Origin of the sequence: Psychrilyobacter piezotolerans (genome assembly GCF_003391055.1) — a bacterium.
GTDB lineage: Bacteria > Fusobacteriota > Fusobacteriia > Fusobacteriales > Fusobacteriaceae > Psychrilyobacter > Psychrilyobacter piezotolerans.
Genome location: NZ_QUAJ01000006.1, coordinates 1 through 115343, shown reverse-complemented (window position 1 = coordinate 115343; position 115343 = coordinate 1). Strand labels below are relative to the sequence as shown.

The window sequence follows — 115343 nt, the reverse complement described above, 5'->3', positions numbered from 1 at the left end:
CTACAAAAGCATTTAGAAATGATGTCTATGGTGGAAAAGTAATTTATCAAAGGAATAAACTTTTGGACTGGTGTATGAGTAATGCCAAAGCAAAAGCAAGACATATGACAGGGGATATAATGTTAGAAAAAGTAAATAAAAATAAAACAAGAATAGATTTAGCGGTTGCAACCATATTTGGTTATAGTCAGCTATACATAAATGAAGACGAATATGATGCTATCGAAGCATTAGATAGTCAAGATTGGTAGGTGATGATAATTTTTAAAAAAATAAAAAATAAAATAAAAGTAATATTAGAAAAGATTATCTTAAATGAATTATTCATAATTGAAAGTCTTTTTTTTATTGGAATTTTTATCATAATTGCCACTAATTTTTGGATTAATAAATATTTAGGATTATACACAATAGCCTTATTTTTTATAAGTTTAAGCATATTTCTATTTCTATTTAGAAAGCGAGGTGATAAAAAGTGATATTTGATCGTTTAGAAAAAAGAGAAGAAGTATCAGTCAATGATTGGAAGGAAAACTTTAGTTTTGAAAAAGGTTTTGATATTACTCCCTATGGTGAAATGAAAGAATCAACCTATTTTAGTTGCATTAAGATAATATCTGAATCAATAGCTAAATGTAGTTTACAGCTGAAAAAAACAACCGATAAAGGAGTATTTATAGAAAAAAAACATTATTTATTTGATAAATTAAGACTCAGACCAAACCCTTATATGTCTGCTATTGATTGTTACAAGGCTTTTGTAGGGATAGCAAAACATTATGGGATGGCAGGTCTTTATATCAATAGACTTATAAATGGAAAAATTGAAGGTTTGTATCCAGTAAAAATAAATCAAGTTACCATAGATGATATTGGTTTTTTAGAAAATGATAGAGTAACTAGCATTTTATATAGCTATACCCTTGCAGGTACTAATATTCAAAATGATTGTTTTGATCGTGATTTGATTATATTAAGAGATTTTACCCTAGATGGAATACAAGCTAAGGCGATTAGGTCTATAACTCGTGAGAGCTTAGACAGTAGCCTTAAATCACAAAATTATTTGAATAAATTATTTAGTAATGGACTTACAAATAAAATTGCAGTTCAAGTAACATCTCAAGTTAAAGATGAAAAAGAACTAAAAAAAATTCAAAGTAAATTTGATCGTATTTATTCAAGTAATGGAAAAATATTTACTGTTCCTGCTGGATATCAAGTCCAACCTCTTAATCTAACATTGGCAGATGCTCAGTTTGCAGAACTGAGAAAGTTATCTAAGGAAGAGATAGCAATGACTTTTAATGTTCCCTTATCAAAATTAGGATGGGTTAAAGAAAATGCCAAAAGTGAAGAGCAAGATAATTTACAGTTTTTACAGGATTGTTTACAGGTAATATTCCAAGCTATTGAGCAAGAAATGGACTGGAAATTATTAAGTGAAAAAGAGAGATCTCAAGGCTATAAAATAAGGTTTAATACTAATGTCATGCTCAGGTTATCAGCTAAAAACCAAGCAGATATAATCAATAGTTATGTTCAAAATGGTGTTTATGATTTAGATAAAGCTAGGGAGATCCTCGGAATTGAAAAATTAGGTGGAGATCCAATCATTACATTACCTTCTGGACAAGTTTTGCTTAGTGATTTAATAGCAGGTAAAACAAGTTATCAAAAGGGGGATAAAAAATGACAACATTAACAATAGTTAAACAGCATATGAGGATTGATTATGATGATGAAGATCCATATATTCAAACTTTGATAGAGACAAGTGAAATATATATTGATTCAATGGCTGGTGAATTGTATAAAGAAGATGAAAAAGCAGTTAAACTAGCGGATTTACTTCAGTTAAAACTAATCAACGATATGTTTACCAATAGGGGATCTGAAATTAGTTCAAACCTTAAAACAGATATAATCACAACTAGTATTTTGGATAAATTATCTAATTACAGCTAATATTCCTATTTCGGAAGTTCCGAAATCCAAAATTATTAGATAGTTTGAAAGGAGGTGAAATATGAAAAAAGATGCCAAAAGAGAGATTAGGACAGCTAATCAATATGAAATCCGAGAAATAAACACAGAAGATAAAAAAAAAGTAGTAATTGAGGGTTATTTTGCAAAATTTAATAATCCCACTGAGCTTTGGGATGGGTTCATTGAAATTATTGCTTCTGGAGCTTTTGATGACACCATTGCAGATGGACATAATATTTTTATGTTATATCATCATGACTGGCACAAGCCACTGGCTTCAACTAAAACTGGTCTATTAGAACTAGAAGTGGATAATGTTGGATTAAAGTTTAAAGCTACTATAAACAGTAACCTATCATATGCTAAAGATGTGATTGAACTAGTAAATGATGGGCTAATTCAAGGGTGTAGTTTTGGTTTTGAATGTTTAGATGAAGATAATATTTACGACAGGGGAACAGATGTTAATACTAGAACACTAAGAAAAGTAAATTTATTTGAAGGCTCTGTATTATGTATCCCAGCATATGATGATACAACAGTTTTTACAAGAGCTAAACAAATTTTAGCAGGTGAAAAAAATAAGCTTCAAGAAGAAAGAGAGTTAGAAGAGTTAAAAGTAGATTTAGAATTATATAAATTAATTTAGGAGAGTGAAAAAATGGGAAAAAAAGTTTTAGAACTAAGACAAGAAATAACAACAAAAACAGGTGAATTAGATAAAAAAATTGAAGCTAGAGATGTAGCAGGTGCAAAACAAATCAAAGCAGAAATTGAAGAGAGTAGAGAACTTTTAAAATTAGCTGAAGAACAGGAGGAGAGAGAACTACAAGTAATGAAAACTAAAAAAAATAAACCAAACCCTAGCGAAACAATTTCAGAAATGAGATCTATTGTTAAATCGGTCATGGGGAAGGAATTATCAACAGAAGAAAGAGCAGTAGTAAAAACAGTTGATAATTCAGCAGTCCTGCCTAAACAATTCATTAATGAATTACAAGAAATAAAAAAAGGTTATGGATCATTGAGAGGTTATTGTGATGTTATCCCTGTAACTAAAAATGAGGGAACTATTCCTGTAGTAGATTTAGATCAAAATGATATGCCTAAAGTTGCAGAAGGGGATAACATTGTAGAAGGTTCGTTAGTAACTACTGAGATGGCATTTAAGTGTGCTAAACACGGTTTACTTCAAACATTAACATCAGAATTAGTTGAAGATGCTGAAATAGAAATAGAAAATATCTGTAAGAAAAACTTTGTAGAAATAGTTACAAGGGTTGAAAATACTAAAATAATTGATATTATTAAGGCTAATGCTACAGATGCTAGTGGTAATGATGGTTATGAAGACCTAGAAACTGCGATGGACACGGCAATTCCACAAATTAAATCTGGTCTTATTACTTTAACAAATGCAAAAGGGTATGCACATTTAAAAAATAAAAAAGATGCAAATGGTAGGAAACTAGGACTTGTAACTGAAATGAATGGTAAATATTACTTTAATGGAAAAGAATTAGTAGTAGCAGATGATTCTTTAGTAGTAGCAGGAGAAGGGAAAACACAAATATTTTATAGTTTAAGCATGAAAGAAGCTGTAAAGATAACACCTAGGAAAGAAGCTACAGTTGCAAAATCTACAGAGGCAGGGTTTTCAAATGATACGGTGAAATTAAGAGTATTAGAAAGAGTAGGAGTTCAAAAAGGTATTGTTAGAAGTATCAAGAAAATTGAATTTTAGAGAAAAGGTAGGGGAAACCTGCCTTTTTTTAATGAGGTGATTTATGACAAATGAATTAAATCAAAGAGTGGAACTATGGGGAATGACCGATGTTGAAAACGAACTTGAAGAAGTAGACAGGGTAGAGAAAAAAATAAAAGACATTTGGTGTAAGATATTACCCAAGCATGGAAAAATATCTAAAATTGGTAGTACAGATCTTGAGGAAGTGAATCTATCCTTGATAATCAGATGTAGAAAGTTATCTGTTAAGAATCCTAGTATTGATATGTTTTTTAAAAAAGAAAATCAAAAGTATCAAGTAATTGACTGGATACCAGACTTTAAAAATAATAGTTTTTTAGACTTTAGTTGTGAGGTTACCTATGAGTAGAAATGATTTTGACGATTTCACTAAAGATCTTTTAGATTTAGCTTCTAATCTTGATAATGGAAAAGAAGTAAAAAAACATTTGAGAAAAGAAGGATCTAAACTTTCTAGGAGACAAAAATCACAGATAAAAAAATTAGTTAAAAAGAAAACTGGTAACCTTTTAAAAGGGGCTAAAAGGGGGAAAGTTTATAAGAATAAAGGTGAATGGACAGTAAGAGCATATAACTCTTCCCCTCATGGTCATTTAATTGACAAAGGGCATAGGATAGTTGGTAAAAATGGAGTGGAAAAAGGCTTTAAAACTGGAGTTCATTTTTTGGAAAAAGCAGAAAAAGATTTTGCAGATGATTACCTTGCAGATACTCAAAATTTTATAGATGATATGCTCGATAACCATAACTTATAAGGGGTGATGTATGAGTTATATAAAAATATTAAACGCAGTAAATAAAAAGTTAAAAACTAAGTTTGATCTCCCTATTTTAAGCTCTGGAGATGTGGAAGAAAAAATAATTCGACCATCATTTATGGTTGAATTAGATAATATGGGATCTAGTGACTTTATGTCTGTATCTCAGGACAAAGAAATGAGTGTTAGAATTCATTATTTTAGTTCTAAGAAAGATAAAAATAAGATTGAAAATCTTAATATGATTGACTCACTAGATGAGTTATTTGTAGAAGATAGCATATTAAAAGTAGAAGAAGGGTTTAATTTAGATATTGATAGTGATATAGACATTGATATAGTAGACAAAGTGTTACAGTATAGCTTTGATATAGAGTTCTCACAACTATATAACAAAGTTGATAATGTAGAAATGATGGGCGAATTAAATATAAAAGGAGTGGATTAGATGGCAGACATTGGTTTACCTAATTTAGAGATAATCTTTAAGGGGTTGGGAACTTCAGCTATCAAAAGAGGTATAAAAGGAACAGCTGTATTAATAATTAAAGATGATACAGATAAGACTTTTGATTTTAAAGAATATAGAAGTGCAGCAGATTTAACAAGTGAGCAACTGGCTTTATATACTGATGAAAATATCCAGTATATAAAAGACTGCTTTATGGGAACACCATTAAAAATCATTATAGCTAGGATGGATAGTACAGATGGAGTTTTAGCAGATTTATTGAGTAAGATAAAGGGAAAAATCCCCAGAAATTGCTGGATATCTATTGCAGATGGGACAACCGCAGAGCAAGACGAACTTGTAAGCTTTGTAAAATCAGAAGTTAAAAACAATAGAAAAAGATATAAAGTATTAGCGTATAAAGGGACTGTTACAGACAATATACATATCTTTAATTTAACTACTGATAAAGTATTTTTTAAAGATGACAGAGGGGAACAAAACGGAAATCAGGCTATATCTTATTTGTTAGGAGTCTATGCAGGATTAACTCTTGATATGAGTGCTATTGCTATTCCATTGCAGTTATTAGAAAGTGTATCAGAAGTTGATGACTTGGGTGCTGCAATAAATAAGGGAGAACTTGTATTGACCAATGATGAGGGTATAGTAAAAATAGCTAGATCTATAAACTCATTAGTTACAACAGGACAAGACGTTACAGATGATATGAAATTTGCAATTATAGTTGAATCTATGGACTTAATGTTCACAGATATTCATGATACTTGGAATAAATTTTATAAAGGCAAATATAAAAATAAGCTCCAAAATCAATTACTTTTAATAAGTGCTATTACTGCTTATTTTGAAGGGTTAGAATCAGACAGTATTTTAGATGAAAATTATGATAATAAAACAGAGATAGATGTAGAAGCTCAAAGGCTTCTTAACTACCCAAAATATGGAAAAGAAATCGTTGATAGTTGGGACGATAAAAAAGCTATGTCTATGACATATGGAACTAATGTAGTTTTTACTGCTGATACAAAAATCTTAAATGCTATGGAGGACTTTAAGTTTAAAATAGCTATGTAAGGAGGTTAGAAATTGAAGAAAAGGGAATTAAAAAAGGGTAAAGGAAAACTTTGGTTAGGTGGAATGCTCATAGGAACAGTAACTAAATCTAAATTTGATAATGAGATTGAATATGAAGAGATAGATGATCCTAACGGATATGGGAAAATTAGAGTTCCTATGGGAAACAAAATTGCTGGATCAGTAACATTTTTAAAAAGAGATTCAGAACTTTTTATGCACAGATTAAGACGTGAACAATTAGGGTTCGAATTTGATGCAATAGTTACAGAAGAAAATCTTGAAACTGGAGATTTTGAAACTGTGAGGTATATTGATTGTACAGTTGATAAAATACCTCTTTCAGATTTTGAGAATAAAAAAATTACACAAGTGGAACTTTCAGTAAGTGCAAGGGCTTATAAAGTAATCGTTTAAAAAATTGAAAGCTCTTAGAAATGATCTGAGAGCTTCATTTTTTTTATAAATGGAGGGAAATTATGAAAAAGAAATTAGAAAGATTAAGTTTAGAACATTTTATAAAAAAAGCTATGGAAATTGAATCTAAAAGAGAAAAATTATTTTTAATTGATACAGGAGATTTTGGGGAATTAGAATTTAAAAGACCAACAACTAAAGAAATGTTGAATTATATAGATGGAACTTCAAACTCAGTTCAAACTGATGGTGAAGACAATGTAATTTCTCAGGATACTGAAGGAATTTTAGACGCGAGTAAGGAATTAGTTTATCAATGCTGTTCTTATATGCAGTCAACCGAACTAAGAGAAAGTTTTGATATTGAAAATCCATTAGATACACCAGTTAAGATTTTTGGGATCAATAAAACAAATGAAATTGCTAGGAAGATAATGGGAAAAGTAAATGGTAATAATTCAATTAAAAAAGCAACTGAAGAAATAAAAAACTAATTGACCAAGATGGCTGGTTTAACACGATAGCCTTCTTGGTAGTTAGAGGACATAAATTAGATGATTTACTCAATGCCAGTTATTTAGAAAAAGTTTTCTACATAGAAGCCAAAAATAAATATATTGAGGAAGAAAATAGAAGGCAGGGAGGTGATGAAAATAATGAGTAGAACTATAGCAACTATATTAACTTTAAAAAACGAATTCACAGCACCAGCACAAAAAATAGCTAAAAGCACAAAAAATATCAACAGAGAAAATAAACGAACTATTAACTCAATTAAAAAAATGGGTAGACAAATTAAAGAAACTGCTAGAGATGCTGTAAAAGATGTAACTAAAATGACAGTAGCATTTGGAGGTATAGCGGGTGCAATGGCAACTAAAATTGGATTTGGAGAAGCTATGAATTTAGAAGGGTACAAAACTCAACTAATGACAGCTACAAAAGATGCTAAAAAGGCTGGGGAAATTATGAAATTTTCAGTTGATTTAGCAAATAGTACCCCTTTTGAAACTGGTTCAATGGTTGAAGCCAGTGCAAAATTAGAAGCTATGGGAGTGAGTGCAAGGGCTTATTTACCATCTATTGCAGATATGGCAGGTGCAACAAATAAATCATTGGATCAAGCTAATGAAGCTATTATAGATGCACAGGCTGGAGAGCTAGAAAGACTAAAAGAGTTTGGGATCACTAAACAAAGCATAATTGATTTTGGTGCTCAAAAAATGAATATGAAAGATTTAGTTAATAAAAAAGGTCAGATCAAAGATCAAAATCAATTTAATAAAGTTTTATTCCAGCTAATGGAAAGTAAATTTAAAGGGGGTGCTGCTACTCAAGCAAAAACGTTTAAAGGTATGTGGTCTACTGTTACAGGAATTACAAAAATATCTTTAGCAAACATTGTAGGGATGCAAAAAGATGGAGCTATAAAACAAGGGTCAGTATTTGAACTCTTAAAAGGTAAGATGAAAATCGTAGGCGATACACTATTAAAATGGCAAACAGACGGGACTATTGAAAAAATAGCTGATAATACAGTAGTAGCTGTATCTTTCATGATAGACAGTATAAAAGAAATAGCTAGAGTAGTAGCCCCAACTGTAAAATTTATCACTGAGAACTTTGGAACGATAGCACCTATAATTCTGACAATCTATGGAGCTATGCTCTTATACAAAGGTATAATGATAGCTCAAATAGCATATACAAAGGCTTTTGCAATAGCTGAAGGAGTAAAAACTGCTGTGTTAGCTACTGGATCTAGTACTTTAAATGCTATTACAATAGCCCAGTGGGCTTGGAATGCAGCTATGACAGCTAATCCTATTGGAATGGTTATAGCAGGTATAACAGCTATTGTTGTAGCTGGTATATTACTCTGGAAAAATTTTGATAAGATAAAAGCTAAAGCTGTAGAGCTGTGGGGTAGCATAAAAGAATTTGGATTTTCTATGTTTGATATGGCATCAAATTTCTTATTACCACTTAAACCCCTAAAACTTTTGATACAACATTTTGATAAGATTATTAATGTTGGGAAAAAAGCATGGGGAATAGTTAAAGGTTTTTTCGGTAGTAATGAAGAGAAAAAAAAGAATAAAGAAATTAAAAATAATCCAGATGGTGTATTAGCTACTAAACCATCTCGGGATGCAGTAGTAAAGACTGTAATACCAGTAACGAAAAATAAGATTGCTTCTAAAGAGTTATTCACTCAAAGTTCTAGAATTCCCTCTAAGACTTCACTTACTAATCTTAACAATGAAACTAGAAATTTGAATAATAAAAGTACACAAAATATTACCAATATCAATAACTCTAATTCTCAGGATACTAAAAATAGTAATGTTAATAATTCTAACATTCACAATAAAACAACTAAAGAAGAGAAAAAAATGGAATTTCATTTTCATGGTGATGTATACGGATTTGAAGATTTTAAAGAAAAGACAGCTAAGGCTATCTATGAAATAGCAAATATTACTGGCTCTAATGTGGCGGTGGTTTAATGAATTTAGTAGTTAGTGCAGATAACAATAGAGAAATACTTGTATTTCCTGTAATACCTCGTGATTTAAAACCTCAATCAAGTTCAAATAATGAAGAGTTTAAAACTATCAATAATGGAACTCTTAATATTATTGGAGATTTAGGACTTAAAAGCCTTAGTATAGAATCAATATTTCTGAAAAAAAAAGAACGGTGGGCAAAAGCTGGAAGTGTAGAAGGGCAAAAATATGTTGATTTTTTCAATAAATGGAGAGGTAAAGGAGTTCCAATAAGATTAATTTTATCTACCAAAGATGGTAGAGAGGTTTTAAATATGGCTTGTGGTATTGAAAATTTTGATTATTGTTATGACAGAGTAGAAAATATTAAGTATTCACTTAATTTAAAAGAATATAGATTTATAAGAGGTGTGTAATATGGATAATTACACTCTTTTTTTATTAAAAACCGATAGAAAATTTAATATAACACAATTGATTGGAAATTTGAGTTGGTCGGACAATATAGATACATTAGGAACTCAATTAACTTTTGATATGGCTAGAAATAGAGATGATCTTTATCTTAAAAATTATGATTTAGTTGAAATTGGAGATAAATTAATCTTAAAAAATAATTCTAAAGAGATCTTTAGGGGAGTCATTACAGATGTAGTATGGAATAGATACAGCAAGGGCATTACAGCCTTTGATTACGCTATCTATTTAAATAAATCTAAGACTATAAAGCAATTTAAAAATATTCAAGCTAGTGAGGCTATAAGACAATTATGCGGTGTGTTCAATATTCCTATTGGTAACGTAGATACAATAACTACACCAATAACCAAAATCTATAAAGATAAGACTATAGCAGAAATTATAAAAGATATGTTATTTCAGGCAGAAAATGAACTCGATATAAAATATAGATTAGAAATGAGAGAGGGTAAAATATACATTAAAGAATATATAGATTTAGAAGTAGATCCAATTTTTAAAACTAAATCTCAACAGTTTAAAATTCTAAATGTGATAGGAAATATCAACAAATCTCAGAGCATACAAGAAATGAAAAATAGTGTGCTTGTAAGCTCCAAAGATGAAGAAGACGTTAGAGTGGTAGAAAGTGTAAAAGATGAAACTAATATCGCTAAATATGGGCTATTACAAGAGGTATTATCTGCACAAGATAAAGATGAGTCGCAAACTAATAATATAGCTAAAAATAAGTTGAAAGAATTAAACAGAGTACATGAAGATATTAGCCTTAACCTCTTAGGCAGTGACCTTTTAAGAGCTGGAAGAATCATCCCATTAAATAATGATGATTTTGACCTTAAAGGGAAATATCTCATAAAATCAAGTAATCATAGTTGTAACAATAATATTCACAAAACCAATATTACAATTCAGGGGGTGGAGTAAATAGATAATTACCAAGTTAAAGTAGCTAAAATGTTTCGGAAGTTACGAAATGAAAAACCAATTGGAAATGTTCTAGGAAAAGTTATTAATCCACCACCAGAGTTAAAAATTTCTATTTTAGAAGGACAAATAACACTATACCCCGATCAATTATATATGACAGATAATTTATGGAATGATTATTATCGTACTTATAAAATCGAGTCTGAAATAACAGAAATGACTAGGGATATAGAAAATTATAGTTTTCAAAATACAACAGCTACTGAAATAGCCAGTTTACACACACACCCTATCAAAACATTAGCAGGAAAAGGTTCAGATGAATCAACTGGAGATTATAAAGCACAAGGGGATTTTTGGTTCACTGATACATTAAAAAAAAATGATTTAGTGATGTTAGTTCCAACTATAGATGAACAAACATGGTTTATAGTGGATAAAGTAAGGAAGGTGAAATAATGTTTCCTACAATGGATTTAGATGGTATAGCCAATCAAATCAATGAAGAAGAAAATGAACTGAATAAAACAACACTTGGAAGGATTTTTATGATAAATTTTATAGAAAATAAAGCTACTATCATAATGGAAAATGGAAGACCGAAAGAGTGTAAAATAATTGAAGAGAAAGTAAAAATGTATGTACAAGTATTATTAAGAACTGCATATGAAAAATTTAAGATCTATAAAGATACTGAGTTTGGAATGACCTACTTTAATTACAGAGGTCAGAGAAATTTACCACAAGGTTTTATGGAAAGTGAAATAAAAAGAGAAATTGAAAAGAGTTTATTAAAATTAAATGTAGTTGAAAGAATCCAAGATTTTAGTGCTAAATTAACTAGTGTTGAGTTTAAGTGTAACTTTGAAATAATACTAAAAGATGGTCAGACTGTAAGAATAGAAGGGGGATAAAATGAATGAAAGTTTAAAAAATATGCAAAAGAATATGCCAAAAGAATATGAAAATAAAACCCCTGGTTTTCTTACATATGACCTTTTAAAATCTGTTTCATTAGAGATTGATGAATTAATTAGTAAAGTAGAGGGAGTAGAAAAGAAAATAGATCCTAGGAATATGACTATTGAAGAATTAGAAGTAGAAGCTAAAACTAGAAGAGGGATAATCAGAAAAAAAGCTACAAATGCAAAAGTAATTTTAGATCTTACAGGTCAAGGAACTATAAATATAGGGGATTTATTTAGTACAAAGTCAAATATTCAATTTCAATCATTGGAAACAAAACTTATAGATGGGAATGGTCAAACTGAAGCTGAATGTACGCAAATAGGGAGTATTGGGATGGTAGATACAGGAAGCATTACTCAATTTCCTATAACCTTACAAGGAATAAATATAGTTGTAAATAATGAACCTAGTTATGATGGTTTTAATTCAGAAAGTCATGGATCGCTATTAGAAAGATACCTAGATGATGTTCAAAATCCTGTGACCTCAAATAATGTGTATCATTTTGAAAAGTGGGCAAGGGAAGTTGCAGGAGTTGGAAAAGCAAAAATCTTTCCAACTTGGAAGGGTAATAATTCAGTTAAAGTAATAATTATTGATGATAATATGCTACCTGCTTCATCAGAGTTAGTAGCCAAAACACAAGAATATATTGATCCCATAGAACCCCCAAAATGGGGTAAAGGATATGGTAAATCAGCACTTGGAAGCTATTGTACAGTTGTATCAGCTACGCAAAAATTAATTAATATCTCAGCTACAATAACAAAATCAAGTAATTATATTTTAAATAATATCAAACTAGAAATAGAAAATTCTATAACTAAATATCTTAAAACAGTTGCATTTGATGAACAACTAAATTATATATCACATTCTAAAATAGTATCACTTATTATAAGTACCGAAGGGGTACTTGATGTTGCTAATGTTACTGTAAATGGTAACCTATCATCTAATATAATGCTATCAGATGAAGAAATAGCAGTATTAGGAAGTGTTTCAGTATGATAAATGATAAATTACTTGATAATTTGAATAAACTAATAAAAGAGGATAAATATATAATTGGTTTGTGTAATAGTATAGGAATTGAATTAGACAAAGTAAGTCTTTTAATTGAAAAAATATATAAGAATCTTTTTTTTACTTCTATGGATGAAGATTTTGGAGTTCCATTAATGTTGAATTTATTGAGAGTAACATTAAATGAAAATTTAACACTAGAAGAAAAACAACAAGCTATCCAAGCTAAATGGAAAGCAAAAGGTAATTGTACAGAAAAATTATTACAAACTGTTTGTGATAGTTGGAAAAATGGAATAATAGATGTTGATTTTATCGATGATAATTTAACACTTAATTTTGTAGGAGTTGCGGGTATTCCTTCTGATTTAGAAAGTTTAAAAGCAGAAATAAACAAGACTAAACCAGCATATTTATTAGTTAATTATATTTTTCATTATTTATATTGGGATTTATGGGATAGCTGGGATCTAACTTGGGATGAGTTCGAAAGTAAAGATCTATCTTGGGATGAATTAGAAATAACTATATTTAAGCCGTAGGAGGGATTAAATGGCTAGTACAAATAAAACAAGTCGTGGTCTTTCTCAATTTATGGGAAACGACAGACTTAAAAGAGACGATTATAATAATGACATGAAAAAAATAGATAATGAATTAAATGGTCTAGATCAAAATAAAGAACCTAAAATCTCCAAAAAAACAGCATTTAACCTGGATAAAGCTACTGATTATACATCTTTTTCTGAAGAAGAACTCGCATCTATGGATGTAATAAATGCTTTAATGCTATTCCTTAAACAGTATTCTGATGCCAATACAGCTGGAATACTTGATGCTGCTCCAGCAACTTTAGATACATTAAATGAATTGGCTAGAGCTCTTGGAGATGACCCTAACTTTGCTACTACAATAACAAATCTAATAGCAACTAAACTAAATGCTAATGCTCAAGCGGTTGACTCTGCCAAGTTAGGTGGGCAATCACGAACTTCAGGTCTTGTAGGAAATACGGTGGTGGGAAGAGATGCTTTAGGAAATACTACAGTAAATGCTATATATACGAACTATGTAGTGTTGAACGGCTACACGATAACGGTGGTGTAATATGGCGAAATTACGAATTGGTTCAACTGACTACACTCTAACTTCAGGAAAGGTATCCAGTCCAGCTTTGAAGTTAATTGGTGGCGGAGTTACTAGGTATGGTTTTCTAACAACAGTAAAACCAGCAACAAAAACATTGAAGGTAGGAAACTATTACTTAAATCAACCTAGAGTGCCTTTCACGATTACCTTGGCAGTATCCCTTAGTGCAGGTACAAATGGGTCACTCGCATATTCTGCATTTCTATCACAATTGAATGTATATAGTGCAACTTGGAGTTTCTCAGGAGCAGCTTGGCAGAATGAAAGTGATTGGGTAGAGCATAGTTGGAATCATGGGGATGTTAAAGCAGAGGGTGGTGCTCAGATATATAACATTGGACATCCACACGAACATGATACAGGACATAAGTCAGTAAGTGGAGGTGGTACTCTTAAATCAGACTCAGCGACTTTAGCTAATGTAAGTCAGAGAATCAACTTGAAGGGTGTAGATATTCACCAGTACACTGTAGGTAATGATGATAATGAGCGTACTGTGACTGTATCTCCAACAACTTATGTAACAGGAACACTTACAATAACAGGATATAAATTACCATAAACAAGGAGGTAAAAATGGATTATGAAAACTATACAGGAGCAGCCAATCTGCTTGTAAACCCTGATGGGTCATTACAAACTTTCAGTGGGATTGCAGTTGACATGGCTACAGTTCATGAAAAATATAAAAGATATTTGCCACAGGCGAATAAGTATTTAAATCCAGACGGGAGTATTGCAACTTTGAGCAGCATACTTGGCATAGTTGATGGAATAGTGCCTCAGGATGTGGTAGATGCTATAAATTCGAATTCTGCAAAAGCAGTAGCACAACAAGAACAAATACAGAATTGTTTCGTGGAGTTAGGAACTCCTGAACATCCATTAGTAGGTGGATTTTCTGTAAAAGATGGAATGATGCACAAAATACAAATCGATGCTCCAATATCACAAGGAAACGGAACGATTTTCGACCCTAATGGGATGCAAGGAGTTATTGATTATGAGGATGAGAGTATTTATATCGGGGAAGGGTATGAGAATATTTATAAATTTGGAGAGAATATGAACAGTAACCAAAGTAGTATTTTTGCTATTGTTTCTAGAAATGTATATATAGAAGATGGATGGAACGTATTTGAATATACAATGAAAAATATAAATCAACCAGTTGGAGATACAAGCTCAGCACCATTTTACTCCGCCACCATGTTTGAAACAACAAAATTAAGCGGAAGTTACATTTGTGAACCATACCCTGGTTATGAAAATCTTTTTGATTTAACAGGAGTTGGGGATATGTATGATGTAATTAACTACGAAGGTAATAAAATAGAACTATATAGAGACTCTACTGCTAGACATTTCCCTATACAATTGCCAATAGTATATCAAGCTCAAGGTCAAGATGTTCTATACAAATGGAGAGCAAAAGAGATAGTACAAACCAAAACTTCAAACATTCTCCCTTTCGTCCCAAACACCGCCCCTAACGGTAGGTTGGTTATGGACGAACCTTGGACGACCGAAACACACAGTTTTATAGGAATTGGATTTAGTGGTGCACAAACAACGGGAATTTTCGCAAGAGCAGGAAATGACTTAAATACTGGATCAGTTGAAAACTACCGAGCAATTAGTTCAGTAGGATATACTGGAGATTTAATAATTTCAAATACATTTGATAAATATATAAGAGAAGACGGCAATGAATATAGTATCGAAGTTAGAAACAGAGGTTTATCCGATGGGAAATTCACGATCGGCTTTGATAATAACTCTGTTAGAGAAGCCTTTCACGTCAACTTCACGATTTGGTTGACATATAAAGGAGACTTAGGAGAGGAAGGGCTTAGAAATGAATACGCAAAAATAAAATTAGGGAAATACATAATACCTCAAAAATTAATAGGAACACCGCACAATGTTCCTTATTTCCAAAAGAAAGCAGATGATAATGGTGTAACTTATACTACTACAAAAGTGGATGAAAACAGAGATACCTTCTTAGCGAACAGATATGGATTCTATGAATTTATACCAAAAAATACAGGAATCCCTGTGTATGGATACGTAGAAGAAATTAATGACGTTTGGGCTATACCTTCATTTTTCACTAACGTGAGTGGGGTATTAAGAGTAACAGAAGAAGGACAAATTAGGAAGGTGAGATAAATGGCAAAGATTAGATTTGACTCTAGAAAACCATCTAAACCTTATAAATATAAAGGGGTGCAATTGCAGTTTTATATACTTATAGAGGGTATGACGGAATACAAAACTATAACAAAAAAAGATGGAACTACAGAACAAGTGGCGGTTGCTTGGTGGTACGAACAACATAATTTGCCTTGGAGAATAGAATTTGAACAGGGTGCAGAATATGATGAATACGGTGAGGTTATTAAACAAGATTATATTACAGAGCATTTTGACGAGTTGTTAGCGGAAGCTAAACAAATCTAAATTTGTTTTGGTTGATCGAAAAAATTAGGAGGGAAAAATGATTGAATTAATAAATTTGATTTTAAAAGATCCTATAAGGGGGCTATTTATTTTAATAATTTTATTTAGTTTATACCTTTGGAGAGAACAAGCTAAAATAAAAATAGAAATAAAATCTTTAGAAAGATTTTTAGATGGTAAAAAATTAGATAGAGATGATTTTAAAACATATAATGACACTCACGAAAAGCTTCATGATAGTTTTATAGATCAACTTAAAATGGCGGTAGATTTTTTAAAAGGAGGGAAATAAATGAATAAAATATCAAGTAGAAGTATAAAAAATATCCAAGGGATAGATCCTAGATTGTCTCTTGTTGTTGGAATGGTTTTAGCTAGGGGTAATGTAGATTTTACCCTTACATCTGGTTTAAGAACTTTAGAAGATCAACAAAAAGCGTTTAAAGGTGGATACTCTAAATGTGATGGTGTAAATCGAAAAAGTAAACATCAACTGGGGAAAGCAATAGATTTTATCCCCTACCCTTTTGACAATGACTGGAATAATATAAAACAATTTAAACAAATTGGAGAAGAATTAAAAATAACAGCTAAACATCTAGGATTTAAATATAGTTATGGAGGAGATTGGACATCTTTTAAAGATTATCCACATTTCCAATTAGATTAGGAGGTATTATGAATAAAATTATAAATTTTTTAAAAGATAAAGGACTCCCTGCATTAGCTCAGGCAGTCATGGGGAATCCTGTAGGGGCATTAACAACTCTTACAGGGTTAACAGGATCATCTACTGAGACAGGAATTTTAAAAGCCTTTCAGGGAGATCCTCAACTACTTCTGAAATTAAAAGAAAAGGAAAATGAATATGTTAGGTTTATTTTAGATGATAAAAAAGATGCTAGAGAGATGAATTTTAAAATAAATGACTCTAATAATTCATCTTGGCTTCAAAAGAATATCAGTGCCCTAATTGCCCTTGTATGGGTATCATTTTGTATTTATCTGTATTGGATAAGCTTAAAGGGAGAAGTAGGCAGTGACAAACAAATGAATAGTATGGTAGTTGGATCTATAACCAATATTACCATGCTGATAATAGGATTCTATTTCGGAAGTTCTGAGATTAAGAAAAGATAAGATTTTTAGGAGAGCTGACTCTATAAAGGAGTTGTTTTGGAGATATAAAAATAGATTAAAAGGGATATTTAAAAAATATCCCTTTCATATTTTAAATTTCATGATAAAACTAAAGTATTTAGCAACAATAAATCACCAAATTTTCTACTCTTTCTATAAAGAATTTTTCAAAAGTTTTTCTAATTCACTACCGTCTAAATCTTTATATTTTCTTATGATTTGTTCAAAACCAACATAATCTAATCCTTGTACATTTAATTGGCAGAAAATTGTTTTTGTTAAAAATTTATATGTTGGATAATTAGATGGAGCAACAAAATCTTCATCATAGTCTAATCTATAATAGAAATCATTAACTTCTTTCGGATCAAAAGTTAAACGATTCTCTTTTAAAAAATAAAGTCCTGTTAATTCTTTTCTTCCGTACATATCTACTGAATAAAAATCTTTATACTTTTCAATATCGCTTTCATCTTCATCAGCTTCAAATATTAAAATTGGTGAAAAGTTTGACAATAAATCTGGAAAATATAAAATCATACTTTTAAACTTAAAAATATATTCAGAACCATTATCTTCTGTAAAAATAGAAATATGATCTTTGCTAATCCTTCTTATTTTTTTTATTCTTCCAGAGCAGAAACCATTATACAAATCTGTACCTAAAGTAAAATCTTTTTTTAAAATTTCTTCAACTATCCCCATTGCGGTATTTAAATCAGTAATTCTTTTTACTTCGTCAGCTCCCATACCAAATTTTAACTTTTTAAATGCAGTACCAAGACAATCTAAAATTTCTTTTTTTAAAATTAAATTTTTCTCTTCTAGAATTTCTTGATATTTCTCCATATTTATTACTAACTCACTATAACCATTTAAAGTTTTATAATCTTTTCCAATAGATTCAAAAAAATAATGATCTATTTCGTCTAAAAATCCTTCAAATAAATTTATTATATCAGTTTCTTTGAAAAAAATTTCTGAATGGGTAATTTGATTTCTATACTCACTTAATTTTAATATTTTTGTTTCTACTTTCTCAGAAAAATCATGACCGCAAATAAATTTTAATCTTTCAAAAGCTTCTTCATATGTCACAGTATGAATTTTATTTTTTAAATTTGTTTTAAATATACTATTTAATTTTTTTTGTCTCATCTCTTGATAACCACTTTTTACATTCCTATCAATTTGAGAATATATCAGATAAGGACTTTCATCTTTTAAAATATGCTTCATTAATATTTCAATTCCATGATGAATATTAATAATCGTATCCTTTAAGAGAAAAAATTTATTTTTATTTTCACCTTCTCTTATTTGTTCGTATTCATTTAATGATTTAAACCCCTTTTGTAAAGAATCAATTCCATTTTCTAAAAATGTAATTTCCACGAGTGTTATCCCCCTTTATAAGTTTTATTGCCTGATTTATCTTAACATAAGTAAATAGATTTTAACATTACAAATTTATTAGTAATCTTTTTTTCTTTAAAAACTCTTAAAATAAATTTATTTTTACGAAAAAAGTCTACCTTAATTGGTAGACTTTTTCTACGGAGTACAAGATAAAAAAATGTGACTATATTTTTTATAGTCACACATTTAGTCACATTTATTAGATTTAATTAGAACTGTTAAGATGTTGTTTTAAGCTTTAAACCTTTAAAAATCAAGGTTTTTCAAGTTTTTAGATTTGATTAGATTGGAATAAATTAACGAAAAATCACTCCCACTCTATAGTTGCAGGTGGTTTAGAAGAAATATCATAGGCTAATCTGTTGATTCCCTTAACTTCATTTATGATTCTGTTGGATACTCTTCCTAAGAATTCATACGGAAGGTGTGACCATGTAGCAGTCATAAAGTCTATTGTATCTGCTGATCTTAATACTGCGGTATATTCATAGGTTCTTTCGTCTCCCATTACTCCTACAGATTTTACAGGTAATAATACTACGAATGCCTGACTTACCTCTTGATATAGGTTGGCAGCTCTTAATTCCGAGATAAAGATATCATCTGCTTCCCTTAAGATATCAGCCTTTTCCTTATCCACTTCCCCTATGATTCTGATTCCTAAACCAGGTCCCGGGAATGGATGTCTGTCGATCATATGATCAGGGATACCCAATTCTCTTCCAACTTTTCTTACCTCATCTTTGAATAATTCTCTTAACGGTTCCAATAATTTGAAATCCATCTCTTCTGGTAATCCACCTACATTGTGATGAGATTTGATAGTAGCAGATGGTCCCTTTACAGATTGAGATTCGATAACATCCGGGTAGATAGTACCTTGAGCCAGGAATTCTGCATCTTTCATCTTTTGTTTTTGTTCATCGAAGATTGCAATAAATTCATGTCCGATTATCTTTCTCTTAGTTTCAGGATCTGAAACACCCTTTAATTTATTTAAGAATCTGTCTTCAGCATCTACACACTCTATATTCATATGGTAGTGTTCCCCATAAGTTTTCATTACTTTTTCAGCTTCATTTTTTCTCATAAGACCTGTATCTACGAAGAAACAGCTAAGCTGGTCTCCAATGGCTTTATGGATAAGTACTGCAGCTACCGATGAGTCTACCCCGCCAGATAGAGCTAAGATTACTTTCTTATCTCCTACAGTTTCCTTTATCTCTTTTACAGTCTGTTCTATATAATTTCCCATAGACCAGTTTTCTTCACATTTACATACATCGAATACGAAGTTTCTAAGCATTTGATGTCCATCTACCGAATGAGTTACCTCAGGATGAAACTGCACATTATAGATATTTCTTTCAGCATTATACAGTGTAGCTATAGATGAAGCAGTATGAGCTATTTTTTCAAATCCCGGAGCTATCTTGGTAACGTGATCTCCATGGGACATCCATACCTGGGTATTGTCTTCTATTCCGTAGAAAAAAGGAGAATTTTCATCATCTATTATAACTTCAGCTTTTCCAAATTCCTGCTTATCGGCCTTGGCTACTTCCCCGCCAAGTAGATGCTGGGTAAGCTGCATTCCATAACAAATTCCAAGGATCGGTATATCTAAGTCAAACATGGCTTTATCTACTGTAGGAGCTCCCTCTAAATATACAGATGCAGGTCCTCCAGACAGGATTATTCCCTTTGGATTTCTAGCTTTTATCTTCTCTAAGTCTTCAAAATAAGGAACGACCTCGGCATAAACACCCATTTCCCTTACTCTTCTTGCAATCAATTGGTTATATTGAGAACCAAAATCTAAAATAACTATACTATTCTGTTTCATTTCATCCTCCTATAATAAAAAAAACTCCATATAAATAAGCTCTCTGTATCTACAGTGAACCTATCCAAATGGAGTCTATACTTTTTAGAGCCTAGACTTTGGGTTAGAATTCACTCATAGATACTAATTTAAGGTTAGTCGTAGATACATCGGACCCTATTTCCGATTTATATGAGTTATATTAATAATAAATTTAAAGAATATTACCACGTATTTTCTTAGATGTCAATATATTAAAAGAATTAAAGTCTCGTGGTAAATTGCAACTTTTATTCTCCCACTTTAAAATTAACCAGACATACACATATTTTCCAGATCTATACCGGTTAAACTATTAAATAATTTTTTAGGATAGTCATTTATCTAATTTTCAATTTTTTTTATTTGTTTTGGAGCATTCTAAAAAGATCTCCTTTTAAAAAATTGTCAATAAAATATCAGGTTGAAATAGGGGATTGGTTTGTAAAATGATCAATTATATGCTAATATTAATGGTAGTTTAGAGTGGACAAGTCTGTTATTTTAAAGGCATCTGCTCAGGTAAAAGTTCAATTAATAATCGGTGTTTTGTGCTTATAAAGCCCGCAATAAATATTAAGATGTAATTCTTATTTTCTTTAAAATTCTATTTGAAATAAAGTATTTTGATGATTTTAAAGGAAAAATACGGCTGTTTGCCCGCCGGAGGCTGGCAAACTCTACGGTTTTTAATGCGTGCACCATGGCGAAAGTTCAGTTAATAATTAAAATAAATACAATATATGGAAGGTGGGTAAATGAAGATAATTTCAATTTTAAATCAAAAAGGTGGGGTAGCTAAGACTACGTCTACTCAAAACATAGCCGCAGGTTTGCATGGTCTGGGAAAAAAAGTTTTAGCTATCGACTTTGACCCCCAGGGAAATCTAACCTCTGGTTTTGGTCTGGACAAAAGAAATCTAGACTATACAGTATATGACCTCCTAAAGGCCAAGTCTTTTGGAACAAGTAAATTAAATTTTGGTGATATAGTTGTAGAAACTTCATTTGCCGATATCCTTCCAACTAATATAAAGATGTCCAAGGTTAATTTAGAATTAGGGGGAGTTCCAGGGAAGGAGAGTCTGCTAAAGGAGATTTTAAAAGATGTATATGGATATGACTATGTCCTCATTGACTGTCCTCCTAGTTTAGATACCCTTACATTCAACGCCCTTATGGCTTCCCACGAGGTATATATCCCGGTTCAGACAGAATTTTATGCCTTAGAAGGAATTGTAGAACTCATGGATACTATAGATATCGTTACTCATAGGATGAACGATGACCTTAGGATCGGCGGGATCTTTGCTACCATGGTAGATTCCAGATCTAAACTTCATGTAGAAGTTATCGGGCAGTTAAAGGAATTCTTCGGAGAGAATATGTTTAAAACTTTAATCAGAAGAAATATAAAAGTAGCAGAAGCATCTTCCCATGGACTCAGTATCTTTGATTATGCTCCCAGAAGTAATGGAGCCAAAGATTATAAGGGTCTTTGTGTTGAAATAATTGAAAGGGAGGAGAGTTAATGAGTAGATTAGGAAATAATCCTTTACTTAACAGGGGGCCGAAAAAAGAAACAATAGACCTTCCAAAGGAAAAAATAGTAAAACAATATGGAAGGATGGTTCATATGCGTCCTGAACTCCTGGACCAGGTTGATTTTGAAGACCTAACCTTTATAAACAGACTTTCCATGGATGATTCGGAATTAAATGAACTCAAAGAAAGTATTAGTGCTATAGGACTCTTAAATATAATATATCTTCAGGAGAAGGAAGAGGGAACATTTAGAATCATCAGTGGTCTTCGAAGATCCAGTGCCATAAAGGAACTCTACACAGAAGAAGTAGAAGTTAAAGCCAAGGACAGGGTAGTAATATTTGATAAAAATACTCCATACAGCCTTTTAGACACTATCTCTATCGATGAAAATTTAAAGAGAAAAAATTTAACTTTACTGGAGCAATCCTATAAATTTAACAAGGAAGCTGCCAGAAAAGATAAATCTATTGAAGATATAATCACCGGATATAATATCAGTAAAAAAACATATTACAGGATAAAAAATGCTATCAACTATCCCATAGAAATCAGGGAAATCATAGAAATTTTAGGAGCAGATAAGGCTGAACTATTAAATAAAGTTGTCAATAAGCTGAGATCTGAAAAGACTACATCTGATATTGTAAAAGAATATAAGGATTTTAACAGGGATGAATTGAGGGATCTATTAAAAAACCTAAATTTATCGGAAAAACCCAAAAAAATATCTATAAAATACACTGCCAAAGGATTTAATTTTTCTGTAAAGAAAAAAGTTCCTTCAGAAGTTAAGGATTATTTTGAAAAAATTAAAGAGATGATGGAAAAAGAAGACTATACATTTATAAAATAAGAAGCGTGACGCTGCATCCAATTAAATAAAAACAGGTGATTAGATGAGTAAAATAAAATTTATCCCTAGAGATCCAATTAAACCCATCTTTGCAATAAAAATCTCCCCTACACTGGGCAGGGTTTTGGATACCCTTCCCGATGAGGGAAAGAGACTGTGTCTTATAAAAACTGTATTGGGGATAGATCCCAAAAGAGTTGTGGGATTAAAAAATGTCTTAGATGAAAATAAAAATAATGGAACTATCGTTATAATCTATGATTATATCTACGAAAAGATTATGCCGAAATATGATATCCCCTGTGATGACAACGGTTTTTTTAAATTTAAGATCTATGATATGGATTTTAATACAGATATCAACATTGAAGATCTGCTGAAAAAATAAAAAAATTATTTCTGAAAGAGTATTCTTAGATGAATGCTCTTTTTTTGTCGTATTTGATTATGCAGTCTAAGTTATAAAAGGAAATTTTTTTTAAATTAGAATAATAAAAGAAATAAATCGTAGGAGGTGTTATTTTGAAAAAAAAATTAATATTATTAGGGATAATAGCCATAATTCTTTCTTTGGCAGCATATGTTTTTTTTAAGGAAAAGGATTATAGCGGAACATACAAAGGTGTATACTGGAAGGATCATTCTAAGGGAGTCTCTCTAAAGGACGCTAAACAGAAAATAGAAACAGTCTTAACATTGGAGAAGAATGGAACAATTTCAAATGCAAAGATCGACTTTTTGGTCTTAAAAAACGGAAAGTGGATAGCTAGAAATGACCCTGAAGCTGATGTATCGGTGGATTTCTCCGTAGATCCCGTGGCGGCTGCTCCAGGCTCTGACTATAAAAATGGGATATCTATGTTCAATATAAAAACCAATGATATGATGGGATTTTATGCTGTAGCAGTAGATGATGACGGAACTGTGGCTCTCGTAATATTAGACGCCGTTATTCGTTACCAGCTGGAAGCTAAGTTTGAGCCTGGCTTTGATTTCAATTCCAAGTTTAGAGACCTAACTATCAACAGAGGTTTAGTTCCTACAGTAAGAGCTTCAAAAAGCGGGCTTTTAAAACCTAAAGACTGGTCGGAACTAGAAGGGAAACATCTATACGCGATTCATCCCTATAACAATGTAATTAAAAATCGGGGTATTTTAAAGGGAACGGATGGAAATTCAACTCTCCTTGAATTTCTAACTGCTTTAGGTGTAGAGTTCAAAACCGGAGTCCCTGAGAAGATGGATGTGAAATACGGCTTCCATTCCAACGGAGGATGGAAAGGAAACTATGATGCCATTGAAAATTACCTTATCGGTAAAAATGCCAATGAAGTCAAGTCATTGATCGATTGGTCTTCCAACAGATATTCAGAAAGTATAAATAAAAACAATTATTTTGGAATAGATCTCACTGCGGGAGCAACCAAAACTGTTCAAAATTCATTTGAAGGAATAGCAGGGGCTACAGTGCGGATGTCACGGGAAAATACTTCTTATATGGCTGCTTTGGTAGAAGCTGGTATTCTTGATGAAAAAGATGTTATTAAAGGTCGTTTTTAAAAAAAATTATTTCTGAAAGAGTATCTTAGATGGATACTCTTTTTTTTAGTTCAAAAATACTAACTTTATATGATTTTCCATATAAATATTAAAATAAAGTTTGAAAATAGTTCTTTTTGTTGCGTTTTGCTTAAAATTGTACTAGAATTACATTATAATCACATTCAAAAAGGAGAATATTATGACAACAAAGAAAAAACTTCAATTTCCAACAGCTTATACCATACTTTTTATTGTGGCTGCCTTAGTAGCTATCCTAACTTGGATCATGCCGGCAGGTAAATATGATTCACTGGCTTACAACAGCCATGAAAATGTATTTGCAGTTACCACAGCCACTGGTGAGACAACTAACTATCCACCAACTCAAGAAACTCTGGATAATTTTGATATCAAAGCTAAACTTGATAAATTTATAGGAGGTGACATTTGGAAACCTATAGGAATCCCGGGAACTTATACTAAATTAAAATCTAATCCACAGGGAATAAAACAGTTATTCCAATCTCCTATAAACGGGATGTATGGAGGAGTAGATATCATCTTCTTTATCCTAATAATCGGTGGATTCATAGGTGTAGTTAATCATACTGGTGCATTTGATTCAGGAATTTCCCACCTTGCCAAGACGTTAAACGGGAAGGAAAAATGGCTTATCATAATCATCACTTCACTCATTGCTTTAGGTGGAACATCTTTTGGGTTAGCTGAAGAAACTATTGCATTTTATCCCATTCTGGTACCTGTATTTTTGGCAGTAGGTTATGATGCTATGGTAGCAGTAGCTGCAATCTATGTCGGATCATCTATCGGTACTATGGCTTCTACCGTAAACCCATTTGCTACTATTATGGCTTCTAATGCTGCCGGTATTAACTGGACATCTGGAATAATTGGAAGAGGAGTTATGCTTGTAGCCGGAACAACTATTTGCATAATGTACATCATCAGATATGCCGAAAAAGTAAAAAAAGACCCCAGTAAATCTCTTATTTTTTCACAAAAAACTGAGATAGAGGAAAGATTTTTACACTCCGATACAGATAAAGAAGCTAAAGCTTTTGATGTCAGAACTAAATTAATCCTATCTATATTTGCACTCTCATTTATAGTTATGATCTACGGTGTTTCAAAACTTGACTGGTGGTTCTTAGAGATGACTACTTTGTTCTTTGTAGCTTCTATAGTTGTAGCTGTCATAGAAAAAATAGATGAAAAAATTTATGTCGCTGAATTTTTAAATGGTGCCAGAGATCTTTTAGGAGTGGCTCTGATCGTTGGTATTGCCAGAGGAGTTACAATGATTATGGATAACGGATTAATCAGTGACACTATGCTCTATTACACTTCAAATATAGTTGCAGGTATGGATAAGGGTTTATTTATCAATGTTATGATGATCTTGTTTGCCGGACTTTCATTCTTTGTTCCATCATCTTCTGGGTTGGCTGTATTATCTATGCCTATCATGGCTCCCCTTGCAGACGTTGTTGGTATTCCTCGTGAGTCAATTGTCAGTGCTTACCAATACGGTATGGGAATGATGGCATTTATCACTCCTACAGGTCTTGTTTTAGCCTCTTTGATGATGGTAAATGTAACTTTAGATAAGTGGTTTAAATTTATTATGCCTCTATTAGGAATTTTATTAGTATTTACTTCCGGATTACTTCTTGTAGGAGTTTATTTCTAAAAATTTAAAAACAAATTTTAAAATTAAAATCCTCTGTAAAATAAAAATACAGAGGATTTTTTTATTTAACTCAATCATAAAAACACTTTTAAAACAGTACTAAAGTGTTAAAAAAATTTGTTTTTTATTATTTTTTTATCATATTTTTGTTATTGACAACAATATCATATTTATGTTATCATTATTGAAATTTATAACAATAATCAATAACTCATATAAGCTAGAAATATGGTCTGGTGTCTCTACGGTTAACCTAAAATTAACCTCTATGGGTGAAAAGTAAAGGCAGGAGTCTATACTCTTCACACATAGTTTTTGTAGAGGGTGGACTACGGTCTTTTTTTTTATACTTTTTTCTAAGATGTAATTAAAAACACAGTTCGATCATAAAAAAATTAGCTTTTTATCATTTTAATTTTAATAGAATCAGGAGGTTTATTTATGTTAAACGGAAAAATAATCAAAGAAGCAATTACATTTGACGATGTATTATTAGTGCCACAAAAATCAGAGGTCTTACCCCACGAGGTATCATTAAAAACAAATTTAACTAAAAAAATCACCCTAAATATTCCATTTTTAAGTGCTGCTATGGATACTGTTACAGAATCTAAGATGGCAATCTCCATGGCACGTGAAGGGGGCTTAGGATTTATCCATAAAAATATGTCCATCGAAGACCAGGCTGCTGAGATAGATAAGGTTAAGAGAAATGAGTCCGGGATGATTACAAACCCTATCATCTTACATAGGAACTCTATCTTAGCTGATGCAGATAAGATTATGGCTACCTACAGAGTTTCCGGGTTGCCAATTGTAGAAGACGACGGAACATTGGTAGGAATAATCACAAATAGAGATTTAAAATACAGGAAAGATCTGAGCCAGAAAGTAGAGGAGATCATGACCTCTGAAAATCTTATTACAGCATCTATTGGAACTACTCTAGAGGAAGCTAAGGAAATTTTACTTGAAAACAGAATTGAAAAATTACCTATCGTAGATGAAAACAATAAATTAATGGGACTTATCACTATAAAAGATATCGATAATTTAGAGGAATACCCCAATGCCTGCAAGGATTCTAAGGGAAGACTAAGAGTCGGAGGAGCTGTTGGAATTGGAGCCGATACCATGGAAAGGGTAAGTGCATTGGTAGAAGCTGGGGTGGATATTATCACTGTAGACTCAGCCCATGGTCATTCCCAGGGTGTTCTTAATATGATAAAAAATATCAGCGCTGAATTCCCAGAATTAGATATCATCGGGGGGAATATCGTAACTGCCCAGGCTGCCATTGATCTGGTAGAAGCTGGAGCTACTGCTGTAAAGGTAGGAGTAGGACCTGGTTCTATCTGTACTACCCGTGTTGTGGCAGGAGTAGGTGTTCCTCAATTAACTGCTGTTAATGATGTATATGAAGTTTGCAAAAACCTGGAAGTAGGAGTTATTGCCGATGGTGGAATAAAGTTATCCGGGGATATTGTTAAAGCTCTGGCTGCTGGTGCAGACTGTGTAATGGTAGGAGGACTTCTTGCCGGTACCGAAGAAGCTCCTGGAGAAGAAGTTATATACAATGGTAGAAAATTTAAGGTATATGTAGGTATGGGATCTATGGCTGCTATGAAAAGGGGATCTGGAGACAGATATTTCCAAGGGAAGGCTAAAAAATTAGTACCTGAAGGGATCGAAGGAAGGGTAGCTTATAAGGGAGCATTATCCGATGTTATCTTCCAACTTTGTGGTGGAATCAGAGCTGGTATGGGATATTGCGGTACTCCTACAATAGAAGTTTTAAAAAGAGATGGAAAGTTTGTAAAGATCACAGGGTCGGGACTTAAAGAATCTCATCCACACGATATAAATATTACAAAAGAAGCTCCTAACTATACAACATAGGATGATAGTGTAAGAATAAAATAAAGAGGATACCAATAGGTATCCTCTTTAATATTAATAACCGACTAAACAACTTCTTACCCCTTAAACCACACATAAAATGATCCGAATTCTGCCAGATATTCTATGATCCCCTGGTCTTCCATAGATTCCAAAAGGTCTATCACCTCTTCGGGATCTGCTTTTAAATTTTCCATCATACTATCCACCAGATCCGGCTGGGTCATTTTAAAGAAATACTCTAAAAATTCCAATGATCCGTCGAAGGTATCAAGGCTATTAGCTATCTCTGTTAATTTAATTTCATCCAGATCAGGTGTCTTATCAGCTATATAGATAATCATCTTTGACAGACACTCCAATTGATCCTCATCTATCTTATCAACTATCTCCTCTAAAAAATTATCAGCTCTTTCCCTGTTCCAAAGTTTTGTCAGTTCTTCCTTTAAATTTTCATAGTTATTTTTTTCCATCTTTCCCTCCATAATTTATTCTTTTTCTTATTCTATCATAAATTTTTCTAAAAATTATATATATTTAATTTTGTTCATCTTTCCCAATAAAATCAGTAGTTTTATAAAAAAAAACTAAAATAATAAAAAAAAATTTAATTATTTTTTTGACAGCGTCACGTAAAAATGTTATTGTTGTATCAATAAAAAAAACAAACAAAAAAACGGAGGTAAAACTATGAGATCAATAATTAATATTTCTATAGCTATAATAATAATAATAATTATAACCATAATCAATAATATTAGTTGTGATCTTTATAGTACAAATTCCGATAATTTTTTTTAAAACAATAGTTTTTTAACAAGATTAATTATTTGGGGAAAGTAGTATAGGAGCAGCTAATATTATTAGCTGCTTCTTTTTTTATAAAAAAATAATGAATTTAGGAGGTATAGAGATGATAAATACTAAAAAAATATGGATGAATGGTGAGATGATCGATCATGACAATGCTAAGGTTCACGTTTTATCCCATGTAATGCATTATGGATCCAGCTTTTTTGAAGGGATCAGAGCTTATAAAACAGAGGAAGGAACAGCTGTATTCAGGTTAGACGAACATATCGACAGATTATATAACTCTTGTAAAATATATAGAACTGAGATCCCATATTCTAAAGAGGAGGTAAAACAAGCCATATTCGATACTATCCTGATCAATGGTATCAAAACTGCCTATATCAGACCCCTTGTATACAGGGGATATGAATCTTTAGGAGTAAATCCATCTAATTGTCCGGTTGAAACTATGATAGCCGCCTGGGAATGGGGAGCATATCTGGGGGAAGAAGCTTTAACTAAAGGAGTTGACGTCTGTGTCTCTTCCTGGAGACGGTTAGCACCAAATACAATGCCTACAGCTGCCAAGGCCGGGGGAAACTACTTGAGTTCCCAGCTTATCAAGATGGAGGCACTTGAAAATGGCTATGATGAAGGTATTGCCCTGGACTATTCCGGAAATGTCAGTGAGGGGAGCGGAGAAAATTTATTTTTAGTTTCGGGTGGGAAGATCTATTCTCCCCAATCAGGATCCTCAGCCCTTATTGGTATTACCCGGGATTCGGTAATTACAATAGCCCGTGACCTGGGTTATGAAGTTGTTGAAGAAACAATTTCCAGGGAATCCCTATATACGGCCGACGAGATGTTTTTTTCCGGAACTGCTGCTGAGATCACACCAATAGCCACTGTTGACAAGATTAAAATTGGAAGCGGTAAAAGAGGTCCCATTACAGAGAAAATACAAAAAGCCTTCTTTGAGATGACTGAAGGGAAAAATCCCAAGTATAATTCTTGGTTAACTTATGTAAAGATGACCGAAGAGAAAAATCCCAAGTATAACTCTTGGTCAACTTATGCAAGATAGATATTTGATAAAAAAATTAGAAATTAGGAGACCATTATGAGAAGTGATGAATTAAAAAAAGGGAGCCAGAGAGCTCCCCATAGATCTCTTTTAAAAGCTTTAGGGCTTATAGATGAGGAAATTAAAAGACCAATTATAGGAATAGCCGGTTCCTATAATGAAATAGTTCCAGGACATATGCATCTGGATAAAATTATCGATGCTGTCAAAACCGGTGTTAGATTAGCCGGCGGGGTTCCTCTGGAGTTCAGCACCATTGCTGTTTGTGACGGCCTGGCTATGAACCATAATGGGATGAGTTTTTCCCTTCCCAGCAGGGAAATCATAGCCGACTCTGCCGAAATAAGTGCTACTGCAATGCCCTTTGATGCTATGGTATTCATTCCAAACTGTGACAAAGTGGTCCCTGGAATGCTCATGGCGGCGGCAAGATTAAATATTCCATCTATTTTTATCAGTGGAGGACCTATGCTGGCCGGTGTATTTAAAGGTAAAAAAATCGGCTTAAGCAACGTCTTTGAATATGTCGGTGGATATGAAAATGGGACTATGACCTGCGATGACCTGGCAGAAGCTGAAAATGCCGCCTGTCCAACATGTGGTTCTTGTTCCGGGATGTATACTGCTAACACCATGAATTGTCTTACAGAAGCTCTTGGAATGGCGTTATCTGGTAACGGAACCATCCCGGCTGTATTTTCAGAAAGAATCAGACTGGCCAAAACTGCCGGGATGCAGGTTTTAAAATTATTAGAAGCAGATTTAAAACCTAAAGATATCATGACAAAGGATGCTTTTTATAACGCTATAGCTGTTGATATGGCATTGGGGGGGTCTACAAACTCAAGTTTACACCTTCCTGCTATTGCCAATGAATGTGGAATAGAACTAACTTTAAAAGAATTTGATGATGTTTCAAAGGAAGTTTTACAGATATGTAAATTATCTCCCTCAGGGGAACATTTTATAGAGGACCTGCAGATGGCAGGAGGAGTTTCAGCAGTTATGAATGTTTTACATGAAAATAACTGTTTGAAGGAAGCTCCTACTGTAATGTTAAAACCCCAGCTGGAAGTTGCTAAGATGAGCAGGGTATTAGACAACGATGTCATTCGAAGTTTTGAAAATGCCTATTATAAAAATGGCGGATTAGCCACTCTATACGGGAATTTAGCGGCAGATGGAGCCATTGTTAAAGCCGGGGCAGTAGATAAAACAATGACTAAACATTCTGGACCTGCCAGAGTCTTTGAAAACGAAGAGGACTCGGTAAAAGCTATCTTAGGAGGTCAGATAAAAAAAGGCGATGTAATTGTCATAAGATATGAAGGTCCAAAGGGAGGACCGGGGATGAGGGAGATGTTAGCTCCTACTGCCACGTTAGCTGGAATGGGACTGGATAAATATTGTGCTCTTATCACAGACGGCAGATTTTCCGGAGCCAGTCGTGGAGCAGCAATTGGTCATATATCTCCAGAAGCAGCCACCGGCGGACTTATCGGTCTTGTAAAAGAGGGAGATCTTATAGAGATCGATATTCCCAATAGATCTATCTCTTTAAAAGTCAGTGACAGTGAGATAGAAAAAAGAAAAGCCACCTTTAAGCCCCTGGTAAAACAGGTAGAAAGCAGCTACCTCAGAAGATACCAGCAGGTTGTCAGTTCAGCCAGTAAGGGAGCTGTCCTTTTAAAAAATTATTAATTTTATTTATGATTGATATTTCAAGCTTACAAAGTCCATCATAATATTAAGGTATAATTCTTATTTTCTTTAAAATTCTATTTAAAATAAAGTATTTTGATGATTTTAAAGAAAAATTATGGCTGTTTGCCCGCCGGAGCAAACGATTATTAATTTCATTTAAAATTAATAACTACGGTTTTAAAGGCATGCACCATGGCAAAAGTTCAGTTATAAAAATAAATATTGTTAAGAAGGGAGTATTCAAATGAAAAATATTAATGGAGCTAGAATAATTTTAGAAATTTTATATAGACATGATTTAAATACAGTCTTTGGTTATCCTGGTGGAGCAGTAATACCTCTCTATGATGCTCTCTACGATTACAAAGATAAGATAAAACATATTTTTACAAGGCATGAGCAGGGTGCTACCCATGCAGCAGACGGATATGCCAGAGTCAGTAGAAAAACAGGAGTTTCAATAGCTACTTCGGGACCTGGTGCTACCAATACAGTTACCGGAATAATGACTGCTTATATGGATTCGACTCCCCTGCTGGTAATTACAGGACAGGTTCCAAGTACAAATTTAGGCAGTGATGCTTTTCAAGAATCTGATATTACAGGAATTTCTCTTCCTATAACTAAGCATAGTTATCTTGTGAGAACCATTGAAGATCTGCCTAGGATCTTAAAGGAAGCTATCTACCTTACAAATATAGGAAGACCCGGACCAGTCCTTGTGGATATTCCAAAAAATATTCAGTTGGAGGAGATCTCCTATGAAAAGTTTGAACAACTTTACAGGGCTGAAAATAACCCGACTTCTACATACCATCACTTATATGAGAGTCCGGAGACTAAATCCATAGAACTTATGACAGATATGATCAGAGAGAGCAAAAGACCTATTATCCTTTCAGGAAATGGTATTGTTAAATCAAAAGCCCAGGAAACATTAAAAAAAGTTATTAAAAAATTTGATATTCCCATGACATCTACCCTTTTGGGATTAGGAACCCTCCCCCACCATGATATTCATAACCTTCATATGCTGGGAATGCATGGTACACCATATGCCAACTATGCTGTAGATGAAGCTGATCTGGTGATAGCTCTGGGGATGAGATTCGATGACAGAGTCACTGGAGATGTCCAAAGATTTTGTAAAAATGCAAAAATTATACATATAGACATCGATGAAGCTGAAATAAACAAGATAAAGGAAGCAGATCTGCATATTGTTGGAGATTTAAATTGTATTTTAAAAAAACTTTTAGAATCTCCCTATGAAAAACAACACCCTCAATGGATCGACAGGATTTTAGAGTTGAAAAATAAATTTCCCCTTTCCAGAGAATTTTCTGCAGGTAAAATCAGTCCCCAGGATCTGATCTCCAAAATAAGCCAGGTAACTAAAGGTAACGCTATCGTCTGTACAGATGTCGGGCAGCATCAGATGTGGACAGCCCAGTATTATGAATTTAACAGACCTGATAGTATTGTAACTTCTGGAGGGGCAGGAACCATGGGATTTGGATTACCAGCTGCCATAGGAGCTAAACTTGCTAATCCAGACAGGGAGGTTGTTGCCATTGTAGGAGATGGGGGATTTCAGATGAACTCCCAGGAACTTATGACCATCTCACAATATAATTTAGATATTAAGATCATCATTGTAAATAATTCTTTCCTTGGGATGGTCAGACAGTGGCAGGAGATGTTTCATGACAAAAGATATTCCTTTGTTGATCTGGAAATGAATCCTGATTTTGTAACTTTAGGAAAAGCCTACAGCATCGATTCATATAGGGCAGAGAATACCCCCCTCCTGGACGATCTTCTAAAAAAAGCATTTGAAGTCAACAAACCGGTATTGATAGACTGTGTTGTTACAAGGGAAGAAAATATTTTTCCTATGATACCACCTGGGAAATCAGTACATGAGATGATTTTATCAAAGGAGGACAGATGAGAGAATACCAAGTTTTAGTTATTATGAAAGACATTCCAGGGGTATTGTCTAAAATTTCTGGATTATTTTCTAAAAGAGGTTTTAATATCAATGGAATTACTTCTGGAGTCAGTGAAAGAGATGGTTTTTTCAGAATGACTATCTCTGTTATAGGAAATAAAAAAATTATAGAACAAATTAAAAAACAGGTTGCAAAACTTGTGGATGTAGTGGAAGTACAGATTTTTGACAAGGAAAGAACCATCAAAAGAGAGCTGATTTTAGTCAAAATAAAAACCGACTTTAAAACCCGTACTGAACTTATTGAAGTTGCTGAGATATTTAAAGGGAAAATCATCGATATTTCCCACGAATCATTGATTATAGAGTTAATTGGAGATTTAGATAAAATCGACGGTTTTTTAAGGCTGGTCCAGAAATTTGAGGTTTTAGAGATCTCAAGAACGGGAATAACCGCTATGCACAGGGGAGAAAAACAATAAATAACTATTGAATCAGGAGGAGCTATTATGACAGAATTAAAAGTTTTAGAGGGAAAAAAATTAACCGTAATAGGATATGGAAGCCAGGGGCATGCACATACACTTAACTTAAAAGATCTGGGAATGGACCTGACTGTGGGGTTAAGGGAGGGATCTAAGTCTTGGGAAGAGGCAGAAAAAGCAGGAGTGAAGGTAAAAAAAATATCAGAGGCTGTAAAAGATGCCGATGTAGTTATGTTTTTAACTCCAGATGAAGCCCAGCCTGCTGTATATGAAAACCATGTAAAGGACAATTTAAAAGAAGGAGCATATTTAGGATTTGCCCATGGATTTAATATTCATTATAAAAAAATCGTTCCCGCTGGGAAAGTTAATGTATTTATGGTAGCTCCTAAAGGACCCGGGCATATGGTCAGAGAAATATTTGAAAAAGGACACGGAGTTCCCTGTTTAACAGCGGTATATCAGGATATCAGCGGAGATACCAAAGAGGTTGCTGATGCATGGGCTAACGGGGTAGGAAGAAAGGTCGGTATCATTGAAACTACCTTTAAAGAGGAAACCGAAACAGATCTATTTGGGGAGCAGGCTGTACTCTGCGGAGGAGTTACTGAACTTATGCAGGCCGGATTCGATACCCTGGTAGAAGCCGGATACAACCCTGAAGTGGCATATTTTGAATGTGTACATGAGATGAAATTAATCATCGACATGGTATATGAAAAAGGATTTGCCAAGATGAGAGATTCTATATCAAATACTGCTGAATATGGTGATTATGTTACCGGAAAGAAGATTATTACAGATAAAACCCGTGAAACTATGAAGCAGGTTTTAGGAGATATTCAAAATGGTCAGTTTGCAAAGGAATTTATAGATGAGACAGAAACTGGATATAAATTTATGAAAGGTGAAAGATCTAAATATTCCGATTCTAAAATCGAAGAAGTTGGATCAAAGATGAGACAGATGGTCTTTAAAGGATCTGCCAAAAATCATATGTAAACTGCAATCTCAGATAGAGGAGGAATTCATTTCTCCTTTTTTTAATATTCATTTTCTAAATGTCCTGTCACCCGATCTTCATATACTATTGCTAATAATTTTATCAGAGAGTATAATAATATTAATTACCAAAAACAAGAAGAGACACATCGGAACCTGTATTAGACAAAATAGGAGGCACTAGAGTTCTTATATATTAAATAATTTCGGAGGATAGAGGATTGGAAAAAATATTAAATTTTAAAGAATTAAATACTTTAGATAAAATAAAAGTAGTAGCTTACAGTGTGAGGGAGGACGAATTAGAAGCTTTTAATAGATTTGCTGATTTATATAACATAGAGTTAAAAATCGTAAAAAAAGGAGTGTCCAGCTCAAATCTAGATGAATCTTTAGGGTACGAATACCTTTCTTTTGTAGGAAGCTGTGATTTAGGAAAAGAAAATCTGGAAGTTCTTAAAAAAAATGGAATTAAATTTATTGCCAGCAGAAGTATAGGTTACGATAACGTAGATTTAGATATAGCTACAAAACTTAAAATTAAAGTAAGTAATTCTTCCTATTCTCCCTATTCCGTTGCTGAGTTCACAGTGATGTCTATGATGAACTTGCTCAGATATCTTCCTCTTGCGATAAAAAAGGTAGGAATCAACGATTTTTCTCTGAAGGGTCTAAAGGGAAGAGAATTGCAAAATCAAATTATAGGTGTGATCGGAACAGGTAAGATCGGTAAAACAGTGATTAAATGTCTGAGTGGTTTTGGATGTAAGGTTATTGCCTACGACCCTTTTCCTTCTCATTTAGAGAATATAGAATATGTTAGTTTAGAGGAATTAAAAAAACGGTCGGATATAATAACCCTGCATATTCCAATGACCGGGGAAAACAGGCATATGATCGATTCAAAGTTTTTATCTTCTGCAAAAGACGGAGTATTGATAATTAATACTGCCAGGGGAGAACTTATTCATACTAAAGATCTTGTGGCAGGATTAAAATCAGGAAAAGTCGGAGGAGCGGCTCTAGATGTTCTGGAGGGAGAGGATGGAATTATATTTAGAGATTGTTCCAGGAGGCAGATTGATAACGATAGTTTGGTGATTTTAAAGAATATGCCCAATGTTCAGATAACTCCCCATCAGGCCTTCTTTACACATCAGGCTGTATCGGATATGGTAGAAGTTTCCCTGAAAAATTTACTGGAATTTTCTTCTACAGGAGATGCAGGTAATTCTGTGAATTAAAATTTAAAAAAATGGACTTATGAAAATATATGAATTTATAGAAGCAGAGAAAAATTTCTCTGCTTTTCCTTTTTTTATGTTGTAAAAAATTATGCCTTATAAGTGATTATATAAAAAGTTATCATCACTTATAAAATATAAATTATTATCTACCCCTTTTTATCTGTCCTATATGTCAATCTAATGTAAACAAATAAGAAAAAGTTTGAAATAGAGTAAGAAACATTGTATTCTAAGTTATAAAATATTATTTTATAAATAATAAGGGATGAGGTGGTTATTAATTGAAAGTATTAATTGTAGAAGATGACATAGATATCAGAGAATTAATTAGTTTTTTTATGGAGAAAGAGGGATATGAAGTCCTTGAAGCCGGTGACGGGATGACAGGATTAAAGTTAGCTAAAACTTATCATCCTCATATTATTATATTGGATCTTATGCTTCCTAATTTAGACGGAAAGAGTCTGGCTCAAATGATAAAAAAATCAGAAGAAAAATATGGTAACCCCAAGATAATCATGCTTACAGCCAAAACTGATATAGAGGATGTATTATCAGGTCTCGAGGTAGGAGCAGATGATTATATGAAAAAACCATTTGACCCCAGAGAGTTGGTTTTACGGGTAAAAAAGCTTTTAAACCGTGAAACTAAAATCAGCACCAAGAAATATATGTTTAAAAATATAACTATAGACACCGATAAACACTTGATTTTAGAAGATCAAAATGAAATTCCTATGTCTAAAAAAGAATATGACCTTTTACTTCTTCTTATAAAAAATAAGGGATTAGTATTAACCCGGGATAAGATCTTAGACAAGGTATGGCAGAGTAACTATTATACAGGTGATCGTACTGTAGATATGTATATTTCAAAAATCAGAGATAAGGTGAAGAGTATCTCAAAAGATATTAAAACGATCAAGGGGGTTGGGTACAAATTAGAAGAAAAGATTTTATAATAATAATTTTTATCCTCCTAATAGAGGTCCTTTATGTAAGATGGAATACCGATAAATTATCGGAACTCAGCATTAAAAATGTGGAAAATTCCCTTAGAAATGATGCTTATTTAATCAAAAATATTATTTTACAAAATCCATCTGGAAATTATGGTGACCTCTTTAAAAAAACACAAAAAAGATTTACTATCATAGGTTTAGATGGAGAAGTTTTATTTGATAGTATGGAAGAGAAGTCTATCGACTCTATGGAAAATCACCATAATCGGCCTGAAATTTTAAGTGCACTAAAAAATAACGAAGGCATATCCACACGAAAGAGTGAAACTACTAAAAAAGAGATGATATATTTCGCTCTTAAATTAAATCCATCTCAAATTATTCGTGTTTCTGTTATATCTAATAATGCTCTTAGACACGTAAAACTCAGCACTTATATACATATTATCTTATTCTCACTTTTAAATCTCTTTGCACTTATAAGTTATAGATTTTATTTAAAGCGCTATCTCTTTGAAAGGATCGACCAAATAAAAAAGATGTTAGAAGACGGCAATGAGATCAAAGAAGTGGTCTCAAAAGATGATAGGTGGCTGTTTAAATTTTGGGAAGTTATTAAGGAATGGCAGGATAACAACCTTAAAAATATAGAAAAATTAAAGTTAGAAAAAGTTAAATTAAATAATATTATCTCATCTGTAGATATGGGAATCATCTTAGTCGATTCCGAAAAAAAAATTAAATTAAAAAATGATGCCATTAATTTTATCTATATAAAGGAAGATATTAAAAATTATAAAAAAGACATCAAATATCCCGAAATTATTAAATTTATAGACCGGTTGATCTCAAAAAAAGAAAATAATATCTCTGAAGTCTATTTAGAGGATATTCAAAAATATATACTGCTCAGGGGAAAATATATGAAATCCCGGGAAGAGTACCTTTTTACCATAAAAGATATCACTAGAGATAGGGAAACATTGGAAATACAAAAGAATTTTATTACCAATGTAGGACATGAATTAAAAACTCCTCTAACTAATATTACGGGATATTTAGTTGCACTCCGAGAGGAGGAGGATTCCCATAAAAGAGATAAGTTTATTAATACCATAGAGAGAAATGCACTAAAACTGGATAATATTTTAATGGATTTTTTAAACTTATCCAAGATAGAGAGCAGTAAAGTCGTAAATTTAGCTCCTATTCATGTGAACCTTCTCATAGATGAGATCAATAGATCCCTTGAAAATCAAATTGAATTAAAAAAAGTTGATCTATCCTACAAGCTGGATCTGCAATCCGACTACATTAGGATAGATTTTGAAAAAACTACCATGATTTTAAAAAATCTTATTGAGAATGCTATTATTTACAATGTTAATACTCCTAGAATAAAAATTACCATGGAAGAAAAATTTGATAAATATAAAATTTCTGTAAAGGATAACGGAATCGGGATGAATAAATCCGATACCTATAAGATATTCGACAGATTTTATAGGGTAGATAAGGCAAGGACCAGCAATGTAGCCGGCACAGGTTTGGGCTTATCTATAGTTTATGAATTAGTTCATCTATGCGGCGGGGATATAGATGTCAAATCAAATAAAAAGGGGACTTTATTTACCTTTACTATGATAAAATAAATAGCAACGTGACGTTGCATCCAGACAAGTTTAATTTTTAGACTATAAAAAAAATGGAAAGTGTATGGGTACACTTTCCATTTTTTAAATTGAACTAAGTTCTATAATATGGGTATCATAGAATTAGAGTTATGAAAATATTATAAAATAAAAACGGGGGAAGAAAATGAAAAAATTATTTATGTTAATTTTCTTATTATTAAGTTTAGCAGCTTATAGTAAGGATAAAATCAATGTAGGAGTAGTCCTTTCTAGTGGAGGATTAGGTACAGGGTTTAATCAAATGGCTTATGATGGATTGAAAAAAGCGGAAGGTGAGGGACTTATTACTTTTAAATATGTAGAACCTTCTAATATAACAGAAGATTTAGTTTTTTTAAGAGATTTTTCAAGGGAAGGCAACTATGATCTTGTCATTGGAATGGGAAGTGTCGTAGCTGAATCTATAAAAAAAGTGGCCACTGAATTTCCAGATCAAAAATATGCCATTGTAGGCGGTACAATTACCGTACCTAATACTGTTACCATTGATTTTGCTGAACAAGAGATGAGTTTTTTAGCAGGTGCACTGGCTACTATGATGAGTGACAGCAATAAAATCGGTGTACTATTAGGAATGGACAACAGATCTTTCAACAGATTTAAACATGGATTTACCCAAGGTGCAAAATATGTAAATTCAGATGTTATGGTTATTACATCTTATATGCCTACAACCAGCAGCAATCCTTTTAACGATCCTGTTACAGGAAAAAATATCTCTAATCTTATGATATCCAGAGGAACTGATGTTATTTTACAAGTTGCTGAAGGTACCGGACAGGGAGTTTTCGAAGCGGCTAAAGAGGAGAAAATCTACGCTATCGGGTCTGATATAGACCAGGATGGAGAAGTTCCAGGTACTATTTTAACTTCTGTTAGAGTAAGAATTGATAATGCCGTTTATAACCTGACTAAAGAAGTTAGAGAAGGTAGATTTAAAGAAGGATACAGACAATCCGGGCTGGCTGAAAATGGAGTTTCCCTGACTGATTTTAACCATACTAAGAAACTTATTGGTTCTAATAAGTTAGCTAAATTAGATAAGATGACTAAAGATATTATCTCTGGAAAAATCATAGTTTCAGAATAAGATTCCAAAACAATGATGTTGATTTAACCTTAAAAAACAACTTAATTATATTAATTAAGTTGTTTTTTTATTTTCAAAAATTATATTTATTAAGTGATGATAAGAATTAAAGATTTTTATGAAAATATCATCACTGTATTATTATAATTTATATAATAACTGAACTTTCATCATGGTGCACGCATCAAAAACCATAAGAATTACATCTTAATATTATTGCGGGTTTTATAAACGCGAAACATCAGTAGTGATTAGTTGTTAAACTTATAATCCCTTATTAATTATATTTTATCCTGGATTATCAATTTAATCTTTCGCAATAAAAAATATACTTTGCATGAACCTAATTATAATGTTAAAATATACAGTATTATAATTTATAAGTGATGAATTAGGAGGAAGATATTATGACATATACACTGATAGCTACTGCCACAATGGGAGTAGAAAGTATATTAGCTCAAGAGATAAAAGATTTAGGATTTAAAAATGTCGTTACCCACAATGGAAGGGTTGAATTTGATGGTGGGATAGAAGATATAATCAAGGCCAATATCTGGCTTAGAACTGCCGATAGAGTTTACCTAAAGATGGGAGAATTTAAGGCTTTTACCTGGGATGAGTATTTTGAGAAAGTAAAAAAAATGGACTGGATTAGTATCTTACCAATCAATGCAGAATTTCCGGTTTCATGGGTTAGTTCTGTTAAATGTAAACTTTTTTCAAAATCTGATATGCAGAGGATGGCTAAAAAAGCTATTGTTGAAAAATTAAAAATTCAGTATAAACATGATTATTTCAGTGAAGACGGAGGTCTTTATAGGATAAAAATTATTGGAAACAAAGATAATTTTGTAGTGATGATCGATACTTCTGGTGTACCTTTACACAAAAGGGGATATAGAGCTCATTTAAACGAAGCTCCTATGAAAGAAACTTTAGCTGCAGCACTTGTTAAATTATCTAAATGGAATGGCGGAGAACGTCCTCTTGTGGATCCTATGTGTGGTACAGGAACTATCTTGATAGAAGCTGCCATGATTGCTAGAAATATCGCTCCTGGCGTAAATAGGAGGTTTGCTTCTGAAGATTGGCATATTATCGACGAACAACTTTGGTTAGATGCCAGAGATGAAGCTTTTACCCATGAAGATTATGAAAAAGAAGTTAGGATCTATGGATCGGATCTAAATGGTGAAACTATTGAAACTGCTATAGAAAATGCTAAATTAGCTGGTGTGGAAAATGATATATTATTTGAACAAAAACATCTATTAGAATTTGAATCTATGGCTGAATACGGATCTCTTATTACCAATCCACCATATGGAGAACGTTTATCTGATTTAGACCAGGTAGAAAAGTTATACAGAACATTGGGAGATATTTGCAGGATGAGATGTAAAAAATGGTCTTATTATATAATTACATCCCATGATGGCTTTGAAAAATTATTTGATAGAAAAGCCGATAAAAATAGAAAATTATATAATGGTAATTTAAAGTGTAGATATTACCAATACTATGGTCAAAGACCACCTAGATTAGAAAAAAATTAATTATTTTTAAGGGTAAGACGAGTGTTGTCTTATCCTTTTTTTTTAGTTATCTAATCTGTAAATTTATTTATATTGATATACTAATGTTAAAATTAAATACATTTAAAATCTTATACATTTTATCTATGTATAGTATTGGTATTTTATTTTCTGGATATTAATTTGTATAATTAGTGAGTAAACCTTATCAGTTGCTAGTTAATAATTTTTTAATTGCTGTTTATTGGTGATTAGTTTTATATAGTGTAGATAAATCTTGTTTGATTTTGAATTTAAAAAATAATCTTAAATAACAGACAGAACTATCTTTAATAATTTATAGTTGTTTTATGTATTATTGTTTTATGTATTATGTAGAGCTTTTTATAAAAAAAGATATATTATCTCTAGAGCAGCAAATACAGGCTGGAAAAAGGAAATCATTTTTTATTTTTATAATAAATAGAGGATTGTATAACTAAGCCTATTAATTAACGGATATTTTTTTATGTGTAATAAAGGATTATAAAGAAAGCTTATTTTTATTCGGCTAAATAAAAATGAAAATAAAATAGATTTATAATAAATAAAGGATTGTATATCTAAACTATATTTTCCTGACTTTAATTATTTTAGGCTGATTAAAGCCCTTTAAAAATAAAGGATAGTTAAAAAATAAAATTATAATAAATAGATGATGTTAAAATAATTATAAATATATTTTATTAGTGATTATAAACGGAATCAATAAAATAAAGGGTATAAAGAAACTTTATAAAATAAAATGAAAAGATAATGAAATATAATAAATGAAGGATTATAAATATAAGCCTAATTCTACTAAAGAGAATAATAAAATAAAATATAATAAATAAAGGATTATATTATTAACCTTTTATTTATTGGGTTTAAATTAAGTTGATAATACAGTGATGATAAAGCACCCTTGAATTATCAAGGAAATAGCTGATAGTAAGTTTAGATATTAATTATAAATAATAAGGGATGAATAATAAACTCCTAAAGATACTATGGTTAATAAATTATAGTAAATAAAGGATTATAATAAAGGCCAGTAAAAGATCGGTTGAGCTGGTTTTTTAAGAAAAACCAGATTATAAATAATACGTGATAATAAAAATAAAACTTGAAAAAACGTTGAAAAAATGTTATAACCTGTAAAGGATGATAAAATTATAAATTGAAAATGATGATAAGGTGGGGAAGGAATGTCTGAAAAAAAACAAGGATCTCTATTAGAAATATTAGAGATAGGGAACAAAAATGACCTTAGTATAGATATCAAAAGTTATAAACCTAAAACTATCCCGACTAAAACAGTGTCTTTATATTTGGAAGACATGGATATAAGAGATACGATTAATCAACCTTTTTTATTCATAATTTTACCATTTTTTACATCTAAAAGGCAGAGAAATGTAAACTTGGTATATGAAATAGCCAATGCAGGGATTAAATTCGGATCTTCTTTGAGTACGGATAATTTTGAAGGGATAAGAAATCAGCAGCCTTCAGATTTTGAAAAGAATGTGTTTTATTTTATTTTATATAAATTTCAAGAAATTTTGGCTGATGATCCTACAAAGGAGTATATCACCTTTAATATCGAGGAAGTTATAGATTACCTGGGATTAAAGTTTTCTATGAAATATTATAGAAAGATGGAAGAAACTCTATATAATTTACAGGCAACTACATATAAAATATTGATCAGAAATAAAAAAGCTGCAGGGAATATAATCAGAGAGGTTTATAAAGAACCTCTTAATTTGGTGAAATATGAAAAATTTAAGGAAAAAAATATAAAAACAAATAAGATGAAAGTTTACTATAAGGTCAGATTAGATCATAGAATAATAGAGGAATTGAGGATAAAACATTACTCTATTTTTGATAGACATCAACTGAATGTCTTGAGAAAATCTGATAGAGCTGCAGAAAAAATATATCAGTTTTTAAGTATGAAAAGATTTGCCAATACTGAAGGTGAATTTAGGATAGAAACTTTAGCAACTATAATTCCATTAACTCTAAAGAGCAGGATAAGAAAGGTGTTAAAGACTGGGGAAATCAAGGAATATGAAGTAAGTAAGATGAAACAGGTGATGAAAAGAATAAATAAATCTTTTGATGCTTTAGTGGAAAAAGGTTATCTTTTAACCTATGAAGTCTACCCTTTGAAGGCAGAAAAAAGTTATGCCTATAGATTTAAGTACAACGTGGATAAAGATGGAGAATGTCATATTTCCGATTATATTTTGAAGGGGAAAAAGAAAAAAGCCCTGAAAAATTCAGCACTAAAACAGATCAGATTAGAGGTACCCAATGAGGTATATAAAACAATTATTAAAGATATCAACGAGATGTCGGAAGCTGCTCTAAAAGCTATAACCAAGGCAAAAAGGAATATATTTGTTTCTAAAAATTGGAATAAAAGAGCAGAGAATAAGATTATAAAGTTATATAATGAAGAGGGAGAAAAGGTAGCAATACATATTTTAGATATTCTATATTCAAACTTAAAAACTGATATATCTAAAACTCTGGTGGCTTATATCAATGGGATCTTAAAAAACGTAAAAGGTGATAAAGATCTTTTGGAGGATATAAAAACATCTAAGAGGGAAGACAAAATCAAAAGACCTAAGATAGTCAAGGAGAAACAATCGCATCTGGAGATAATAGAGGCTGAGATAGTGGAACCTCCTAAACCAAAGGTGGATGAAGAGGTTGACTTGAATAATCCAATCTATAAAGTTTTGTTGGAACTATATGAAAAGATGGAAGAAAAGGAAAAAGAAGAATTATTAGTAAAGGCAAAGAAAATGTTTGAAGTAGATTCAAATATAGAAAAATTTATGCCGATTCACCAGAAAATTTTCAAATCAATAGAAAAAATTTATATATTGAAGATATTAAAGAAAGAAAAAGGATTATAATTTATAAATGATTAAAATAACCATCATTGATATTTTATAAGAGATAGGGTATAATTATCAAAGCTATATTTAAAGGAGGGTACCATGAATAACTGTATATTTGTAGGAGTAGCAGGGGGAAGTGGATCTGGAAAAACAACAGTTGCTCATAACCTGATAAAGGCATTTAAATCAGAAGACGCAGTACTAGTTGAACAAGATGCATATTATAAAGAATTGAAGGAATTATCCATAGAGGAGAGGGCAAAAGTCAATTTTGATCACCCTGAATCTATAGAATTTGACCTTATAAAGAAACATTTGATGGATTTAAAAGATGGAAAAGCTATAGAGAGACCTATATATGACTTTAAAACTCATTCAAGAAAAGAAAAGATGGTAAAAATAAATCCATCTAGAATAATTGTTATAGAGGGGATTTTAATCCTGTCTATTCCAGAGATAAGAGATATGCTGGATGTAAAAATATTTGTTGATACCGATGCAGATGAGATGCTTTTAAGAAGAATCGAAAGAGATATCAATGAAAGAGGGAGAACCTTTGATTCGGTAAAAAAACAATATTTAGAAACTGTAAAACCAATGTATTTAGAGTTTTGTGAACCATCCAAGAGATATGCCGATGTGATAATACCTAGAGGTGGAGAGAATAAAATAGCTATAAACATGATTATAGCTAAATTAAAGAGGTATCTTCAAAAAGGGAGCCTAAGTTAATGAATATCTATTCCTGGAATGTTAACGGGATAAGAGCAATTCAAAAAAAAGGTTTTGTGGAGTGGGTCTTAAAAGAAGATCCTGATATTCTGTGTGTTCAGGAAACAAAGGCACAAATAGAGCAATTAGAGGAAAAACTAACCCAGATAGATGGGTATAAATCTTATTTTTTTTCAGCTGAAAAAAAAGGATATTCAGGAGTTGCGGTATATACAAAAATAGAACCTTTAAATATCAGGAATATGGATATTAAAGAATTTGATTTTGAAGGTAGATATATGGAATTAGAATATAAAGATTTTAATCTGATCAACTGTTATTTTCCCAACAGTCAGTCTGAAGGGAAAAGATTGGATTATAAATTAAGATTTAACACTGCTATAATGAAAAGGTGCAATGAACTGGTTGATCTGGGAAAAAATATAATTTTATGTGGTGATTTAAATGTAGCACATAGGGAGATTGACCTGACTAATCCTAAAAAAAATGAAAAAAATCCAGGATACCTGCCTGAAGAAAGGGATTGGATGACCAAATTTTTAGAATGTGGTTATATAGATACTTTTAGATATCTTCAGCCTGAAGAAACTAAATATTCGTGGTGGTCTTATAGATTTAAAAGCAGGGAAAAAAATATTGGCTGGAGAATAGATTATCATATTGTTAATGAATCATTTGTAAATAATATAGAGGATGCCGTCATATTAAATGATGTAATGGGATCTGATCATTGCCCTGTTGTATTAAGGGTATCAGTAGAATAGGAGTGATGTGAGATGGTAATAGTCGTTAAAAATTTTATAGACCAAGATGCAGAGGTACTTTACTTAAATATTATGAACAACTTGAAAAGAGATGTAAAAATAACATTAGATTTTAAAGGAATTGAAAAGACTACTTATGATTTTTTAGAAAATACAGTGGGAAAAGTAATTGAAGAAAAAGGATTTGAATCGATCCAAAATAACATCAGGTTTAGAAATGTGGATACAGGAATAAAAGAGATGTTATCTAAATTAATTAAAGATATGAATAAGAAATAAAGTCTGGGATCTCCTAGACTTGTTTTTTTTAATAAATTAAAACTGAACTTTTGCGATGGTGCATGCCTTCAATATTTACAGGGCTTAATTAGCACAAAACAATAATTATAATAAATAGGTGATGATAAAGGATGATAACAAAAGATGGGGAAAAAAATAAAAAAATAAGTAAAAATCATGAGAATGAAGTTATTATAGATTTCTTAAATTATAGTGATATGAAAATAATTCAAAGAAATGATTATCTTAATTTTTCTATAGATTCAGTATTAATATCTAACTTTTTGACTATAAATAAAGGAAGGAAAAATATAATGGATTTAGGGACAGGGAATGGTGTAATTCCAATGCTCCTGTCAAAGAGGACTAAGGCTAAGATAGTGGGGATAGAAATACAGGATACCTCAGTAGATCTGGCCTGTAGGAATATCATCCTCAATAAATTAGAATCTCAGGTAGAAGTAGTCAAAGGTGATATAAAAAATATACAATCACAATTTACAGACCAGAGTTTTGATGCTGTGGTAACCAACCCGCCGTTTTTTAAATTTACTGGAGATAAAAATCAGTTGAACAACTTAGATCAGCTGACCTATGCAAGGCATGAAATTTTAATTAATTTAGAAGATATAATAAGAGCTGGGAGTTATCTGCTGAAATTCAGAGGGAACTTTACCATGGTGCATAGAGCAGATAGATTGATAGATATCTTAGAACTTATGAAGAAATATAAGATAGAGCCCAAAAGAATAAGGTTTTGCCATACAACAAGGAATAAGGCGGCTAAAATCATATTAGTTGAAGGGTTAAAGGGTGCCGAAGCAGGTTTAGTGATTCAGCCTCCTCTTTATATTAATAATGATGACGGTTCCTACACAGAAGAAGTTCTGAAGATGTTTGGTAAAATATAACAAATAAGGGATGATAAAATAAACTTATCATCCCTTATTTGTTATACTGGCTTTTTTTTAAAATCAAATGATTTTGAATTTTATATTTTTACAGAGTATACTATGAAAAAAGGAGGGGGCATCCATGATTGAATTTGATAAATTAGATGAATTTTTTAAAAGAAAAATTATATTGGAGGGAGAATATAGCGGGGTCTACTATGACCTGCATTTACATACGATAGCTTCAGATGGTTTTTTAAATATAAAATTTTTGAAGAGTTTTTTAAAAGAGAAAAATCATTTGATATCTATAACGGATCATAATGAGATTAGAAAGAGTATTAAATCCTTTGAAGTGGAAGGCATAAATTCTATCCCTGGAATAGAGATAGGCTGTGAAGATGGGATGGAGATATTAGCTTATTTTGAAGATCCCAGGGAATTGGAGGAATTTTATAAAGTTTATCTGGAACCTTATAAAAATAGGTATAGGATGGCAAAATCCTATAAATCATGGGAATATTATATAGAAGCCCTGGGAAAGTTTAAAACTCACACTTCTCTCCCCCATCTAAATGGATATGCACAAAAAAACTATATAAAAAATAAAAAATATTTAGAAGAAATAATAAAAGTTGTGGACTCTATAGAGACATATAATCATAGTTTAGATAAAGTTAGAAATTTAAGGGCCAGAGATCTAAGGGAAAAATACGATTTAAAAGCTACCTTTGGAAGTGATGCACATACCAGATTTGATATGAAATCCTATGCAAAACTTGAAACTAATGAAGTTTTTGAAGAGTTAAAGATTATAGAGGGAGCAAAGAAACTATATTCTATTATTGGATTAGGGGGGAAACACCTTAAATATATATTTAAGAAATAAATTGATAACTGAACTTTCGCCATGGTGCACACATTAAAAACCATAGAGTTTGCCCGCCTCCGGCGGGCAAACAGTTGTAATTTTTCTTTAAAATCATCAAAATATTTTATTTTAAATAGAATTTTAAAGAAAATAAAAATTACATCTTAATATCATTAATGGGTTTTCTAAGCGCGAAACATAAATTAATAAATGAAAAATCAAACGTAGCGGTACAAAAATTCATAACAGATCGTGGAAATGTTTAAATTATAAAAACTCCCCAGAATTCTTCTGGGGAGTTTTTATACATTGCATTTAATTTGATAATCCAGGAAATAGAAATAGCTTTATAGATCTATTAAAAAAAATAAAGAAAAGATATTATAATACTGTAAAATAAGAAAGATATTTTTAATATTGTTGATTTACTTTTTTTTAATTTATTTATATGTTTAGCTAAAAAAAGGATAAACTTAATTTTTTTCATCTCAAATGGAACCTTGTTTAGTGATCTGATAATCTGTTCTTCGTATTGTTCTTGAGTTTTCATATATAACACCCACTTTTATTTTTAAATTTAAAATACAATAAGGTAAAAAACCTTAAAAGTATTAATAATATAGTAACATATTTAACAGAAAGTTGGAAAGAAAATACACAGGAAAAAATAAATTACTTTGAGATTAAGAACTTTATGAGTATAATGTGAAGAAGAAAAAAATACAGTTGTTTTTTTCAAAAAACTGAAATAACTAAACAAAATTATGAAAATTTAAAAAAAATAGCACTGTTTCAGAAAAAAATGTTTGGATTTAACGGGTAAGTGTGCTATTATCAAATTGTGCAATATTTTTTTACTCTCGTAATTAAAATTGTGGAATATGTGAAAATATAGGGAGAAGCCAGCAAAATCAAGCTTAAAAACAACTTAAGAACAAATTAAAAGAATAAAATAGTGGTATTTTTTAATAATAAATTTGGAGGTAAATCATGTTTGAAATAATGAAAAAAGAGTATTTGTCAGAAAATATTGTGCTTATGGATATTAAAGCTCCTAAATTAGCTAAAAAAGCTATGCCGGGACAATTTTTAATAGTAAAGGTAGATGAATTTGCTGAAAGAATTCCCTTGACTGTATGTGATTATGATAGAAAATATGAAACTATAACTATAATCTATCAAATCGTTGGAAAGAGTACAGAAGATATGGCAGCTCTTGAAGTGGGGGATCATTTCCAAGATGTAGTTGGACCTTTGGGACAGATGAGTGAATTTATCCACGAAGATATAGAAGAGTTAAAAAAACAAAAGCTTGTTTTTATAGCTGGAGGAGTAGGAACAGCACCGGTATACCCGCAGGTTAAATGGTTTGCAGAGCAAGGGATAGAAGTAGATGTAATAATAGGGGCAAGAAGTAAAGACTACGTTATCTTAGAAGATGAATTCAGAGCTTTAACACCAAATGTATATATATGTACAGATGACGGTTCTCAAGGGCTTCATGGTAGAGTAACAGATATGCTTTCTAAATTAGTAGCTGAAAATAAAAAATATGATCATGTGGTAGCAATCGGACCTATGATTATGATGAAATTTGTAGCTTTATTAACTAAAGAATTAAATATACCAACTACAGTAAGTTTAAATCCATTGATGGTAGATGGGACAGGAATGTGTGGAGCATGTAGAGTTGTTATCGACAATGAAGTAAAATTTGCCTGTGTAGATGGTCCTGAATTTGACGGTCATAAGGTAGACTTCGATGAAGCACAAAACAGACTTAGATTAAAAAAAGAAAATAAATTAGAACATGGTGAAAATAAAAATTGTCCTATTGAACATGAAGAAGTAACAGACCCTAAGAAAAGAGCAAACCCAAGGATGTTAGAGGCAACATCTAGAAGTAAGTGTTTTGACGAAGTTAACTTAGGACTTACTTTAGATGAAGCAGTGAGAGAAGCTAAAAGATGTTTAGAATGTAAAAACCCTAGATGTGTGTCGGCATGTCCTGTAGGAATTGATATCCCAGGATTTATCGGGGAATTAAAAGATGTAGAAGTTGGAAAATCAGCAGAAGTTTTAGCTAAATATACAAAGTTAGCATCTGTATGCGGAAGAGTTTGTCCTCAAGAAAAACAATGTGAAGGTGCTTGTATAGTAGGGATAAAGAACGAACCGGTAGCAATAGGACTTTTGGAAAGATTTGTTGGAGACTGGAGTTTAAATCATTTAGAAGTAAGTTCTACTCCTAAAAATGGAAAAAAAGTAGGAGTAATAGGAAGTGGACCAGCAGGATTAGCAGCATCAGCAGAGTTAGCTACTTTAGGGTATGAAGTAGATGTATTTGAATCACTGCATAAATTAGGTGGGGTATTAACATACGGTATTCCAGGATTTAGATTACCAAAAGATGTTGTAAATAGTGAAATTGGAAGAATCCAGAAATTAGGAGTTAATTTTCACACTAACATAGTAGTTGGAAAAACAACTACTGTAGATGAGTTATTAGATGAAGGATATGATGCTGTATTTATCGGAAGTGGAGCAGGATTACCTAGATTCATGGGAATCCCGGGAGAAAACTCAGTAGGAGTATTATCAGCTAACGAATTTTTAACTAGGGTAAACTTAATGGGTGGAAACAAGGCAGATTACCATACTCCTACAACTATCGGTAAAAAAGTAGCTGTAGTAGGAGCAGGAAACGTATCTATGGATGCTGCTAGAGTTGCTAAAAGATTAGGAGCAGAAGCTCACATAGTTTATAGAAGAAGTGAAGAAGAGATTCCTGCCAGACATGAAGAAGTAGAACATGCAATGGAAGAGGGAATAGAGTTCAACTTATTAACTAACCCTGTTGAAGTAATAGCTGATGAAACAGGACAAGTAACAGGATTAAAATGTGTTAAGATGGAATTGGGAGAAGCTGATGAAAGTGGAAGAAGAAGACCACAAGCAGTAGAAGGCTCTGAATTTATCATTGAGGCAGACACAGTTATCATGTCAATTGGAACTATGCCAAATGATTTAGTGACAGGAACTACTAAGGATCTTGAGTTAACTAGATGGAACACAATCCAAACTATAGAAAACAAAGAAACAGCAACTTCCAGAGAAGGAGTTTTTGCAGGAGGAGATATTGTAACAGGAGCTGCTACAGTAATCTTGGCTATGGGAGCAGGAAAAGATGCTGCCCACGAAATTGATGAATACATTAAAGGAAAAAATTAATTTTTTAGAATAAATTATAGTACAAAAAAGAAGCCGGTTGTATAAACTGGCTTCTTTTGTATAAACTGTTAAAAAATTAGGAGGGAAATATGGATCTAAGAAAATTTCTATATAAAGGCGATGATCTGGGAGTTACCTTCAAAGAAGACGGGACTACAAAAATAAAAGTTTGGGCTCCTAATATAAAAAATATTTTCTTGAATTTATATTTTAAACATGATTCACAGAGGCTTATTTTTTCTAAAAATATGGTTAAATTAGAGGATGATGTTTGGAGTATTATTTTAAAAGAGAGGGAAACGGGCTATACAAATCTGGATAAATTTTTTTATGATTTTAAAGTAGAGCATCTGGACGGAACTGTAAAATATGCTCTGGACCCTTATGCTAAGTCTATGGCAAGCTTTGTACCTGATGGTGATGTAAACAATATAGGAAAGGGTGCTATCATATCTATGGACTCAGAGGAAGCAGGAGTCAAGCCGACCAGTATAGGGATGTCTAATTTGGGGTCCCCTACAGACATGGTTGCCTATGAGATCCATATAAGGGATTTTACCATAGGTGTAGAGATGGAAGATGCAGGAACTTTTAAAGGGTTTTATGAATATGAAAAAGGAATAAATCACTTAAAGGAATTAGGAGTCACCCATGTCCAATTTTTACCTATACAAAATTATTTTACTGTAAACGAGGGAGAAAAAAAATATAGTGAGCTGGGGTCTTCGTATAATTGGGGATACGACCCGCATAACTACTTTACATTGGAGGGATGGTTAGCTGCAGACGCAGAAAATCCATATGGCCGAATAAAAGAATTACGAAATCTGGTGAATAAACTCCATGAAAATGGAATTGGAGTTATCATGGATGTGGTGTACAACCACACCTATAAGTGGGATATATTTGAAAACTTAACGCCGGGATCTTATTATCGTATGTTTGATGGGAGTATCTCCGGGGGAACAGGGGCAGGACCGACTTTGGAGAGCCGAAACCTTATGGTAAGAAAATTAATTATTGATTCAATAAGATTTTTTATAGATGAATATGGGATAGATGGGTTTAGATTTGATCTTATGGGCTTTATGGATATAGATACCATGATAGAGATTAGAAAAGCTGTGGGAGATAATATAATATTGCAGGGAGAAGCTTGGAATTTTACAGATCTCCCTGTCAATGAAGCTCCTGTAAAGGGGCATATAGCCAACTATCCCCACGGGATAAATTTGGCTGTCTTCAATGATAGTACCAGGGACTCCTATTTAGGAAAGATTCATGAACCTGGTTTTGTCCAGGGAAACTATGATTTTACAGATATATGCAGAGCTGGAATTATAGGAAATATAATAGATTATTATGATAAATCAGTGAGCATAAATCTCTATCACAGGTTTGCTTATTCCCCCGATGAAACTTTGCAATATCTGTCGATCCATGACGGTTTTACCCTTTGGGATAAGATTAATTTATCCTATAATGGAACCATGAAGGAAAGGATCCATCTGGCCAAGTTCAGTCTGGGAATGCTCCTTACCTCCCAGGGAAAGGTAATAATCCAAGGTGGAACAGAGATCGGTCTTACAAAGCCACTGGGAGCCATACATAAGCCAAAAGACCCGGAATCAGGCAGAGCTTATACATCGGAATTCATAAATTTTGATGATGATATCGGGGATATAACCCACTATCATGAAAATAGTTACTCCTCCTCTGATTTTGTGAATAAAATTAGGTGGGGGAGGAAGGAGAATATTCTGTTTAAGGGGCTGAATAATTATTGCGGAGGTTTAATAAAATTAAGAAGATGTGCCAATGCCTTTAGATATTCAAGTTCGGAAAATATAAAAAAAGGGCTGAAATTTATCCTGGTAGATGATTTTAATGCCTACAGGGTAATAGCCTATACCCTGGATAATACCATAGAATATAACTATGGGGCCGGGGTAGAGAGAATTCCATACAGTAAATTTTTAGTTATACACAATGCTTCCTTTGAAACTTTAAAATTAAAAGATGAGGAGTTTACCAGCGGGATGGATATCTTGGTAGATTCAAAAAATGCCGGTATTATTCCACTGAAAGATACAGAAATAGTGGTAGAAAATGGCATATTAATAATTACACCAAACACAACTGTAGTTTTAGGAGTCAGGGAAGAAAAATAAAAAAGCAACGTGACGCTGCATCCAGACAATCATAATTTCTTAGATAATTAAAAAGGAGCTGTAATTACAGCTCCTTTTGGTGTGTGTATAAATTTAGAAGTTCATATAGAACTTTGTTTTTTTCTGGTAATTATTTAAATCTCCGTTGATATAAACGATACTTTCGCCTTTAATACTGTTGATCAGATCTTTACTGAGATTTAGAGGGACAGCGGGACATCCCCAGCTCCTGCCCAATCTGCCATATTTATTTATATATGATTCTGTAGCATATTTTGCCCCGTGGATAACTATATTTCTTCTCATGGCATTGTCATTTATCCCTTTTTCCAATCCGTCTAATCTCATAGAGTACCCGTTCCTGCCTGTATAGGTAGTGGAAGTTTTAAAAAATCCAACTGAACTCTGAAGGGAGTCTATATTGTTTGAAAATGTTTTTGCAAATTCTCCCCCGGTATTTTTCCCATGGGAAACATAGGTATCAAAAATAACTTTTTCTTTTTTCAGATCGATGACAAACAACCTTTTTTCATTGGCTGATTTTGTATAGTCGATAATTGTCAAAACTTCTTTATTCTTTATGTCGATCTTTGACAATCCTTCAAGGGCTCTATTCAAAACTTTTTTATCCAATCTTGGTGTATTTAATCTTTTATATAGGTCATTATCCAGAAAAGTACTAAAACTCAGATTATAAACAAAAAAAATGGATATAAATAATATTAATTTTTTCATCTTACCTCTTACCTCCAAATGTTAAATTAAATTATGCGGTTATTCATTATATCACAAAAATAACATAAATGGTAGAATTGGATTTTTTGTTAATCTTCTATTTTCATGCTATACTGAAAAAAATTAGATTTTAATAGGGGGAAATATGACATTTAAAGAACTTTTTCAGGTGGGACAAAAATTTGAGGACTATGTAGAGGTGGCCAGCCAAGGTGAAAGGGAGAGAATTCCTAAAAATTATTCTAGAATAGAACTGCCTATGGACCTAATCGATGAGATTAAAGAGATCCAAGATAGGGTCTATATCTTAGCTAGTGGTGAGATGTGGTGCCCGGATTGTCAATTAAATATAACTGTAGCTAAAAAAATAACCGAAATCAACGATAACATCAAACTTTCTATAATATCTTTGGGAAGGGGAAGAAAATATTTGATGCCTCTGCTTAACTTAGAAGAATTTAAAATACCTACAATGGTAATTTTGGATAAAAATTTTAATCAGCTGGGGTTGTTTTTAGAACAGCCTAAAACTGCAAAAGAATTGGAAAAAAATGCTGAAAATGAATTATTTTATCTTAAGGGAAATTTTCTTAACGATACTGCCAGGGAACTGGTTCAATTAATTAAGGGATAAATTATTAAAAAAATCCCCTTAGATAAAACTTTAAATAAAAAAAATTAATTATTTTTTAAGATATATGGTAAAATAGAACCTCATAATTTAATTATTTCTTGAAAAGCCTAGGATAATATGTTATATTTAAACGTAGATAACATCTAACTTTTTTGAAAGATAGTTATGGAGGAGTGCACTATGATCTCATGGATTAAAAGATTTTTAAAGTTAAAAATAAAAATAAAAAAAATATAAACAGACTACAAAAAAAAATTAAAAGAGAGGGATTTTTCCCTCTCATTTTTTAGTTAGATCAGTCTATCTTAGGTCTTTTATTCACAAACTAAGATATATCTTTTAAAACTTCCCTTGGTAACTGCACATCTGTCAATTATTTTAAAACCTGATTTTTCAACCATATGATCCAGGTCTTCAAAGGTTATAAGGATCATTTTTTTAGAGATTCGTCTGGCAGTATCTATGATATCCTGCTGCTGTTCTTTGGTAATATGACTGAATAATCCGTAGGGAATATCCACTATAGAACTGTCATAATTTTCTTTTATTGTATGCATATCCTGGTGGGTGACTCTGGGTTCCAGATTAAAAAATCCTAAGTTTCTTTTGGCATTATTGGTGTTTTTTTCACTGATTTCAGTTCCCCAAATTTCATAACCCATAGATAATCCTTCTACAATTGTAGTTCCTACCCCGCAGCAGGGATCTATGATCCTTAAATTTTTATCCCCGTTAGCTGCGATATTTACCACTGTTTTAGCTACCCTTACACTTAGGGAATTGGAGTAACTGCAGGGTTTTTTTTCGTGGGTACTCCACAGATTATCATTTTTTTCATGGAGACCAAAGACCCATCTGCCCTTATGTTTACCTAAGGCTAAAACTAATTTAGGAGCTTTGATATCTGGGACTCCCATAATCTTATCTCCTATCTTACTGAGATATCCAAATCTTTCGCTGAAAGGCACATCAGCTTTTAAAGCTTTTATAAATTCAAGTCTAAAGTCATCTAATGTTATTATATTTTTTTCTAATTTTTTCAAAATATCTTGGAAATTTTCTTCTTCGTGGAAAACTTCCAATCGACTTTTAATAAAGGTGCTGTTAGAAGGATTAAAATTTATGTCAGATATTAAAATCTTATCCTTTGGTTCAGTATTAAAAATAGATCTCATCTCCAACATACAAAGTTCTTCTTCAAATGTAGGATAGTTAATTATATATATAAACTTCTTTGATTCTTTCATTCTGTTCAACTCCATCTTTTATTTGTATAGTATTATATCATAGATATAAAAAAAGAGCTTTTAATTAAAAAAACTCTAATCTATAAATACATCTTATTTAAATTTTAAATCCAGTTCCCTTTTACTATTATTTCCTAGTTCTTTACCGTTATTTCCTACTTCGGCCTTTAATTTTTTTATGAACATTCCCATCTCATCTGCACTTCCGGCTATTCTGTTAAAAATTGCCAGGTATTCAGTCAGGATAGGGTTATCTGTATCGTAGGGATATCTGATAATGTGATCAATCTCACTCCAAGCCTCTTCAAATACTGTCCTAGCCTGAATCTCTATGAAGGTCTCTTTAGATTTTGAAATATTAGCTCCAATGAGGTAGTGTACAGACCTATATCCGTACTCCCTTATTATAATTTCACAGTCAATATCCTTTAACTGGTCTTCTAAATTTTCCATATTATAATCACCGTATCTTACATTCAGCTGGGGGATCTCCTTGGTTTCCCAGATATCTGTGATACTCTTATGTAAGTTTATCCAGTCGTCTTTGAACAGGTGTAAAACTCTGATACCGATCAGGTCGGTAACAATCTTTGTATAGTTGGTTACGTCGATATTTAGATCGTGGTATTTTTTTCCTTTTCTGATAATCTTTTCAATCAGATGGCTGGGCTCTTTGACCCTTCTTCTCACAGAATGAACTAAAGGTACATCTATTAATTTAGAAACTATATGTTCGGCTTCTTTTTCTAACAGCGGAACTATTTTGCAATAATCGGCATAGATTTTATTTAAATTATCCCACTCCAATCCTGTAGAAGTAAAGTATTCTTTTGAAATGTCAAAGGTTTTAAAAAATTCGTCTTTATTTAATTTATGTATTTTTACTTTTTTCATTGATTTTCACCCCATAATAATTTTTTTTTTAAATTTATTTGAAGTTATCCACCCCTTGTTTTATCTGGTCTTCAACCCGATTAAACGTCAACTCACAATCAAAGTATAGCATAAAAAAAAAAAAAGGGGGCATTTTTCTGTATTTTGTAGTATAATCTTTTTGGAAGTAGATAGGTAACTGGTGTGCCTACCGGTCTTCAAAACCGAGTTTTGGCGTTAAGTCGTCATGGGTGGGTTCGATTCCCACATACTTCCGCCAAATAAAATTTTAAACATCCTGTGGGATGTTTTTTTTTTACCCAACAAATAAAAAATTGTAAAAGGTGGGGATTTATATGCTAAAAAAATATTTTAAAATTACTGGTTAGTCAGTTGTTATTTATACTTTTATAAATATCTATAATGAAAATTCTTAAATGAATTTGACATTAAAATAGAAAAGTGATAACATTAAAAATGTTAGTGAACACAAACATTAAGTGAGGAGAAGTTGAATGGGTAAACAAGATACAATAGAAAAAATTTTAAAATGTGCTATGAGTCTTTTCTCTCAAAAAGGATATACGCTTACCACAACAAAGGAAATAGCTAAAGAAGCAGGAGTTAGTGAAATGACGGTCTTTAGACATTTTGAAAGTAAGAAAAACTTATTTGAAAAAGTATTTAATGAATATGTTTTTTTACCAAATATCAAGTTTATTTTTGAAAATAATTTGGAATGGGATTTAGAAAAGGATTTACTCAAAATTAGTCATATTTATCAAGATATATTATCTAAAAATAAAAAGATAATTTTAATGGAATTAAAAAATAAAGAACTAACGTCAGAATTAAGTTCACCTTTATTTAAATTTCCAATAGAATTTAAAAAATTATTAATTGAATACTTTTATAAAATGAAGGAAAAAGATAATATAAAATACGATCCAGAAATCATAGCAATCAATTTTTTATCTTCTAATTTTGGGATATTTATTAGTTTTTTAATGGTAGATAATTTAACAGATGATATAGACATGGAAGTTAGTATTTCAAGTTTTGTGAGTGTATTTACTAAGGGGATAACCTCTTAGTATTTTTTTCTGAAATTTAAGTTAGTTAGTACTAACACTCATACATGAATTGAGATAAACTTAAAAGGAGGATGAAAATGAAAGCAAAATCAAAAATTAGAAACACTATGTTAAAATTTATAGCTAAACCTCGTATGAATAAGGTTTTGAAATTAGAACAAAATGTATATAATAATAAAAATTCATATAAGTCTACTGCAGCTTCTCCTGAGAGATTTGAAATATTATATGAAATGTTAAAACTAAAAGATGAAAATGTTAAACTACCGGGTTTTCCTAAAACGCTTCCAATTATAGCATCGAGTATTTCGGATATTAAAAATACATTGAATTTATTAAGTGAAAATAGTGGACATACTGCAAAAAAAGTTAATAAAGAATTTATAAAAGAGTTAGAAGAATATGCAAAATCACTTGGTGTTGCTTCAATAGGTTATACAAAGGTTCCAAGAAAATATATATTTAAAGATTTTGCAATAATGTATGATAATGCTATTGTTTTTACGCTGGAGATGGATAAGGATATAATAGAAACTGCACCTAGTTACAGTACTGGAGTTATGGTTCATAAGACTTATAATAAACTTGGAAAAATATCTATGAAAATTGCTGAGTTTTTAAGAAAAAATGGGTGCGATGTGCATGCTGCTCATCCATTAATGGGGCAAACGTTATATCCTGCATTAGGAGAGTTGGCGGGACTTGGGTTTCATGGAAATCATGGAATGCTAATAACGCCTGAATTTGGACCAAGAGTAAGGATAGCGGCTGTTTATACTAATATAGAAAATCTTCCTATCAATTTGAGTAATAAACATAAGTGGATAGAAGAATTTTGCAGTAAGTGTAAACTCTGTGAAAAAAAATGCCCAGGGAAAGCAATTTTTCAAAATCCAATAAAAAACGAATATGGAATTATTAAGAGTATTGATAGTTATAAATGCTTTAAAAATTTTTCTGAAAATCATGGATGTAGCATTTGTATTAAAGTCTGTCCATTTAACCAAGTAGGTTATGAGAAACTATATAATGTTTATAAAGCCAATAATACTAAAGATTAATTTAATGAACGCAATTAAGTCCCTAAATATTTTTTAGGGACTTTTTCTATAAATTTAGTTCCCTAAAATTATTGAAGAAAATTAGGGTGGGCAAGGAGTAATTAAGAACTTCCTCTTTCTGATTCTCCGATATCGCGAATATTAAAATAAATGATACTAAATTATTTATTTTATATGACTTTAAGAAAACTGTCCAACTTATTGTAGCCTATCCACTTTTATATTATATTGCTTATCGAAAGTTAATCAAACATAGATATATTTATATATGTTATAATAAGTTTAATGTAATATAAAAAAGGGTGGTTATATGAATAAAAAAAATATTATTATAGGTAAATCTGTAGTTGCTGAAAGTCTAGGATATCTATGTATGTTAGCTAGTGATATGCTTATCAAGTTACCTAGTGAACTTGAAGATAGTTTTAATTTTTTTATTAAAAATAACGTTTCTCTAGAAAGTATTGGAGAGTTATTTTTAGAAATTGATTGTATGCTTCCAACTATCAATTTTATTAATGTTTTAAAAACTATGGATGAAGACAAATTCATCTATTGTATATTAGGAGAGCGTGTTCCTATAGCTATTATTAAGAATAGAACCTTAGAAGAGATAAAGGATGTTGGCCTTCGTGAAAATACCTTATTTTGTTTGGAAAACATAAAAGAACTTAAAGAACATCTAATTAATCTGCTAACTAAAACAGAGAAGATTTTAGAATCTTCTAAAGATAATTTGTATGAAAAAGGCCATAAAGAGTTTACTGCTTATATAAAGAGTCAATTGATTAAAATGCATCCTCTTAATCTTGCTCAGGAACTAATGGGGAAGCAATTTTATCGTATTTCAGACTATAAAAATTATATCTTTATTTCTACCTACTATAACAACAATCCTTGCATTAGGTATTTTAATGATAATACCCTAATTGTTCTAAAAAATATTAAATCTACTGAAGATAAATTCACTCCAGAAGAACTTGTAAATTTTACAAAGGTACTTTCAGATAAAACAAGGCTAAAGATTCTTAGGTATATTACTCATAAACCTTCATTTGGAATAGAGCTTTCTGAACATTTTAATGTTAGTCGTCCAACAATATCACATCATTTGGATAGTCTTAAAAAATTAGATCTTGTTCACATAGAAAGAGATAAAAATACAAAATACTATAGTCTTAATAAAATTACTTATAAAAAGTTTCTTAGTGAACTGAATAACTTTATTATGAACGATTAAGTCTTATATTAGATTATTGAAATTAAAGTTTAAGTTACCAAACCTCTATAATGAATTTATACCACCTTTTATAAGATTGATAAAAAAATACTGTTTTTTAACAGTATTTTTTTTATTGCTAAAATATTTTTTATATGTTATTATACACTCATCTAATTAGATGAAGATATAATCATATTTAAGGGGAGGGTTTATGAAGGTTATCGAGGTTATTGATTTAAAAAGAGTTTATAATTCTAAAATAGGTATCTTTAATAAAAAGTCAGTTGCAACAGAAGCTTTAAAGGGGATAAGTTTCTCTGTTGAAAAAGGAGAAGTATTTGGCTTATTAGGACCAAATGGAGCAGGAAAAACTACAACAATTAAGATTTTAACTACTATGTTACTTCCAACATCTGGAAAGGTTACTATTCTTGGTAATGATATATCAAAAGCAACCAATAAAATTAGACCTAGAATTAATTTTATTTTTGGTGGGGAACGTAGTCTTTATTGGAGGTTATCAGCCTATGAAAATTTAAGATATTTTTCAGACCTGTATAAGATAGATATTAAAACTCAAAGAAAAGTTATTCCAGAACTACTTGAATTAGTTGGTTTGTCAGAAAAAGCCCACCATAAAGTAGAGACATTTTCAAAAGGGATGAAACAAAGACTACAAATAGCAAGAGGACTTATCAATAAACCAGAAATACTATTTCTTGATGAGCCTACAATTGGGTTGGACCCTACAAGTGCAATAGAGTTAAGAAAAATTATAAAAAATTTAGTGTCCAAGGGAACAACTATACTTATTACAACTCACTATATGCAAGAGGCTGAGGAGCTTTGTGACAGAGTAAGTATAATCTCAGATGGACAAATTCTTGCAATAGGAGAAACTAGTAATCTAATAAAAGAAAATGGGAAAAAAACCTTAGAAGATCTCTATTTAAAGGTTGTAGGTGATGGATATGAAGGCTAACCTCAGAGTTTTTATATCTAGTATATTTCTTCAAATGAGACAGTCTTTTGGAAGGTCTATGTTTAGGTTTTGTATGATTGTTTATCCTATTCTATATGGCTTTACTCTATATATGATTTATATGGATAGCTCTAATGAAAAAATTATTAACTATGTGATGTTTGGAACAGCAGTTGCTAGTTTATGGGGAACAATTAGTTTTTCTTCAGCAGGGGATATTGATAGAGAAAGGTTTATGGGGGCTTTAGAGATAATATTCAACTCACCTACAAACTTTTTCCTCATTATGTTTGGAAAGGTAGTTGGAAATACTATATTAGGTACACTCTCTATGCTTATAAGTATATTTTTCGTGTCTATAGCATTTTCAATTCCTATAATTATAGTAGATCTATCCAAATTTATTCTAGTTTTCATTATAGGTTTATCCTCATTTATAGGAATTGCAATGATGCTATCGGGATTATTAGCTGTATCAAGGAGTACACGAATATTTATGAATATCTTAGACTATCCTATGATGATACTGTCTGGGGTAGCGTTTCCCATATCCTTGCTACCATCTAGTTTGATACCAATATCATATTCCTTAGCACCTACACATTTCTTACTTCTTATTAGAATGTGTATTAGTGGAATAGACAATCTTCATTCATTCTATATTCATCTTGGCTACTTAATAGGCCTGACAACAATATATGGTATTTTAAGCTATTTTCTATATAAAATTATTGATATAAAGGCTAGAGAAAAAGCTACTTTGGGGGTGATATAATGAACTTTATAAGAGAGGGGATAAGAAGATTTTTCTATCAATCATTAATTAATTATAAAGGGTTATTTGCTTGGGTAGATGTCAAATCCTATATATTTATGAAAGTGTTTGCACCTATCTTAAAGATAGTATTTTTTTCAATCCTATCTAGCTATGCATTTAAAACAACAGATATAAGTACATGGATAATAGGAAATTCATTTCTACTTTGTACTTCAAATGCAATTTATGGAGTGGGTAATGATCTCATTCTTGAAAGAAGATTTGGAACCCTTAGGTTTATTGTAGCTTCTCCATATAATAAATTTCTTATTTTCTTGGGGCGTAGTATATTTCATGTGATTGATTCTTTTATTACTGTCATAATAGGTTTAACAGTAGGATATCTTTTTTTTGAACTTACTATTCCTTTAGAAAATTTGGCAGTATTCATGGGAGTGCTCTCTGTAAGTCTCTATAGTGCTATGTCTATTGGGATAACTATCTCCTCTTTAGGGCTTTGTTTAAGAGAAGTACACATGTTTTTAAATGTGTCTGAAATGTCTTTAGTAGTATTAACGGGGGCATCCTTTCCTATTTCAAGGTTACCACTGTTTCTACAAAAAGTATCTTATTTTACTCCTATGAGTAGAGGGATAGAGGCTGCAAGATTACTCGTTGATAGTTATGATGGAGCTCATCTTTTTGGACTTATATTAGGTGAATTTTTAATTGGTTCACTATTTATGATTATTGGTTACCTTTTATTTTTATACGTCGAAAAACTTTCTCGTAAATATGCTACATTGGATCTTTATTAAAAAACATTCTATAATAGGCCTAATTCAATTTTTTTAAATTTTTCTAATCATATATTTAGGTCAATAAAACCAAGAGATAATCTCAAATCAGAGTTATCTCTTTTTATATCCCCAATCTTTCCATCTTACTGAATGACTATTCTATATTTTTCTAGTATTTATAAATGATAAGTAAAATTTACTAGGCGGCTATGCTCTTCCTTTACCTGCATGCTTATTCGGAGCTAGGAAACATAAGAGGAGAAGTCAGAAAACCTTTCTGGATGGACATCAGAAGGTCAAGGGATAGCTAAAAAAATAAAAATAGCATAGTAAGAAACATTGAGAGGGAGAAATCCCTCTTTTTTTGATTTTTGTAACAGATTCCCTCCCCTATAGGAATCCATTAAGTGACGCTTTAACGACCGGCAGTTGATTGAACTCATAGATACCAAGAAATACAAATGAGTAAAAAAACAATTAAGTTGACAAGCTTAAATTTGCATCGTATTATTACGATATATGAATATTTAAAGCTGATAAAAAGGAAGTGAAAGATAATGAGAAAGAGTTTATTAAAGTTAAAAGTTCAAACCCACTGGAGCTGGATATTGTTAGTGGCATATTTTGGACTAAGTATTATGGATATTAGACTGGGAATATTAGGTTTTCTTTGTATGCTGGCACCAATTTTTCAGGGATTTAGAGGGAGAGGGAGGATACACTGTTCCCACTATTGTCCAAGGGGAGCTTTTTTTGGTAGATTTATACCTGAACTGGGAAAAAAGAGATATCTGCCAGTTAAACTAAGAAGTAATAAAAGTAAGTATATTATTTTGGGAGTAATGATGACTTCCTTTGCTTTTTCTATGTTGAGTTCTGGAGGAACATTAGAGGGTATAGGTAGAGGGATGTTAAGAATGATGGGAAGTAGTTTACTTGCTGGTATCGGACTTGGAATGTTTTATATTCCTAGAGCATGGTGTCAAATTTGTCCAATGAAAACAGCAACTAAAGAGGTGGAAAAGAGGAGGAGTTAAGATGTACAAGATAAATAGAAATGAGTGTATAGAGTGTGGATTTTGCAGCAAAATTTGTCCTAAAAATGCTATTGTTGAAAATAAAGAATTTGGATATGAGATAACTAATATTTGTATTAATTGTGGACTCTGTGCCAAAAAATGTCCTGTAAGTGTTATTGAGAGGGTAGAAGGGTAAGGAGTTTAATATGTCAAAGCCCAATAACTCGAACCTTTCAACATCTACCTTTCCCTATTTCCGAACCTTTATATTTTTTTATAAATGTAAAATAGATTACAAAACAATAGTTTTATTTCCTGTATTCTTTATGTAATAAATAAAAAGGGGGGGATTAATTTTTCCCGGCATTAGCTATCGGAATAATTGCCTTTGCAGCATTTGCAGTGATTACAGCGGGAATAGGAATACCCTTTGTATTTTCTCAGGGAGTAGATCCGGCTATTGCAGGGGCATTAGGACTTACAGCAGGATACTGCGGGACACTGCTTACACCAATGGCTGCCAATTTTAATATAGTTCCCGCAGCAATTATGGATATGAAAAATAAAAATGGTGTTATTTTAGCCCAGGCACCGGTGGCAATAGCAATGCTGGGGATCCATATTGTACTTATGTATTTTTGGGCATTTTAAGGAGGAGAAAGATGAAGTTACTTATTACAGGATTTGATCCATTTGGAAATGAGATTATAAATCCGGCCTGGGAAGCGGTTAAACTTCTGCCGGGAAAGATAGAAGGGGTAGAAATTATTAAACTTCAAGTACCTACAGTTTTTAAAGAATCTATAGATATTCTTTTAGATGGGATAAAAGAGCACAAACCGGAAGTTGTAATCTGTGTGGGGCAGGCAGGGGGAAGGTACGATATCTCTGTAGAAAGGGTGGCTATCAATTTAGATGACGCCAGAATAAAGGACAACAAGGGAAATCAGCCCATAGATGAGCCTGTATATCAAGATGGAGAGAATGCATATTTTACAAGTCTCCCAATCAAAGCCATGGTGGAGGAGGTAAAAAAAGCAAATATACCTGCTTCGATTTCCAATACTGCCGGAACCTTTGTATGCAACCATATAATGTATGGTTTACTCTATCATATAAATAAGTTTTCTCTGGTAAAAAGGGGCGGGTTTATCCATGTACCTTTTATACCACAGCAGGTGCTGGATAAAAAAAATATGCCCTGCATGGATCTAAAGTCTATAGCTAGAGGATTGGAAGCTTCCATTAAAGGGATATATGAAAATACTGAAGATTTAAAGATATCAGGGGGAAGAGAATTTTAACTTTATCAATTAAATTAACTATTATTGACATTTTTGGTTAGGTATAGTAAAATATGCATTGGATGATGGTACGATATCGTACTAGTTATGTGGTGTATTTTATTAAATGGAGTTGATAATATGGATTTTAAAGCTATTAGAATTTTTGAGGAAGAGGGAAAATTTATCCCTAAGATTGTTAAAAGAAATATAGGGGATCTTCCAGAGGGAGATGTAGTTATCAAGGTCATCTATTCGTCCTTAAATTATAAGGATGCATTATCCTGCTCTGGAAATAAAGGTGTTACAAGAAATTTTCCGCATACTCCGGGAATAGATGCCGCAGGAACAGTTTATTCATCTGAGAATTCTGATTTTAAAGTTGGAGAGGAAGTTTTTATCACAGGATATGATCTGGGGATGAATACAGATGGAGGATTTGGTGAATATATCAGGGTTCCATCCAGCTGGATAATAAAAAAACCTAAAAATTTGAGTTTAAAAGAAGCTATGATCTACGGAACAGCAGGTTTTACATCGGCACTGTCTGTCTATGAATTAATTTCAATGATAGAACCTGAGGACGGACCAATCCTTGTAACTGGGGCTTCTGGTGGTGTTGGAAGTCATGCCGTTAAATTTTTAGTTAAATTAGGATATGAAGTAGTGGGTGTTGTTGGAAATGAAGAAAAGAAAGATTTTTTATTAAGTTTAGGAGCTCGTGAAACTATAATTAGGAATGAATTTAAAGACCTGTCTAATAGAGCTATGTTAAAACAAACTTGGGCAGGTGTAATTGATACAGTTGGAGGAGATCCCCTGTCTATGGCTATCAGATCCCTAAAGTATGGTGGAGCAGCAACTACTTGTGGAAATGTAGCGGGAGGAGAGATTCCTCATATGAATGTGTATCCTTTTATATTGAGGGGAGTACGCCTTATAGGAATCGATTCTGTTCAGTGTCCTAAAGAAAAAAGGGAAGAGGTATGGAATATCCTGGCTGATTCCTGGAAGGGAGACCAATTAGAAGACGGAATTCAAGAGGTTTTATTGGAGGAGATGTTAGAAAAAGTACAGGATATGTTGAATTCAAAGCTGATTGGAAGGGTAATTCTAAAGCATTCAAGTTAGATTGCAGACTATTATAATCATTGAATAAATTTAAAATGACTGTTTAATTATCGGTCATTTTTTTGTTTTTAAGTATTTTTTTAGGGAAAATACTCTTTATTAAAAGTGTAATGTATTATATAATTAACAGAGTATTTTATTAATTATAATAAGGGAGGTAGGGATATGAAGTCTAAAGAATCGTTAAAAATTGTTATATATTATACATTATTCAGTTCTTTATGGATATTGTTTTCCGATAAGCTGCTTTTTATCCTGACCCAGGATTTATCGTTGTTACATATTCTAGGTAATTTTAAAGGGTTCTTCTTTATTATTTTGACAGCTTTTATATTGTTTGAAATGATTAAAAAAAGTTATTCTAAAATTGAAAATTTAAACGAGCAGCTGCAAAAAACCATTATCGAATCACAAAATAACCAAAATCTGTGTATGGAAAAAAACTTGGAATTGAATAAAATAAATAATACTATGGGTGATTATTTCAATCTTTCTTTGAAAATGCTGAGTCCCATTGAATATAAAGATGAATTATTCATTTTAGAGATCTTTAAAATTGGATTTAGGGTAGCTCAGGAGAGTGATTTTGGGAGTGCTTTTATTGTAAAAAATAATAAATTAAAATTTATTGATTCTAGAGGTTTTAGCTTAGAAGAGTTACAAGAGATGTCTGAAGATATAAATCTTTATAAATTTTCAGAACAAAATATAATTTTAAATAAAAATTGTGAACTTGATATCCAAAAAAAGTTAAAAAATAAAAATGCATCCTTAACCCAGGTAAAAGAATCTCTCTATGTTGGAGTATTTAAGAATGAAAAAATTATCGGGGGATTTAATCTGGATATAAGTAAAAACTCCTCCAAACATTATTCCCGTGAAACTATAAATAAAATCCAGGTGATTCAGCAGCTTTCAAATGGGTTTTATAAGATAAAAAAATCCAGTGACTATAAGATGATGCTGCAAAAGGATATTGTCCAGTCTTTTATTACAGCTTTAGAATTTCATGATCATTATACAAAGGGTCATTCTGAATCGGTGGCATCATACAGCGTTAAAATAGGAAATTCATTGGATTTGGATGAAAAACAACTGGATGATCTGTACTGGGCTGCAGTTATGCATGATATCGGAAAAATAATAATCCCCAGTGAAATTTTGAATAAAAAAGGTAAATTAAGTGGTTCTGAATATAAAATTATCAAAGAGCACTCCCAGATGGGATATAAAATAGTATCACAGAGTGATACTCTAAAAGATATCTCTGAGTGTATTTTATATCACCATGAAAGATGGGATGGAAAGGGTTATCCCAAAGGGCTCAAGGAAGATGAAATTCCCCTGTTATCTCAGATTATATCTGTGGCAGATTCGTGGCATGCTATGACATCGGAAAGGGTGTATAAAAAACAACTGACCACAGAAGAAGGTGTAGGGGAACTCCTAAAAAACAGAGGGACACAATTTTCTCCTGTAGTTGTAGACGCATTTATAAAAATCATTGCTTAAAAGGACAGCCATATGAATATAAAAAAAAAAGTTATTAAAATATCAATAATTAGTGCATTGATTCCAATATTTTTTTTAGGAACTTATGGATATTTTTTAGTTAAAAATAAAATAGATGAGAGTGAAATGGAAAAGATAGAACTCATGTTCCATTCCCAGAAGTCTGAATTTAATTTAATTTTTAATAAGTCTAAAACCTTATTGAATCTAGCTGAAATCTTAGTCAGTGACTATGATGAATTAAAGGGTGATAAGCAGAATTTAAACCTTATGCTGGGTAAAGTCGCAGCTGATAATACAGAGATTAAAAATATATTTTGGGGATCCGATAAAGGAAGGATCTACACATCCAATACAAATCTTCCAATAGATTATGACCCGAGATCACGACCCTGGTATATAGGGAGTTTAAGGTCTAAAAACAATAACTTATCCACCATAACCTATGAATTTATGGATGGGAAAAGAGGAACAACTATAACAAAAAAAGTTTACAGTAAAGATGGAATTTTTAAGGGTGTTATTGGATTGGATCTAAACTTTTGCGGCCTTGAAAAGAAATTAAAAGAGTTTGCATTGGGAAAAAAAGTAACCATATTCATAGTCGATAAATTTGATTCCATTGTTATAGACTCAGAAAAAAATAATGAAAATTTTTTGTTGATCAGAGAGTATATGGAAAATCTCTTCCCTGTTAAGTTTTCCAAAGGAAATTATTATCTGAGGGATGTAGCATTATCAACAGATATTTCACGCATAAAGATAGATACCCCCAAGGGAGCCGTAATTTTTATCAAAGAATATATTCCCGAGTTAGAACTTCTTATGATTGGAGGGGTCTATGAGCATGAATTGACTGAAACAGCTCATAAAATAATTATATCTGGTTTATTATTTACATTACTGGGACTTACAATCACCTCGATTATTGTAAATAAATTTATTAAAAAACTGGACAGCCATATCAAAATTATAAATACTTTGATAAGGGAGATTTCTCTTGGAAATTATAAAAACGATGAAAAAAAACTTTTAGAATTTATATCTGAAGACTCAGAACTTAATGCAATAAGAAAAGAAGTTGAAGTACTTCAGACCAATATAGAAAAAAGAGAACTTAATTTAAAAAACAGTGCCATAACCGACTGTCTTACTGGTGTATATAACAGGAAAGGGTTGGAACTCTGCCTGTCAGCAGCAAAGAAGAAATATGAACTATTTGATGACTATAATTTTTCGATAATTATATTTGATATAGATGATTTTAAAAAAATAAATGATACCTATGGTCATATATTTGGAGATAAAGTTTTAAAATTAATCTGTAAAATATTTATAGAAAATACCGATAAAAATGATCAGATATATAGATATGGCGGGGAAGAATTTATAATCCTTGTTCACAATGTAAATCGAAAGGAAGCATTTAGAATAGGAAATAGGCTGAGAAAAATAATAGAAAAATATGACTTTATACTTACTTCAAATTTGGAAAAACTAATGAAAATAACCGTAAGCGGCGGAATAGCCGAATATGAGAGGGGACTGGATATAGAACAATTTATAAAAAAAGCAGATGTGCTGCTTTATCAGTCTAAAAACAGCGGTAAAAATAAAATTATCTATTAGCCCTGTAAAAATAATAATATCAAATTAAATAAATCTACAATTTTTATTAAAATTACTTAAACAAAAAAAAAGAGGCTCTAATTAATTAGATGCCTCTTAACCATAAATAACCTATAAAGTCTGCTCCATCTCATACCACACAGCTCCCCCATGGGTAGAAGCTGAAATTCCTATCTTCTTATATCCCATTCTTTCATACATTTTCATAAGATTTTCCTTACAGAGTAGAAGGATCTTCTCCTTTCCCATCTTCTTAGATACCTCAATAAATTCTTTCATCATCATCTTAGCTATTCCTTTTTTTTGATGAATAGGATCCACAGCTACTGAAAAAATAACTATATTTTTCCCTCCATCTTCATGACCGATGAGACCCTTGAACTCTTCATCTGTTATGTCTTCCTGATTGGTAGAACCACTATTTATATGGGCTGCTATCTTCCCATCTAACTCTCCTACTATAAATCCTTCTGCAAATTTTCTTAACCTTATTTCTATATTTTCCTTACAGGCTGCTTCATCCTCTGGAAATGTTTTCCCTTCCAGGATAAAACAAGCTTCAACATCTTCCAATCTTCCATTTCTAATCTTTAATTCCATATGATCCCCCTGCTATTTTAATTTTTATATGAATAAATAGGTCCACTGTATATATTTTTTAATAAAATTATAGCATATTTTGTATCAAATAATTCTATAAATATTTTTCAGCCAATTCCTTTGCTGCTATAATTCCTTCCTCTGAAAGCCTTTTTGTAGGCTGTCTGCAATACCCTGCATCTACCCCTTGAGTTTTCATAATCTCTTTGATTGTCTGGTATAAGCCGTTGGCCAGGATTCCCTCTATCAAGTCATTGGTTGTATGCTGTAGTTCTCTGGCTTCCTTTATTTTTCCTCCTTTAGCAAGGGTGTATATTTGTTTTGCTCTTATTCCATTCACATTATATGTACTTCCTATTCCGCCATCTACATGAAGGACCGCAGCCGATAACATCATCTCATCTAAACCTGCGTATATAAGGTGGTCTGGGTATGCCTTTCTAAGTCTTTCCAGAAGGAAAAAATCTCCATGGCTAAACTTTACTCCTATTATTTTTTCATTTTCAAAAAGTTCGCCAAATTGATCCAGGCTGAGATTTACTCCTGTTAAAGATGGTATGAAATAGATCACCATATAATTTCCAGTGGCCTCTATAATTGTATTGTAATAGTTCTTTATCTCCTCAAAATCAAATTTATAGTAAAAAGGAGTTACTGCTGACAGTGCGTCATACCCCAGATCGGTGGCATATTTTCCAAGCTCCACAGCTTCTTTTAAATTTACAGATCCCACCTGTGCCATAAGTTTAACCTGACCCCTTCCTTCATCCATGGCGATATAAAGAATTCTTTTTTTCTCCTCTGTAGATATCATGAAATTTTCCCCTGTACTTCCGCCTACATATAAGCCGTCTACCTCCATCTTGTGGATATTATGTCTGATAATTTCTCTGGTTCCATTTTCATTTATATTGCCGTCTTCATCATATGCCACCATTAATGCTGAATAGATACCACCTAATTTTGTTTTCATCTTTACCCCCTATATATATTAAAAAATTAATCCACAAGTTTCTCTTACGAACATCTATATTAAGTATCTTATAACATTTTTGATTGTTATCAAAAAATGGTTCCCTTCCCTTCTGATTTTCCACCTGTGCTTCTTAAAAATTGTACAGAGATGAGTTTCATTTATTCGTTGGTAATATTGAGGTTGAGAGGGAAAAAACTTAATCCATGAGAAGGACTAAAGGTCCACCAGAAAGACTTTTAGTCTATCTGGTGAACCTAGATCTTAGAAGATATAAAGTTATAGCAATTTATATTTTAAAATATTGAATAATTGAATTAATTATTAATCTAACTAAAACCAAAGGCTAATTAGAATACCCAGATAATATAAACCATCAGTTATTAATATAATCAAATTAAAGGTAAAATTTTTTTAATTTTCCTCGAAAATCCTTTCAAAATTTTTATGTTTTTTTATAAAAATTTTAACTATTTCAGGGTCAAAATGTCTGCCACTTTCAGATCTTATTATCTCTATAGATTTTTCATGGGTAAAGGCTTTTTTATAAACCCTTTCCTGACGCAATGCATCGTATACATCTGCCAAAGCCACTATCCTTGCTTCAATTGGGATCTCTTCTCCTTTTAAACCTTTTCCATATCCCAGACCATTCCATTTTTCATGATGATATCTGACTATATTTAAAGCTACCGGACTAATATCCAGATCTTTCATAAGATTATATCCTATTTCCACATGATTTTTCATTGTTTCAAATTCTTCCTCTGTCAATTTCCCGGGTTTTTTTAATATATTATCAGGTATCCCTATCTTTCCCACATCATGAAGGGAAGCATATAATCCTATTTCATTTACAAAATAATTCGGCATTTTAAGTTCTTCAGCCAATAATTCTGAATATTTGTTTAATCGTTTTATATGTGCACCTGTATCTTCATCGTTGAATGTATTGGCATTTTCCAGAGTTTCAACCAGACCAATAGTTAATTTTTTTAACTTCATAGAAGTGTTTTTAAATTTTCTTAAATGATTATAAACGAAACTTAGCAGGAGAATTGAAACTGCGGAGATAACTATAGATAATTTATAATCTTTTGCTATTTTTATTTTTTGGATAAAAAATTTATCTTTATCTTCTTTTATTCTATAAGAAAATTCATTGTTCAATGAATTTATTAAAAAATAAAGGGTTTTATCTTCTTTGGGTATTCCAAAACTTAACTCCAGCTTATCCTGGATAGTCCCTGCAACCTGCAGATCTCTTATACTATATAATTTTGAAAAATAATCAATTTGCTGCAATTCCCCTATTAAAATATCCGCTTTTTTAGAACTTACTGCTGTCAATACTTCTCTTATATTTTTAAACCTTATTAAATTATTCCCTAATCCTTTATACAAAAGATACCTTTCAATAAAAGAATTTCTTACTACAGCAATACGATATTTTTTTAGATTATCAAAATACGGGACGTAGCTTTCATCACTACTATTAAAAATCAATAATGGTATCTGGGTATAAGGTTCTGTTATGAGTATTTCTTCATTTTCAGATATTAATTCTTCCCCATTGACACTCAGTATAAATGGGTCTACATCAAAATCTATATTTTCTCTTTCAAACTCTATTTGTATTCCCAATATTTTATCAATTTCATAGAAGTAATTATTTAAAAATCCTTCTGGGACCTTATTTTCATTGATATAGAAAAGCTGTGGAAATTCTTCAAAGGAAGGAAGAAAAACCTTTATTTTTTTCCTGTTTTTAATATATTCTTGAATTTCATTGGATATCTCCAACTTATTTTTCGTATAACTCAGTGTTTCCTCATGAAAAAACTTCATTGTCAGATCTTTATTATCAAAAATTCTCTCTATAATATCTAACAAAGGCTGAAATTCTGCCTTTCCTCCAGTATAATAATCCGTTTTAATAACTTTTGAAAAATAATTTAATTTTACATTATTGTTTGGCGTTTTGACTAAATATTTTAAAGCCTCCTGATAATCTTCGATATAAACATCCGCCTCTTTAGACAATATAGCTTCTACAGCTTCTTTTTGATTTGGTTTAGAGATCAATGTAATTAGGTTCCCGTATTTCTTTATAATTTTATTTTTTATCTGGTCTCCCTCTTCATAGACAATTTTTTTTCCAAAATTATCTTCTTTAAAATCAATAGAAGGATAATCTTTTCTGGTAATCGCAACTCCATCTAATTCAACAGGTGTATCTATATACTCATATTCTTTATTATTTCTTTTATAGTCTTCTACACCCATTACTATATCAGGAATCCCCAAATCTACAGAACTCTCAAATATTTCAGTATCTTCATCGATTATGTTAAAACTAAGTCCTGTGTTTTCTTCCAATACTTTAATTATATTAGGAAAAACACCCTTTCTTTTTCCCTTTGAATAATAATTTAATATCCCTCTGTCCTTATCCAAATAAATCGTTATATTTTTATTTTTATTTGCTGTAATCCACTCTTTTTCATCTTTATTTAATGGAATATTTAAATTTTCTATCCCATAAATAGAAACACTCAATAAAATAAAAATTGAAAATAATAATTTATTCATAAACCACCCCTTTTTTTATTCATTATTAATATTTTAAAGCAAATAAAAAAGAGGCTACATTGTAATTATACAAATAGCATACCTCTAAAAAAGTTGCGGCAACTGGCTGTCATATCTTAAGAGACTTAGACCCTTTAGTTTTGCGTCACAAAATTTCCCCTGCTCTGCCTTTTTCAGAATTATTCCCTGGATTATATATATTTTTACTTTAAACAAAATATTATAACTTTATTATCATAATAACAGAATAGATTAAAAACTTCAAATAAGGATATTCTTTATAGACTATATCTGACACACCTACTTTATATTTACCGTAGATAACATTATCCTAAAAATTCTTCTCGATACTTTAAATCAGTAGGGGAAAAATATAGCTTAAAGTTTAAATTTGTGGTACAGTATGCCTAAATATATAGTTTGGGAGGAGCAGCATTATGAATATAGGATATCTTTTGATGATATCATCAATGATTATATGGGGAAGTATCGGGATATTTGTACGATATATTGATCAGCCGCCAGAGGTTATAGTCTTTTTCAGAGTATTTATAGCATTTATAGTACTTGGAATATTAAAATTTACAAAAAAGAAAGATAGCACAAGCAATAAATTGTCTTTGAAAGAATATTTAATCCTTTCTATGAGCGGATTATTTATTGCTCTCAATTGGTTTTTCTTTTTTCGGGCAATTAAAGTTACAACTATTGCTTCAGCAACAATGAGTTACTATGTAGCCCCTGTTATCGTAACTATACTTTCTGTTTTTCTGTTAAAGGAAAGTATCAATAAAAGAACTTTAATTGCTGTTGGACTAAGCTTTTCGGGGATAATTTTAATGACCCTGATGGGGTCTCAAAAAGGCAGTAATTTTAGCATGACAGGTGTGGGGTATGGGTTGATCGCGGCATTTTTTTACGCCTTAGTTACAATCAGTGTAAAAAAATTGAAAGATGTTCCATCCCATAAAATCAGTTTATTTCAAATGGGAATCTCCTCCTTGATCTTTTTTCCTGTGATCAAAAATATGAAGAGATTCAATACCCTGTCTTTAATCTTAATGATTATAGTGGGGGTCATCCACACATGTATAGCATTAAACCTCTATTTTGAAGGAATAAAAAGAATAAAAGTTCAGCATGTGGGAGTTTTATCCTATATAGATCCATTGGGAGCTGTTATATTAGGAGGAATATTTTTTAATGAAATGCCAGGAATCCCAACAATTATAGGAGGGGGGATGATTTTATCGGCCACCTATCTAATTTTAAAAAGAAAAGGGTAAAATTAAAAGGACTAAAATTATATTTCTAACCAGTAAAAAGAGAGCTGTAACAGCTCTCTTTTATTTTATAATTTTTTATTAAATTTGATATATCGATACATATATTGTAACAGGTTACAATATATGTAACTTTTTTTTAATTTTTAAAACTATTTACAAGGGTAGATATATGATATATAGTTAATTTATAAGCATTTTGATTCCAAAGTGGACATAAGAGCATCTATTGTCATAATTAAATTTGAAAAAAAACAATTAAAATCAGTATTTAAAGATTTAATATAAGCACTGTTTTCAATAGATAAATTCAGAAAAGAATTTTGTTGTATAGTATTTTCAATATTACATGTAAAAGAGATAACTTTTATATCATTTTTTATACATTTGTTTAATTGCTTTACAGAATACTTCGTTTCTCCAGATTCAGAAATAATAATAGCTAAAGGAGACTTTGTATGAGGTGTTTCTAAAAGTTCTAAATGTTCATTTACAAATGCAAGATATCCATGCTTTGTTAAGCGCTCTTGAAAATAACGGCTTATAATTTTTGAAAATCCATTCCCCATTATGTAGATAGCTTCATTAGAAGATGTTTCTAAGATTTTTTTTAACTCTTCCAGTTTAGTATGGTTTTTTTCAAAATAATTTATAAATTCATGATTTTCATGATTTTTGGAAGTTAAGCTTTTAAAATGATAAACCATATCCACAAAACCTTTTAAGTTCATTTTTTTAGCAAGATGCATGACTACAGATGTAGAACAAAAACAATCTTTAGCAACTTTACGAACCCCATAGTCTAAAACATCATCTAAATTTTCTAAGATATAAGTTAAAACAATCTCTTCAGATTGAGTCAAAGAATATTTACTAACTAATTTACGTATACTGATACTCATAATAATTCACACCTTTATAATTCATAATTGTAATTATACATTAAAAAATCAAAATAAAAAAGGAGAAAAACATGTTAATAGAAGGAGTATTTTTATCGAAGTTTCCAGAAAAAATTATACACAGGTTTCATGTGGAGGATGCCAAGGAAAATATAACTATTTTTTTAAAAAACTGTATATTTGAACATGTAATCGCCGTATTGAAAGATCCAAAGGGTAGAATAAGGGGGACATTTACCTTAAAAACCTACAATAGAGTTTATTCTATTTTTAAAGAATTTAATAGAACTTCGAATTTATTTAAAGAAGGGGATCTGGATAAAGGGGAATGGACATTAACTCTCATAAAAAATTATGACTGTCGAGGAGAATATTCTATAGAAATACTAGAGGATATGAAAATTTACCATGGGGATGATTATAGGAAAATTCAAGAAGTCTCAACAAAAGGAGAAAAAGGATGGTATTTTGGAGAATTGCATTGCCACACTAATTTTTCAGATGGAAAAATATCTCAATTAGAGGTCTACAATGGATATAAAGAAAAAAAATTGAATTATTTATTTATAACAGACCACAATGTCATATCTAACAAAGGGATTAATAGGGATTGGAATCTTTTTTCAGGAACAGAGTTGACCTTGGACAATAAAGGGCATTTCAATATATATGGAGTAGATCTTATAGATTATGCAGAGTTATTTAAAGAAAATCTGGATCCTTGTGAAAATGTAAAAAGAATTTTATTTGAGGTGAAAGGCAAAAAAGAGAGTCTGATCTCATTAAATCATCCATTTCAAAATAGTACAGGATTAAAATACAATTTACCCATGGAACTTTTTCATACAATTGAACTCATAAATTGTCCCTATAAAGAAAAAGAAGAGATGATAAATAAATCTATTTTAGCTTTCGATTATTTATGGAGTAAGGGATATAAGATTTTTGGAGTAGCTGGAAGTGATACACATAAGGGTATAAAAGGGTATAAGACAACAGTTGGAATCCCTAAAAATGCCACATATTTAGAGGAAGGATTAAATCAAAAAAAAATATTGGAAGCATTAAAATATGGAAGGAACTATATAACTTTTGACGATGAGATAGATATTAAGATTTATTCTATAGAAAAAAATTATATTTTAGGTGACCAGATAGATGAAGAGATAACTTATTTTGTCAAATCGAAAGAGGAGGTTCTATGGCATGGTATTTTAAATGGGAAAAAAATTTATTCTGAAAAAAATTCAGAATTTAAAATAAAAATAAAATTAGACAAAGGAGAAAACTTTAGAGTTGAAGGGCATAATTTAGATGGTGGGATACGATATTTTTTGAATCCAATTTATAATAAAGTTGGAATTGTAGAGTATATAAGTTGGTACGATGTAGAAAATCATATAAATAAGGGGGAATAAAATGAAAGAGACGCTACAAACACTAGGGAGAACGATGCTCATGCCTTTGGCCGTTATGGCAATAGGAAGTGTATTTATGGGATTAGGAGGAGCATTTACTTCTCAAGGGACAGTCAATGCACTGGGATTAGGAGACATTATATATAGCGGGAGCACAATATATAATATATTTTTTATAATGAAATCTATTGGTAAGGTAGTATTTGCTAATCTTCCAATATTATATGCTGCAGGTGTGGCATTCGGGATGTCTAAAAAAGAACAAGGATGGGCAGCATTCTCAGCGGTGTTATCATATATTGCATTTAATGCAATAATATCATCTATGTTTAAAATAAATGATATTTCAGCTGTAACAACTGCAAAAACATTTTTAGTTGAAAACAGAGGTATGGATATAATCACTGCAACTAAATGGAACTCTCTTTATACTAATGTTTTAGGATATTTTTCCTATAGAACCGGTATATTTGGAGGATTAATCATAGGATTAATTGTACAAAAAATACATAATCGTTTTTATAATGTAAAATTACCCATGGTTCTTTCTTTCTTTGCGGGAACAAGGACTGTCCCTATCCTATCATTAGTTGCTGGATCTTTTGCAGGAATTATATGCTACTATGTATGGCCTACGTTTGGATTGGCCTTAGCGGAACTAGCTAACTTTATATCCAGAACAGGTCTATTCGGGACATATCTATGGGCTATGCTAGATAAATCTTTACTGCCATTGGGACTTCATCACTTAGTTACAATCCCGCTAAGATGGACTGAGCTTGGAGGAACAGCTATAGTGGATGGTAATTTAGTAGTGGGAACTTCTGGTATTCAAATGGCACAATTAGGTTCATCTGAAATGACAAAGTTAATCACCAGAAACCTTAACTCTGGAAGAGCTATCTTACATTTAGGGTCTTTACCAGGAGCAGCGCTGGCTATATACCATACAGCAAAGCCTGAACAAAGAACAAAACTTCTTGGAATATTAATGCCAGCAGTATTAACTATGATCTTGTTTGGAATAACTGAACCTTTAGAGTTTACATTTCTGTTTGTAGCTCCTTGGTTATTCTATTTAGTACATGTTCCTCTTACAGGTTTAGCATTTACGTTAGCTGAATACTTTAAAATATCAATATATGGAAGTAGTATTAAAGATTGGTTACCTCAGATATTCCAATTTCAAAAATTATATATTGTTCCATACTTTTTCTTAGTACCTCTATTTTTCACAGCTTATTACTTTGCATTTAGATTCTTAATCTTAAAATACAATGTTAAGACTCCGGGAAGAGAAGATGAAGATGAAGTGAAACTTTATAGCAAAAAGGATTATTTAGAGAAAACAGGTGAAGGAAAAAAATTAGAGCCACAATTTCAAGGAGCTAGACTAGCTAATGATATCATAATGAATCTAGGTGGGAAAGAAAATATAGAAAGCTTAGACAACTGTATTTCTAGACTAAGAGTAATAGTAAAAGATCCAAATAAAGTATCTGAAGATCATACATGGAAGGGATTATTAAAAGCATCAGGAATTGTTCGTAAAGGAAATGCACTTCAGATAATTTATGGTGTTAAAGTACAGACAATTGCTGGAGATGTAAGAGAAATATTATATTAAAGGGAGAAAAAAATTGAAAAATATACATATGATAGCACACACACATTGGGACAGAGAGTGGTATTTTACCACTCTTGATACTCAGGTCTTAGCATTAAAATCATTCAAAGAAATATTTGGTGCCTTAGAAGAAAATTCCAAGCTGAACTATCATTTAGATGGCCAAAGCTCTTTAATGGAAGATTACCTTAATCTAAGAGGAAAAGACTTGAATAGAGTAAAAAAACTTATTCAAGAAAAAAGACTGTTCATAGGACCTTGGCATACACAGCCAGATCTATTTAATATTGGTTGTGAATCAGTTTTTAGAAACTTAAAATATGGAAAGACCTATGCTGAAAATATGGGACATAGTATGGATGTACTCTATCTTCCAGATACTTTTGGTGCCAGTGCCCAGCTTCCTCAGATAACAAAATCTTTTGATATCAATAATATCATCATAAGAAGAGGATATGATGATAAATATATGGGTAGTGTAGAGATGAATTGGTCTGCATTAAATGGAGATAGAATAAAAACAGCAGCTATGCCTTTTGGATATTCTTTAGCCCACCCTGAAAGGGGTGGAAGACATAGAAATTTTGACGAACAACAGCTTTATATAGAGACTTTTAAACTGCTCGAAAAAATAAAATCAATATCTTCCGATGAAAATATAATGGGACCAATAGGTGGAGATCAGGTAAGTATTGACTCTGATTTTGATAAATTTGTTGAAAAAGTTAATTCCATAGGAAAAGATAATTATATCTTAAGTTCTTATGAAAAATATATGGATAGTATAAACCCAAATAATAATTATGAAGGTGAATTTAGATATCCAAGATATTCAAGGGTACATAAAAGTATTACATCATCAAGGTATGATATAAAGAAAATTAACCATGATGTAGAGCAATTTCTTATAAGAGAAGTAGAACCACTAATGGCTTTTGCTAAAAAGAAAGGAATCAGTGCTCCAATTGAGATGTTGGACAAAGCCTGGAAACTTCTTTTAGAATCTCATGCCCATGACAGTATGGGAGGATGTAATAGTGATGCAACTAATAAAGATGTAATAATGAGGTGCCAACAGGCTCAGCAGATAGCTCATTCTTTATTTAATCTTATAGCTAAAACTATGCTACATAACCTTGAGGAAAAAGACATCTTTATTCTTGTAAATGGTTCAAACGAAGAAGAAATAACATCTACTGGAAATAAGATAATTACAGATAAGGAAAACTTTAAAATAACTGATTTTGAAGGAAAAGAAATGAAGTTTACAATAAATAACCAGGAGAAGAAGCAGAAACCAAGACAGGTACTATTGACTCCTGAAGGTGAAGTAGAAACTGGTGTAGATGAATATTATTATATTAATGATATTGACATGACTAAAGTTGAGATGAAACCTTTATCTTATAAGATATTTAAAGTTAGCTATGATTGTCTGGAATCAGATAAACTATCAGAAACAGAAATAGACCAGATTGAAAATAATTTATATAAGATTATATTTGAAGATGGAAAATTAAATTTAGAGGATAAGGTTAACAATATCATAATAAAAGACTTTCTTTCATTTGAGAATATGAGTGATGATGGGGATCTTTATGATTACTCTTCACTTAGAGACGAAAAAGAAATAATAATAAAAGACTTTATCTTAAAAAGTGTCAAGGTATCAAATTATAAAAAGATTATGAATCTTCAGGCTAAAACAAGGATTCCGGTTTCATTAAAAAAAGATAGAACAGGGCGTTCAAATGAAACTAAAGAGTTAATAATTGATTTTTCAATTGTTTTATCTGATGAACTTGTCAGATTCAAAGTAGATATAGATAATTCTATTTTAGATCATAGGTTAAGGGTGGTATTTAATCTTGGTATAAATACAGAATTTGCAGTAGCCGATCTTCCTTTTGGATTTATCAAAAGAGAAAACAATCATAGTCTCATGAATAATTGGGAAGGTTATACAGAATTTCCAATAAATTTAGAGCCTATGCAAAATAGTGTGTCTATCTACAATGAGGATAAAAGCTTTACCTGCTTTGGAAAAGGAGTAAAAGAATATCAACTTGTAGAAGACGGGGTTGCCATAACATTATTCAGGTCTGTAGGGTATATTGGTAAGAATGATTTACATCACAGGCCTGGCAGAGCCTCAGGAAGAGTTATGGTGGCTAAAGACGGACAGCTGCAAAAGAAGTTAACTTTTGAATTTTCCATAGGGTTGAACAAAGAAATCGATGAAAAAAGAATAAGCCAGTTAACTGAAAGATATTTAAATGATCCATTATTATACCAAAAACAAGAGTTAGAAAAAGAAATTCATAGGATTGATAACTTCGACATTTGGCTGGAAAAATGTGAAATGGATACAGAAGAATCCCTTATGATTTTTGAAAGTGATCTCACATTCAGCGGAATAGATTTAGTAGAAGATAAAGTAATATTAAGACTCTATAATCCTACTGAAAATCAAATTGAAATTTCTAAAGAGATTAAAAAACGGATAGTTAATGCACTGGGGAAAACAATAAAAAAAGATAAAATACTGGCTTATGATCATATAAATATAACGTATTAATAATTTAATATTTTAAAATTAGGGGGATTAAATGAAAAAAATAATTATAGTTTTAAATTTATTGTTAAGTGTTCTAAGTTTCGGAGAATCAACTAAATATTATATGCCTAATGCCCATTCACATAATGATTATTTACAAGAGCAACCACTTATTTTGGCATTGAAAAATGGGATGTCCAGTATTGAAGCCGATATCTGGCTTAGAACTGATAGTAAGGGGGTTCCTAATCTTTATGTTGCTCATGATGAAGAGGAAATTACTCCCGATAGAACTTTAGAGGATATGTATTTAAAACCTTTAACAAAATTTATTGCTGCCAATAAAGGAGTAGTATATAACAATAAGGATGAAAAAGTGTTTCTGCATGTTGATTTAAAAACTACAAATAAGGAAACATGGGACTTACTACAGGAGGTTGCTGGAAAATACAGTCATATTTTCACTCAATATCTTCCTGATGGAACCATAAAAGAAGGAGCTGTAACAATATTTACCAACGTAGATTATACTAGTCCTGATTCAGTAAGATATTCTACTAAGGATGGACGCTTTGGTGATATTTATAGCAACGATAACTGGAAAAATTATTTTACAAATGCTAAAGTAACTCCTATTGTTAGTAGCGGCCTTTGGAAATATAATGATCCTAAAAAATCATTTAATTTTAAAGACGAGAAATTATACAAGGAGATAATAAGTGAATTTAATGCTCCTCTTAGTAAAGAAAAAAGGTTAAATGAAGTAAATACTGAAAATGCTTCCGTAGCACTCAGCAAAAATTACAAACTTCTTTATAAATATTTAGCTGAAAATAAGGTAACATTCTCTGACTACTTCATAAATCAGATGAATTTAGCAAATGAAATAGGTCATGAACACGGTGTACTAATTAGGTTTTGGAATTCACCAGATAATATAGATATGTGGAACCTGTTAAAACCATTAAAAAGTGTTATGATCAACACCGGTAATCTACAAGAATTAAGAGAGTTTATACTAGAAGATTAAATAAGCAAATTTATTTTTTTTAAATTAGGGGGATTGAATGAAAAAAACAATTGTAATTTTAAGTTTATTGTTAAGTGTTCTAAGTTTCGGAGAGTCAATTAATATTATGAGTTTTAATATTAGAAATAGTAAAAATAGTACTATAGCTGCCGATGGAATACATAATTGGCCGGCTAGAAGTAATAAACTTGTATCATTTTTAAAGATATCTAATTCAGATATCATAGGTTTTCAAGAAGATAGAGGAGGCCAAGTGTTGTTTTTAAGTGATGAATTACCTGAATATGGTCGGACAGGAATTGGAAGAGATGATGGTATTCATTATGGAGAACATACCAGTATTTTTTATAAAAAAGATAAGTTTACTGTAATAGATAATGGCACATTTTGGTTATCTGAAACTCCTGAAATAGTAGCAAGTATTAGTTGGGATACTTCACGTGTTAGAATAGCAACCTGGGTAAGGCTTCAAGAAAAGAAAACAGGTAAAAGAATTTTAGTATTTAATACTCACTTTGATCATAAAGGTATAGTATCCCGAGAAAAAAGTGCCCAGCTAATTGTAAAAAAAGCAAAAAAAATATCCCATTTAAACGATGAACCTATTCTAATTATGGGAGATCTTAACTTTGAAAGAAATAATAAAAATAGTTATGAAACTTTTACAAATGATTATAATGATGCTAAATTTAGTACACAAACTCCACCTAAAGGATTCAATTATACATATAATGGATTTGGAAAAGACAAAAAATCTGAAATTGATTATATCTTTGTAAGTGACAATATTCAAGTAAATAGTTATGAGCAACTTCAAATAATTGAAGATGGTATATATCTCTCTGATCACGGACCTATTATAGCTAAAATTAAATTGTTAAAAAATTAATACATAAAATATTACGATAATTAAAGGAGAAAAAATTGTTTTTAAAAGTAACATATTATTTAATTGGTTTATTCCTATTGGCTCTGGGTATAACATTTACTCTTATAAGTGACCTTGGGGCAGGCGGTTGGGATGCCTTGGTAGAGAACCTCTATAAACTTACAGGTATAAAAGTAGGAAATTGGCTTATAATAATAGCCTTTATACTTCTTATTGTAGCTGCTATATTAAAAAAAGAATTCTTAAATTATAAGGCTTTTATAGTTTCTATAATATTGGGGAAACTTATTGATTTTTGCTACTATCCGTTAATACAAGTCCTTAAATCAGAATCTTTCATTATAAAAATTTTTATCCTTTTTACTGGGCTTATTCTTGTAGGAATAGGATGTGCTATGATGTTTGTTACTAAACTTCCCAAAAATCATACTGAAACTTTTGTTTTTTCCATTGCAGATACGACAGAAATATCTTATCGTAAGATAAAAACTACTGCAGATGTCAGTGCTCTTATAATTGCTCTGGTAATTGGTTTTAAATTAAAAGATTTTTCAAATCTTGGGGTAGGTACTGTATTAAGTTCATTTTTTATGGGTAGTATAATCCATTATATGATGCCCCTCGCAAGAAATGGACTCCACTATCCTAAAAAAATTATTTTTACACCCCTGCAAAAATGAAAAAAATTCAATAAAAAAAATATGGAATAAAAATTAAAATATAGTTTTAATTTTTATATTCAAAAAAAGGAGCTGTTATGGAAAGACTATACCCATTTAAATTTAAAAAAGTTTTTAAAGAAAAAGTATGGGGAGGAAGAGGTTTTGAGAAAAGTTTTGAAATGACTTTACCTACAGAGGATTCTTATGGGGAATCTTGGGAGGTAAGTTCCCGTAAAAATGAAATGAGTGTTATTGAAAATGGCAGATTAGAGGGGAAGACCTTAGAGGAGTTATTTTCAGATTATAAAGGTAATTTTGTAGGAGAAAAAGTCTACCATAAATATGGGGGGAAATTTCCTTTACTTATAAAATATCTGGATATCAACGACAGGTTATCTGTTCAAGTGCATCCAAATGATGAATATGCCCTCCGGGTAGAGGGAGAATTTGGAAAATCAGAGTCATGGTATATAATGGAAGCTAGTTCTGATGCCAAGTTAATTATGGGATTTAAAGAAGGAATGACTAAAAAATTATTTATGGAAAAAACTAAAAATAAAAATTTTAATGATTTATTTAATATCATTTCTATAAAAAAAGGAGATTTTATAAACGTCACTCCTGGATTAGTTCACGCAAGTTTAGAGGGGAGTATATTAATTTGTGAGGTACAGCAAAATTCCGATATAACCTATAGAATTTATGATTTTGATAGATTGATTGATGGTGAACTTCGTGAACTTCATTTAGACAAGGCTATGGAAGTTATAGATTATGAGACGATCCCCCAAATTAATACCGATCAAAATAGAAAGAATGTAGAAGTAAATGGGGGAACTAAACAGGAGATTATTAGGGGTAAATATTTTAATATAGATAAATTTCTGTTAGAGAAAAAGTTTGAAGATACAAATAGAGATTCATTTATGATATATTCCATCTTGGAAGGAGAGGGAAATCTGAATTGTGATGGTGTGGCCTATTCCATAAAAAAAGGCGAAACTTGGTATATCCCTCCTAAATTAAATATAGAGATAGAAGGGGAATTAGAAATTTTAAAAACATTTATGTAAAAATAAAATATTAAAAAGTAGTCTATCCCAAATTACGTGTAAATTATATTTCTAACCAGTAAAAAGAGAGCTGTAACAGCTCTCTTTTTATTACTATTCCATAAAAATCATTCCTTCTGTGTCATAGCCCAAGTTTTTGGCTTTCTTTAAATATTCTTCCAATAATTTTTCTGACATCTCTACATCCCTTCTCCTTAATACCCATAAATATTTACTTGTATCTCCTCCAACCAGAGCATAGTTATAGTCTTTATCGATATGAAGAACGTTATAGCTCCCATAAAATGGCCTGAAAAAAGATACCTTTAATCTGCCTAATTGAGGAGTTTCTTTTATATACCCCCTACTCATACTCCATTTTTGTTTTTCTTCGCTCCATCCCCTGTTGACGGCTATAATCTTATTTCCTTCTTTTAAATAGTTTGCAGTTACCTTTGTGAGTCCCCTCTCAAATTTGTTGTCTGTTCTGGCAACTTCCACCCATTCTCCCAGATATTTTTCAAGGGAAAATTCTTCCAGTGAATGATCTTTTAAATTTATTTCTTTTTTGCTGCTGCAGGCAGAAAGCAGGGTTAATATCAGTATAATAATTATTATTTTATTCATAATCTTCTCCTTTTTTATATTATTTTTGCCACCAATTCCACTTAATTAAAAAAATTTCCTGTTGTATCATAGGAGTCTTATTTTTTCTTGGTTAGAATCTTATTTTTATTTTCAACTTAATTTCTTTTTCAGATAAAAAGAAAGAACCCGTATTAAAGATGGAATCTTTAGAACCTTACTTTCTGTCGCAGATTTATACAGATTAAAAAAAATTATTTTAACCTTTCCCCTTGAAGTTTATAGTCGTTATACTTCTGCTGTAGTATTTCTACAATGACGATCGTGACTTACTCCATACCAACTCTTTTATACTTCCACTCTATTTCCACCATTTTCTTTTGCCCTATAAAGCATCTTATCTGCATTTTTTATAAGTATTTCAATATTTTCTCCAACTATTGGAATCTGAGAGGCTGCTCCTAAGCTGATTGTAACTCTTTTATCATGCTTTGATTTGACATGTTCTATATTTAAATTTTGAATATTTTTTATTATAGTTTCAGAAACTACCTTGGCTCCCTCTAAATTAGTATTATAGAGAAGGATTATAAACTCCTCTCCCCCATAACGGGCAACGATATCCAGAGGTCTTTTACATGAATTTTTTAATACCCTGGCAATTTTTTTCAGACATTCATCTCCACCCTGGTGACCATAATGGTCATTATAAAGTTTAAATATGTCAAGATCCCCCATTATGACAGAAACCTCCTTTTTACATCTGATGGCTTCCTTCCAGTTTTTAATGGATAGCTCATCAAATCCACGTCTATTATAGATTTCTGTAAGACCGTCTATAGTAGAAAGAGTTTTTAGTTTCTCCATTGCCTTTTTTAAATTTGTAATATCCTGCACTACTCCTATTATACCGGCTATTTCCCCATCCAGATTTCTGAATACCGATTTATGAAACATTACATCCCTTTGGCAGCCAAGGATTTTATTTATAAGCTTGCTTTCATACAGCTGGGATTTCCCCGTTTTTATAAGTTCTTCATCGGCCTTATGGTATCCATCTGCTCTATCTTTAGGGTACAGATCATATACAGTTTTCCCCTGCAACTCCTCTTTTTTTATCCCCAGATATCCGGCATAGGTTTCGTTGCATCCTAAATACCTTTGTTCTTTATCCTTAAAATAAACAGGTTCAGGAATCGTATCTAATAAAGTCTCAAGAAAAGAAATCTCTTCCTTCAGGATATTTTTCCGCTCCAGTACTGTCTTCCCCATCTCTAAAAATTTATCTGCCAGTTTTTCGATTTCTAATATTTTATAATTATTCTTTTCCGGTAACTCTTCATTGGATACCCTGTCAGCTATTTCTTTTAATTTTTTTATATCACTCAATATTTTTTTTATTATGAAATAAACCATGGAAATCATTATCAGGGTAAATAACCCCAGGATCAAAATTATATATTTATAAAAATCCCAAATAAAAATAAATTTTCTGCCCTCTTCTTCTATGAAAACAATACTCCAGCCGGTTTTTTTTATCTCCAAAAAATTTTCTACTGTATCGCCAGAGGTTTCCTCCTTTATCAAATCAATTTCAGCATGATTCCTATTTTTCTTCCTGAAGATGTATTTATATCTCAGGGAATTTTGTCTTTCGGTGCTTATATCTCCGGCATTGTAAAAGATGGCATTCCCGTCGTTATCCAAAATAAATATTTTACTTCTGCTATTCTCAGTGATCTCATTAAAAATCTTGTTAAAACACTGGAGATCTATATGAGTGACTAAAATATTTTCACCAAATCTTTTTGCCGCCATAATTTGTTTTTTTCCATCTCTAGAGTAAAAAGCAAACCCTGACCATGCGGCCCCTTCTTCATTCAGTGCACTTTCTATAAATTTAAAATTAGACATATCAGTTCCCACATCTTCTGCCTTGGAAGAATATTGGATGATACCGTCCAAGTTCAATATACCCAATTTTTCTAACCCTTTAAAATTTTCTATCCAGGTCTTTAAATAGTCATTTTTTTCATGATCTTCCAGATCTTCCCTGGAAAAAACTCTATGGGTCTGATCTAAAACATCTTCGTAATCTTGAAAAAAATGATCTATCATTATTTTTACCATTGTGTTTCTTCTATGGATGGTCTTTTTTATACTGGCCACCGATATGGATAATACCAGCCAGTTCACTAAAAACATGGGAAGAAGAACCATTAAAATAAGTCTATGTAATAAAAGCTGCCTTATACTTGTAATTTTCAAAAGAACCTCCCATCAATTTTTATTTTAAAAGTATCACTCAAAACTCATTGTTTTATAGATCAATCTTTTTAAATTTTTTATTTTTTATCTGAAATATAGAAATTTCCTTTTCCCGGTCACCATATCTGTCGAATTTTCCAGGCTTTAGGAAAAATTTATTTGATCCAGGCGATAAAATTTCTTTTTTTAGCTCCTCACTGCTCATATTTTTATCCCTCTTGAGAGCAGCCGAAAGAATATTCAGACCCTCATAACCATAAAGAGAGGCAGCGTTAATATTTTTATTAAAATTTTCCTGATATTTTTTCTTAAACCTCTGAAATGCTTCACCTGAAAAATTTTCATCGTAATCATTTATAAAGTATGTCCCCTCTATATATTTCCCCCCATAAACTATAAAATCTTTATGAAATCCCCAGTCGGAAGAAAGGATAGGTATATCGATATCCAGCTGCCTTATATTTTTAACCGTTTCTGCAGCATCCATGGGGCTTTCAATTAACAATACTCCGTCTATTTTATCTTTTATCCCGGGGAAATAAGACTCCACTGGATCATTCATCGTTTTAATATAGACGTTATTTGCATCGCTATCATCTGTTAAAAAGTTTTCCAGGTATACATTTTTAAATGAAGATGCAAGAGTATTATTTTCCCCGCTGTAAATTATGAGAACCTTTTTCATATTGAAGTGCTCTTTTGATATTTTTGCTGCAAATGCTGCAATGTTTCCTTCTGAAGAGATCAGTCTTATAAAATAATCATCTATTCCTGAAAGTTCAGTACTTGAAGCTGTAGGGCTTATTGTCAGCATCTTTCTTTCAGTTCCTATTTTATTTATGACCAATGCCATCTTAGATGTTAGTGGACCTATTATAGCCGCAACTTTTTTATCTATGAGTTCGTGTGCAGCTTTTTTTGCAGTCTCTTCATCATGCTTATCATCCCTTATTATCAGATTGATCTTTGGCTGGTAAAATTTCTGTTTTTTGTTAAAATCTTCTGCAGCCATCACTACACCATTTAATATATCGGTTCCCTGATCTGAGTATTTTCCCGACAAGGTGCTGATAACCCCTATATCTATACTTTTTTTATTCCTAAGTACAGCCCCTGAAATTACTACTATTATTAAACTTATTGCTATCAAAACCCAATACATCTTTTTCATCAAAATCCTCCATACTGCATTATTTTTTTAACCTAAAAAATCCTCTATAGTTATAAACGATTACATAATGTACCACTTAAATAAAAGATCTCCTTCATAGAAAAATATATTGGAGTTTTACTTTTGCAGCAGGTTTAGCTGATTTTTAATAAAGGATTATTAAGAAATAGAAGGTAAAATCCTATATAAGAAACATAACCTAGAGTTTAAGGGAGGTGAGTCAAGATGAAGAAATTGCTTTATATCCTTCTTCCTGTGATCTTAATTATCCTGGGATATTTTTTATACACTACTGAATTTTGGGAGCCAAAAGGATACTATACAGAGACCAATGAACCCAGTGTTGAACAACTTAGAGATAAACTTGAAACAGCTAAGGAAGATCTCCGAGAGAAGGGGAAATATAACTGCTGTATTCAAAACGACTGTTCTTGGTGTGCAATTTATTTGGGATACTGTATCTGTGCTGATCTTATTGTTACAGAGGGAAGGGAACAATCATGCCCAGAGTGTGCTGCTGCATGGAATAGAAAATTGGGGAAAACCCCAGGGGTAGATCCAGATGCAATAGAGGTTATTACCTTCGGGGTATACGGCTTTGAAAATGAAGGTGAACCTTACCCCAATATAGAGGAAGATCATTCCGATGAAGACGTTTCACCCCCTGAAGAGAAGAAAAAACTTGTTCCATGAAAAAATCCAGGAAAATAGGAAAAAAGATATAATTTTTTAATTTAACTTCCAAAAAGAGGTGAATTTATATGTTTATGTTTAAAAGTATTCATTGGCTGACAAACCCTTTCACTCTTATGTTTATAACAATTTATACAGGCCTGATTTTAGGAAGAATTTTAAAAATCGGAACTTCAGGTACATTATTTTCTGGGCTGGGAATAGGGTGGTGGATAGTTAAAATAGCCCATAATATGGTAGATACTCAGGGACCAAATACTTCTATATTTGAATCCCTGCTAAAGGTCAGCGTTATAGATAAAAAGTTTTTTACTTTATTTTTAATTCTTTTTGTAGCTACTATTGGGCTTTTGGTGGCGGATAATATTGCCGTTATAGTTAAAAAATACGGAACCAAGTTTATTGCTTTAGGGTTTCTAATTGTATTCATAGGAGCCGGAACAACTTATGTTCTTACAACTGTGATCAAAAAAATAAATCCATATGAAGTTTCAGGGGTTTACACAGGAGCTCTAACCAGTTCCCCCGGATTAGCTGCAGCAATTGAAGCATCCAGGGAGCACGCTAAAGAATGGGCTGAAAAGTATCCTTCTCTTAGTCAACAAAATAAAAAAAGAATTCTTAATATACTGGACCCTAAGGGGACATTGACACCTATAAACACTTCTTCATTATCTCCAGATCAAGTGAATGCTTTTATTCTTGATGCTGAATCTAAAGTTGGAATTGGATATGCTGTGGGGTATCCATTTGGAGTTCTTATGGTGATATTAGCCATGAAATTATTTCCAAAAATATTTAGATTGAATTTAGAAAAAGAATACAAAGAATTTAGAAAAGAAATGGATGAAATAAAAAATACAATAAAAATTAAATATATTGAGCCTGTAAGATTTGATACTCTGGCATTTTTTTTTACATGTATTACAGGATATACACTTGGAATGATAAAAATTAATTTAGGTCCCTTAGGATATTTTAGTTTAGGTTCTACAGGGGCAATTCTAGTTACTTCTACTTTTTTAGGATATATAGGAAAAATAGGATTTATGACTTTTAGAATGGATAAAAAAATTATCGGGGTAATAAGCGAAATATCCCTTACATTTTTTCTTTCTGTAGTTGGATTAAGATATGGTTTTGCCACTATTAATTCCCTTATGGGAGATGGTATTTACCTGTGTTTATTCTCCATCCTTATAAGTCTATTCTCTATGTTTATAGGTTTTGTGGTAGGTAAGTATGTTTTTAAAATCAACTGGATTATGCTTTCGGGAGCTATATGTGGAGGGATGACCTCTACTCCTGGACTGGGTGCGGCTGTAGATACAATAGGTTCCGATGATCCGGCTGCAGGGTATGCCGCTACCTATCCATTTGCTCTATTTGGAATGGTATTATTTACAATAATTTTACATAAACTAATTTAAACTTGCTGCAAAAGGAAGTGCTAAAAATTAAAACTCATATCCTAAGTGCATATAACTCAAATTGAACTAAAAAAGAGGATCCTTATACAGACAAAGGTTAGCATGAATGGTTTATTATTTTTTTTACTCTGACCTGATCATCGTCAGTAACATTTTTAAACATTAGGAGATAAATTATGAATATAAAAGGACAGTTTAATACAGCTAAGGTTTTTATTGAAGACCTCGAAGACGATTGTATCCAGCAGATTAAAAAAATCTGCGATTTGAAAATCTTTTCTAAAAATAAGATAAGGGTTATGCCCGATGTTCATTCCGGTAAGGGATCGGTTATCGGGTTAACAATGGCCTGCTCTCCTTCGCCTGATTTCGTGATTCCAAATATTATAGGTGTAGACATAGGCTGCGGAGTCACGGTTTTAGAACTTGAAGATATTGAGATAGACTTTAGTTCCCTGGACAACTTCATAAGGAGGGAGATCCCCCACGGCCACGATGTTAATAAAAGCTGGAAGGAGGAGAATTTTTCCCGTCAGTTCATAAAAAAAATTCAGCTCCTTTCGGATAAAACCAATACCGATTTTGACAGACATATGTCTTCCGTCGGATCCCTGGGATCTGGAAACCACTTTATAGAGGTATCCAAAGACCGCAGGGGGCAAAAATATCTTCTGGTCCACTCAGGATCGAGACATCTGGGACATCAGACGGCACAGTACCATCAAAGGGTTGCAGAAAGACACTGCAGCGAGGAGGTTCCCCGAGACTTAAAATATCTGGAAGGAAAAAATGTTTCTGAATACCTGGAGGATATGAAGATATGTCAATCCTTTGCCACTCTCAACAGACTTTTTATGGTCTTGAGGATTGCCCGTCACCTTGATCTTGACACCTCCTATATATCGTATATAAAAAAAGGGATCTCCCTGGCTCTGGATGGAAGACCACTATATCTTCTGGGTAAGGAGGTTCCCCTCTGGGAATCTGTCCACAACTACTTTAACTTTGAAGACTATGTCCTGCGAAAGGGGGCGGTATCTGCCCACAGGAAAGAAAAACTTATCATCCCCCTTAATATGAGGGATGGATCTATAGTAGCAAGGGGAAAGGGAAGTCCCGACTGGAATTTTTCAGCACCCCATGGGGCAGGGAGAGTTCTCTCCAGAAGAAAGGCCAAAGATCTTCTGAATATGGATGAATTCAAAGAGAGCATGAAAGAAATCTACACCACTTCGGTATCCCGCGGTACTCTGGATGAAGCTCCCAAGGCATACAAGTCCAAGGATGAAATTATACCTCTTCTGGACCCATGTGTAGAAATCATCGATGAAATAATTCCCCTCTATAATTTTAAGGCATAGAAAATAATAGAAAGTAAGAGCGGGCTTCTCCTGGGAAGCCCGCTCTTACTTTTAAATACTGATCATTGAGTATACTACACCGATAAAACCAATTAATGTAAATAGACTCACTAATTTAACCGCCATCTTACCCTGATTTTCTACGGCATTACCAAACATACCAAATACAAGGGGATGTACCAGGAATGGCATTGCAAAAATAAATGCTATCAATCCGGCTGCACTTTCTCCAAACATACCTCCCTGGACTGCTGCAAATAACCCAAAGTGAGATAAGGCAGAAGACACCGCTATGGAAACCTGTTCCAAGGGCATGCCCGCCATATTTAACAGGGTAAAACTTGAAAATACAGCTATAATCTGCCATCCGAATGAAAACTGCATGAGACCCTTTATCTCCTCAGCATCATCTTCATTGGAATTTCTTAATGTCTTTATAGAAAGAGCTGTTAATATTATTCCTGCAATAACAAGAGGTATAACCCACCCGACAATTATACTGCCTCTTTTTGCACTGGCTGCTAAGATAGAAAAGACAAAGATATGTCCGAAAAATGGTACGTTAATCATTATTGGAGCTCTTGTTGCTGCCTTTTCTCCAAGGTCTCCACTGGTACATGCACCAGTCAGCCCTGAGTGTGACAGTGCTCCTGCCATTCCAGGGGCTATATTATTCACATGATTTACCTTCCCTAAAAATATCAGTATTGCCATTCCTGCAAACATCCAGAATAACTGTCCTGAAAATCCGTAGATCATGACATTTTTAACTCCCGATATTTTAAATGCTTCTCCCATTCTAGAACCACCGACTAAAAAAGTACCAGCCAGTACAATTGGAACTCCTGCAAATAAAAGGGAATTAATTGTAGGTCCGAATTTCCAGTTAGATAATAACATCCCCAATGCAGCAGATATAATCATTGCGAAGAAAATCTGAGGAAGAGCAATGATAGGCTGGATTAATTGGGATATCCTAAGGGATAAAATTAAAATTCCTAAAATTGCAATTATTTCAATGAATCCGCTTCTAATATAACTTTGTTTATGTGATATTTTAGCCTTGTTATCGATAAAAATTATTGACAGTACAATACTTAAATATGCTAATAGAAGATATGAATTTTCAAAAACGTTCTTTCCGGAAGATCCGACAAGTAAAATTTTAATTGTTTCTATCCCTATTAAAATGAAGAAAGCCCTGATTAAGAAAAATAATTGTGTACTGTTTGTTCCTAATATAACTTCCTCTTTAGAAGGAATCATAATTTCCTCGGCACTGAGCTTTTCTTTAAAGAATATCTTTTTTATCTCCTGTCCGCCTACAAAAAATGATGCAATCAATGCTATAATGGTGGTTTTACTGGCCAATACTATCATTGGAAATTCACTGAGCCCCGGTGTTGCCACCTGACTTTTTACCATTACAAATCCCATAACCAATCCAAATACAACAATAATAAGTATAGACGAATACTTAGTTCCTGCTACAACGGTTCTTGAAACCAAAATCATTGTAATTAAAATTATCATTGTTAAAAAAAAATGATTTAATGCTGAGATGTGCGAAATTTGACTTACTAAATAATCCACTTTTGTTCCCCCTAGTTTTTTGTTTTATGCTTAAAAATCTTTTTTCATTTGATTTTCAAGATCCATTATAAAACAAAACATAACTAAAGTCAACCATAATGTTCTATTTGTATGTACTTATATACAGAAAGTGTGTTGAAACGGTTTTAATATTGATTTTATATATTGTACCTATGAACAAAAATGATATACCTCTGGCAGACCTTTTTCATCGTTATTAGAAATACCTTTTTAAACTTAATATTGAATTAAAAGTTAACTAAACGTGAATAAAGGCGTGGATTTTGTTCTATTTATATGTGCATATATGCGGGAAATGTATTAAAATAATTTTTTCATTTGTTTAATATATAAAAATTATATTTTAAAATAATATATATTTTATAAATGTTACCTATTATTGTTATTAAATATAACATCCCGGCAGTGATCTACTCAGGGTACTACTAAAATTTCTGTCACGAATTACACGAAGGATATGCTTTACTGCTACAACACAGAAGTTTTTTTATTTTTAAATTAAGACCTTCAATCTGAAGTTTATAGTTGTTGAGAAAAAATATAAAAAGACACTCCTAAGAGTGCCTGAATATAATAAAATTTTTATGTGATTTTTCCTTTAAAAATAATAGACTAGAAGATCATTGCCCCAATTACACCAAATATTACAAGGGGTATATTAAAATGCAAGAAAGTCGGAACGCATGTATCCCAAATATGGTCGTGCTGATTATCTGCATTGAGACCTGCAGTAGGACCTAATGTACTGTCGGAGGCAGGGGATCCTGCATCACCAAGTGCTGCTGCTGTACCTATAAGTATTGCAGTTGCAAGGGGACTAAACCCTAATTTTAAGCAAAGGGGTACATAGATAACTGCGATAATAGGAATTGTTCCAAAGGAAGTTCCTATCCCCATGGTGATGATCAGCCCCAGGATAATCATTATAAGGGAGGCAAAAAATTTACTTTCACCGACAATTCCTGCTGTCACATCAACCAAAGCCTGGACTCCTCCGGTTTCTCTGATTACCGCTCCATAACCTGAGGCAACCAGCATTACAAAGGCAATGAACCCCATCATATGTATCCCGTTGTTGGTTATATCATTGAGGCTGTTCCATTTTATGGCCCTGAAGATTACCATTATTCCCAGACCTACAATTGCACCCAGAGGCAGAGAGCCTATAGTTAACTGGATAACCAGGGCTGTTCCTGCCCCTAGTAAGGCAGCAAAATGTGATCTTGTAAATTTAATCTCTTCATCGTCAATAAGGTCCATTTCAGAAAATTCTGTGATTTCATATTCCCGGGGTTTTCGATAACTGATAAATATTGCAACCAAAACACCAACTACCATTCCTAGAGCCGGGAAAGCCATTCCTTCCCAGATTATTGATTTAGAAATTTCCATTCCATTTGCTGTCATTTGATCAGCAATAATTCCATGAAATATCAGTCCAAATCCCACAGGCAGTGCAATATAAGGTGCTTTAAGACCAAAGGTAAGAGCACAAGCTGCTCCCCTCCTGTCAATTTTCAATATATTCATAATTTTTAATAATGAAGGTATAAGAATTGGTATAAAAGCAATATGAACCGGTATAAGGTTCTGCGATAAGCAACTGATGAATGCAATAATAATTAGCAGTACAGCCCTTTTCCCCTTTATTGTCTTGGCGATTTTTTTAGATAATAATGTAGCCAGGCCGGTTTCGTGAATTGCTGTAGCCAAAGCTCCAAGCAATATATAACTAAGTGCCGTTTCAGCATTTCCTCCCATCCCTCCTACTAAGATACTCATAACTTCATTTAGAGGTATACCCGATAGAAGCCCTCCAAATAATGCAGCTATAATTAGAGATAAGATGACATTCAAGTTTAGAAGACATAAAACACTCATCAAGATAACTGATAATAAAACTGGGTTTGTTAACATAAAATTTGTTCCTCCTTTTTCTTTGCTTTTATATGGTGATATAAAAGTAATGTAGAAATAATATAGCAGTACCATATATCTGCTACATGAAATGATATACTATTACCTAAAAAAATACAACTTTAAAGCAAATTTTTGAAGGTTACTGCTAGATCATAGGAGCTTTTTCTTTTAAATCCTTTGAACGCGGATCTCTTTGAGATACACAGAAAACCCTTTAATCTACGCAGATTAAGAAAACCTGTAAGCTTTTTCTGTCACGAATTTAAAATCTAACTCTTCCTTCCTATGGAGATTTCATGAGTATCAAAATCAATTCTAACTTTAGAAAGAATTTTAAATATGAATCTCAGATCAGAGAAACCTAAGTAATAATAATTAGAACTTTTGAATCGAAGTTTATAGTCGTTAGGCTTCAGCGGTACTGTTTCTACAATGACGATTGTGACTTACTCCACTAAGACGAATAAAAAAAGTAGCCTAGGCTACTTTTTTTTTACTATCACATTGAGCCAAAATTCATCTCCCCTGTCCGGTCTCACATCTGCTGTTTTCCAAAATTTTTCAACACTAAAAATATCCAGAGAATCCAAAAGTTTTGAGAAGGTATCTTCCGTATAGTTGGAAAAATGTCTTCCTCCCCTTTGAACTTCCCCTTCTCCATATTTAAAGCTCATATACATAATCCCCCCGTCTTTGAGGGCTTTATGAGATTTTTCTAAAACTTTTGCCATCTCATCTTTTTTTATATGAAGGATGGAAGCGCAAGCCCAGATCCCGTCAAATTTTTGCTTAAAATCCATCTGACGCATATCCAGTTTAATGACTTCTTTATTTAAATAATCTCCTGCCATCTTTACCATCTCATCTGAATAATCAGCCGAGATCACTTCATAACCGTAGTTGGAAAAGTAGTGGGAATCCCTCCCGCTCCCGCATCCCAGATCTAAAATTGTATCTCCTTTTTTCAGGTAGCTGTTGAATATCTTATAGGTCTCCCCCATATCCGCATCTACAGTATTTTCAAAAAAATCTACTGCATTTTCATTATAAAATTTTACCGACATTACTCCTCCCCGTATTTTCGCTTGAAATAACTTGTTTTCCTGTATTCCAACCTGTCTTTTATTTTTTTAATAATTTCTTTGTTATCTTTCAACATCTCATAAAGTTTTTTGTTGAGATAAAAGACCCTTTTATCCCCGTCATAAGTAAAAAACTGACTGCTGCTCTTGGATAAAAATTTAATCGGATTCTCAACTGCTAATTTCTCGAAATCCTTGATATTCCATGTATCCCAATTTTTATGTTTTTTATTGTTTAAATCTTTCCCGTGTAGTTTGTTGGAATAAAATTCTGAAAAATTCTCCCCAATAGTCGTTGAGGAAACTTCTCCTATCGGTTGTTCTCCTTCAATAAAACTAAGGAGTGTCGGGATCTTGTAAGATTTGGTCATGGCAGTTTTTTCCAAAAAGCTAAGAAAATCTTTTCCAATATTAATTTTCCACATCTTTAATTCATTTGGATCAGCTCTCTCTATATCCACTAAAAAATTCAGCCATGATTTAAAAGTTTTGATATAGATATCCACAGGATATTTTCCGCGTGCCTCTACATCCATCATTGAAGGTATTTTATTCAGCTCACTTTCCATCCTGAAAAATTCATGGATCAATTTTTCTTTCAGGGGTTCTTTCTTAACCCTTTCCTGCTCCAGGTAATCGATTAATTTCAGATCAAAGTTTGCCTGACACCCCTGGGGAAGATCCATATCGATAGCAGAACCTGTTTTCTGTTTGGGATCTTTAGGGTTATAGTTCCCTGTTAAAAACAGAGGTTTCCAGTGGCTTCCCTTGTAATTTCCCACAAAATCCAAAACTCTCAATTTATCCTTTCCCTCACTGGTTCGAAGTCCGCGGCCCAGCTGCTGGATGAATATAGTATAGGAGGTTGTAGGTCTTAAAAACATCACAGTCTCAATATCCGGAATGTCCACCCCTTCATTGAATACGTCTACCACAAAAATTAATTTTAAATCTCCCTTTCTAAAATCCTTAATTATCTGAGTTCTATCATTCTTGGAAGTTTCTCCCAAGATACTTGCACACCTTACCTTATTTTTTTTAAAATACTCTTCCATATGTTTGGCGTGTTTTACACTTGCACAAAACCCGATGGTTTTATTTTTTCCATAGGTTTTATATTTTTTTAAAATCTCTTCACTTCTATCTTCGATCATCAGCTTATTTTCCAATGCTTCCAGATCATACTTCCCGCTTCTCCAGGGGATGGAGCTGTAGTCAACATCGTCGTAGATTCCGTAATATTCAAAGGGAACCAGCCATCCGTTGTTTATCCCCGTTCTAAAATTACATTCATAGGCGATATTGTAGTCACAGATCTCATATATATCCCCGTTGTCTGACCGATCCGGGGTAGCTGTCAGACCAAGCAAAAATTCAGGTTCAAAATAATCTATCAGCCTTCTGTATGTTGGGGCATCGGCATGATGGAATTCATCTACTATAATATAGTCAAAATGATCCTTAGGAAAATATTCCTCATTTAAATATCTTTTCTTACCCAGTGTCTGGATAGTTGCAAAAAGAATATCCCCATCCATTGATTTTTTATCCCCTGTAAAAAATGCAGCGGTCTTACCTTTATGCACACTTAAAAATGAAAGTCTGGCCTGTTCCAAAATTTCAATGTTATGAGCTACAAACAATATTTTTTTATAGTTCAGTGAATCAAAGGCTCCTAAGTAGGTTTTTCCAAGTCCGGTGGCAACAGTGACCATAGCTTTTGTATGCCCTTCCTCCCTGGTTTTTGAAAGTTCATAGAGGGCAGGTATCTGAAACTTTATTGGTTCTAAGTCCAATTTTGGAGGAACTACGTCAATTATATCTTTATTTTTTCTATATGTCTGCTCATATTTTCTGAGCCATTCCAGGGTCAATAACACACTATTTTTCTCGTATAATTCTTCAAATTCATTCAAAAATTCATAATATTCTTTTTCATGAGAACTTTTTTTAAAGGCATAGTTCCACTCTACTCCGCTCATCAATGCAGAATACGAGATGTTGGAAGATCCGACTAAGACTTCACCCTCGCCGTTTTCGTATTCAAAAATATAGGTTTTAGGGTGAAAAGAAATACTGGAGTTATTAAAAATTTTTATATTTTTATCTTTTTCAAAAACTTCGTAGAGTCTGTATAGAGCATTGGGCTCGGTTATATTTAAATAATTGCTGGTAATTATTTTAATTTCTTTCCCTTCTGAGCCGGCTTCTTTTATGGTTTTTATCAGGAGTTTCATTCCGCTGTCCCTGATAAATGAAACTATAAAATATATTTTTTTGGCTTTTTTTATACAGTGCTGTAATTTAGGTAAGATCGGTTGTTTATGTCCTGTAAATACTGCTCGATTTTCCATTATTCACCTCTATTAATTCAGATATTTTATAATATTGTTTTCAGTAAAATTATAGCATATTTTATATACGAACAATCAGAGTTTTTAACAGGCATTTAAAAGCATAGAAAAAGAGCTCCTAAATCAATTTTAGGAGCTCTTTTTAATTCCTGCTATACCATCCCTCCAACGAGATCCTAAAACCTCCTTAGGCTGAATTAAGAGCAATGTAATGGAGCGTCATTATGGTAGCTAGCATATGAAAGATTATCTTATGATTTCCTTCCTATTCAATTTGTCCATCTTTATAATTTAATTTAGATTTGATTTGCCCGTTTTCGTAATAGTTAATAACTTCCCCATTTAGTTTTCCATCTTTGTAATTTTCTTTAGATTTGGCTTGTCCATTATTGTAATAGAAAATCCTTTCCCCATTTTTTAATCCATCTTTATAATTTTCTTTAGATTTGGTTTGTCCATTTTCATAATAGACAACCCTTTCCCCGTCTTCTTTCCCGTCTTTATAATTTTCTTTAGATTCGATTTGCCCATTTTCGTAATAGGCGATAACTTCTCCATCTTTTAATCCATCTTTATAATTTAATTTAGATTCGATTTGCCCATTTTCGTAATAGGCAGTCGTTTCCCCATTTTTTAATCCATCTTTATAATTTCTTTTACGTTCGATTTGTCCATTTTCGTAATAGCCAATAACTGTTCCTGTGTATGGAGTTTTTTTATTTATTTTATAATACACACCATTTCTGTTTTGTAATTGCTCTTCATTAATTGATTTCCCATAACTCATTAAACTTATAATAATTATTAATATTAATAATATTTTTTTCATTCTCCTCCTCCTTTTTTTAAGTTTAACTTTTAATTTCTATCTTTAATTATTAACAACCTCCTTGGATATTTAATTTATCATGTTGCCATTTTATTTTTTATAATATATATATATTATACTCCATTTCCTTTTTATAAAAAAAATACTAAAAGATTGTGAATTGAAAAATATAGAACATTATTAAAACCTCTAGAGAATATATTATCAAGTATTTTACTCATTATTGTATTTTTAATTGTTAGAAAGAATATCGCAGACAAAAATTGGAAAACTACTAACAGAAAAGGACGTTAAATTTATAACGTCCTTTTAAGCTTAATTTTATTAATTTTTTAAATAAAGGCCACGCAAAAATTATTTCAACGACACCTAATCTTCTAATTCCCTGTGACATTTCATCTTTTCAATAGATCCATAATCTTCACTATAATTACTGATGATTTTTAATATTTCTACTCCATTATTCATCCTTGCTATACGTTCCGGAGTTCTTTGGGAATTATTTCTTATATTGAAATCTGCTCCATAATCTGAGAGAATCTGAAAAATTTCGATATTGTCTATCTCTGCTGCAATATGGGCAGGTGTTTCACCTTTTTTATTTCTGGCATTTATATCCGCTCCTATATCCGCTAAAACATCAACCCCGTAAACATTTCCCATTTTTACAAGTTTATGAAGAAATGTATTTCCCTCTTCATCTCCAGCATCTAAAGTTTCAAAGTCAAAATTTTTCAAAAAATCATCTAAATTTTCTTCGTTTAAATATTTTAAAATTTCCATAAATTCTCCTTAAAGTTCTTTACACATGAAAACAGTGTATTTTAATTTTCTATCAGTCTGTATAGGGAAAAATCCTCTTTTGCTATGAAATTTAATTGTATTTTCAAATTTCAAACTCTCAATATATACCTTATTAAATCCCAGTTCCTTTAAAAATTTTTCTCTTAAATCGCATATCTTCTGAGCAAATCCCCTGCCCCTGTAATTTTTACCTACGTTTAAAAGTTTTGCTTCGGGATTTCCATCTCTCATGGCGATGCTTCCGCAGGCTACCACCTCATCCATTTTATTTTTAAAATAGATAAGCAGTCCTTTTTTACTCCTCTCGATAATTGCTTCGGGGGTTCTCGTGGATACAAGTTTCTCTATTTCATCCTTGGAATATTCTCCCTCATTACTCTTTCTGTAATTTTCAGTAACGAGGCTGCAGATTTTTTCTGCCTCTCCATAGGAAAGGTCTTCAATTTTTTCCCCGAAATTATTTAAAAAATGGATGCTGAACTCCTCTGGAAGTTCTTTTGTATGATTTTCTACAATTTTATTAAATTCTTCTTCCAGGTTATTTATTATTTCTTCATAATGTTCCCCGCTGTTTTCATCACAGAAAACCTTTTTAATTTCCAGGGCATAGGTTATTGTCTGAGAAGAAATTTCTGTAATAAATTTCAAAAACTGCCCCTTCCCCTTGAAGATATCATTTTCTGCAGTATAATTTTCATGCCCTTCTATTTCCATTTTTGATAAAAGACCCAAAAATTTATCTATATCCTTGGAAAATATATCCCTTGGAAGTTCTGTTGTCCCCAGATTAAACAGGGGGAGATTTCTTCCTGCATAGGCATCCCTCTTGTGGTTATAGGAGTGGATATCATAGACATAGATCTTTTCATACATAAATTCCAAGGCCTTAAGAAGTTCTTCTACCACTGAATAAAACTCATTATACTTGGCCAGAGACCCTTCTTTTTCTTCCTCAGTAAGTTCTGTATTCCAGACTTTTTTCCCCCATGCATCCTCATAGATACAGCTGTCTTTATCTCTGTTAAGATCATATTCATATCTGCTGTCCAAAGCTATTATTTTTATGGGGAAATTCTTTATAAATGTATCTGTATAGGGATCTTCCTCCTGCCATCTTTCAAATTCCGAAAGGATGCACTTAGACCGGATCTCCTCCCTCAGCTTATGTCCTGCATGGATAGCTCCACCCATATAAGGTACGTAGCTTTCCACCTCTATATAGAAACCTTCCGACTCAGAAATTCCTTTAAAAGTTCTAAAGTTTCTGATATTGTCAATAATTTCGCTAGTCCTCAATCTTTCCACTGAACACCTCTTTTTTAAATAATCTTCTTCTGTTGAGTCTGAATTCTTTCACATTGAAAAATTCCTCTATCTCATGAACCTTTTCCTCTACAAAATCTATAATATTTTTTTGGATCTTATTTTTACTCATTTTATTGATATTTACTATTCCTCCGGGACTTTGAACATTGACCTCGATGAGTTTTCCGGCAATAATATCAAGGCCGACTAGATAAAGCCCGTCCTGGACAAGTTTTTTTCCTATCCTTCTGCACATCTTCAGATCATGGTCTGTAAGTTTATACTTTTGGGCAGTTCCTCCGGCATGTATATTGGATCTGTTATCCGTTTCCGACGGTACCCTTCTGTAAGCTCCGATGGGCTCGCCGTTTAACATCATTACCCTTACATCGCCATTTTCAGCTTCAGGGATATACTCCTGCACAATCACATAGTGCTTGCCGGTCTTTCCGTTTATATAAAAATCCAGAAGGGAACTCAAGTTTTTGCTGGCACTTTTTTCAATGACGATTACCCCGCTTCCTCCATAACCGTCAAGGGGTTTTAAGATCATTCTTTCCTCAGTTGATTTTTCTATTATCCCCTTTAAGTATTCGGTATTTTTTGATACATAGGTTTTTGGAAGAAATTCATCCTCCGGATCATGAAAAGTAGTTGTGTAAAGCTTGTTGTTAGCTTTTCTGATACCGTCTATATCATTTACTATAAAGACCTCATCCTTAACTGAATCCAGAAAATTAAGCATGATAGAATCTACAGGGGGATCCTTTCTTAAAAATAATGCATCAAATGCATTTATGGGCATCATCTTCTCGTCAAATTCCATCCTTTTGTGGAAACTCGTAAAGCTGTTCAGTGCATAACTTTCTTTTTTTAATACCTTTACAAAACCATAAGTTATATTGTCTCTGATAGTAAGGTTATAAGGGTATAAAATACCCACATTATGCCCCCTTGCACAGCATTCGTGAATCATTCTTAGTGTGGAATCCTTAGATGGATTTAAATTTTCCCACTCATCTATAATAAAACCTATATTCATTTTTACCTCCATAATACAGCATTTATACTGTTAACTTAATTCATATAAAATATAACAAAATAGTCATAAACAACCATATAATATTTTATGCAATCTAAACTAATTATTAGATTAGTATGATATTTTATGTTTTTATAAACAAAAAGTCAATACAATTTTTATGGGGTGTAAAATTTAAAAATAAAAGTCAAATAATGTTGATATTAAGGCTGAAAAAAAAGTTAAAAAAAATCTTTTATTTTTATTTGTTTTATAGTATTATATTTTTGTCTAAAAGAAGAGAGCTCTGAAAACAACCTTAATATTTCAAAGATCGTTATAAGGGGAAAACTTCTTAAATAAATAAAAAAAGGAGAATAGCTGATGAATTTAGAAGAATTAGAGGAAGTTATGACTAAAAGGGATTATGAAAATTATATGGAACTTTGTGAAGAAGATCATGAAAAATTTACACAGGAATGGTTTGAAACAGAGGATCTGAAGCAGGAAATACTTGAAAAATACGGATTGGATAATCCTGAGGATCCATATGAAATTGAATTAAGAGATGACTATGACTATGACTACGATGATTATGAAAATTAAAAGGAATATTTAAAAATTCGAACTTATAACCCTCCTCCTGCACCTAGAAAGATCTAGTTCTGTAGGAGGATTTTTTTTCTCTCCCAAGTGGCTCAAAAATTAGCTGCTCTCTGGCTTAAATTTGCATTGACCCTTCTAGTTTCCCTCAAAATAGACATATTTATGGTATACTTAGAGTAGGGAATAATTTTAAAATTGATAAACGGAGGTAGTTTCATGAATAAAAATGAAATCCTAAAAAAATTAAAAGAAAATAAAAATATTTTTGAAGAATATGGAGTCGAAAAAATAGGATTATTCGGATCTTATGCCTTTGGGAAAGAAACCAGCGAAAGTGATATAGATATTTTAATTAAATTAAAAAAAGACAAAATGTATAAAAACTACTGCAAAACCAAATATTTTTTAGAAGATTTATTTCATAAAGATATAGATTTAATTACTATTAATCAATTTGAACAAGAATATAAAACGAAAGTTGCTAGAGATAATCGAGATAAAATTAGAAAAGAAATATTGGAGAGTGTTATTTATGTCTAGAAGTAAACATTATTATAATTACATTGTAGATATAATTGAAAAAATAAATAGAATTAAATCTAAAATAAAAGATGTTGAATTTGAAGAATTTATTGAAAATAACGATTTACAAGAGATTATTGAATATAACTTAATGATTATAGGAGAAGCTATCTCTAAAATACCTAGCGAAATTTTAGAATTAGAAAAATATTTAAATATTATGGCTAAAAATGAGAACATAGACTAAAATCATCCCCTCCTGCACCTAGAAAGATCTAGTTCTGTAGGAGGATTTTTTTTTATAGTCATAGGTATTAGGGTGTTAAAAAAAATCTTTTATTTTTTAAAATTTTTGTAGGAACTGATTGTTTTTTTTAGTATATAAACAGTGCATAATATTATTTTTAAAAAGGAGCAAAAAATATGAAAAAAATTGTTTTTTTATTTTTTATTTTATCTTTTATGTCATTTAGCTCATTTACCCCGTTCAACCATAAAAAATATAACTTTACCCTGGAGAAGATCTCACTTTTAAATATTGATTTAAGTGAAACAATCGGCGGGAGAAAATATTTTGAGGGAGTTGTTAAAAATAATACGGATAAAAAAATTTTAAAGGCAGAAGTTACTGTTATGTTTAAAGATAAAGATACCCCGTATAGTGTTGTGGGGAAAATGAACTTCTATAACTTAAAACCCAAAGAAAGCTCTACTTTTTCCGGGCAGAGTGTTTATGTGAATAATATTCAGGGGGAAGATTTCAGAGTTAAACTCAGTGAAATTATTATGGAAAAATAATGGTTTATAAAAAAAGGTTCTCAGAATATTTATTCTAAGAACCTTTTTATTTTTTAGATGGTATGGTGCTCATTTAATATCTCTGTAGAATCTTTTAAAATGTCCAGGTACTGGGCGATATTATAGGAATATGGGTTTGCCAGATTACACTTTGCCAGCTTTCCTCTGAATTTGGAGATGGAATCATAGTTGTTTTTATCCATCCATTGTGACAACCCTAGCAGAAGTTCTTGCACTACATCCTCATTATCTTTGTAAAAAGCGCTTACTATTTGGACTGCAGGAGCTCCCACAAGGATCATTTTAATTATATCATCGCTGGTTATTATCCCTGTTCCTGCACAAATATCCGCCTCTATATTTTTAAAGGATGTCCCGATAAATTTCAGAGAGTGGCTGTTTTCATCCAGGTGGCTGATATTCCATTGAATTTTGAATTTTTCATTTTCCACGTCTATTTCAGGCTCTATGAATTTATTGAACAGCAGAAAACCGTCTGCACCGGCCTCTTGAAACTGCTTTATCATATTCAGGCAATTTGTATAATAGGGAGAAAGTTTCACGGAAACGGGGATCTTAACTGTTTTTCTCACTTCCCTTAGAATATCCACCTGCTCTTTTTCGATCTCACAACTGGTTTTTTCAAAACTCTCAGGGGAGTAAAACAGGTTGATCTCCATTGCATCTACCCCGGTCTCCTCTATCTTTTTTGCATATTCTATCCAGCTGCTTTTGTTTATTGCATTCAGACTGGCTATCACCGGAATAGAAAGATTTTCTTTGAATTCTTTCAACTTTAAGATATGGGATTCAGGTCCGAAATCGTCAATCTTAGATGACGGATTTATCATTTCGGCATTTCTCTCCTCATACTCATTCAGCTCCTCGCTTACCTCTAAATTTTCAAGCTGGATGTCCTTTTCAAAAATAGTTTTGTAAACCACAGCAGCAATTCCGTTTTTTTCCTGTTTTTTCACAAAATCCAAATTTCCAGAAAGAGTGCTTGCACCCATGATAATCGGATTCTTTAATTCAATTCCCATATAGCTTGTTTTCAAATTTGCCACACCTACCACCTCACCTTTTTTATTTATATATCTGTTATACATTTTACTGAAATTCATAAATAATTCCTTTTTATTAATTTCTAAACCACGGATAAAATTTGAAAAACAGGTTTAACAGAGGTTTTAGGGAATTTTGTACACTAAGTATGAAGATAAAAAGGATGCGGCACCCCAGATCTGGGGTGCCGCATATCAAGACCTTATAATTTTCTACCCTTATATGTTGTATGTAAGAGAACATGAGCCTTATGCCCGTTAGGTTCCCCTAAGAACTCTTCATATAATTTAATTATTGTGGGGTTTTTATGGGAAGATCGATGCTCCTTATCACTGTCTATGGTATATAGGGCATCCATTCTTTTTTGTTTTGTTTCTCTGGTTTTTTCTATGGGCTGTCCTCCGCCGCCGATACATCCTCCGGTACACCCCATTATTTCAACGAAGGTATAATCCGATTTTCCGGCTCTGATTTCTTCCATTACTTTTTTAGCATTTCCTAATCCATGGACAACTGCTATCTTTATTTCATTACCATTTATATTTACAGCAGCTTCTTTTATTCCATGCATTCCCCTTACTTCTTCAAATTCTAATTTTTCCAGCTCTTCTTTAGTAAGTATTTCATATACACTTCTAAGTGCAGCTTCCATTACTCCGCCACTGGCTCCGAATATTGCCCCTGCTCCCGATGCTATTCCAAATGGAGCATCAAATTCTTCTTCTTCCACATTGGCAAAATCTATTCCCTGGGATTTTATTAGTCTACCTAATTCTCTGGTTGTCAATACAGCATCTACATCTGGGAATCCGTATGAATTCATCTCTTCCCTGTTAGCCTCAAATTTCTTTGCTGTACATGGCATTATTGAAACTGTAAAGATCTTAGACGGGTGAATTCCTAACTTTTCTGCATAATAGGTCTTGGAAATTGCTCCGAACATTTGCTGAGGCGACTTACATGTGGATAGGTGTTCTAACAGGTCTTCCCCGTGTCCTTCTATATAGTTTATCCAACCAGGACTGCACGATGTAATCATAGGTAATTTTCCGCCATTTGTGATTCTGTCGATCAATTCATAACCTTCCTCTATGATGGTCAGGTCTGCTGTGAAATTGGTATCAAATACCTTTTCAAATCCTATTCTTTTAAGACTGGATACTATCTGCCCCTCTGTGATACTCCCGGGTTCTAAATTAAATAATTCTCCTACACTTACCCTTACTGCAGGTGCTATCTGAACTATTACATGTAATTGTTCATCGTCTATTGCAGTCAAAACCTTATCTATACTGGACTTTTCATAGATTGCCCCAACTGGACATACCTTTATACACTGGCCGCAGAATACACACTCTGTTTCATGTAATTTTCTGTCGAATCTAGGTATAAATTCATATTCTGCTCCTCTGTTAGTTGCAGCTAAAACATCTACATTTTGCACGTCCCTGCAGACATCGGCACATCTTCCGCATTTTATACATTTAGAATAATCTCTTACTATAGAGCAGTTAAAGTCATCTATTTCATGAGCTTCCACTATATTTTCATCTAAACTGTTGTTTGAAATATTAAATCTCTCACACAGGTCCTGTAATTCACAGTTACCATTTCTATCGCATTTTAGGCAGTCCTGGTTATGATTTGCTAATATTAATTCCAAAACACCTTTTTGAGTATCTCTTACAAATTTTGTATTTGTCTTTATCTTCATCCCTTCCGATACCTTTGTAGAACAAGCTGCGACTAAACCGCCCCAGTCATTTTCAACTAAACATATTCTACAATTTCCTTTTACAGTTTGATCTGGATGGTGACACAGGCTAGGTATTTTGATATGTATTTTCTTTGCTGCTTCTATTATTGTTGTACCCTTGGGCACTTGAACTTCTTTATTATCTATTATAAGGTTTACCACTTGTTAGACCCCCCTGGTTTATAATTAACTATGTAAATTTATAATGCCTTTATTTCATCTATAGAACTGCAGAGTTCCGGTGAAAAATATTTTATAGCTGTCAGCATTGCAGTTGCCGCTGTCTGCCCCAATCCACAGAAAGATGCATCTGTCATTATCCTGGAGATTTTTTCTATATTTTTTAGATCTTTAGTTGTTGCAGTTCCTTTAGACATTTTATCCAATAATTTTTTCATCTGTCTTTTTCCTTCCCTGCATGGAGTACACTTTCCACAAGATTCATGGAAGAAGAAATAACTTACCGATTCTAAAAATTTAATAACACTCTTAGTCTCATCAGCCACCAAAATAGCCCCCGATCCGATCCCGAACCCTTCAGCTTCCAGATCTTCATAGGTATATTTTGTATCGATATATTTTTTAGGCATCAGCGGTCCTGATACTCCGCCTAACTGCAGGAATTTAATATCTTTATCTCCTACGATCCCTCCACCGATATCGTATATTATTTCTCTCAGACTCATTCCAAAGGGAATCTCATATGTTCCCGGTTTCTTTACATTTCCGCAGAGGCTGATCATCTTAGTCCCTATACTTTTCTCAGTTCCGTATTTTGCATAGTTAACAGCACCCATCTTTAAAACGGTTGCAACTATTGCCAATGTTTCTACATTGTTAGACTGGGTTGGTTTTCCCATATATCCTGCAACACCGATTCTTGGCGGTTTCATTCTGGGTCTCCCTGCCTTACCTTCCATAGACTCTATGAGAGCCGATCCTTCACCGCATACATATGCACCGGCACCTGAAAACACCTTTATGGAAAAATCAAATCCTGTACCCAGGATATTTTTTCCCAGGTAACCATTTTCTTCTGCTAATTTTATGGCTTTTCTTATCTTGTCGTGTAAGAATTCATATTCTTCCCTTATATAGATAAAACCTTCCTTGGCTCCAAATGTATATCCGGAAATAGCCAGTCCTTCCAATACCTTGTACGGGTCTTTAACCAATAACTCTCTGTCTTTAAAAGTTGCCGGTTCTCCCTCATCTGCATTACAAAGAACATATTTGACGTCGGCATGAGTTTGTCTTCCGCCATTCCATTTTTTACCTGTAGGATATGCAGCCCCTCCCCGACCGCGTAATCCGGAAATATTCAGTTCATCGATTATGAAATCTTTTCCTTTTTCCAAAGCATTTTTCAATCCCTGGAATCCGCCATTTTCAATATATTTATCTATCTGCTCTACTTTATATGTATTAAAGTTTTCAGTAATTACTTTCTGAGTTCTATTCATGGGTATCACCTCTTAATTTACTCACTATACTTTTTATCTTGCTTTCTGTTAAATTACCGTAGACTACTTTATTGACCCTCATAGCCGGTGAAACGTCACAGGCACCAAAACAAGGTGTATACTCCAGGGTAAACATCTTGTCCTGGGATGTTTCTCCTACCTGAATCCCAAGTTCACTTACCAAAGCATTTTCAATGAGATCTTTATCTGTTATCTCACATACCGTACTGTTGCAAAGTTGGATGAAATATTTACCCTTAGGTTTGTCATTCAATGCAGAAAAAAATGTTATTACCTCATAGATCCTGGTTTTAGAAATTTTCATTTCTGCAGCTATATATTTAGCCATCTCTTCAGAAATATATTTTTCCTCATTAAGTTTTTGTACTTCCTGCAATATAGGTATTAAAGAACTGTCCTTATACTCATATTTTTTTAATATTTTGTTTACGTCAAAAATATCTGCTGTCACTTTTTGCCCCCTTAGTAAAACTCTTTATTTGATTATCTTGCACAATAATTTAAGATTGTAGTTCGATCTTTTTGATTTTAAACGTAGACCGAAATAATTCTTTTTGTAATAAAACAGATTGTTAAGAACGGAAATAAGAGTTAATTTTAGCTTTATTTTAATATTTCCACCTTCTGTTATATACTATGAAAATAAATTTGTCAATCTTAATTATATATTTTTTTAAACTTTTTGTCCTATTTGTTGGTATAAACGGCGAAATTTTTAAGCTTATTTTTAGATAGTGTGAATTTTTACACATGTTAAATAAAAATAAAAAATAAAAGACCATCATTTAGACCAGGTTTATCTGGTCTAAATGATGGTCTTTTTATAAATTAATTTTTTAAAATTTCCTTAAGTTCCATCAAATCAGAGATAGTATAGGTAGGTTCTATCCCTATCTCATTGAGATTCATAGCAGGATTAAACCAGCATGTGTCTATACCAAAATTTATTCCACCCTGGATATCGGATGTCAGGCTGTCCCCTACCATCAATACCTTATTCTTATGGGTATAGTTAATATTATTTAAAGCATGTTGAAATATTTCCGGATTTGGCTTAGATACTCCTATCTCTTCAGAAACCACTATATCCTCAAAGTATTCTGCAATAACGGACTTTTTTATCCTGTTGTCCTGAACTGCACTGAGACCATTTGTAATGATGGTAAGCCTGTAATCTTTAGTTAAATCTTTAACAAGCTCGAGACTTTCTTCGTATAAAAAAGATGCCTGGGAGAGATATTTCATAAATAATTTTGCAAATTCAGCCTCATCAAATTGGATATTCAGTCTCTCCGACAATCGTTTAAATCTTTCTGTTTTTAGTTTTTTCTGGGTGATAAGCCCGTCCTCAAGTTCCTTCCAGATAGCTGTATTTATTTCCTTATAGATCTTAAAATGATGATTTTCCTGGTATTCTATACCGAAATCAATGATGGTATTTTCAAAAGCTTTCTTTTCGGATTTTTTGAAGTCGAATAAAGTTTCATCTGCATCAAATATTATAATTTCATATTTCATGATAATCACCCCTATAGTTATTTTTTTAATTATAACATGACAACTATTAAAAGGGGAAATTCTGTTAAATTTGATCTCTTTAAGATAAAAAAAAACAAGGATAGCTGTTTTAGCTGATTAAGAGAAGAGTTAGAAGAGATAATTTTTTTAAAAAAATATTCACTGCACCAAAACCTATCTAAATCCCTGAATATATTATATACTTTAAAATAAATTATAAAAAAAGTTGATTTATATATTGATTTTTTATAATGTTTCTGCGATTTTTTTAAGATAGAAAGCGGAAATTATGAAAGATACAGGAGGAAGTTTAAAATGGAAGAAAAGGGTTATGGGTTTGCATTTTTAGCGGGGATTACTTGGGGAACCATTGGGATCATCTCATATTATCTGGGAGAAACGGGAGTCGGCCCCTTTGAAATAACATTTTTAAGGTTATTTTCTGCATTCCTTCCTATGTTTATTTTTTATGCTGTAAAAGATAAAAAAAAATTAAAGATAAAAAAAGAAAATATTAAACATTCTCTTTTAATTGGGATAATAAGCCAGGGTATAATGGGGATAGGAATGTACCAGTGTATTGTCAGAACCTCTGTAACTGTTGGTGTAATCATGTCATGCACAGGTCCGCTTTTTACAGCCCTCCTATCCAGGATATTTTTTAAGGAAAAGATCACCCCCTTTAAAGGGTTATCTCTGACTCTGGGATTTTATGGAGCGTTTTTAATTGTCACAGGGGGAGACATATCAGTTTTAAACACAAATAAAGTTGGACTTCTTATGGGAGCAGTGTCTGGACTGGCCTATGGATTCTTTCCCATATTAAGTAAAAGAATCCCCAAAGGCTCAAATTCCTCGGGGATCCTCATATACAGTTTTTTAATTGGAGCGGTCTTTGTAATTCCCATGCTGGATATAAAAGTTTTAATAGGGGCATTAAGTTTTGAGATGGTAGGATTTTCCCTGATGCTGGGTGTTGTTTCTACCATTTTAGCTTATGTTTTTTATACTAAAGCACTTGAATTTATCAGTCCCACAAAGGCAGCTATTGTATCTTTAGTAGAACTTCCCACAGCTGCTATTATAGGTCATTTGTTCTTAAAAGAATATCTTTATCCTGTAAATATACTGGGAATCTTTATCTTATTGACAGGGGTAATAATTTCTAAAATAAAACTTCCTGCAAGAAAAATCAATTTACATGAGAACTCCTAATTTTAATTAGGAGTTTTTTTCTTTACCTACTGTTTTTATCTACTCTTATCTTAATGAATTTTTAAAATTAAATTTTATCTTTTTTTACAACTTTAAAAGATAGGCTTTCTCCTGCTACACCGACATCAACTGTATCCCCATCTGCCACATCTCCCTGTAGAATAAGCTTGGCTAAGTTGGTTTCTACTTCCCTCTGCAGATACCTTTTAATAGGTCTGGCTCCGAATTTTACATCGTAAGATTTTTCTATAATATAATCTACAGCCTCTGCCGTAAAGCTGAGGTCGATGTATTTATCTTTCAGCCTTTCATTGATCTCTTTTATCAATAATTTTATTATATTTCTTACACTTTCTTTACCCAGTGCTCTAAACACTATGATATCATCGATCCTGTTTATAAATTCAGGTTTAAAACTGGCCTTCAGTCTGTCGGTCACAATTTTTTTGGTGTCTTCCCCCACCTGGGGATCCTCGACTATATACTCACTGCCCAGATTACTTGTCATTATAATAAGGGTATTTTTAAAATTGACAACCTTTCCTTTGCTGTCGGTGAGGCGGCCGTCATCAAGGAGCTGGAGTAAGATATTAAATACATCTGGATGGGCTTTTTCTATCTCATCCAATAATATCACAGAATATGGTTTTCTTCTCACAGCTTCCGTAAGCTGTCCTCCCTCCTCATACCCCACATAACCTGGAGGAGCTCCTATGAGTCTGGTTACAGAAAATTTGTCCATATATTCACTCATGTCTATCCTGACTATATTTCGTTCATCATCAAATAAATTCAAAGCAAGGGTTTTGGCTAAATAGGTTTTCCCCACACCGGTGGGTCCTAAAAATACAAAGGATCCCATGGGTCTGTCCGGATCGTTGAGCCCTGCCCTGGCACGGATAATAGATTCTGAAATGCTTTTTATAGCTTCCGGCTGTCCGATTACCCTGGATTTTATACTGTCTTCCAGATGAAGGATCTTCTCTTTTTCCCCCTCCATCAGTTTATTTACCGGGATACCGGTCCAGGAGCTTAGTGTTTCTGCTATTTCATCTCTGTCTAAGACTTCCTTTACCAGTCTGCTGCTGGTTTTTTTACTGGTCTCCATCTTTTCTTCTTCCGCTTTTAGATCTTTTTCCAGCTGAGGCAGTTTTCCATATTGTAATTCAGCCAATTTTTGTAAATCGGCTTCCCTGTTGGCTTTTTCGATCTCCAGCTTTGCTTCCTCTATCTGTTCCTTTATCTGCTGCACCCTGGTTACATCATTTTTTTCCAGATTCCATTGGGCTTGAAGGACTGATTTTTTATCATTTAATTCAGCCAGTTCCCGCTCAAGGTTATTCAGCCGTTCCAGGCTCCCCTTATCTTTTTCTTTTTTCAGGGATTCTTTTTCTATCTCATACTGCATGGCTTTTCTGGTGAGCTCATCCAATTCTGAAGGCATAGAATTCATCTCTGTTTTTATTTTACTGGCTGCCTCATCGATGAGGTCGATTGCCTTATCGGGTAAGTTTCTGTCTGTGATATACCTGTCACTGAGTATTACAGCCGATACAATTGCACTGTCGCTTATTCGAATCCCGTGATATACCTCGTATTTTTCCTTCAATCCCCGGAGGATAGATATACTGTCTTCTATTGTTGGTTCATTTACCAGGATTGTCTGGAATCTTCTTTCCAGTGCACTATCTTTTTCTATGTATTTTCTATACTCATCTATGGTGGTAGCACCTATTACATTTATTTCTCCCCTGGCCAGCATGGGTTTCAATAAATTTCCGGCATCCATGGCTCCCTCTGTTTTTCCGGCTCCTACAATGGTATGAATCTCATCTATAAAGAGGATAATCTTTCCCTCACTTGCTTCCAGTTCCTTAACCACAGCTTTCAGCCTTTCTTCAAATTCACCTCTGAATTTTGCCCCGGCAATTAAAGCTCCCATATCCAGGGAAAATACGGTTTTTTCCTTTAAGTTATCCGGAACATCCCCTTTTACGATCCGTTGTGCCAGCCCTTCCACCAGGGCTGTTTTCCCGACACCGGGATCCCCGATCAACATTGGATTATTTTTAGTTCTTCTGGATAAAATTTGTATCGATCTTCTTATTTCAACGTCTCTGCCTATGATGGGATCTATCCGGCCTTTTCTGACTTCTTCACACAGATCACTGCCGTATTTATTGAGGACATCATAGACCCCTTCTGGATTTTGACTGTTTACCCTTTGATTTCCTCTGACTTCTTTCAGGGCTGTTTTAAAATTTTCAATATTTATTCCCTCTTCTTTTAAAATTTTATTTTCAAGGAGTGATATAAACAGATGTTCGACACTTATATAGCTGTCCCCCATTTCTTCAGCTGTTTTTTCAGCCTTATTCAGGCTGACGTTCAGGTCTCTGTCCATATAGATATTATTTGGATTAAGAGTGTCAACTGTGGGAAAATGATTGAGATCTTTCTCGATCCTGTCTATCAATGCCGGGGTATTTTTCCCCATCTTTTCCAATAACTTTGGTATAAGTCCGTTCATCTGACCGATTAAAGCCAGGATCAGATGCTCATTTTTTATATTGGTATGCTTATATTTCAATGCAAATTCATGGGCTGCTGACAGTGCTTCTAGACTTTTTTGTGTAAATTTTTCTGTGTTCATCTCCTGACCTCCGTAAATTTTCTTAAAAATCTTACTCCCTTTTTTTTTACTCCATTGAGAATAAAAATCCTTCCCTTTTTTCTTATTTTTTGAAAGGGCGACAGAAGTACGATCTTTAGGTTATAATTAAAATAAAAATATAGAGGCAGAACAATGAACAAAGATTTAGACTAACTATATGAAGTCAAGTAAAAATAATTGATTTTTTTTAAAGTCAAGTTTAAAAAAAATGGCATTACAAAAAAAGGTGCTAAGATTTTAAATTTTTTAAAAGTTAACTGCAGATGAATTTTT

Annotated in this window: 107 protein-coding genes, 1 tRNA gene and 3 riboswitches (1 of these 111 running past the window's edge); of the genes, 81 read left to right on the top strand and 27 right to left on the bottom strand. The window is 32.2% G+C overall.

Translation table 11 applies throughout. The annotated features are described in order from the left end of the window. The 26 genes from DYH56_RS05065 to DYH56_RS04940 all read left to right on the top strand — a co-directional run. On the top strand, nt 1-251 hold the 3' end of the coding sequence (locus DYH56_RS05065; RefSeq protein ID WP_114641776.1) for a terminase TerL endonuclease subunit. Its footprint begins 1432 nt before the window's first position; only the last 251 of its 1683 coding nucleotides appear in the window; the start codon falls outside the window, past its left edge; it ends in the stop codon at nt 249-251. Between the two features lie 224 nt (nt 252-475). Next, the gene (locus tag DYH56_RS05055; RefSeq protein WP_114641775.1) at nt 476-1696 is read left to right on the top strand and encodes a phage portal protein; all 1221 of its coding nucleotides are present in this window, start codon (nt 476-478) and stop codon (nt 1694-1696) included. After that, nucleotides 1693-1968: a head-tail connector protein gene (locus tag DYH56_RS05050; RefSeq protein ID WP_114641774.1), complete on the top strand. Its 276-nt coding sequence runs from the start codon at nt 1693-1695 to the stop codon at nt 1966-1968. The genes DYH56_RS05055 and DYH56_RS05050 overlap by 4 nt, the downstream gene beginning before the upstream one ends. A gap of 61 nt (nt 1969-2029) precedes the next feature. Next, the gene (locus DYH56_RS05045; RefSeq protein WP_114641773.1) at nt 2030-2638 is read left to right on the top strand and encodes an HK97 family phage prohead protease; all 609 of its coding nucleotides are present in this window, start codon (nt 2030-2032) and stop codon (nt 2636-2638) included. Nucleotides 2639-2650: 12 nt separating this feature from the next. Continuing rightward, the gene (locus DYH56_RS05040) at nt 2651-3733 is read left to right on the top strand and encodes a phage major capsid protein (protein ID WP_114641772.1); all 1083 of its coding nucleotides are present in this window, start codon (nt 2651-2653) and stop codon (nt 3731-3733) included. Nucleotides 3734-3776: 43 nt separating this feature from the next. Continuing rightward, on the top strand, nt 3777-4106 hold the full coding sequence (locus tag DYH56_RS05035) for a phage head completion protein (protein WP_114641771.1): 330 nt from the start codon (nt 3777-3779) through the stop codon (nt 4104-4106). Further along, nucleotides 4099-4512 carry an HK97 gp10 family phage protein gene (locus tag DYH56_RS05030; RefSeq protein WP_114641770.1) on the top strand — a complete coding sequence of 138 codons (414 nt, stop codon included), beginning with the start codon at nt 4099-4101 and terminating at the stop codon, nt 4510-4512. The genes DYH56_RS05035 and DYH56_RS05030 overlap by 8 nt, the downstream gene beginning before the upstream one ends. Nucleotides 4513-4522: 10 nt before the next feature. After that, complete coding sequence (locus DYH56_RS05025; RefSeq protein WP_114641769.1) at nt 4523-4963, top strand: phage tail terminator family protein; 441 nt, start codon at nt 4523-4525, stop codon at nt 4961-4963. Further along, nucleotides 4964-6064, top strand: coding sequence for a phage tail sheath C-terminal domain-containing protein (locus DYH56_RS05020; protein ID WP_114641768.1), 1101 nt, complete (start codon nt 4964-4966; stop codon nt 6062-6064). Between the two features lie 12 nt (nt 6065-6076). Then, complete coding sequence (locus tag DYH56_RS05015; protein WP_114641767.1) at nt 6077-6481, top strand: phage tail tube protein; 405 nt, start codon at nt 6077-6079, stop codon at nt 6479-6481. A 62-nt stretch (nt 6482-6543) separates the two neighbouring features. After that, nucleotides 6544-6975 carry a hypothetical protein gene (locus DYH56_RS05010; RefSeq protein WP_114641766.1) on the top strand — a complete coding sequence of 144 codons (432 nt, stop codon included), beginning with the start codon at nt 6544-6546 and terminating at the stop codon, nt 6973-6975. 35 nt (nt 6976-7010) lie between these two features. After that, entirely contained in the window at nt 7011-7145 is a 135-nt protein-coding gene (locus tag DYH56_RS16350; RefSeq protein ID WP_255414676.1) for a hypothetical protein, read from the top strand. Further along, nucleotides 7138-8991: a tape measure protein gene (locus DYH56_RS05005; protein WP_114641765.1), complete on the top strand. Its 1854-nt coding sequence runs from the start codon at nt 7138-7140 to the stop codon at nt 8989-8991. Before DYH56_RS16350 ends, DYH56_RS05005 begins: the two co-directional genes overlap by 8 nt. Beyond that, entirely contained in the window at nt 8991-9407 is a 417-nt protein-coding gene (locus tag DYH56_RS05000; RefSeq protein ID WP_114641764.1) for a hypothetical protein, read from the top strand. Before DYH56_RS05005 ends, DYH56_RS05000 begins: the two co-directional genes overlap by 1 nt. Nucleotide 9408: 1 nt before the next feature. Further along, on the top strand, nt 9409-10398 hold the full coding sequence (locus DYH56_RS04995) for an XkdQ/YqbQ family protein (RefSeq protein ID WP_114641763.1): 990 nt from the start codon (nt 9409-9411) through the stop codon (nt 10396-10398). 30 nt (nt 10399-10428) lie between these two features. Beyond that, the gene (locus tag DYH56_RS04990; protein ID WP_114641762.1) at nt 10429-10860 is read left to right on the top strand and encodes a DUF2577 family protein; all 432 of its coding nucleotides are present in this window, start codon (nt 10429-10431) and stop codon (nt 10858-10860) included. Further along, nucleotides 10860-11315, top strand: a complete 456-nt coding sequence (locus DYH56_RS04985) for a DUF2634 domain-containing protein (RefSeq protein ID WP_114641761.1) — start codon at nt 10860-10862, stop codon at nt 11313-11315. Before DYH56_RS04990 ends, DYH56_RS04985 begins: the two co-directional genes overlap by 1 nt. A gap of 1 nt (nt 11316) precedes the next feature. Next, nucleotides 11317-12381 (top strand): baseplate J/gp47 family protein, encoded by a 1065-nt coding sequence (locus tag DYH56_RS04980; protein ID WP_114641760.1) that lies wholly within the window; start codon nt 11317-11319, stop codon nt 12379-12381. After that, nucleotides 12378-12938, top strand: a complete 561-nt coding sequence (locus tag DYH56_RS04975) for a putative phage tail protein (RefSeq protein ID WP_114641759.1) — start codon at nt 12378-12380, stop codon at nt 12936-12938. Before DYH56_RS04980 ends, DYH56_RS04975 begins: the two co-directional genes overlap by 4 nt. 10 nt (nt 12939-12948) lie before the next feature. Continuing rightward, entirely contained in the window at nt 12949-13503 is a 555-nt protein-coding gene (locus DYH56_RS04970) for a hypothetical protein (RefSeq protein ID WP_114641758.1), read from the top strand. A gap of 172 nt (nt 13504-13675) precedes the next feature. Beyond that, nucleotides 13676-14107, top strand: coding sequence for a hypothetical protein (locus DYH56_RS04965; protein ID WP_147269591.1), 432 nt, complete (start codon nt 13676-13678; stop codon nt 14105-14107). A gap of 14 nt (nt 14108-14121) precedes the next feature. After that, complete coding sequence (locus DYH56_RS04960) at nt 14122-15720, top strand: hypothetical protein (RefSeq protein WP_114641756.1); 1599 nt, start codon at nt 14122-14124, stop codon at nt 15718-15720. Further along, complete coding sequence (locus DYH56_RS04955) at nt 15721-16011, top strand: hypothetical protein (RefSeq protein ID WP_114641755.1); 291 nt, start codon at nt 15721-15723, stop codon at nt 16009-16011. Between the two features lie 37 nt (nt 16012-16048). Further along, the gene (locus DYH56_RS04950; RefSeq protein ID WP_114641754.1) at nt 16049-16303 is read left to right on the top strand and encodes a hypothetical protein; all 255 of its coding nucleotides are present in this window, start codon (nt 16049-16051) and stop codon (nt 16301-16303) included. Further along, complete coding sequence (locus DYH56_RS04945; protein WP_114641753.1) at nt 16304-16681, top strand: M15 family metallopeptidase; 378 nt, start codon at nt 16304-16306, stop codon at nt 16679-16681. Between the two features lie 8 nt (nt 16682-16689). After that, nucleotides 16690-17151 carry a hypothetical protein gene (locus tag DYH56_RS04940; protein WP_114641752.1) on the top strand — a complete coding sequence of 154 codons (462 nt, stop codon included), beginning with the start codon at nt 16690-16692 and terminating at the stop codon, nt 17149-17151. 153 nt (nt 17152-17304) lie between these two features. Here the strand turns inward: DYH56_RS04940 and DYH56_RS04935 are convergent, their stop codons facing one another. Both DYH56_RS04935 and guaA read right to left on the bottom strand, forming a co-directional pair. Continuing rightward, nucleotides 17305-18546: a hypothetical protein gene (locus DYH56_RS04935; protein ID WP_114641751.1), complete on the bottom strand. Its 1242-nt coding sequence runs from the start codon at nt 18544-18546 to the stop codon at nt 17305-17307. Nucleotides 18547-18877: 331 nt separating this feature from the next. Next, a complete protein-coding gene (guaA, locus tag DYH56_RS04930) occupies nt 18878-20416 on the bottom strand; it encodes a glutamine-hydrolyzing GMP synthase (RefSeq protein ID WP_114641750.1) in 1539 nt (512 codons plus the stop codon). A gap of 97 nt (nt 20417-20513) precedes the next feature. Then, nucleotides 20514-20611, bottom strand: a riboswitch (purine riboswitch). Between the two features lie 581 nt (nt 20612-21192). Between guaA and DYH56_RS04925 the strand changes: the two genes are divergently transcribed. The 6 genes from DYH56_RS04925 to guaB all read left to right on the top strand — a co-directional run bounded on the left by DYH56_RS04925 (nt 21193) and on the right by guaB (nt 27987). Continuing rightward, the gene (locus tag DYH56_RS04925; RefSeq protein ID WP_114641749.1) at nt 21193-21966 is read left to right on the top strand and encodes a ParA family protein; all 774 of its coding nucleotides are present in this window, start codon (nt 21193-21195) and stop codon (nt 21964-21966) included. After that, nucleotides 21966-22835 carry a ParB/RepB/Spo0J family partition protein gene (locus tag DYH56_RS04920; RefSeq protein ID WP_114641748.1) on the top strand — a complete coding sequence of 290 codons (870 nt, stop codon included), beginning with the start codon at nt 21966-21968 and terminating at the stop codon, nt 22833-22835. The genes DYH56_RS04925 and DYH56_RS04920 overlap by 1 nt, the downstream gene beginning before the upstream one ends. A 43-nt stretch (nt 22836-22878) precedes the next feature. Next, the gene (locus DYH56_RS04915; protein ID WP_114641747.1) at nt 22879-23223 is read left to right on the top strand and encodes a hypothetical protein; all 345 of its coding nucleotides are present in this window, start codon (nt 22879-22881) and stop codon (nt 23221-23223) included. 134 nt (nt 23224-23357) lie between these two features. Continuing rightward, on the top strand, nt 23358-24395 hold the full coding sequence (locus DYH56_RS04910; protein ID WP_114641746.1) for a hypothetical protein: 1038 nt from the start codon (nt 23358-23360) through the stop codon (nt 24393-24395). A 181-nt stretch (nt 24396-24576) separates the two neighbouring features. Next, nucleotides 24577-26088: a YfcC family protein gene (locus tag DYH56_RS04905; protein ID WP_114641745.1), complete on the top strand. Its 1512-nt coding sequence runs from the start codon at nt 24577-24579 to the stop codon at nt 26086-26088. 191 nt (nt 26089-26279) lie between these two features. Then, a riboswitch (purine riboswitch) is annotated at nt 26280-26377 on the top strand. A gap of 152 nt (nt 26378-26529) precedes the next feature. Further along, a complete protein-coding gene (gene guaB / locus DYH56_RS04900) occupies nt 26530-27987 on the top strand; it encodes an IMP dehydrogenase (RefSeq protein WP_114641744.1) in 1458 nt (485 codons plus the stop codon). Between the two features lie 77 nt (nt 27988-28064). Here guaB and DYH56_RS04895 read toward each other — a convergent pair whose 3' ends face one another. Next, nucleotides 28065-28460 (bottom strand): hypothetical protein, encoded by a 396-nt coding sequence (locus DYH56_RS04895; protein ID WP_114641743.1) that lies wholly within the window; start codon nt 28458-28460, stop codon nt 28065-28067. A gap of 440 nt (nt 28461-28900) precedes the next feature. Here DYH56_RS04895 and DYH56_RS04890 point away from each other — a divergent pair, with 440 nt between their 5' ends. The 18 genes from DYH56_RS04890 (at nt 28901) to DYH56_RS04800 (ending at nt 53431) form a co-directional block, all read left to right on the top strand. Further along, nucleotides 28901-29869 carry a branched-chain amino acid transaminase gene (locus DYH56_RS04890; protein ID WP_114641742.1) on the top strand — a complete coding sequence of 323 codons (969 nt, stop codon included), beginning with the start codon at nt 28901-28903 and terminating at the stop codon, nt 29867-29869. A 36-nt stretch (nt 29870-29905) separates the two neighbouring features. After that, the gene (gene ilvD, locus DYH56_RS04885) at nt 29906-31570 is read left to right on the top strand and encodes a dihydroxy-acid dehydratase (protein ID WP_114641741.1); all 1665 of its coding nucleotides are present in this window, start codon (nt 29906-29908) and stop codon (nt 31568-31570) included. Between the two features lie 247 nt (nt 31571-31817). Next, nucleotides 31818-33527, top strand: coding sequence for a biosynthetic-type acetolactate synthase large subunit (gene ilvB / locus DYH56_RS04880; RefSeq protein WP_114641740.1), 1710 nt, complete (start codon nt 31818-31820; stop codon nt 33525-33527). Next, nucleotides 33524-34009 (top strand): acetolactate synthase small subunit, encoded by a 486-nt coding sequence (gene ilvN, locus DYH56_RS04875; RefSeq protein ID WP_114641739.1) that lies wholly within the window; start codon nt 33524-33526, stop codon nt 34007-34009. The genes ilvB and ilvN overlap by 4 nt, the downstream gene beginning before the upstream one ends. A 27-nt stretch (nt 34010-34036) precedes the next feature. Then, a complete protein-coding gene (gene ilvC / locus DYH56_RS04870) occupies nt 34037-35014 on the top strand; it encodes a ketol-acid reductoisomerase (protein WP_114641738.1) in 978 nt (325 codons plus the stop codon). A gap of 221 nt (nt 35015-35235) precedes the next feature. Continuing rightward, entirely contained in the window at nt 35236-36258 is a 1023-nt protein-coding gene (locus DYH56_RS04865) for an NAD(P)-dependent oxidoreductase (RefSeq protein ID WP_199532975.1), read from the top strand. A 284-nt stretch (nt 36259-36542) separates the two neighbouring features. Then, nucleotides 36543-37223 carry a response regulator transcription factor gene (locus DYH56_RS04860; protein ID WP_114641737.1) on the top strand — a complete coding sequence of 227 codons (681 nt, stop codon included), beginning with the start codon at nt 36543-36545 and terminating at the stop codon, nt 37221-37223. An 80-nt stretch (nt 37224-37303) separates the two neighbouring features. Then, nucleotides 37304-38875, top strand: a complete 1572-nt coding sequence (locus tag DYH56_RS04855; protein ID WP_114641736.1) for a sensor histidine kinase — start codon at nt 37304-37306, stop codon at nt 38873-38875. Nucleotides 38876-39041: 166 nt separating this feature from the next. Continuing rightward, nucleotides 39042-40007: a BMP family lipoprotein gene (locus tag DYH56_RS04850; protein WP_114641735.1), complete on the top strand. Its 966-nt coding sequence runs from the start codon at nt 39042-39044 to the stop codon at nt 40005-40007. A 407-nt stretch (nt 40008-40414) separates the two neighbouring features. Further along, on the top strand, nt 40415-41566 hold the full coding sequence (locus DYH56_RS04845; RefSeq protein WP_114641734.1) for a THUMP domain-containing class I SAM-dependent RNA methyltransferase: 1152 nt from the start codon (nt 40415-40417) through the stop codon (nt 41564-41566). A gap of 1208 nt (nt 41567-42774) precedes the next feature. Then, entirely contained in the window at nt 42775-44505 is a 1731-nt protein-coding gene (locus tag DYH56_RS04840; RefSeq protein ID WP_114641733.1) for a hypothetical protein, read from the top strand. 84 nt (nt 44506-44589) lie between these two features. Continuing rightward, nucleotides 44590-45222, top strand: a complete 633-nt coding sequence (udk, locus tag DYH56_RS04835) for a uridine kinase (protein ID WP_114641732.1) — start codon at nt 44590-44592, stop codon at nt 45220-45222. After that, nucleotides 45222-45986: an exodeoxyribonuclease III gene (locus tag DYH56_RS04830; RefSeq protein WP_114641731.1), complete on the top strand. Its 765-nt coding sequence runs from the start codon at nt 45222-45224 to the stop codon at nt 45984-45986. Before udk ends, DYH56_RS04830 begins: the two co-directional genes overlap by 1 nt. Before the next feature lie 12 nt (nt 45987-45998). Continuing rightward, on the top strand, nt 45999-46265 hold the full coding sequence (locus DYH56_RS04825; RefSeq protein WP_114641730.1) for an STAS-like domain-containing protein: 267 nt from the start codon (nt 45999-46001) through the stop codon (nt 46263-46265). A 131-nt stretch (nt 46266-46396) separates the two neighbouring features. Further along, nucleotides 46397-47176 (top strand): tRNA1(Val) (adenine(37)-N6)-methyltransferase, encoded by a 780-nt coding sequence (locus tag DYH56_RS04820; protein WP_114641729.1) that lies wholly within the window; start codon nt 46397-46399, stop codon nt 47174-47176. A gap of 124 nt (nt 47177-47300) precedes the next feature. Next, nucleotides 47301-48047, top strand: coding sequence for a PHP domain-containing protein (locus DYH56_RS04815; protein ID WP_114641728.1), 747 nt, complete (start codon nt 47301-47303; stop codon nt 48045-48047). 972 nt (nt 48048-49019) lie between these two features. Continuing rightward, nucleotides 49020-51260: an NADPH-dependent glutamate synthase gene (gltA, locus tag DYH56_RS04805; RefSeq protein ID WP_114641726.1), complete on the top strand. Its 2241-nt coding sequence runs from the start codon at nt 49020-49022 to the stop codon at nt 51258-51260. Nucleotides 51261-51349: 89 nt separating this feature from the next. Beyond that, a complete protein-coding gene (locus DYH56_RS04800) occupies nt 51350-53431 on the top strand; it encodes an alpha-amylase family glycosyl hydrolase (protein WP_114641725.1) in 2082 nt (693 codons plus the stop codon). A gap of 93 nt (nt 53432-53524) precedes the next feature. Here DYH56_RS04800 and DYH56_RS04795 read toward each other — a convergent pair whose 3' ends face one another. Then, a complete protein-coding gene (locus DYH56_RS04795; RefSeq protein ID WP_114641724.1) occupies nt 53525-54166 on the bottom strand; it encodes a murein L,D-transpeptidase catalytic domain family protein in 642 nt (213 codons plus the stop codon). A 145-nt stretch (nt 54167-54311) separates the two neighbouring features. Between DYH56_RS04795 and DYH56_RS04790 the strand changes: the two genes are divergently transcribed. Further along, a complete protein-coding gene (locus DYH56_RS04790) occupies nt 54312-54800 on the top strand; it encodes a thioredoxin family protein (protein ID WP_114641723.1) in 489 nt (162 codons plus the stop codon). Nucleotides 54801-55114: 314 nt separating this feature from the next. Here the strand turns inward: DYH56_RS04790 and DYH56_RS04785 are convergent, their stop codons facing one another. Both DYH56_RS04785 and DYH56_RS04780 read right to left on the bottom strand, forming a co-directional pair. Continuing rightward, the gene (locus tag DYH56_RS04785; RefSeq protein WP_114641722.1) at nt 55115-56047 is read right to left on the bottom strand and encodes a TRM11 family SAM-dependent methyltransferase; all 933 of its coding nucleotides are present in this window, start codon (nt 56045-56047) and stop codon (nt 55115-55117) included. Between the two features lie 93 nt (nt 56048-56140). Next, entirely contained in the window at nt 56141-56926 is a 786-nt protein-coding gene (locus DYH56_RS04780) for a RelA/SpoT domain-containing protein (protein WP_114641807.1), read from the bottom strand. Nucleotides 56927-57103: 177 nt separating this feature from the next. Here DYH56_RS04780 and DYH56_RS04775 point away from each other — a divergent pair. From DYH56_RS04775 to DYH56_RS04710, 14 genes are all read left to right on the top strand, one after another. Then, a tRNA-Sec gene (locus tag DYH56_RS04775) sits at nt 57104-57200 on the top strand. Nucleotides 57201-57435: 235 nt separating this feature from the next. Beyond that, on the top strand, nt 57436-58014 hold the full coding sequence (locus DYH56_RS04770) for a TetR/AcrR family transcriptional regulator (protein WP_114641721.1): 579 nt from the start codon (nt 57436-57438) through the stop codon (nt 58012-58014). 77 nt (nt 58015-58091) lie between these two features. Continuing rightward, nucleotides 58092-59075 carry a 4Fe-4S binding protein gene (locus DYH56_RS04765; protein WP_158539054.1) on the top strand — a complete coding sequence of 328 codons (984 nt, stop codon included), beginning with the start codon at nt 58092-58094 and terminating at the stop codon, nt 59073-59075. A gap of 310 nt (nt 59076-59385) precedes the next feature. Further along, the gene (locus DYH56_RS04760; RefSeq protein ID WP_114641719.1) at nt 59386-60315 is read left to right on the top strand and encodes an ArsR/SmtB family transcription factor; all 930 of its coding nucleotides are present in this window, start codon (nt 59386-59388) and stop codon (nt 60313-60315) included. Nucleotides 60316-60508: 193 nt separating this feature from the next. Next, on the top strand, nt 60509-61279 hold the full coding sequence (locus tag DYH56_RS04755; protein ID WP_114641718.1) for an ABC transporter ATP-binding protein: 771 nt from the start codon (nt 60509-60511) through the stop codon (nt 61277-61279). Then, the gene (locus tag DYH56_RS04750; RefSeq protein WP_114641717.1) at nt 61263-62054 is read left to right on the top strand and encodes an ABC transporter permease; all 792 of its coding nucleotides are present in this window, start codon (nt 61263-61265) and stop codon (nt 62052-62054) included. The genes DYH56_RS04755 and DYH56_RS04750 overlap by 17 nt, the downstream gene beginning before the upstream one ends. Further along, a complete protein-coding gene (locus tag DYH56_RS04745) occupies nt 62054-62854 on the top strand; it encodes an ABC transporter permease (protein WP_114641716.1) in 801 nt (266 codons plus the stop codon). Before DYH56_RS04750 ends, DYH56_RS04745 begins: the two co-directional genes overlap by 1 nt. Nucleotides 62855-63393: 539 nt before the next feature. After that, entirely contained in the window at nt 63394-63873 is a 480-nt protein-coding gene (locus DYH56_RS04740) for a 4Fe-4S binding protein (RefSeq protein ID WP_114641806.1), read from the top strand. 1 nt (nt 63874) lies between these two features. Further along, the gene (locus DYH56_RS04735; protein WP_114641715.1) at nt 63875-64051 is read left to right on the top strand and encodes a 4Fe-4S binding protein; all 177 of its coding nucleotides are present in this window, start codon (nt 63875-63877) and stop codon (nt 64049-64051) included. Between the two features lie 176 nt (nt 64052-64227). Continuing rightward, on the top strand, nt 64228-64506 hold the full coding sequence (locus DYH56_RS04730) for a 5-oxoproline transporter, DUF979 family subunit (RefSeq protein WP_439652934.1): 279 nt from the start codon (nt 64228-64230) through the stop codon (nt 64504-64506). Between the two features lie 11 nt (nt 64507-64517). Continuing rightward, on the top strand, nt 64518-65159 hold the full coding sequence (gene pcp, locus DYH56_RS04725; RefSeq protein WP_114641714.1) for a pyroglutamyl-peptidase I: 642 nt from the start codon (nt 64518-64520) through the stop codon (nt 65157-65159). 120 nt (nt 65160-65279) lie between these two features. Further along, entirely contained in the window at nt 65280-66269 is a 990-nt protein-coding gene (locus DYH56_RS04720) for a YhdH/YhfP family quinone oxidoreductase (protein ID WP_114641713.1), read from the top strand. Nucleotides 66270-66434: 165 nt separating this feature from the next. After that, nucleotides 66435-67781, top strand: a complete 1347-nt coding sequence (locus DYH56_RS04715) for an HD-GYP domain-containing protein (protein WP_114641712.1) — start codon at nt 66435-66437, stop codon at nt 67779-67781. Between the two features lie 12 nt (nt 67782-67793). Beyond that, nucleotides 67794-69410 (top strand): sensor domain-containing diguanylate cyclase, encoded by a 1617-nt coding sequence (locus DYH56_RS04710; protein ID WP_114641711.1) that lies wholly within the window; start codon nt 67794-67796, stop codon nt 69408-69410. A 111-nt stretch (nt 69411-69521) separates the two neighbouring features. Here DYH56_RS04710 and DYH56_RS04705 read toward each other — a convergent pair whose 3' ends face one another. The 3 genes from DYH56_RS04705 to DYH56_RS04695 form a co-directional block, all read right to left on the bottom strand. Further along, nucleotides 69522-70010, bottom strand: a complete 489-nt coding sequence (locus tag DYH56_RS04705) for a GNAT family N-acetyltransferase (protein ID WP_114641710.1) — start codon at nt 70008-70010, stop codon at nt 69522-69524. Between the two features lie 94 nt (nt 70011-70104). Further along, nucleotides 70105-70983: an N-acetylneuraminate lyase gene (locus tag DYH56_RS04700; RefSeq protein ID WP_114641709.1), complete on the bottom strand. Its 879-nt coding sequence runs from the start codon at nt 70981-70983 to the stop codon at nt 70105-70107. 414 nt (nt 70984-71397) lie between these two features. Continuing rightward, nucleotides 71398-73575, bottom strand: a complete 2178-nt coding sequence (locus tag DYH56_RS04695; RefSeq protein WP_114641708.1) for an HD domain-containing phosphohydrolase — start codon at nt 73573-73575, stop codon at nt 71398-71400. A 94-nt stretch (nt 73576-73669) separates the two neighbouring features. Further along, nucleotides 73670-73754: riboswitch (cyclic di-GMP riboswitch) on the bottom strand. Nucleotides 73755-74012: 258 nt separating this feature from the next. Here DYH56_RS04695 and DYH56_RS04690 point away from each other — a divergent pair. Further along, a complete protein-coding gene (locus DYH56_RS04690) occupies nt 74013-74861 on the top strand; it encodes a DMT family transporter (protein WP_114641707.1) in 849 nt (282 codons plus the stop codon). A 185-nt stretch (nt 74862-75046) separates the two neighbouring features. Here DYH56_RS04690 and DYH56_RS04685 read toward each other — a convergent pair whose 3' ends face one another. Then, nucleotides 75047-75760 carry a MurR/RpiR family transcriptional regulator gene (locus DYH56_RS04685; RefSeq protein WP_114641706.1) on the bottom strand — a complete coding sequence of 238 codons (714 nt, stop codon included), beginning with the start codon at nt 75758-75760 and terminating at the stop codon, nt 75047-75049. Nucleotides 75761-75831: 71 nt separating this feature from the next. On the opposite strand from DYH56_RS04685, the gene DYH56_RS04680 reads away from it, so the two are divergent. The 7 genes from DYH56_RS04680 to DYH56_RS04650 all read left to right on the top strand — a co-directional run bounded on the left by DYH56_RS04680 (nt 75832) and on the right by DYH56_RS04650 (nt 85016). After that, a complete protein-coding gene (locus DYH56_RS04680; RefSeq protein WP_114641705.1) occupies nt 75832-77178 on the top strand; it encodes a CehA/McbA family metallohydrolase in 1347 nt (448 codons plus the stop codon). Nucleotide 77179: 1 nt separating this feature from the next. Continuing rightward, nucleotides 77180-78805, top strand: coding sequence for a PTS transporter subunit EIIC (locus tag DYH56_RS04675; protein WP_114641704.1), 1626 nt, complete (start codon nt 77180-77182; stop codon nt 78803-78805). Between the two features lie 13 nt (nt 78806-78818). Continuing rightward, nucleotides 78819-81383, top strand: a complete 2565-nt coding sequence (locus DYH56_RS04670) for a glycoside hydrolase family 38 N-terminal domain-containing protein (RefSeq protein ID WP_114641703.1) — start codon at nt 78819-78821, stop codon at nt 81381-81383. A gap of 31 nt (nt 81384-81414) precedes the next feature. Beyond that, entirely contained in the window at nt 81415-82392 is a 978-nt protein-coding gene (locus tag DYH56_RS04665) for a PI-PLC domain-containing protein (RefSeq protein WP_114641702.1), read from the top strand. Between the two features lie 37 nt (nt 82393-82429). Then, nucleotides 82430-83281, top strand: coding sequence for an endonuclease/exonuclease/phosphatase family protein (locus DYH56_RS04660; protein ID WP_114641701.1), 852 nt, complete (start codon nt 82430-82432; stop codon nt 83279-83281). A gap of 35 nt (nt 83282-83316) precedes the next feature. Beyond that, on the top strand, nt 83317-83961 hold the full coding sequence (locus DYH56_RS04655) for a YczE/YyaS/YitT family protein (protein ID WP_114641700.1): 645 nt from the start codon (nt 83317-83319) through the stop codon (nt 83959-83961). Nucleotides 83962-84038: 77 nt separating this feature from the next. Then, complete coding sequence (locus DYH56_RS04650) at nt 84039-85016, top strand: type I phosphomannose isomerase catalytic subunit (protein WP_114641699.1); 978 nt, start codon at nt 84039-84041, stop codon at nt 85014-85016. 93 nt (nt 85017-85109) lie between these two features. On the opposite strand, the gene DYH56_RS04645 is transcribed toward DYH56_RS04650, so the two are convergent. From DYH56_RS04645 to DYH56_RS04635, 3 genes are all read right to left on the bottom strand, one after another. Continuing rightward, a complete protein-coding gene (locus DYH56_RS04645; protein WP_114641698.1) occupies nt 85110-85622 on the bottom strand; it encodes a lipocalin family protein in 513 nt (170 codons plus the stop codon). Between the two features lie 306 nt (nt 85623-85928). After that, nucleotides 85929-87848: a sensor domain-containing diguanylate cyclase gene (locus DYH56_RS04640; protein ID WP_114641697.1), complete on the bottom strand. Its 1920-nt coding sequence runs from the start codon at nt 87846-87848 to the stop codon at nt 85929-85931. A 52-nt stretch (nt 87849-87900) separates the two neighbouring features. After that, nucleotides 87901-89019 (bottom strand): ABC transporter substrate-binding protein, encoded by a 1119-nt coding sequence (locus DYH56_RS04635; protein WP_114641696.1) that lies wholly within the window; start codon nt 89017-89019, stop codon nt 87901-87903. Nucleotides 89020-89244: 225 nt separating this feature from the next. Between DYH56_RS04635 and DYH56_RS04630 the strand changes: the two genes are divergently transcribed. The 3 genes from DYH56_RS04630 (at nt 89245) to DYH56_RS04620 (ending at nt 92503) form a co-directional block, all read left to right on the top strand. Continuing rightward, nucleotides 89245-89712: a hypothetical protein gene (locus DYH56_RS04630; protein ID WP_114641695.1), complete on the top strand. Its 468-nt coding sequence runs from the start codon at nt 89245-89247 to the stop codon at nt 89710-89712. A 68-nt stretch (nt 89713-89780) separates the two neighbouring features. Beyond that, on the top strand, nt 89781-91142 hold the full coding sequence (locus DYH56_RS04625) for an aspartate-alanine antiporter-like transporter (RefSeq protein WP_233499998.1): 1362 nt from the start codon (nt 89781-89783) through the stop codon (nt 91140-91142). A gap of 176 nt (nt 91143-91318) precedes the next feature. After that, complete coding sequence (locus DYH56_RS04620; protein WP_114641694.1) at nt 91319-92503, top strand: RtcB family protein; 1185 nt, start codon at nt 91319-91321, stop codon at nt 92501-92503. 51 nt (nt 92504-92554) lie between these two features. On the opposite strand, the gene DYH56_RS04615 is transcribed toward DYH56_RS04620, so the two are convergent. The 8 genes from DYH56_RS04615 to gshB form a co-directional block, all read right to left on the bottom strand. Continuing rightward, nucleotides 92555-94096 (bottom strand): hypothetical protein, encoded by a 1542-nt coding sequence (locus DYH56_RS04615; protein WP_199532974.1) that lies wholly within the window; start codon nt 94094-94096, stop codon nt 92555-92557. A gap of 633 nt (nt 94097-94729) precedes the next feature. Continuing rightward, entirely contained in the window at nt 94730-96034 is a 1305-nt protein-coding gene (locus DYH56_RS04610) for a Na+/H+ antiporter family protein (protein ID WP_114641693.1), read from the bottom strand. Between the two features lie 485 nt (nt 96035-96519). Continuing rightward, nucleotides 96520-97101 (bottom strand): class I SAM-dependent methyltransferase, encoded by a 582-nt coding sequence (locus DYH56_RS04605; RefSeq protein WP_114641692.1) that lies wholly within the window; start codon nt 97099-97101, stop codon nt 96520-96522. After that, on the bottom strand, nt 97101-99473 hold the full coding sequence (locus tag DYH56_RS04600; RefSeq protein WP_114641691.1) for a DEAD/DEAH box helicase family protein: 2373 nt from the start codon (nt 99471-99473) through the stop codon (nt 97101-97103). The genes DYH56_RS04605 and DYH56_RS04600 overlap by 1 nt, the downstream gene beginning before the upstream one ends. 265 nt (nt 99474-99738) lie before the next feature. Continuing rightward, nucleotides 99739-100302, bottom strand: a complete 564-nt coding sequence (locus DYH56_RS04595; RefSeq protein ID WP_114641690.1) for a toxin-antitoxin system YwqK family antitoxin — start codon at nt 100300-100302, stop codon at nt 99739-99741. 369 nt (nt 100303-100671) lie between these two features. Continuing rightward, entirely contained in the window at nt 100672-101085 is a 414-nt protein-coding gene (locus DYH56_RS04590) for an ankyrin repeat domain-containing protein (protein WP_114641689.1), read from the bottom strand. Nucleotides 101086-101094: 9 nt separating this feature from the next. Then, nucleotides 101095-102411: a GNAT family N-acetyltransferase gene (locus tag DYH56_RS04585; RefSeq protein WP_114641688.1), complete on the bottom strand. Its 1317-nt coding sequence runs from the start codon at nt 102409-102411 to the stop codon at nt 101095-101097. Continuing rightward, a complete protein-coding gene (gene gshB / locus DYH56_RS04580) occupies nt 102392-103453 on the bottom strand; it encodes a glutathione synthase (protein ID WP_114641687.1) in 1062 nt (353 codons plus the stop codon). The genes DYH56_RS04585 and gshB overlap by 20 nt, the downstream gene beginning before the upstream one ends. A 363-nt stretch (nt 103454-103816) precedes the next feature. Here gshB and DYH56_RS04575 point away from each other — a divergent pair, with 363 nt between their 5' ends. From DYH56_RS04575 to DYH56_RS04560, 4 genes are all read left to right on the top strand, one after another. Then, nucleotides 103817-104038: a hypothetical protein gene (locus DYH56_RS04575; RefSeq protein ID WP_114641686.1), complete on the top strand. Its 222-nt coding sequence runs from the start codon at nt 103817-103819 to the stop codon at nt 104036-104038. 216 nt (nt 104039-104254) lie between these two features. Then, a complete protein-coding gene (locus tag DYH56_RS04570) occupies nt 104255-104578 on the top strand; it encodes a nucleotidyltransferase family protein (RefSeq protein ID WP_114641685.1) in 324 nt (107 codons plus the stop codon). Then, nucleotides 104571-104807, top strand: coding sequence for a HepT-like ribonuclease domain-containing protein (locus DYH56_RS04565; RefSeq protein ID WP_114641684.1), 237 nt, complete (start codon nt 104571-104573; stop codon nt 104805-104807). The genes DYH56_RS04570 and DYH56_RS04565 overlap by 8 nt, the downstream gene beginning before the upstream one ends. A gap of 176 nt (nt 104808-104983) precedes the next feature. Next, entirely contained in the window at nt 104984-105358 is a 375-nt protein-coding gene (locus DYH56_RS04560) for a hypothetical protein (protein ID WP_114641683.1), read from the top strand. 53 nt (nt 105359-105411) lie between these two features. Here the strand turns inward: DYH56_RS04560 and DYH56_RS04555 are convergent, their stop codons facing one another. From DYH56_RS04555 to DYH56_RS04535, 5 genes are all read right to left on the bottom strand, one after another. Beyond that, nucleotides 105412-106482 (bottom strand): dihydroorotate dehydrogenase-like protein, encoded by a 1071-nt coding sequence (locus DYH56_RS04555; protein ID WP_114641682.1) that lies wholly within the window; start codon nt 106480-106482, stop codon nt 105412-105414. Between the two features lie 143 nt (nt 106483-106625). After that, on the bottom strand, nt 106626-108341 hold the full coding sequence (locus DYH56_RS04550; protein ID WP_114641681.1) for an NADH-dependent [FeFe] hydrogenase, group A6: 1716 nt from the start codon (nt 108339-108341) through the stop codon (nt 106626-106628). Nucleotides 108342-108379: 38 nt separating this feature from the next. Then, entirely contained in the window at nt 108380-109642 is a 1263-nt protein-coding gene (locus DYH56_RS04545; protein WP_114641680.1) for a complex I 51 kDa subunit family protein, read from the bottom strand. Next, nucleotides 109635-110114, bottom strand: coding sequence for a complex I 24 kDa subunit family protein (locus DYH56_RS04540; RefSeq protein ID WP_114641679.1), 480 nt, complete (start codon nt 110112-110114; stop codon nt 109635-109637). Before DYH56_RS04540 ends, DYH56_RS04545 begins: the two co-directional genes overlap by 8 nt. 377 nt (nt 110115-110491) lie before the next feature. Further along, nucleotides 110492-111181 (bottom strand): YjjG family noncanonical pyrimidine nucleotidase, encoded by a 690-nt coding sequence (locus tag DYH56_RS04535; RefSeq protein ID WP_114641678.1) that lies wholly within the window; start codon nt 111179-111181, stop codon nt 110492-110494. A gap of 315 nt (nt 111182-111496) precedes the next feature. On the opposite strand from DYH56_RS04535, the gene DYH56_RS04530 reads away from it, so the two are divergent. Beyond that, complete coding sequence (locus tag DYH56_RS04530) at nt 111497-112396, top strand: DMT family transporter (RefSeq protein ID WP_114641677.1); 900 nt, start codon at nt 111497-111499, stop codon at nt 112394-112396. 67 nt (nt 112397-112463) lie between these two features. Here the strand turns inward: DYH56_RS04530 and clpB are convergent, their stop codons facing one another. Continuing rightward, the gene (gene clpB, locus DYH56_RS04525; RefSeq protein WP_114641676.1) at nt 112464-115049 is read right to left on the bottom strand and encodes an ATP-dependent chaperone ClpB; all 2586 of its coding nucleotides are present in this window, start codon (nt 115047-115049) and stop codon (nt 112464-112466) included. Nucleotides 115050-115343 lie beyond the last annotated feature (294 nt).

Excerpts from the sequence above, each read along its gene's own strand:
- DYH56_RS05050 (WP_114641774.1), top strand. The coding sequence starts at position 1,693 with ATGACAACATTAACAATAGTTAAACAGCATATGAGGATTGATTATGAT.
- DYH56_RS05045 (WP_114641773.1), top strand. The coding sequence starts at position 2,030 with ATGAAAAAAGATGCCAAAAGAGAGATTAGGACAGCTAATCAATATGAA.
- DYH56_RS05040 (WP_114641772.1), top strand. The coding sequence starts at position 2,651 with ATGGGAAAAAAAGTTTTAGAACTAAGACAAGAAATAACAACAAAAACA.
- DYH56_RS05035 (WP_114641771.1), top strand. The coding sequence starts at position 3,777 with ATGACAAATGAATTAAATCAAAGAGTGGAACTATGGGGAATGACCGAT.
- DYH56_RS05030 (WP_114641770.1), top strand. The coding sequence starts at position 4,099 with ATGAGTAGAAATGATTTTGACGATTTCACTAAAGATCTTTTAGATTTA.
- DYH56_RS05025 (WP_114641769.1), top strand. The coding sequence starts at position 4,523 with ATGAGTTATATAAAAATATTAAACGCAGTAAATAAAAAGTTAAAAACT.
- DYH56_RS05020 (WP_114641768.1), top strand. The coding sequence starts at position 4,964 with ATGGCAGACATTGGTTTACCTAATTTAGAGATAATCTTTAAGGGGTTG.
- DYH56_RS05010 (WP_114641766.1), top strand. The coding sequence starts at position 6,544 with ATGAAAAAGAAATTAGAAAGATTAAGTTTAGAACATTTTATAAAAAAA.
- DYH56_RS05005 (WP_114641765.1), top strand. The coding sequence starts at position 7,138 with ATGAGTAGAACTATAGCAACTATATTAACTTTAAAAAACGAATTCACA.
- DYH56_RS05000 (WP_114641764.1), top strand. The coding sequence starts at position 8,991 with ATGAATTTAGTAGTTAGTGCAGATAACAATAGAGAAATACTTGTATTT.
- DYH56_RS04995 (WP_114641763.1), top strand. The coding sequence starts at position 9,409 with ATGGATAATTACACTCTTTTTTTATTAAAAACCGATAGAAAATTTAAT.
- DYH56_RS04990 (WP_114641762.1), top strand. The coding sequence starts at position 10,429 with ATGTTTCGGAAGTTACGAAATGAAAAACCAATTGGAAATGTTCTAGGA.
- DYH56_RS04985 (WP_114641761.1), top strand. The coding sequence starts at position 10,860 with ATGTTTCCTACAATGGATTTAGATGGTATAGCCAATCAAATCAATGAA.
- DYH56_RS04980 (WP_114641760.1), top strand. The coding sequence starts at position 11,317 with ATGAATGAAAGTTTAAAAAATATGCAAAAGAATATGCCAAAAGAATAT.
- DYH56_RS04975 (WP_114641759.1), top strand. The coding sequence starts at position 12,378 with ATGATAAATGATAAATTACTTGATAATTTGAATAAACTAATAAAAGAG.
- DYH56_RS04970 (WP_114641758.1), top strand. The coding sequence starts at position 12,949 with ATGGCTAGTACAAATAAAACAAGTCGTGGTCTTTCTCAATTTATGGGA.
- DYH56_RS04960 (WP_114641756.1), top strand. The coding sequence starts at position 14,122 with ATGGATTATGAAAACTATACAGGAGCAGCCAATCTGCTTGTAAACCCT.
- DYH56_RS04955 (WP_114641755.1), top strand. The coding sequence starts at position 15,721 with ATGGCAAAGATTAGATTTGACTCTAGAAAACCATCTAAACCTTATAAA.
- DYH56_RS04950 (WP_114641754.1), top strand. The coding sequence starts at position 16,049 with ATGATTGAATTAATAAATTTGATTTTAAAAGATCCTATAAGGGGGCTA.
- DYH56_RS04945 (WP_114641753.1), top strand. The coding sequence starts at position 16,304 with ATGAATAAAATATCAAGTAGAAGTATAAAAAATATCCAAGGGATAGAT.
- DYH56_RS04940 (WP_114641752.1), top strand. The coding sequence starts at position 16,690 with ATGAATAAAATTATAAATTTTTTAAAAGATAAAGGACTCCCTGCATTA.
- guaA (WP_114641750.1), bottom strand. The coding sequence starts at position 20,416 with ATGAAACAGAATAGTATAGTTATTTTAGATTTTGGTTCTCAATATAAC.
- DYH56_RS04925 (WP_114641749.1), top strand. The coding sequence starts at position 21,193 with ATGAAGATAATTTCAATTTTAAATCAAAAAGGTGGGGTAGCTAAGACT.
- DYH56_RS04920 (WP_114641748.1), top strand. The coding sequence starts at position 21,966 with ATGAGTAGATTAGGAAATAATCCTTTACTTAACAGGGGGCCGAAAAAA.
- DYH56_RS04915 (WP_114641747.1), top strand. The coding sequence starts at position 22,879 with ATGAGTAAAATAAAATTTATCCCTAGAGATCCAATTAAACCCATCTTT.
- DYH56_RS04905 (WP_114641745.1), top strand. The coding sequence starts at position 24,577 with ATGACAACAAAGAAAAAACTTCAATTTCCAACAGCTTATACCATACTT.
- guaB (WP_114641744.1), top strand. The coding sequence starts at position 26,530 with ATGTTAAACGGAAAAATAATCAAAGAAGCAATTACATTTGACGATGTA.
- DYH56_RS04895 (WP_114641743.1), bottom strand. The coding sequence starts at position 28,460 with ATGGAAAAAAATAACTATGAAAATTTAAAGGAAGAACTGACAAAACTT.
- DYH56_RS04890 (WP_114641742.1), top strand. The coding sequence starts at position 28,901 with ATGATAAATACTAAAAAAATATGGATGAATGGTGAGATGATCGATCAT.
- ilvD (WP_114641741.1), top strand. The coding sequence starts at position 29,906 with ATGAGAAGTGATGAATTAAAAAAAGGGAGCCAGAGAGCTCCCCATAGA.
- ilvB (WP_114641740.1), top strand. The coding sequence starts at position 31,818 with ATGAAAAATATTAATGGAGCTAGAATAATTTTAGAAATTTTATATAGA.
- ilvN (WP_114641739.1), top strand. The coding sequence starts at position 33,524 with ATGAGAGAATACCAAGTTTTAGTTATTATGAAAGACATTCCAGGGGTA.
- ilvC (WP_114641738.1), top strand. The coding sequence starts at position 34,037 with ATGACAGAATTAAAAGTTTTAGAGGGAAAAAAATTAACCGTAATAGGA.
- DYH56_RS04850 (WP_114641735.1), top strand. The coding sequence starts at position 39,042 with ATGAAAAAATTATTTATGTTAATTTTCTTATTATTAAGTTTAGCAGCT.
- DYH56_RS04845 (WP_114641734.1), top strand. The coding sequence starts at position 40,415 with ATGACATATACACTGATAGCTACTGCCACAATGGGAGTAGAAAGTATA.
- DYH56_RS04840 (WP_114641733.1), top strand. The coding sequence starts at position 42,775 with ATGTCTGAAAAAAAACAAGGATCTCTATTAGAAATATTAGAGATAGGG.
- udk (WP_114641732.1), top strand. The coding sequence starts at position 44,590 with ATGAATAACTGTATATTTGTAGGAGTAGCAGGGGGAAGTGGATCTGGA.
- DYH56_RS04830 (WP_114641731.1), top strand. The coding sequence starts at position 45,222 with ATGAATATCTATTCCTGGAATGTTAACGGGATAAGAGCAATTCAAAAA.
- DYH56_RS04825 (WP_114641730.1), top strand. The coding sequence starts at position 45,999 with ATGGTAATAGTCGTTAAAAATTTTATAGACCAAGATGCAGAGGTACTT.
- DYH56_RS04820 (WP_114641729.1), top strand. The coding sequence starts at position 46,397 with ATGATAACAAAAGATGGGGAAAAAAATAAAAAAATAAGTAAAAATCAT.
- DYH56_RS04815 (WP_114641728.1), top strand. The coding sequence starts at position 47,301 with ATGATTGAATTTGATAAATTAGATGAATTTTTTAAAAGAAAAATTATA.
- gltA (WP_114641726.1), top strand. The coding sequence starts at position 49,020 with ATGTTTGAAATAATGAAAAAAGAGTATTTGTCAGAAAATATTGTGCTT.
- DYH56_RS04800 (WP_114641725.1), top strand. The coding sequence starts at position 51,350 with ATGGATCTAAGAAAATTTCTATATAAAGGCGATGATCTGGGAGTTACC.
- DYH56_RS04795 (WP_114641724.1), bottom strand. The coding sequence starts at position 54,166 with ATGAAAAAATTAATATTATTTATATCCATTTTTTTTGTTTATAATCTG.
- DYH56_RS04790 (WP_114641723.1), top strand. The coding sequence starts at position 54,312 with ATGACATTTAAAGAACTTTTTCAGGTGGGACAAAAATTTGAGGACTAT.
- DYH56_RS04785 (WP_114641722.1), bottom strand. The coding sequence starts at position 56,047 with ATGAAAGAATCAAAGAAGTTTATATATATAATTAACTATCCTACATTT.
- DYH56_RS04770 (WP_114641721.1), top strand. The coding sequence starts at position 57,436 with ATGGGTAAACAAGATACAATAGAAAAAATTTTAAAATGTGCTATGAGT.
- DYH56_RS04765 (WP_158539054.1), top strand. The coding sequence starts at position 58,092 with ATGAAAGCAAAATCAAAAATTAGAAACACTATGTTAAAATTTATAGCT.
- DYH56_RS04760 (WP_114641719.1), top strand. The coding sequence starts at position 59,386 with ATGAATAAAAAAAATATTATTATAGGTAAATCTGTAGTTGCTGAAAGT.
- DYH56_RS04755 (WP_114641718.1), top strand. The coding sequence starts at position 60,509 with ATGAAGGTTATCGAGGTTATTGATTTAAAAAGAGTTTATAATTCTAAA.
- DYH56_RS04750 (WP_114641717.1), top strand. The coding sequence starts at position 61,263 with ATGGATATGAAGGCTAACCTCAGAGTTTTTATATCTAGTATATTTCTT.
- DYH56_RS04745 (WP_114641716.1), top strand. The coding sequence starts at position 62,054 with ATGAACTTTATAAGAGAGGGGATAAGAAGATTTTTCTATCAATCATTA.
- DYH56_RS04740 (WP_114641806.1), top strand. The coding sequence starts at position 63,394 with ATGAGAAAGAGTTTATTAAAGTTAAAAGTTCAAACCCACTGGAGCTGG.
- DYH56_RS04735 (WP_114641715.1), top strand. The coding sequence starts at position 63,875 with ATGTACAAGATAAATAGAAATGAGTGTATAGAGTGTGGATTTTGCAGC.
- pcp (WP_114641714.1), top strand. The coding sequence starts at position 64,518 with ATGAAGTTACTTATTACAGGATTTGATCCATTTGGAAATGAGATTATA.
- DYH56_RS04720 (WP_114641713.1), top strand. The coding sequence starts at position 65,280 with ATGGATTTTAAAGCTATTAGAATTTTTGAGGAAGAGGGAAAATTTATC.
- DYH56_RS04715 (WP_114641712.1), top strand. The coding sequence starts at position 66,435 with ATGAAGTCTAAAGAATCGTTAAAAATTGTTATATATTATACATTATTC.
- DYH56_RS04710 (WP_114641711.1), top strand. The coding sequence starts at position 67,794 with ATGAATATAAAAAAAAAAGTTATTAAAATATCAATAATTAGTGCATTG.
- DYH56_RS04705 (WP_114641710.1), bottom strand. The coding sequence starts at position 70,010 with ATGGAATTAAAGATTAGAAATGGAAGATTGGAAGATGTTGAAGCTTGT.
- DYH56_RS04700 (WP_114641709.1), bottom strand. The coding sequence starts at position 70,983 with ATGAAAACAAAATTAGGTGGTATCTATTCAGCATTAATGGTGGCATAT.
- DYH56_RS04695 (WP_114641708.1), bottom strand. The coding sequence starts at position 73,575 with ATGAATAAATTATTATTTTCAATTTTTATTTTATTGAGTGTTTCTATT.
- DYH56_RS04690 (WP_114641707.1), top strand. The coding sequence starts at position 74,013 with ATGAATATAGGATATCTTTTGATGATATCATCAATGATTATATGGGGA.
- DYH56_RS04685 (WP_114641706.1), bottom strand. The coding sequence starts at position 75,760 with ATGAGTATCAGTATACGTAAATTAGTTAGTAAATATTCTTTGACTCAA.
- DYH56_RS04680 (WP_114641705.1), top strand. The coding sequence starts at position 75,832 with ATGTTAATAGAAGGAGTATTTTTATCGAAGTTTCCAGAAAAAATTATA.
- DYH56_RS04675 (WP_114641704.1), top strand. The coding sequence starts at position 77,180 with ATGAAAGAGACGCTACAAACACTAGGGAGAACGATGCTCATGCCTTTG.
- DYH56_RS04665 (WP_114641702.1), top strand. The coding sequence starts at position 81,415 with ATGAAAAAAATAATTATAGTTTTAAATTTATTGTTAAGTGTTCTAAGT.
- DYH56_RS04660 (WP_114641701.1), top strand. The coding sequence starts at position 82,430 with ATGAAAAAAACAATTGTAATTTTAAGTTTATTGTTAAGTGTTCTAAGT.
- DYH56_RS04650 (WP_114641699.1), top strand. The coding sequence starts at position 84,039 with ATGGAAAGACTATACCCATTTAAATTTAAAAAAGTTTTTAAAGAAAAA.
- DYH56_RS04645 (WP_114641698.1), bottom strand. The coding sequence starts at position 85,622 with ATGAATAAAATAATAATTATTATACTGATATTAACCCTGCTTTCTGCC.
- DYH56_RS04635 (WP_114641696.1), bottom strand. The coding sequence starts at position 89,019 with ATGAAAAAGATGTATTGGGTTTTGATAGCAATAAGTTTAATAATAGTA.
- DYH56_RS04630 (WP_114641695.1), top strand. The coding sequence starts at position 89,245 with ATGAAGAAATTGCTTTATATCCTTCTTCCTGTGATCTTAATTATCCTG.
- DYH56_RS04625 (WP_233499998.1), top strand. The coding sequence starts at position 89,781 with ATGTTTATGTTTAAAAGTATTCATTGGCTGACAAACCCTTTCACTCTT.
- DYH56_RS04620 (WP_114641694.1), top strand. The coding sequence starts at position 91,319 with ATGAATATAAAAGGACAGTTTAATACAGCTAAGGTTTTTATTGAAGAC.
- DYH56_RS04610 (WP_114641693.1), bottom strand. The coding sequence starts at position 96,034 with ATGTTAACAAACCCAGTTTTATTATCAGTTATCTTGATGAGTGTTTTA.
- DYH56_RS04605 (WP_114641692.1), bottom strand. The coding sequence starts at position 97,101 with ATGTCGGTAAAATTTTATAATGAAAATGCAGTAGATTTTTTTGAAAAT.
- DYH56_RS04600 (WP_114641691.1), bottom strand. The coding sequence starts at position 99,473 with ATGGAAAATCGAGCAGTATTTACAGGACATAAACAACCGATCTTACCT.
- DYH56_RS04595 (WP_114641690.1), bottom strand. The coding sequence starts at position 100,302 with ATGAAAAAAATATTATTAATATTAATAATTATTATAAGTTTAATGAGT.
- DYH56_RS04590 (WP_114641689.1), bottom strand. The coding sequence starts at position 101,085 with ATGGAAATTTTAAAATATTTAAACGAAGAAAATTTAGATGATTTTTTG.
- gshB (WP_114641687.1), bottom strand. The coding sequence starts at position 103,453 with ATGAATATAGGTTTTATTATAGATGAGTGGGAAAATTTAAATCCATCT.
- DYH56_RS04575 (WP_114641686.1), top strand. The coding sequence starts at position 103,817 with ATGAATTTAGAAGAATTAGAGGAAGTTATGACTAAAAGGGATTATGAA.
- DYH56_RS04570 (WP_114641685.1), top strand. The coding sequence starts at position 104,255 with ATGAATAAAAATGAAATCCTAAAAAAATTAAAAGAAAATAAAAATATT.
- DYH56_RS04565 (WP_114641684.1), top strand. The coding sequence starts at position 104,571 with ATGTCTAGAAGTAAACATTATTATAATTACATTGTAGATATAATTGAA.
- DYH56_RS04560 (WP_114641683.1), top strand. The coding sequence starts at position 104,984 with ATGAAAAAAATTGTTTTTTTATTTTTTATTTTATCTTTTATGTCATTT.
- DYH56_RS04555 (WP_114641682.1), bottom strand. The coding sequence starts at position 106,482 with ATGAATTTCAGTAAAATGTATAACAGATATATAAATAAAAAAGGTGAG.
- DYH56_RS04545 (WP_114641680.1), bottom strand. The coding sequence starts at position 109,642 with ATGAATAGAACTCAGAAAGTAATTACTGAAAACTTTAATACATATAAA.
- DYH56_RS04535 (WP_114641678.1), bottom strand. The coding sequence starts at position 111,181 with ATGAAATATGAAATTATAATATTTGATGCAGATGAAACTTTATTCGAC.
- DYH56_RS04530 (WP_114641677.1), top strand. The coding sequence starts at position 111,497 with ATGGAAGAAAAGGGTTATGGGTTTGCATTTTTAGCGGGGATTACTTGG.
- clpB (WP_114641676.1), bottom strand. The coding sequence starts at position 115,049 with ATGAACACAGAAAAATTTACACAAAAAAGTCTAGAAGCACTGTCAGCA.